Below are 86,356 nucleotides of genomic sequence, written 5' to 3' on the forward strand. Positions count from 1 at the left end.
TCTGGACCTGGGTGAAGACAGCGTTGCTGAAGACGAGCTGAGCCTGGGCGATGACGATATGAGTCTGGACCTGGGTGAAGACAGCGTTGCTGAAGACGAGCTGGATCTGGGCGATGACGATATGAGCCTGGACCTGGGTGAAGACAGCGTTGCTGAAGACGAGCTGAACCTGGGCGATGACGATATGAGTCTGGACCTGGGTGAAGACACTGGTGCTGAAGACGAGCTGGACCTGGGTGATGACGATATGAGCCTGGACCTGGGTGAAGAGAGCGGTGCTGAAGACGAGCTGAGCCTGGGTGATGACGATATGAGCCTGGACCTGGGTGAAGAGACTGTTGCTGAAGACGAGCTAGGCCTGGGCGATGACGATATGAGCCTGGACCTGGGTGAAGAGATTGGTGCTGAAGACGAGCTGGACCTGGGCGATGACGATATGACCCTGGACCTGGGTGAAGACAGCGTTGCTGAAGACGAGCTGGATCTGGGTGATGATGACATGAGTCTGGACCTGGGTGAAGACAGCGTTGCTGAAGATGAGCTGAGCCTGGGTGATGACGACATGAGTCTGGACCTGAGTGATGACAGTACTGGCGATGATGATTTGGATAGCCTGTTAAGTCAGTTAGGTGATGATGATGAAGACGATTCGGCGCTGGATATGCTGGATAGTGGGAATGAAGTTGATGGGAAATTTGATCTCGCACAAATGTATATCAATATTGATGATATGAATAGCGCCCGGAGTACCTTAGAAGAAATTCTTACCGAGGGTGATGATGAGCAGAAATCCCGGGCTGCGCAGATGCTTGAGGGGATACAGGAACCTGCATAAACTTAGGAGTGAGGATGAAATAAATGCAGAAACTGGGTGCAGGATTTTTATTCATTTTCAAGGCGTGAAAACAGGCGCATAGCAAGCTATGTAACTGCCTAAGTCCAAATAGGCACAACGCAGAAAATGGAGAAAAAGACCAGCCAAGTTGCTGAAGTTATAAAATTCTCACTCCTTAGTGTAAGAGAAGTCGCATCAGAAGCTGTTGAGTAAATCTACGTTCATGATGGTTTAGTAGCAGCTTTTTGTTTAAAAAGTAACTGATTGATAATACATGCCTACGTTGAACTTAGCTTAATTACAAGCGGGAAGTCATGCTTCCCGCTTTTTTTATTGGTATCGGACAAACTCAACCTTTCATTCCTATTTTTATTATTTTCACCCTATATCTGAAAACCCTGAAAAAGTCCGTAAGCTATTGATTTTATTAGAGGTAAAAAAGTTCTTCGGAGTTTTCAGTACTTATATCATCCAGATAAATTTGTGGTTAGATTGTTGATGATGCAGCAACAGTTTCTTACATTGAATTCAAATTAATACTGAAGCCACTTTTAATATCCTGAAACGGGCCTAATGGCTTTTTATGATCTTCCAATACCAGCGTGTGGGGTTCGCCACCCCAGAGTTTATAAGCCACTTTGTCATTATTAACCACAATTAAAGCCATAAAACGCCAGCCTTCCTTGCGATTCCGACGACGGAAATTAAACACATCCAGCATCACATTGCCATAACGTTGCTCATGACTGACCACGGGACTGATCTGATAGGCATAACAATTTTTACGGGCGCTGATACAAACCTGCAAAGGCTTATCCAGATCATTAACCTGCATGGATTGGTGCGGCATGAAACGCTCAATCACTTCCAGATAAGTTAAACGTTTGATATTCGGAGTTTTGAATGGATCAAAACCCATCTTTTCCAGTTCCTGTACCGAAGTTTTACCCGGTATGATGCGATCAAAGCTGGTTTTTGCCTCATCAAAACTTTGCCAGGGTGATTGGGCAACTGTGATTTTACTGGGTAATAATATGCTGGAGCAAGCGCTTAAAGTCAGTATCAACAGGCAGCCACCCAATATCAACAGAGATTTTAAATAATGGGTTTTGGGACGGGGGTGCATGAGTCTTTTATCCTGTTGTGTTAAACTTTTCCAGATTTTTTAATCCATCAGCAAAATCAATACCAATACTCAGGTTGCTTTATTAATGACGACACGTACCCGTATTAAAATTTGTGGCATCACCCGTTTGGAAGATGCGCAAGACGCCTGTCATGCCGGTGCGGATGCGCTGGGTTTTGTATTTTATGATAAAAGCCCGCGCGCTGTCAGTATCAAACAGGTGCAAGAGATCATCAGCGCGGTGCCAGCATTTGTCACCAGTGTTGGCTTGTTTGTTAATCCTGAACCTGAATTCGTTCATGCGGTACTAAAACATATTCCCCTGGACTTATTACAATTTCATGGTGAAGAAACACCACAGCAATGCGCAGCCTTTTCACGCCCTTATATTAAAGCGATTCGTATGCGTCCCGGCACGGATGTTTATGCACAGGCGGCGCTTTATCAAAGTGCGCGTGGTTTATTGCTGGATGCTTATGTGCCGGGAGTCAAGGGTGGCACGGGTACCGCTTTTAATTGGAAAGAGATTCCAGCGCAAGTGGCTAAACCAGTTATTCTCGCAGGTGGTTTGGACGCGAGCAATGTGGCACACGCCATTCATACGGTACGCCCCTGGGCGGTGGATGTCAGCGGTGGTGTGGAAGTCAAAAAAGGCATTAAAAGTACGGAGAAAATCCGGGAATTCGCCCAACAAGTTAATGACCTGAATTCAATATAAGAATTTGAGTTTAAATGACTTGAATCTGGCACAGATGATCAAAAATTTAGCATGAGGTAGAAGTCGTTTTCTGTATCATAACTGCTGAAAGCAGCTTACTCCGAACTCAGGGATTATAATTTTTAGATGCATATTCACATTCTTGGTATCTGCGGCACTTTTATGGGTAGTTTGGCAGTGCTCGCCAAACAAATGGGACATCATGTTAGCGGTTCCGATGCCAATGTCTATCCGCCGATGAGTACCCAACTGGAACAACAAGGTATTGTTTGTGTTGAAGGTTATAATGCCAGTCAGCTTGAACCGGAGCCTGACATGGTGGTCATTGGTAATGCCTTAAGTCGCGGTAATCCAGCAGTGGAAGCCGTGCTTAATCAAGGTCTGGCTTATACTTCCGGTGCGCAATGGCTGGCTGAGCAGGTGTTGGCAAAACGCTGGGTATTAGCCGTGGCAGGTACGCATGGCAAAACCACCAGTAGCAGTATGCTGGCCTGGATTTTAGAAGATGCGGGATTAAACCCAGGGTTTTTAATCGGTGGCGTACCACAAAATTTCAATATTTCCGCCCGTCTGGGAGACAGTCCATTTTTTGTGGTGGAAGCGGACGAATACGATACGGCATTTTTTGATAAACGCTCTAAATTTGTACATTATCACCCGCACACATTGGTGTGTAATAACCTGGAATATGATCATGCGGATATTTTCCCGGATTTGGCGGCGATTCAGCGCCAGTTTCATCATTTGATTCGCACCGTACCCGGTAATGGTAAAATTCTGTATTTACAACAAAATAGCTTAAAATCAGTATTGGAACAAGGTTGTTGGTCTGATACCGAAATACTGAATGATTCTGAAACAGGTTGGTTAAGCCATAGCTTAAATGCCGATGGCAGTCATTTTCAGGTTTTTTTTGCGGGTCAGTTACAAGGCGAAGTACACAGCGTTTTACCTGGCAAACACAATCAGCATAATGCCCTTGCCGCGATTGCCGCAGCACGTCATGCCGGTGTACCAACAGCGATTGCTTGTGAAGCCCTGGGGCAATTTAAAGGCGTGCGGCGACGTTTGGAACTACGTGGAGAAATCAATCAGATTCGAATTTATGATGATTTTGCCCACCATCCAACAGCAATTGCCGAAACATTGGTAGCATTACGCGCCCGGGTTGGCTCAAAACGGATTATCGCTGTCTTAGAACCCCGCTCAAATACCATGAAATTAGGCGTACATAGAGACAAACTTGCAGCTTCTCTGCAAGTGGCTGATTTGGTGCGGGTATATCAGCCTGCCGAACAAAACTGGGAATTTCCTGGTGAGCATTTACCGATTGCGCAATTTCATCAAATTGAAGATTTGTTAGCGCATTTACTATCAGAGCTTCAGCCTGACGATCAGGTTTTAATTATGAGTAATGGCGGGTTTGGTAATTTACACCAGCGTCTGTTGGATGCGCTGACTGAGGAGCGCAACATTTTTTGAGTTTCATAAGTTATAGATAAATAGCTATCATAATGATGCTCACCTACTTAGGAGCAAGAATTTTATAACTTCAGCAACCTGGCTGGTCTTTTTCTCCATTTTCTGTGTTCCGAAAACAGTTACATAGCTTGCTATGCGCCTGTTTTCACGCCTTGAAAATGAATAAAAATCCTGCGCCCAGTTTCTGTATTTATTTTATCCTCACTCCTTAGGAGCGGGAATTTTAGGAGCGAGAATTTTATAACTTCAGCAACCTGGCCGGTTTCTGCACTTCTTTCATCCTCGCGCCTTAGTGCGTAACAGATTTTGCTATCTTTTCTTAAATAAATTGAGTTTGGCTTCAGGTTAAATAAAAATATCTGCAACAAAAACAAACAAATCCTAATAAAATCGCGTAAAATAAAATGTTTTTGCAATAATTCTGGCAAACCTCATGACAACTCAATTTCAAGCGCTTAACCTCTCTCCTTCTATCTTGCAGGCACTAGAGGCTGTCGGCTACGAAACCCCTTCCCCTATCCAAGAAGCCACCATCCCTCCATTATTGGAAGGACGGGATGTTTTAGGTCAGGCGCAAACCGGTACGGGTAAAACAGCGGCCTTTGCCTTGCCAGTTTTATCATCCATTCAATTGGATGATCTGACGCCTCAGGTTTTGGTTTTAACGCCAACCCGTGAGCTTGCGATTCAGGTTGCAGAAGCGTTTCAACGTTATGCGCATTATATGTCAGGGTTTCATGTGCTGCCGATTTACGGGGGGCAGTCTTACGAAAACCAATTGCGCCAGTTACGCCGTGGCGTACATGTGGTGGTGGGTACACCGGGGCGGGTGATGGATCATATCCGGCGTGGTACTTTACAGCTTAATGGCCTGAAAACGCTGGTGCTGGATGAAGCTGATGAAATGTTGCGCATGGGCTTTATTGACGATGTTGAGTGGATTTTAGAGCAAATTCCGGAAACCCGCCAGATTGCATTATTTTCCGCAACCATGCCCAGCGTGATTCGTAAAGTCGCCAAGCAATATCTCCACGATCCGGTGGAAATTAAAATTGCTGCCAAAACCACTACCGCGACCAATATTCGTCAGCGCTACTGGCAAGTCAGTGGTTTACATAAACTGGATGCACTGACCCGTTTATTGGAAGTTGAAGAGTTTGATGCCATATTGATTTTTGTGCGCACCAAAACTGCAACCCTGGAATTAGCTGAAAAACTGGCAGCACGCGGTTATGCCTGTGCTGCGCTTAATGGTGATATAGACCAAAAGCAGCGTGAACGCACAGTTGATAAACTTAAAAATGGACAATTGGACATTATCATTGCCACCGACGTCGCTGCGCGTGGACTGGATGTGCAACGGGTCAGTCATGTCATCAATTATGACATTCCTTCCGATGTCGAATCCTATGTCCACCGTGTTGGGCGCACGGGCCGCGCTGGACGCAGTGGTGATGCCATTTTATTTGTCGCACCACGCGAACGCCGCCTGTTGTACGCCATTGAACGCAACACCCGGCATAAAATCGAACAAATGCAAATGCCAACGGCTTCAACCATTAATGAGCAGCGCGTTTCGCGTTTCAAACAACGCATTAATGACGTGTTAACCAATCAGAATCTGGATGTATTCTCTCGCCTGGTCACGGAGTATGAACAGGAATTTGAAGTTGACCCACTGCAAATGGCGGCAGCGCTGGCATATATGACGCAAGGCAAAGAGCCTTTATTCTTATCCGACAAGCCACAGAAAAAACGCCGTGAACGTCACCAGGATGAAGATAGAGGGGATAGGGGCGACAGATCTTATCGTGAGAAAAAAGACTTTCAACGCAGTCCAAAAACCTGGGTCAAGGGTGCTGAAAAACCCAAGCCCTTAAAAAATTTCCCGGATATTGAAATGGAACGTTTCAAATTAGCCGTGGGTTATAACGATGAGGTCAAACCGGGTAACATTGTCGGTGCCATTGCCAATGAAGCCGGGGTTGAAAGTCAATATATTGGACATATTGAAATTTATGAAGATTTCAGCACAATTGATTTACCGGCGGAAATCACCGATGAATTATTACAGGAATTGAAAAAAACCCGGATTTGTGGACAGCGCATTGATATCAAACGCGCAGCGGATGCCGATCAGGATGCGGGAAGTTATAAAAAATCACGTTCTGATGGCAAGCCAAGGTCACAGAGCAAATCGCGAAAACCTAAACCACATCGCAAAGGTAATCGTGGTGAGCAAGATGCAGCAAAATCTAAAGACAGCACACGCTCAAAATCGGGGAAAAAACATAAAAAAAGAATCGGTAAAAGAAAACCATGAGTAACCCTGAAGAATTTTCTCGGGAAGCCTATTCCCGAACTGAAATTTTACTGGGAAATGAAGCACTGGAAAAACTGAACCAACATCATATTTTAATTGCCGGGCTGGGTGGTGTTGGCGCTTATGTGGCTGAAAGCCTTGCTCGCATTGGCATACAAAAGCTCACTATTGTCGATCATGATGTGGTTTCAGCATCCAACCTCAACCGGCAATTATTGGCTTTGCACTCCACTTTGGGGCAGCCTAAAACCGAGGTGATGGCAGCGCGCTTAAGAGACATCAATCCAGATGTGGAATTACACGCGCTACAACAGTTTATAGAAAAAGATCAGGTGGCTGATTTTATTGCGCAAGGGCAATTCGACTTCGTGGTGGACTGTATTGATTCCATTGCCTGTAAAGCCGCATTAGTCGCCGCCTGTTTACAACAGGAAGTGCCGGTAGCTTCCAGCATGGGTGCTGGCAACCGTCTGGATGTGAGTAAAGTTGCAGTTGCCAGCCTGAATCAGACGCATGGCTGCGCTTTGGCGCGGGAAGTGCGCGCAGCTTTGAAAAAAATGGGTGTGGCACCACGCTATCCCGTGGTTTATTCTCATGAACATGCGCGTAAACCACTGCCACATCAACCCCTGGAAGGCGATGCACCAGGCCGCCCCCGTGCGGTTAATGGCACAATTGCTTACATGCCGGCCCTGTTTGGGCAGATGTTATCCGGGATAGTGGTACAGCACTTGTTATGGAAGAACTAGAATATAAACGCACCTACCATGACGTCAACCATCGCCCTTGTGTTTTTGCCAAGGCGATTTTATGCCGTTGCTGTCAATGCAGTTACAGTCTGCGTCTCAGTATTGCTGAACGCGACGCAGTAGCCTGTAGTCGTCAGCAAGCACACCACCGCTGTGAACAATGGCTGGAAATGCTCTATGATAATGCGCGTTTTGCTTTAAAACTTGCCGCCACCCACGCCCCCCAACCCCATGCCAAAGCCATAAAAGTACAATGTGGCGGGCCACGAGGCCTGCAACAAATTTTGTCCAGGCAGGCAGCAGTCATTGAGTCCAATCAACAATCACCTGACCCCGTTGATGATATTGCAGCCTTATTAGATCAAGCTGAACAGCAATACCAGGATCTCAGTAAATTACCTTATTCCAAGATTGTGCGTTTTATCAGTCATCACCCGATTAAAAAACGCAGTCGGCGAAAATAATTAACTTTTTTCTTGTATTGTTTCAAATATCTGTGTATCATTCGCGGCCTTGATAGGAATACAGGCACGTAGCTCAGTTGGTTAGAGCACCACCTTGACATGGTGGGGGTCGGTGGTTCGAATCCACTCGCGCCTACCAATAAAATCAAGCACTTACCTCTAAAAAATCCCTTTTCTCAAGGAACCCCGCCTTGAAAAATCAGTGTTTTCAAAAATAAATCTATAAAATCAAAGCCTTAAAAAGAGCTTCCAGTGTTTTATGGCCTTCATCTGGCGATAAATGAGAATAGCGCATGCTTGTATTGATATTTGCGTGTCTTGCCACTTGCTTTACACGATTGATATCTTGCCCAGCTTGCACCAGCCAACAATTCATTGACAAAATACCCAAGAGCTATCCAAACAATGCTCCATGTGAAAAGCTTCGCGATTGAGTAACGCTATCCTTGAAGGTGGCATTAAAATTAAAGTGCCGTGCTTGCGGCTTTTTTGGTTTTTTGGATAGAGGTAAACCCGTGATTTATCAAAATCTATCCGGCTCCATTCTAAATTTAAGACCTCGCCAGACCTTGCGCCAGTATATAAGCTATAGATTCGACCATTTTGGTGTCATATATGATGCACTAGCGCTATCGCTTATGCGTCCTACCGCGCTGAGTTCAGGTATCATAGGCAAAAATTTGTAGCGCGTCGCGCAACATGCGATAATTACTGAATGATTAAATCATTTCGCTACAAGGGGCTTAAGAATTTTTACGAGACAGGCAGCACGTCAGGCATACAGGCTAACCATGCCAGTCATCTTCGTATGCAACTTATTGCTTTTGAGACTGCGCAAGTAATTGAAGACATGAATATCCCTGGCTTTCGCTTACATTTATTGAAAGGGCAACTCAGAAACTGCTGGTCTATTTCTGTTAGCAGTAATTGGCGACTTACATTTGAATTTTGTGAAGGCCATGTATACATTTTGGATTATGAGGATTATCACTGATGACTATGCATAATCCACCCCATCCAGGTGAGTTTATCCGGGTCGTTTACCTGGAACCGTTTAATATCAGTGCGCGTGTTGTGGCTAAAAACCTTGATGTCTCGGCATCAACTTTTAACCGTGTAATTTCCGGTAAAAGTGGCATTAGTCCTGAAATGGCGTTACGCCTGTCAAAAGCCTTGGGGCGTTCTCCAGAAAGTTGGCTAACAATGCAGGATCATTACAACCTCTGGCAAGCAAAACAAAACACGAATCTTGATAATGTTCATCATATGGAGTTTGTCAGCACATAATTTGGCGCTTAAGGCAACTTGTAAGGTGGATAAGTGATAGCACCTATGCATCCTGCCGCGCTTATAGGTTCTCAGGTAAATGCTTTACGGATAACACCCTTCGGAGGGGTGTTATCCATTGACTTTCCCGGCACTTAATTAAATGATAAAAACAGGTGTTTTTGTGTTTAAATTAATCCTGAAAAATATTTACTTGCCCATTTTTTGTTATATTCCAAATGGAAAGTAACGGTAGTCGTTATTGAATTTTAGATATTGAAATCATACACTGCATACAACAACTGATTACACCGCTTAACTTTACTCATAACGAGCTTAAACATGCCTAAACGCACTGACATACACAGTATTTTAATTATTGGCGCTGGTCCGATCATTATTGGTCAAGCCTGTGAATTTGACTATTCCGGCGCGCAAGCCTGCAAAGCGTTGCGCGAGGAGGGTTATCGCGTCATTCTGGTGAACTCCAATCCCGCCACCATCATGACCGATCCCAATATGGCGGATGCGACCTATATTGAACCCATACATTGGGAAACTGTGGCGCGGATTATCGAAAAAGAAAAACCCGATGCCTTGTTACCGACAATGGGGGGGCAGACGGCGTTGAACTGCGCGCTGGATTTGGATCGCGAAGGGGTGCTGGCAGAGTTTGGCGTTTCCCTGATTGGTGCTTCCAAAGAAGCCATTGATAAGGCGGAAGATCGGGATAAGTTCCGCGTGGCAATGCGTAAAATTGGCCTGGATATGCCACGCTCTGCAATTGCGCACAGCATGGAAGAAGCCCAGCAGGTGCAGGCTGATATTGGCTTTCCTTCGATTATCCGGCCTTCGTTTACCATGGGCGGCAGTGGCGGTGGTATTGCTTATAACAAAGAAGAGTTTGCGCTGATTTGTGAGCGCGGCCTGGATGCCTCGCCCACCAACGAATTGCTGATTGAAGAATCCATTATCGGCTGGAAAGAGTATGAAATGGAAGTGGTGCGGGATCATGAAGATAACTGCATCATTATCTGTTCCATTGAAAATTTTGATGCAATGGGCGTGCATACTGGTGATTCCATCACGGTTGCGCCGATTCAGACGCTGACTGATAAAGAATACCAAATCATGCGTAATGCTTCGATTGCGGTGTTACGGGAAGTTGGCGTGGATACCGGTGGCTCGAATGTGCAGTTTGCGATTAATCCTGAAAACGGGCGCATGATCATTATTGAAATGAACCCCCGCGTTTCCCGCTCTTCGGCACTGGCTTCTAAAGCCACGGGTTTCCCGATTGCTAAAATTGCTGCCAAGCTGGCAGTGGGTTATACCCTGGATGAACTCGCCAATGAAATGACCGGCGGCGTGACTCCGGCTTCATTTGAGCCAACGCTGGATTATGTCGTCACCAAAATTCCGCGTTTCACTTTTGAGAAATTTCCCGGCGCTGATCCCACCTTAACCACGCAGATGAAATCTGTTGGCGAAGTAATGGCAATGGGGCGTACCTTCCAGGAATCGCTGCAAAAAGCGTTGCGTGGCCTGGAAACCGGTATTTATGGTTTATGCCCGATTCTCGATACTGAGGCGGAAGATGCCACGGATACATTGCGCAAAGCCTTGCGTATTCCCAGTGCCGAGCGTATTCGTTACATTGCTGAGGCTTTCCGTTTGGGTTGGGCGTTGGAAGAGGTGCAAAAAGAAACTGGCATCGATCCCTGGTTTTTATGTCAGATTGCCAATTTGATGGATGAAGAAGCGGCGATTGCCATGGGGGGGGTAGCCAGTTTAGACAAAGATCGCATGTGGCAGTTAAAGCGTAAGGGCTTTTCTGATAAACGCCTGTCAGCACTCTTAAATACTAAAGAGTCAGCAATTCGTCTGTTGCGCCAGCAATTGAATATTCGCCCGGTGTATAAACGGGTGGATTCCTGTGCTGCGGAATTTGCCGCCAGCACTGCCTATATGTATTCCACTTATGAGGAAGAATGCGAAGCCTCACCTTCTGAGCGTGAAAAAATTGTAGTTTTAGGGGGAGGCCCCAACCGGATCGGACAGGGTATTGAGTTTGATTATTGCTGCGTACAAGCGGCTTTATCCTTGCGCGATGATGGTTATGAAACCATTATGATCAACTGTAACCCGGAAACGGTTTCAACGGATTATGATACTTCAGATCGTTTGTATTTTGAGCCACTGACCCTGGAAGATGTGCTGGAAATTATTGACCTGGAAAAACCCAAAGGCGTGATTGTGCAATACGGTGGGCAAACGCCACTGAAATTAGCACGGGATCTGGAAGCCGCTGGCGCGCCGATTATCGGTACTTCACCGGATTCCATTGATTTGGCGGAAGACCGTGAGCGTTTCCAGCAGCTTATTCAGGATTTGGGTATTAAACAACCCCCCAACCGCACCGCCCGCAACGAAGAAGAAGCACTGACCCTGGCGGCTGAAATCGGTTATCCCCTGGTGGTGCGTCCCTCTTATGTATTGGGTGGTCGGGCGATGGAAATCGTGCATTATGAGGAAGACTTAGCACGTTATATGAGTGAAGCGGTTAATGTTTCCAATGAATCACCCGTATTGCTGGATCATTTCCTGGATGATGCCATTGAAGTGGATATAGACGCGATTTGTGATGGTGAAAATTTCCTGATCGGCGGTATTATGGAGCATATTGAACAAGCTGGCATTCACTCTGGTGATTCCGCCTGTTCCCTGCCGCCTTACGGTTTATCACCCATGATTCAGGATCGGCTGCGTGATAAAATGCAGCGTCTGGCAAAAGCTTTGAATGTGGTGGGTTTGATGAATGCCCAGTTTGCCATCAAAGGCGAAACCATTTACATACTTGAAGTCAATCCCCGCGCTTCGCGTACCGTGCCGTTTGTGTCCAAGGCCACCGGCTTGTCATTGGCGCAGATTGCTGCGCGTTGCATGGCAGGTAAATCGCTGGTTAAGCAGGGCATCACCAAAGAATGTATTCCCAGCTTTTATTCTGTCAAAGAAGCCGTATTTCCCTTTGTTAAATTCCCCGGCGTTGACCCATTATTAGGGCCGGAAATGAAATCCACCGGGGAAGTGATGGGTATTGGGCGTAGTTTTGGCGAAGCCTTTTTGAAGGCGCAAAAAGCGGCGAATATGGCCTTGCCAAAAGCCGGACGCGCTTTTGTCAGCGTGCGTGACGAAGATAAAATGGGTGCTTGTGACGTTGCCAGAGAATTGGTTGATTTGGGTTTTGATGTGGTTGCCACGCGCGGTACGGCAGTCGCGCTGGAAGAAGCAAAAATACCTTGTCAGCATGTGAATAAAGTGCATGAAGGCCGTCCACATATTGTCGATCAAATCAAAAATGGTGAAATTGCCTTTATTGTCAATACCACAGAAGACAAACACGCAATTGCAGATTCTGACACCATACGCACTAATGCTTTGCGAAATAAAGTCACCTACACCACCACCATTGCCGGTGCGCGCGCGACAGTGTTAGCCTTGCGCGCCATGCAAGAAGGTAAAACTATTAACTGTCTGCAAGACCTGCATCAAGAATTACATGGAGAAAATGGCGCATGAAAAAAGCACCAATGACTATCAGAGGCGCAGAAGCCCTGCGTGGTGAACTGCAAGAACTCAAAACTGTTTTACGCCCACAAATCACTGCGGCCATTGCCACGGCGCGTGAGCATGGTGATTTAAAGGAAAATGCAGAATATCACGCGGCGCGTGAGCAGCAGAGTTTTAATGAAGGCCGTATTGCTGAAATTGAACATAAACTGGCAATGGCGGAAGTTATTGATATCACCAAACTCAATGCCAATGGGCGTATTGTATTTGGCGCAACGGTTGATCTGGCTGATGAAGACACTGAAGAAGAAGTGACTTATCAGATTGTTGGCGAAGATGAGGCAGACATCAAATTAAACCGTATTTCAATCGCCTCCCCGATTGCCAGGGCTTTAATTGGTAAGGAAGAAGGTGATGTTGCCGTGGTGCAGGCACCAAGTGGCAGTAAAGAATTTGAGATTCTGGAAATCCGATATGTTTAATATGGCTGATTCTTACTTAATTATGGCGATTTTCAGAAGGAGAAAAGGGCAATGAAAATTGGAAAAATTGAACACAAACGGCCCGCAACAGTCGAAGCTTATATTGATCTGATTGAGCAGGCTTTATTTGAAATTGCTGATACCCGTGAAGCCATTGAATTTGAAGCAGATAGCATGGGGCCGGCAATTGCGTTTATTACTAACCTGGAAACGAAAGTTAAAGCCATAAAACAATCAATGATTGATGGTACTTATCAGTTTGAAAATAAAGATTTACCCTTTATGGAAATTGTTAAGATGCAGACTTTACAAACCTTGCCATTTAAACGCTTATTAGAAGATATTAACTGGACTCACCGGGAAGGTCTGCAAATTGACTGAATTGCAGGTGACTGATATGCAGGCTGGCACGCAACGGCAATATTGGTTGATGAAATCAGAACCCAATGAATTCAGCATTCTTGACCTGGCCCGCAAAAAACGCGAACCCTGGGATGGGGTGCGCAATTATCAGGCGCGTAATATGATGCGTGATCAAATGCATATCGGTGATTTAATCTTTTTTTATCATTCCAATTGCAAGGTACCGGGTATTGTCGGTGTCATGGAAGTGGTATCAGAAAGTTATCCTGACCCGACGGCCTTTGATCCCAACGATGGGCATTATGATCCAAAAAGTGATCCTGATAAACCGCGTTGGTATCTGGTGGATGTTGCTTATGTGGAAACCTTCACGGAAACCATTGCGTTACAGACGCTGAAAGCCTGCCCGGAACTTGAAAATATGCCATTGCTGCGTCGTGGTAATCGTCTTTCCGTTATGCCTGTCAGTGAACAGGAATGGCAATTTATTCAATCTTTACGTTAGGCAATGCGGTAGGGTAATAGCGTTTACAAGAAATAATCACGCTTGTTTTGGGAATGCTCCAAGGCTTTCCCGGACAGCTCCGGGAAATCTACTGTGTGTCATTTCCGAGGCAGCTTATTAAGGTTCCCGCCCCCAATGCAACTTATCGCGCAGAGTTGAAAAATAATCGTAGCTGTCAGGATGAATTAAATAAATATGGCGTTTTTTGCGAACCACAACGCGATCCCCTGGAAACAGACTTTGACTGGGAACAGCATCGCAGGTTAGTTGTGCTTCCACAGATTGATTGGCACAGACCTGGATTTCAATTTCACTGTCCCCCTGCACCACGATGGGAGGATTGCTTAAAGTATGCGGAAACATGGATAATAATAACAAGGCATCAACCGAAGGGTGCAGTACCGGGCCGCCACCGGAAAGATTATAGGCAGTGGAACCGGTGGGCGTGGCAATCAGTATGCCGTCACTGCGCTGTCCACCCAGCAATTTTCCATCTATACTGACGGTAAATGATAACATGTGTGCATTATTCCAGCGCTGAATCACCACGTCATTAAGCGCCCGACAAGTCCCCAGATGTTTATCTTTTCGATATACCTGAGTATCCAGTAAAAAGCGTTTTTCCTGGGAAAAGCGGCCTTCAAAAACCAAATCCAGGCAAGCGGATAATTGCTTGGGGTGTATATCGGTAAGAAAACCCAGGCGACCAAGATTAATGCCCAGTAAACGCGCCTTATAAGAGGTCAGCATTCTTGCGGCATGTAACAGCGTACCATCGCCGCCAATGACAATAATGAGATCACTGCGCTTACCAAGCTCAATGCTGTCTACCACCGGTATTTCAGAGTCAGGCAAGGCTTCCAGGCTATTTTGATGTAGCATGGTATGTTTATTATGGTGTTTAAGATAAGCAATGACTTTCCGCAAAGTGTGGCTGGCTTCTTTGCTGTGTCGTTTAGCAATCAGTCCGATATTTTGAAACAAAAGCAAGGCTTCCTTTCGGTTTTTGTTTTTTAAACTTTGGTGTTCTGTCTTGCCAAACCTTATGATTTGTACAAAAAATGGCAATTACGTAACATCCGTTAAATGTTGTCTATAAAATTCTCGCTCCTAAGGTATCATAATAGATTCTACTGCGTATCACTTGTATTTTCATCAAACAAAGCAATGACCAAACCATTAAAATCAGTTCCACTAAATGAACGCGCGCTGTCTTTGCTCAAGACGCTGGTTTCCCGTTATATCAAAGAGGGACAGCCGGTTGGATCGCGTACCTTATCGCGGGATTGTTCACTGGACTTAAGTCCGGCGACGATTCGTAATGTTATGGCGGATTTGGAAGACTTGGGGCTGATTATTTCGCCACACACTTCAGCAGGGCGCGTGCCAACTGTACAGGGTTATCGTCTGTTTGTAGACAGCCTTATCCAGGTTCAACCAGTAGAAATTGAAGAGCGTTTACGCCTGCGTCAGCAACTTTTGGAGCCTACGGAATACAACAGTCAAAGCCTGCTGTCCCAGGCTTCTGCACTGCTGGCGGATACCACGCACCTGGCAGGGGTGGTGATGCTGCCGCGCCAGGAAGTACAAACGCTGCGTCATGTTGAATTTTTATCCCTCTCTGGCAAGCGCGTACTGGTGATTCTGGTGATTAATGAAACCAATGTACAAAACAGCATTATTCAAACCCAGCAAGATTTCAGCAGCAGTGAATTACAACAAGCCGCCAATTATTTAAATGCCGCTTTTGCGGGCAAAGATATTAAAGCAGTGCGCAAAAATCTGTTAAAAGAGATGAAAGCCGCGCGCATTGATATGAATAATCTGATGCAGACACTGGAAGAAGTGGCGACCAAGGCTTTTGAAGAACCCCTGACACCTGCTGCCAATACGGGTGATTACGTATTAGCCGGACAGACTAATCTCATGGGCATGGCAGGCGCTGCTGATATGGATAAACTGCGCCATTTATTTGATGCGTTTAACCAGAAACAGGATATTCTGCATTTGCTTGATCAAGCCTTAAATAGTAACGGTGTACAGATTTTTATCGGGGAAGAATCCGGTTACGATATTCTTGATGAGTATAGCATCGTCACCTCGCCTTACCGGGTTGATGGTCAAACCGTTGGCGTATTAGGTGTGATTGGGCCAACCCGCATGGCGTATGAGCGGGTGATCCCCATTGTCGATCTCACCGCGCAGTTACTCAGTTCGGCCTTGAAGTGAGCAATTGGGTTGGTATAAATTTTTTTCAGCCTCTGGCTGAATAATTAAAAATGCATAGCATTTTTAAAGGATAGTTAAACATTATGAATCAGGAAAATAGTGCTAAAAATGTTGTTGTTCTGGGCGCTTCCCCCAAACCTGAACGTTATTCCAATCAGGCGGTTGTTGATTTGCTTAAATATGGACATCAGGTTTTTCCGGTACATCCACTGGCAGAAGAAATTCACGGGCAGGCCTGTTATACCGCTTTGGATAAAATCGACCAGGCCGTAAATACCATCACTTTATATGTCGGTGCAGCGCGTTCTGACACGCTGGCAGAAAGTATTTTTGCCTTAAAGCCCAAACGCCTGATTATGAATCCCGGCGCGGAAAATGACAAACTGGAAGCCGAAGCAGAAAAGCGCGGGATTGAGGTTGTACGGGGCTGTACTTTGGTGATGTTGCGTACACAGCAGTTTTAACGGTATGACTGCTTTTTAAAACCTGGGCATTATTTCCAGCTTTTTCCAACGCTTAAAATGAAACATTAAATCCCCACTGCGGGGTTCAGGAATCTTTACATAATTGCCATCGGCTGTCTGCATCACAATTTTTTTATCCAGCACCTGGGTTTTTAATGGGGCGTATAAAAAAGTGTAAGCGTGATCGGCTGCAATTTGCTGATGTAATTGTCGGGTGAGTTGTTGTTGTTTATTCAAATCATAGGTTTCACGAATTTGTTCAATCAACTGATCGGCTTTGGCATTTTGGTAGGCGATAAAATTAAGCTGATGTTTGCCCGACTGGCTGGAGTGCCAGATTTGATACAAATCGGGATCAATGCCCATGCTCCAACCTAAAACCACGGCATCAAATTGTCCTGGATTGACAAAATCCTGTAAAAATACCGCCCATTCAAAAACCTGGGTATGACAGCGTATGCCGATGCGCCGCCAATGATCCTGCGCAATGCTTAAAATGGCTTTACGCAGCGCATTACCGTGATTGGTAATTAAGGTAAATTCCAATATCTTGCCGTCTTTCTCCAGCCAGCCTTCGCGGTTACGCTGCCATCCTAATTCTGCCAACAGGCTTAATGCCATTGCCGGGTCATATGCCAGCGGTTTTACCTCAGGGTTGTACCAGCGGGTATTTTTCGGGTAAGGGCCGCTGATACGCTCACCCTGTCCATATAACACATAAGCCATGATTTCTTCAACATTCAGGGCCAGCCCTAATGCCTTGCGCAGACGAGCGTCCTGAAATAGAGGGCGGCGCTGATTGTAACCGATATAAGTATAGGCGGTTTGCAGACTGGAAAAATATTGATAATCCGGATCTTGCTGATAACGCTTAACCTGATAAGGCTGCGGATTATAGGCATCAATTGCGCCACTGCGAAATTCCAGTTCACGGGTCACAGTATCAGGAATAATGCGATAGAAATAATCCTGATACAGCGGCGCGCCTTCCCAATAATGTGCATTGCGCTGTAAATGAATTTGTTCATCACTGCGCCAGGACACAAACTTAAAAGCCCCCGTGCCAATGGGATGGCGGTTAAAGTCACTGTCACGCAGCCCAAAGTTTTCCGCAGCCTTGCCGCTGATGCCGCGCTGTTGCTGCTCTTGTAACAATGCCTGCTGATTGAGACGGTGTTCCGGCAAAATACCGATCATCCAGGCATTAATGGCAGGTGAAAACAGCCGTTTATAAATCACATCCACGGTATGTGCATCGTGAACTTTGAGACTTTTAATTGGCTCAAAATCAGACGTGCGTGGTGAGAGATTTTTAGGATTCATCAAGGCTTGATAAGTAAATAACACATCCTCAGCATCAAAAACTTCGCCATCATGAAACAAGACATTTTTGCGTAAATAAAAACGTAATACCGGATTATGTTCAAAAATTGGAAAGTCTTTTTTTACGGCATTAAGTATTACTGGCTTGTGTTGTTCTGGTTTTGGCAGCCATTGTAACCAGGGGCGGTTTTCTTCGTAATTGTCACCTAACAGCGCGGTCAGTCGCTTAAAAAAGTCCGGTACCACCTGAGATAATTGAAAATGTAGTGTTTCCGGGATATTTAAATTCACCGCAATGCGGGTTTTATCGGGCAAAAATACCTCAAAACTTTGCTGTTGAGCTGGCAGAATTTGTATTGCTTGCAACAGTTTTTGTAAATCAGCCTGGGTTTTCAGCCAGGTCTGAATTTTTTCCCGCAATTGTCTGGCATTGGGTTGGCTGCCATCAGCAATGCTTGCATTGTGATTAATGCGTAAATATAAGACTTCATGAGTTTCCCAGCTTGTTGCCAAGCGTCCACGTAATTGCAGATTGTCATCCAAATCCAGCAGGCCATCAAAAACTTTTTCAACAATGTCACTGCTGGCGCTGTCAGCGTTTAAGATGGGGTTAAGTATTTTGGCATCACCAATACTGGCGTGAATAAACTGCTGCAAGCGTTGTGGATTCGCCTGACTCTGCCGTGAATAGCTCGGCACCCAAAAGCCCGATTGCACCAGCAAAGCCATTAACAGCAATGGTGTGAACAGTAAAAAAAACCTCATGCTGCTGGATATAACTCGGGTAAGGGATTACTTTTGTCATTATCCTGAATGTCTTCATGCAGTCCCATGCGTATACGCTGCCAAGCCTCAGCACCATCCCAGTCTGATGCTGTGCTGCTGCCACCATAAAGATAACGCTCCAGCTCCAAGATCGCCTGTTGACTGGCTGTAACGGATAATAAATTGGCAAGTTGCGCCAATCCCCGTGGTTGTTGTGTTGGCCATTGTAATTTTGCCCAGGCTAATAAGGCTTCGCGAGCTACTTTTGCATCGGTTGCCACACAGGCGCGCTCTATATTTTTACGGGCTGCTTTTAAGTTGCCCAGTCGGGGATTGATTTTTTTGTCAGGATTTTGCTGATAATGGCGGGATAACCAGTAAAATAATAAGCCTAAAATCCAGGCACCAGTAAGCAGCAAAGCCAACCAAAACCAATAAATAATCGATAAACCCCAGATAGACTCTGCTTTAACCGGGACGACTTGGTTATTTGCCTGATTGGTCTGTGTGCTAGTAATTGGTGCGGTGGTAACAGGTGTCGGCTTATCGCTTACAGCGGCAGGTAAAACCGTTACCGTGCGCGCTGGCAAACGTGCATAACGTAATTCTCCTTGTTGCGTATCCCACCAGGGCAGACTGATTTCAGGCAGGGTAAATTGACCAGCCTGGGTTGGCACTAAAGCGATAGGCTGCTGTTGTTGTGCCATTAGCAAATGCTCACTATCCGTCAGGCGGGTCTCGGTTTGCGCCTGATCTGGATATTGCTTAAATGTTTCTGGATTTGCCGGTGACAGCGTGGGCAAATGCTCGGCATACAATCCCAGAGCACTTAAAGTAATGGTGCGCGTTACTGGCTCACCGACCTGAAATTCTAAAGGATTAACCGACCATTGCTCGCCCAGACTCACTGCACGCGCAGGCAACCATACTGCCTGCTGAGGAAAAACGGATGGACGGGGTAAGATTTTAATACTCAGCGCCTTGGACTTTTTACGCACCGTGCGGCCTGAATCTGAATAAAAACCCATAAATGGGCGCTTTTGTGTGCGACTGCCCATAACCAGTCCCTGAAACTGTACGGGAGGAATCTGTAAATTGCCGCTTTGCTCTGGGAAAATTGCATAATACTGTTCAACGACACCATAATTTTTACCTTCCAGGCGGGTTTGGTAGCGCTTATTTTCCCCCAGTTTTTCCACTCGTGCATGGTTGGGTTGCGGCGGGGTAATCTGCCCGGAATTCAACGGCAGACTATGATATAAACGCAAAATATAAGTAATCTGACTTTGTAAATAAGCAGTTTCCGGTTTAACTTCCACTTCCAGAAAAATTTCAGGATAAGCCCCGCTTTGTTCTTTGGTTTTTTCTGGCGTGACTTTTAAAGTCAGGGGTTGGGTTTGTTCCTGCCCCAGTCGAATGGCTGGTATCACCAACTCGCCACTACTTTTTGGTAATAAGCTTATTTGCCAACGGGTTAAGGACTTGGAGCGCCCATTAATGGTTTGCATCTCAGTACTTTGCGAAGAACTGATCAAATCAAAATCCTGCTCCAGAATCGACAAGTCCGGGCTTTCCTGAGATTGTTTGTCAACCTGCAAGGTTAATAGAAAACTATCTTGTTCGCTGATGGTTTGGCGATCCAGTTTTGCCGTAAATGCTGCCAGTGTAGATGTACTGTAAAGCCATAAGATAATGACAAATGGCGTGGCAAATAATTGATGATTTTTCATCCCTGATATTCTCATAATTGGCGCGAAAAGCACTTTTGTTAAGTTGCAATAGATTTCCCGCAGAGACGCTACAAAGCAGAGGACTTTAGCTTTTACCTCCGCGCCCCTGCACCTCTGCGGGAGAAATAATTTAAATTCGATGTGACTATTAATTATACTGGAGAGCAAATGCTAATGGACATATACGACGATACAGGGTTAATAGGGGCAAAATTAGTAACAAGTTGCCCACGTATTTTCTAAATTAAACAAAATTATAACACGGAGCTTATCAATGCAACGGGGCAGTTTATATATCATCGCCGCACCTTCCGGTGCGGGCAAAACCAGTCTGGTCAGTGCTTTAATTCAACAAACCGAGCATATCTGCGTTTCCGTTTCCCACACCACCCGCGCCCCGCGCCCCGGTGAGGAAAATGGCAAGGCTTATTTTTTTGTCAGTCACGAAGCATTTCAAGCGATGCAGGCGCAACAGGCATTTCTTGAACAAGCGCAGGTCTTCGATAATCATTATGGCACTTCGAAAGCCTGGGTATCGTCCCAATTAGAACAAGGCATCGATGTTATCTTGGAAATTGACTGGCAGGGTGGACGTCAGGTACGGGAACAATTACCGGAAAGCATTGGTATTTTTATTTTACCGCCTTCGCGCATGGAACTCGATAAACGCCTGTGTGGGCGTGGTCAGGACAGCGAAGAAATTATTGCCCGCCGTATGCGTGATGCCATCAGTGAAATGAGCCATCACGCAGAGTTTGATTATCTGCTTATTAATGATGAGTTTGACCAGGCCTTATTGGATTTGCAGCATATTATTTACAGCCAGCGTTTGCGCCATGCCAGACAGGCAGCCAATATGGGAGAAAAACTGGAAGCCTTATTACACAGTTAGGCTGTACAGAATATTTAGATATTTGGTCATAAAAAATCCAAATAAAAAATAACGCCCATAGAGAGGGTCTGAGTTTTGTAGGAGGCTACCCGATAAATACAATTCCTGCTGGAATAAGCGTATTTTTTTAATCATCTCCGCGTGGTCGTGGTTCCCGGGTTTCCTTTAATAATAATTCCGCTTCCATCTCATTTTTAGCGAACATGACTTTTACTGTGTAATTATCCGCTTCAGTCATACTTGTGCGTAAATCACGTGCTTGTTTTTTTGCATCCTGGAATTTTTCAAAATCAGTGATTTTTTCCAGTTTTTTATCAGGGAATACTTTATACAGAAAATAAGGCATGGTGTTTCTCTCAAGATGAGTAATGTAGGATGGGCAAAGCGCAGTGTGCCCATCTTTATGGCTTGGAATCTATTGGAGGTGATGGGCATGCACTGCTTTGCCCATCCTACAGTTTGCCTCCAAGCATGATTTTAGCAAGCGGCTATTTTACCAAGGTCAGCCAATTTTGGTGTTCCGGGCGATTGCTTTGAATACGACCATGCACCAAATCAAAATAACGACTTTGCAGGCGCTCGGTGATTGGCCCACGCGCGCCATTACCAATAACCCGACCATCCAGTTCACGAATCGGCGTGACTTCTGCCGCAGAACCTGTGAAAAAGGCTTCATCGGCAATATAGACTTCATCCCGGGTAATATGTTTTTCTTGTACTGTCAGCCCCATTTCTTTGGCCAATTGCACAATGGTATTACGGGTGATGCCATCTAATGCTGAAGTCAGAAAAGGTGTGTAAATGATACCATCACGTACCAGAAAAAAGTTTTCGCCACTGCCTTCTGCGACATAACCTTCAGCATCCAATAACAAAGCTTCATCATAACCACAGCTGATCGCTTCTTGCAGCGCCAGCATGGAATTTATGTAATTACCGCAAGCTTTGGCTTTACACATGGTAATATTGACATGATGGCGCGTATAGGAGGAAGTGCGGATACGAATGCCTTTTTCCATGCCTTCCTGTCCAAGATAAGCGCCCCAGGTCCAGGCAGCAACCACCATATGGGTTTTCAGGTTATCAGCGCGCAGGCCCATGCCTTCGGAGCCATAAAAGCAGATAGGACGAACATAAGCAGTTTCCAGATCATTTTCACGAACCACGCTGCGACAGGCTTCATTAATCGTTTTTTGATCAAAAGCCACCGGCATATTCATGATTTTTGCCGAATCAAACAAACGCCGGGTATGCTCCTGCAAACGGAAAATAGCGGCCCCTTGTTCGGTTTTATAGGCGCGTAAGCCTTCAAATACCCCCATGCCATAATGTAATGTATGGGTGAGGACATGAATTTTTGCTTCACGCCAGGGTATTAATTCGCCATCAAACCAGATGACACCATCACGGTCATCCATCGATAACATAGGCTTTTACTCCTTAAAATAAATACTGAGAATAATAAAAAACAAGCATTTTACAATAGATTTTAAAAAGAGAGGGGTGAAATATTATATTCTCATTCCTGAGTACTTATTTTGGACACAATTTTGCAGACTAAATCTAATATAACCTGATTTCGATTCAGGTTAATACAAAAACCAATGATTTACCCGATATTTTAGAATATTTCATTTTAGAATATCAGGTATGATGAAATTCTGAGCTTACGAAGGAACCATGGTGTGTTCTCGTTACGATATAAATTTAGTCTGATTGTGGTGATATTGTTATTTTTCACCTTAGGCAGCGCCTTCTGGTTGATCCGAGGGGCGCTAAATGATGTGCTAGAGCAACAATTGGCCCAGCACTTTTCACAGGCACAAGAGCAATTTTCAGAACTGGTGCAACAGCCTGTTAAAGCTTTATATAATATTGCCAGTTATACCAGAACGCACCCGTGGATAACAGATGCTTTATATGCCAAAGCACTGACACCGGGAAGTCAGGTCTATAAAAATTTGCGCAAAGCATTACCTAACGAGGCGATTTTACTCAATCCTCTGGGGCAAATTCTGGAAGCAGGGGAAGGTATCCGATCCTGGGCACCAGAATTGAACAAGCAATGCGTGGAGAATAAAGTCTCTTTTGATAAAGAGCGATTACATCTGTTGATGCTCAGTGATATACCCGTTCAGGTTTTAGTTGTACCTATCAGCGATCATCAAAATGAAGGTAAAATCATTGGTACTTTATTATTGGCGCATCTTTTTGATGAAACCTATCTTAATCACCTGCGAAAATTGCTGGGGGTGGATATATTGCTGTTGGATGCACAGGAAATTACACTAACCAGTGGCTTATTCAGTGCTTTGAGTCAACGTCCACTGTTGAACCAATTACAAATACATCTGCAATCACGCACGCCGATACAATTAAAACAACAATATTTGAAATTGCAGCAGGTACAGTTAAGTAACCGCCTCTGGCATTATATACAAACCACACAAAAGGCTTCAGTACCTGCGCATTTATTTATTCAGCCACTGGATGATCATCAGGGCTTTGTCGCACGTATTCAGAATAATCTATTAATGCTGGGTGGTTTATTGCTGATTCTCAGTTTCCTGATGATACGCCCTTTGTTCAGGCAAGTGACCGCCGCAGTGCAAATGTTACATACCGCCACGGATCAAATTGAAAAGGAAAATTATCAATTTCGTGCCCGTATTCGTACTTATGACGAACTGGAAAGCTTAGGCCATGCCTTTAATCAAATGATGCATAGCCTGGAAGGCAAAGAACATGTGCGTCAGGCAATGGAACATCTGGTTTCGCCAGAATTGGTAATGGATATCTTAAAAAAGCGGCTTTCTGGAGAAGGACAAACCCGCATTGCCTCTGTTTTGGTCGTTGGTATTCAGGATTTTTCACGGCATACTGCGGGGCGTTCTGCGCAGGACTTACTGTCTTGGTTAAACAATTATTTTACCCGTATGCAGTTTTGTATCGCAGGGCAGGAAGGCTTTGTCGATGCGTATTCCGGCGATAAACTCACCGCTGCTTTTGGTATTACTGGCAACAGCAGTGAACCCCATACAGGTATCTATGCGGCAGTGCTGGCAGCAAAGGAGATGCTTAATGCCTTGACACTGTTTAACCTGGAGGTGATTTCTCCACAAATCTCATCAACCCAACACGGGTTTGGAAATTACCAGCAAAATACGATTAATATTGGCATTGGTATTGATACCAATAGCTTGATTGCGGGTAAAATCGGCGCTGAAAATCGCCAACATTATTCAATTATTGGTTCACCCATTAAACGCGCTCAACAATTGGAAAAACTGACCCGGCATTATGGTGTGTCCATTTTAATCAGCCAATCTGCCTGGGATGCACTGAAAACAGAAATACCTGCAAAGGATTATCCACTGCATCGGGAACTGGATTGCATTGATTTGGATTCAGAAGCTAAGCCCCTGAATATCTATGAAATTCTACCTGCCTGTGATGAGCGGGAAAATATTAAAGATCTGTTGCAACGTTATCAACAGGCGCGCATCGAATTGCAACAAAATCATTTCAAAAAAGCTGAAAATTTATTTCAGCAATTACATGATGACTGGCCGGAAGATAAACCCACGCGTTTATTGTTAGGTCGTAGCCGCCGTTACCATAATAATATTGAAAAATACACCCAGGAAAATCCACAAGGGGCTTATCGCTTTTTAACACAGCAAAGTTCAAGCTGAGTTTTTCAAGTAAAAAATCAGACACTGTTTTATTTTTATTGTATTATTGAAATTGCTTATATTCTATTTTTCTAATGCACAAGGAGTGTTTGCTGGTGAATAAGATGAATTGCTGGGAATATAAACAATGCGGTAGGGAAGCTGGCGGTTATAAAGTGGAAGACTTGGGTATTTGCCCGGTAACGCAGGAAAACCGAACCGATACAGTCAATCACGGTAAAAATGGTGGCCGCAGTTGTTGGGCCATTCCCGGATCTTTGTGTGAAAACCGGGTGCAAGGCAATTACGTTGAAAAGCTCGATCATTGTATGCAATGTCAATTTTATAAATTAATACTGCGGGAAGAAGGCATGGATTTTCAAATTGGCAGTGATATTCTCAAACGACTGGAAATACCTGTGGTTGCAGCTTAAAATTAAAGATGCGCGAGCGCGCATCTTTAACATCAGTTTTTAATTTCAGCTTTCTGTTTTTGCTGCCTGGCTTGTACTGTTGGCTTTTCTTGCAGCCATAAATACAATTTGTAGCCAAGCAATAGCAACAACCATAGCGCAATAGACAGTGTAATCAGTGGGTACTCCATACCCGGCAGTGTGTGCATCAACTGATACCAAAAGCCTTCCGGGGCATCATGCCCGAAATGCGCAAATGCAGTTGCAGGCAATAAAACAACAGACAGCCAGATAATGTTTTGCATGATTTTCATGGTTATATACCTCAATCGTATTTTTTTTATCAAAATAAAACTTGAGTGAAGTGAAGCGTTCCGGTCGGGTTTATAAAACCCAACCGGCCTGTTTATTTATTTGATTCAGCGAACTTTAACCTGTATCAGTTCTTCACCTTCCGGATCAGTGACATGTACCGCGCAGGCGATACAGGGATCAAAACTGTGTACAGTGCGCAGAATTTCTACCGGTTGCTTGGGATCGTGCAGTTCGTGATTATCCTGCAAGGCTGCTTCATAAGCACCTGCAACACCTGCCGGATCACGCGGTCCAGCATTCCAGGTGCTGGGTACGACCGCCTGATAATTATCAATCACACCGTCTTTAATCACCACCCAATGTGCCAGCGCGCCGCGTGGGGCTTCCATAAATCCCACGCCTTTAGCTTCTTTGGGCCAGGTGGAAGGTTCCCACAATTTCTCGTTAAAGGTTTTGCTATCACCGGCTTTAATATTGGCTAATAGCTGATCCATCCAGCCCTGCATACCATCACCAATAATTTTACTTTCCAGCGTGCGCGCCGCAGTACGGCCCAAGGTGGAGAATAAGGCGCGTTTATCCACGCCCAGTGTAGTCAATGCATGGTTAACCAGTTCCACAGTTTGTTCATGACCCTTGGCATACAATACTAATACCCGCGCTAAGGGGCCGACTTCCATAGCCTTGCCTTTCCAGCGCGGAGATTTCATCCAGGAATAGCCTTTTTCAATATCCAGTTGTTTGTAAGGGGTTTCCGGCCCGCCACGGCCCTGGTAATTGAGATTGGTTTCCCCCTCCCAGGGGTGCAGACCTGCATCGTTACCATTACTGTAGTCATACCAGGAATGGCTGACAAATTCCTGGATTTCTTCAGGGTTCGCCATATCCACCGGATGTACCGTGGACAAATCCCGATCTAAAATCACCCCGGAAGGAATGAAATAACTGCTGGCATCATCCATATCCGTACCGGGCAGGTCGCCATAACTCATGAAATTGCCCAGACCTTCGCCGCGTCCAAACCAGTCTTTGTAAAATCCGGCAATTGCCAGGGTGTCCGGTACATACACCTGATCCACAAAGCTGCGCATGCGGTTGATAATATCCTGTACCTGTGCCAGGCGTTTGGCATTAATCGCAGAATCAGAATTTAAGTCAATCGGGCTGGGCGTGCCGCCGACCAGAAACATGGGGTGTGGATTTTTACCCCCAAAAATTGTGTGTAATTGCACTACATTACGTTGCCATTCCAGGGCTTCCAGATAATGTGAAACTGCCATTAAATTGGCTTCCGCAGGTAATTTATAACTAGGGTGTCCCCAGTAAGCCTTGGCAAAAATGCCCAGTTGCCCCGCTTCGACAAATTTTTTCAGCTTTTTCTGGGTATCGGAAAAATATCCCACAGAAGATTTCGGCCAGCTTGGCGAAACAGTCTGCGCCAGTTCTGAAGTGGCTTTAGGATCGGCGCTTAAGGCCGAAACCACATCCACCCAGTCCAGGGCGTGCAAATGATAAAAATGCATCACATGATCATGCACATATTGCGCGGCAATCATCAGGTTACGGATAAGCTGCGCATTAGGTGGAATTTTATAATTTAATGCATTTTCCACCGCCCGCACTGAGGCAATGCCATGCACCAGGGTGCAGACGCCGCAAATACGCTGAGTATAAGCCCAGGCATCACGCGGGTCGCGCCCTTTCAGAATCAGTTCAATGCCGCGTACCATAGTACCGGCGGAATAAGCCTGATCAATTCGGTTTCCCTCCATTTTAGCTTCTATGCGCAAATGGCCTTCGATACGGGTGATCGGATCAACAACAACACGTTCACTCATGAGTTTGTTCTCCGGTAAGCTTCAAAAATTTGATATTGCACTTCATTTTCCTGGTTCACTGCGTCATCATCGGCAGCAATCAGCAAACAGTTTTTTGCCATGCGACAACTCATCACCACCTGCCAGATCGGATCGGCTGCCTGACACATACCAGCCGGTGCTATCATTGCAGCAGAAGCACGCGCAATAAAATGTGCAGCCTGCTCATTCCAGTTGCAATCCGCACCACACTGGGTGCGACTTTCTATGGTTGCGGCCCGGCACGCTTTAAATGCCGATAATTGTTCGTTGGTGCTCATATTGGGGTTTTTTGCCAGTACCACGGCACTCACCACGCGTTGATCGGTTTGCTCAGTAATCAGGTTTTCCACGAACAGCGAAGTGACGTAGCGCAATGCGTTGGAAGGCAGTGCCTTCAAGGCGGCTTTCAGGGCCTTGTCATTTGTAATCTGTGCCATGATCAGTCTCCTGCCGGTATTTTGATTTTATCATCAGAGGCTTCATCATCGGGCGTTTCCACCAGATGTTCTGCCAGCATTTCGGTTAAGCCCACAACCGGCATATCCATTTGATTGACTTCCAGTCCTTCTTCCAGTTGCATACGGCAATTAGCGCAGGCAGTTACCAGCGTATCAACATGCAGGCTTTCCAGTTGGACTTTTTTACGTTTAAAGGCTGTCAAGCGCAGTTCTGCGGCATCTTCATTGGCGCTGACACCACCACCTGCACCGCAACACCAGTTCATTTTGCCGTTATCCTCCATTTCCACAAAATTCTGAGAAACCATTTTCAGCAGATTACGCGGTGGTTCAATCACACCGCCACGGCGCACTAACTGACAGGGATCATGGAAGGTCAGACGGGCTTCTTCCAGCCCTTCGGTTTTTAATAAACCAGCGGTGCGAAACTCATCCAGCACTTCAACGATGTGTTTCACTTCAAAGCTGAACGGTTTGCCAATCAGATTAGGGCCTTCCCAGCGAATGGCGGTATAAGCGTGACCACATTCGGGACTGATGACGGTTTTTACTTTGAGCTTTTCCGCAGCATCAACCACCCGTTGCACTAATTCTTTGGCAATATCTGAATTACCCAATTGAATGCCCGAATTAGTGGCCTCAAAAGCTGTAGAGGAAATCGTCCAGGTTTTACCAGCCTGTTTGAATATCCGTGCAACCGATTCCATGTATTCCGGGAAGTTAATGATTTCCATGGAAGACATCAGCATCAGGTATTCCGCGCCTTCAACATCCACGGGAATGTCAATACCAGTGTCGTTTTTAACATGCCGCGCCTGGGCCTGTACCGCAGGGAAGCGCACCCCCATGGGGCTGCCGATTTTGACTGCGCGTGTCGTTGCACCCATAATGCCTTCCGGCGCATTACCTGAAGCCGACATGCCTTCACGCATTTTGCGTATCATGTAGGCCACATCATTGCCCACCGGACATACCATGCTGCAACGCCCACATAAACTACAACTGTCATATACCAGCGGTTGCCAGGCCTCAAGTTCTGCATCCGTCACCGGCTTGCTTAAACCCAGCAGGCTTTGCAGGCGTCCGAGCAGGGTAAATTCCTGCTGCCACAAGCGCCGCATGGGTTCGAGTTTATGAATGGGGGTATATTCAGGATTACCGGTTTCGGTATAAAACAGGCAAGCCTCCGCGCACAGGCCGCAATGCATACAACTGCTGAAAAAACTTGCAACCGGCGCATCAATTTCTTCGCGCAATGCCTGCAATCCACGTTTTAATGTTGCCGCGCTCATGACTGTACTCCTTTTTGTCCCGCCATGAATCCGCTATACCAACGCGCCATGAATAAGGTAAACATGTGTATCAGCTTGGTAAAGGGAATCACAATCAACAATAACTCAACACTGAGTATATGCAGACCCAGCATCCAGCCATAAGACAAAAACAAATGATGAAATGCCATATAACCTGTCAAAACCGGTAGAAATGTCAGCAACAGCATCAGATAATCTTCCCCGGTAGACAAAAAACGTAATACCGGGTGGGTCAGGCGACGCCATAACAAGGCCATCAAAGCCAGCATGGTCAACACCGTAAAAAAGTCCACAATAGGACTGGGTAGTGTAGGCCAGGATAAGCCGGTGACAGATTCAATCAACTCTGCATGCGGTGCAAATAAAAAAATCACCACAAACAATCCAATATGGAAGCCATACCCTGCAACCACCATAAACAAAGAGCGTTTCAGGGTATTGCTGTCGGCAGGTAAGAAACGGCTGAAGACTGTGCGCATACCGGATGCCACGCCGTTACCACGCACTGCGGCCAATTCGGGCTTGCGTCCCAGCCACAGAATTTCCATGAAACGCAGCATGATCCCAAATACAAAGATTGCCAGCGCAATATCAAAACCGATGCCGCGTACCCAGAGTAAGAAATTCACCTCATTCATGACGTCTGCTCCTTTTCCAGATTATCAGCCGTCACGGTTTCATGTTCCGCACCAGCCTGTTTTTGCTTGTTGCGATTGAGCAAACCGGAAGCAGCGCCCAGGGCGGCACCCGCTGCAACCGCGACACCTGCTGTGGTGGTAAAGTTGCCGGTTGGTTCTGCCAGAGCCTTGTAGAATCCACCGGCATCCCAGAATTGCGGTTCAGAGCAGCCGATACAGCCATGACCTGCTTCAATCGGGAAACTGGTGCCGTTGTTCCATTTCATGGTGGCACAGGCGTTATATGTGGTAGGCCCTTTGCAACCTAATTTATACAGACACCAGCCTTTTTTCGCGCCTTCATCATCAAAAGTTTCGGCGAACAAACCCTTGTCATAAAATGGACGGCGATAACAGCGATCATGAATGCTGGTGCCATAAAATGCCTTGGGTCGTCCCAAGTTATCCAGTTCCGGCAAACCAAAGGTCAGGAAATGAGCGATAACACCGCTAATAACCACTGGAATGGGTGGACAGCCGGGAATATTCACCACCGGTTTATCCTTGACCAATTCACTCACAGAAACAGCGCCTGTGGGATTGGGATTGGCTGCGGGCAGGCCGCCAAATGCCGCGCAACTGCCCACGGCAATCACCGCAGCGGCACCGGCAACAGTTTCTTTAAGAATTTCCAGATTGGTCATACCGGCGATGGTGGAATAAACCCCGCCATCCTTGACTGGAATTGAACCATCTACCACCACGATATACTTGCCATCATTTTCTTTCATGGCAGTGTGTCTGGCTTCTTCTGCGGCATCACCGGAAGCAGCCTGCAAGGTATGATGATAATCCAAAGAAATTACATTAAAAATCAGACCTTCTATGCTCGGTGCGTGAGAGCGGGTCAAAGACTCGGTACATCCCGTACACTCCTGAAAAGAAAGCCAAATCACAGATGGACGACGAGCTTTTTCCAAGGCCGCCGCAATCGCGGGAATACTGCTGGGTGGCAGTGCCATCATACTGGCAGTTGCCGCGCAGAATTTCAGAAAACCGCGACGACTGATACCCTGTGTGCGCAAGGCTTCGCCTACGGTTAAGTCTTTACGTGTCGTCATGACTTAGACTCCTTTTGATGATGGAATACGCTGTCGCTATTCCACCCTACGGTTTAAACGTTCCAGCCCGTCTTGTATGTCGGACATAGCACTGGGCACAATATCAGGCACTGGCGTTATCTCGATATAACGCCCGGTTAATTCATTGCTGCTGTTGCGATGCTCCACCCACCAGACACCGGCAAACGTGGTTTCTTTAATCATGCTGGGACCCAGGGCATTGATTTGAATTTCCACCTCGCCTACGCCCAGTGCATCCTGAATTTGTGCCACATCTCTGTCGCTCAGGGGAATGCTGCGTAAATCAATTTGCGTAGCCTCACCTGTTGTCAATAAGGCTTGCAGCGCATGTCGCACTTCATTTAACAGCGGGGTGACGTTGTGGGTGGATGGCAGATTTTCCAGTGCAACAGGAATGTCTGTTAAGTGGCTCATGAGTGCCACTCCTGTATTAAATCCAGCACAGCTTGCGCGGCCTGAGGAATGGCTTTTGCCACTGCGGGACTGGGTTTATCATCCCATTGCGCCATTGTCAGTGGCTGAATACCCACTAAAGCCCGACGTGCTGGCAGGCGCTCACTCAAACGCACCATATCCATCAAATCCACCAGCCCCACTTCATGCACGCTTAATTTACATGCCCCCAGTTGTGCATCCATCGCCGGGCCGACAAAAGTTTTCACCGTACCCGGAGCGGCGTGCAATTCTGCGGCATCAATGACGATTAGTTCCGGGCTGTTTTCAATAAAGCCAGCAATGGAAAAACTCAAAGTACCACCATCTAGCCAGCATACATCGTTGATAGTGTGATGAGACCGCAGATAATGGAGTACGTGAATGCCTGTGCCTTCATCACTGAGCAGCAAATTACCAATTGCCAGTACCAGTGTTTTTGGATTTTCCCCTTCCATAGCAAGCGTTGTTGTGGAATAGGGCGTAGTTGATAAAAGTTTGGAGGAAAAAGCAGTTGGCATCATATCCGGGGGGTACATTTTCATTTCCTTGAACCTGTTCCATGCTGATAAATAGATTTTCCTTACCACTAAAGCATAGTACAAAATAAAGCATATAACTGTTAACTAATATAAAAAATTTTATGCTGATATTCTGGACTGCCATTGAAGGTATCGTTTTATCTGATATGTTTTATTGGGGGCTGACTTGATAGAGGATATTGCGATGAGGGAAAATAGATAAAGACAGGGGCTTTTATAAAGCTTGGGGCAATACCCCAGAATGAGGAAATTAATGTGCCAAACCCTGAAGGGACGCAATAAAGTCCAAGCAGAAACTTTATTGCGCCCCTTCAGGACTTAAAAAAATATGGCAGTGAGGCTGTGCCTCCGTATATTATGGCTTTACTTGATACGCAGCATCCCTCATGACATTATGCCAATCATAACGCACCACCTGCATAGGAGTGAGAATTTTATAACTTCAGCAACTTGGCTGGTCTTTTTCTCCATTTTCTACGTTGTGAAAACAGTTACATAGCTTGCTATGCGCCTGTTTTCACGCCTTGAAAATGAATAAAAATCCTGCGCCCAGTTTCTGTATTTATTTTATCTTCACTCCATACTCGTATTGGAGATTTAATATCTGAAAAATCTATTGTTCAATTACGGCGGCGGCGATTATCTTTCAGTAATTGCTTCATGTTTTCATCAATGGGCTGTGAATAATCAGTTGAGGCAATAATACTGTTATCCCGCGCATCAACTGCTTTTAAGGTGACATAAACGATGTCTTTAGCCGCAGCATAGGTACCCACTAAAATAGCCTGGGCATCATGTTCAAAACTGATGTTGCGCAATTCCCGGGAGAGCATAAACTCACCACTGGAATGCCCACGCTCAGGATTAGGCACAAAAATATTGCTGCGCATTTTTAACTCAATAACCTTATAGCCATTTTGAGTCAGGCGTGATCCCACCTGTTCCCCAATGGTACGGCCAAAGGTTGAGGAATAGCGCACATCATCAACATCTGCCAGACTGGTCACAATAATGGGGCGGGATTTACTGAACTGATAATGCCGATTATTATGATTGACCGCGCCAACAATTTTATCCACTGCCTGATAAGTTGCTTGAATCAAATGGGTGCTTTGCATGGACTTATGGTGTGATCTGGATGCGCAACCAGTTAAAGACAGGCTCAGAACAAATGCCAGTAAACCAGCTAAGACAAGGGTTTTACTTGGTTTATTCATTTATTGATCCACCACTCTCAAAGTTGTACGTCCATGATCATAATGATCGCCATCACCGGGGCGAATATAAAATATATCTGAGCGGCTAAATACCACCAGATCGCCATCGGTTAAAGCCGTGCTAATCAAAACTTCTGATGACGATTCCCGTACCCGCCAGCGATCTTTGTGCTGTACCAGTTCTACGTTGTAATCCAACACTAAAGGCTTACAGTAGCTAGCCTGGGTACAGAAACTGTTGACACTGCCGGGGTTGGTTGAAACCGCCACCCCTTTTTGTACCAAGTGGGCGCGTAATAAATCGCCAAAACTATGTGCAAATAAGGTTTCCTGACCACCGCGTGGGGGATTAATATAAATTACCGGACGCACAGGTGCGCTGAAACTGGGTGTTGGTGCACTATAATTGCTTTCCGGCATGGGCGGAATTGTCAATACCGGCGCATCCATATCCAGGTGTACAACACGCGGTTGTTGTTCAGGTTGCGGGCCGGGTGGTGGTAGTGTGCCGGGCGGCAAATCCGTCAGTGGATCACTGCCTGAAGCCGCCATTGCCATCGGTTCTACTGGCGCAGGCGCACTCATGCCAGAGAGTGTTCCGGGTTGATTAGGCAGGTTTGCCTGAATATTACTGGCAACCTGCTCTGCTAAACGCTCCCAATGGTGGGCCGCCTGCATATCCAGTTGATTGCTTAGCGGACGAATGGTTTCTACCGGTACCGGTTGATAATATTGACTACAGCCAGCGAGTAATGCCGTTAAGACTGCAACGCTCAGATATTGTCGTTTCATAATTTCCCCCAATTTGGGTGATGCTCAAAATTCAGAATTTGCTGCTTGTGCAGTAACCAGGAGGCTGTCCGAGAATACAATACCTACTACAGTTTCTATTCTCGGACAGCCTCCCAGGATTTTACATCCATGCCGTGTATTGCTATTTTTTCATATTAAGCAACAACTAATCAAGCATTCTTTAAGTTATTTATTAACTAATCTGAGTTCGATATAAGCTTCTTTGCGCTTGAGTTATTAAATTTTCGTTTCTTAGTAGCTGTTGTGTAACAGTGTCTAATCCCAACTTTTACGCCCATCACCTATAATGGGAATCACTTCCCCCAGATATTTGGGTGGAAATCTGAGTATATGTAACTCTATCATGGCTTTAGTGCGCGCCAGCACTTCACGTAAATTGGCTCTGACTAAACTTCGGTGGGTGTAATTGGTATTATGTCCGGCCTCTACGCCAAATGCCTTCAGCCCAAAAGTCTGCGCGGTGTATACCGAACGTGCCAGATGAAAACCCTGGGTTATCACCAGCGCATCCTTTACCTGAAAAACATCCCGGGCACGATAAAAACTGTCATAGGTTTTAAAACCTGCGTGATCCATGAACAAGTCTTCTGGTGGCACACCGGCTTTGAGTAGATAACGACGCATGGCGTTGACCTCGTCATACCCCACCTGACCATGATCGCCGGATAATAATAATTTTTTTACCCGCCCCTGCCGATAGAGTCGCAGGCCCGTGAGTACCCGATCTTCCAACATGTCTGACAACCTGCCATCAGGTGCGACCCAGGCACCGAGGATAACGCCGGTATAAGCGCTGGGCACCTGGGTTTCATCAGCATAAAGATAAGGGTTGGTCATCAGATAAATATAAACATTGCTGATAATGACCAGGGCAATTCCGAGAAAAATCATCCATTTTAAGGATTTAAAAAAAATGGGATATTGACTGAAAAAAGACATAAAAACCATGTTCCTTGCAGGCTATTCAAATTCAAGCCTAATCCCAATCTAAACTACTACCTACCCGATAATCCCGCACCCGGCCTTCAAAGAAATTCACTTCCTGTTTCATTTCATATTCTGATAACCAGGACATGGGGTGTTCCTTGATATTAAATAAAGGATTCAGGCCCAGGGTTTTTAACAGATTATCGCCCATAAGTTGTGCATATTGAGTGTAACTTTTGACCGATAAACCAGGTATACCGCCATTTGGCATACAAGCACTGCCGAATGCAGTTTCTAATTTCACCGCTTCATTGATAATTTCACGGGTACGCACCTGCATGGAAGCATCCCAGAGTTCCGGATTTTCGCGGATGATTTGTAGAATCATCCAGCGACCATTGATAGCATGCAGGTTTTCATCACGCCAGATATATTGGTATTGCTGCGCGGTATTGCGTAACTTGCCTTGTCTTGCCAGGGCAAATACCTGAGAGAACCCCAGCGGGAAAAACAGGTATTCAAACACATAATAACTGATTAAATCTTCCATCAAGGCGCGGTTGGCTTCTCTGGAGCCTTGTGGATGCTCGCAGTTCACAACATTATTGGTGAAATCCAGATTCCAGTTGAGTTTATTGACCAGTTCCGGTACATCCTGATACAGGCTGAAAATCTGGCCCTGACCTTTTTCATCCAGACCGAAAGATTCCAGAATAAAAAAGTAAGACTCAATATGATTGGATTCCTCTGCAATTTGCCAGCGCATGTACTGGCGCATTTCACTGGCGGTGATCTGCGCTAAAATCGCATTATCCAGATTATCCGGCACCAGATTATCCGAGGCGGTGAGATAAGAAATATTACATTTGAACATCCATATTTCTTCTTCCGTCAAATCGCCGGTATTCCATTGAATTTTATCATCGCCCATGGCAATTTCATGTGGCGTCCAGAAATTATTGCGGGCGCTGAGAAAATGCTCGCGCACTGCCGGGTATTTAATCGGTACTGGCTGGCGCACATCATAGTTTTTACCACCAATAATCCGTATATCATCGGCATGAGGGGCTTTATTGCCGATAGTCACCCGGTTTAAACTACTGGCAATGGCGGGATCACGACTGGATTTTTTGCTGTTTAGCGTGCTGCTTTCTGGGGGCGTTTGTACGCTTGTGTTTTCTGCTTTTGCAGGTGGGGGCGCAGCTTTTGGCGCTGCTGGCTCCGGTGCTTTAAATGTGCCTGTCTGGGGCGGGGAAGGGGGCACAAAACGGGTGTTTGCAGAATCAGTCATGTCTTATTTCGCCTTAAAAGCGTTGTTGAATATGAAATTGAAAGTCAATATTTTCAGCCAGTTGATTCACAGCCATTGCATAACGACGGCTGTGATTATAGCGGGTAATGACATAAAAATTGGGCAGTGCAAGCCAGTAAGCCTCACCCGTTTCAGTTTTTAACATCACCAATGAGGCTTTTTGTTTTGCAGGTAATTTTCCGGAAAACAGCAGCCCTTTTTTGCGTAATTGCGTGAGGTTGTATTTAGGTTTTAAGCCCAGTGCCAGCAGTGCATCGGCAGTGCCTGATTGTACCTGTGTTGCTTCGATAATTGCCTGTCCCGCTTGCCAGCCGTGGGCTTGCAGGTAATTGGCAACACTGCCGATGGCATCATTAACTTCCCAGATACTGCGCTTGCCATCGCCATTAAAGTCCACCACGTACTTGCGGTAACTGCTGGGCATAAATTGCCCGATACCCATTGCGCCTGCATAGGAGCCTTTTGCAGTTAACGGCGGCATGGAAATTTCCTGCATTAACAGTAAAAATTCCACCAATTCCTTACGAAAAAAGGTCGCACGTTTGGGATAATGAAAAGCCAGGGTGCTGAGGGCATCTAATACCCGGTAACTGCCGGTATTGCGACCATAACGGGTTTCCACGCCAATAATTGCAGCAATAATGGGCGCTGGCACACCATACTGACGTTCTGCCGCTTGTAAAGCTTTTTGGTGCTGTTTATAAAAGGCTACACCCTGCCGGATTTGTTTGGGGGTGACAAATAGTTTGCGGTACTCAAACCACGGTTTTGCCTCACCTGGACGGCGCATGGCTTTGAGTATGCTTTGCTTGATTTTCACCTGAGCAAATAATTTCTCTAAATATTTTTTATCGAAACCATGCTGCTGCACCATTTCAGTAATCAATATTTCGGGTTCTGTGTGCTGCTTCGCTGCCTGAGCAGAAAGCGTCATCGCAACAGTTAAGAGAAGGCATAAGTTGAGCTGGAAAAGGTATACAATAATTTTCATGGCATAAAGTATATACGCTTCGTAAAATACTGTAAAAAGTATAAAAAGCTTGCGCCGAATTCAGCTTATTTAATCATTATAAAAAAATGGAGTAAAATCATGTCCCCAGAAGCTTCGGAATCTTCCGCTGATAATGAATCAGAAATCGATAGCCCGCCTTTTCCGATCTGGAAAAAAGGCTTATTGGTTCTGGCTCTGCTGCTTTTTATCGCTGGAGGCGCATTGTATCTGATGACACCAGAAAAAGCGCAACCCGATATGCCGCCGCCAATCAGCGCGCAATCCACAGGCCCTGGCGCGTTTGCCCCCCATTCTTTTGCACCGGATAATGGAATTGATCCCACGCAATGGCAAGGTGGCTCGATTCCTGGCACCACCTCAAAGTCCAGCACGCAACCAGAGCTTAATGATTGGTCGGTGTTTATGATGAAACTGGGTTTTAGCTTTTTTATTGGTTTTAGTATGGGGTATGCGCTTGCGGGATTTGCCAAATTAACCTTTTTTATTACCGGCGTGCTTGCGTTGGTTTTATTCGGTTTGCAGTATGTTGGCTTGATTCAGGTGAATTGGTCAGGCATGGAAGGCATTTATAATGACTTTATCGCCTGGCTGCAACCACAAATCGGCAGCTTTAAGGATTTTGTCACCAGTAATTTATCTTCTTCTGGCATGGCTGCTGCTGGCCTAGTGGTAGGTTTTAAAAAGTAGGGATATTGATTGATTTCATATCAAACAGCATTGCGCAGGGACAGTTTTTTTTGACGAAAGAAAATCAATCTCGCCAAAAATGAAGTCTCTGTGTAATGTCATATCTTAACTTTTATCAATTTATTCATACTGCAATTCAGGTTAAAATGAATTTTTTAACTGTTATAACAGGAGTTTTCTAATGATACGAGCATTTTTTCGTTATACCGCTGCTACATTACTGGGTTTAAGCCTCGCTTTTTCTGCACAGGCAAGCAGCAAAACAGAGATGGGCAAGGTTATTAACCTTGCGGGTAAGCAGCGTATGCTGACCCAGAAAATGAGTAAAGAAGCCTTATTTATTGCTAAAGGCGTTGACGCAACTGGCAATCAGGGTAATCTGAAAAAAACTGCCAATTTATTTGATCGTACCTTAAAAGGTCTTAAAGATGGTGATGCAGACTTAGGCTTACCAAAAACTACTGATGCAGGCATTCTCGCGCAATTAGACGTGGTTGCAAAATTATGGATTACCTTTAAGGGAAATATTGACGCAGTATTGGCAGGTAAGACCAGCCCGGAAGTATTGAGTAATATTGCTGCACAAAATCTGCCACTGCTCAAAGAAATGAACAAAGCCGTTAAAATGTATGAAAAAGCAGCAGGTTCTACATTAGATGCGGGTATGGCAACCACTATTAACCTTGCGGGAAAACAACGTATGTTAACCCAGAAAATGACCAAGGAATTAATGCTGGCTGCAAATGGCATTGACGCACAAGCAAATATTACTAATATGAAAAAGACAGCCAACCTGTTTGGCAGCACCTTAAACGGTCTGGTTAAAGCTGATAAAGCTATGGGTCTGCCAGGAACTACTGATCAGGCGATTTTAACGCAGTTGGCGGTTGTCAGTAAAATCTGGGCAGAATATCAGCCGATACTGGAAAAAAATGCTGCTGATGCCAATGCAGATTTCAGTCAGGTAACAAGCTTAAATATGACCTTATTAAAAGAAATGAATAAAGCGGTACAAATGTATGCTGCTTCTGTGAAGTAAGCTTACCTATGACGGATAACACCCCTTCTGAAGGGGTGTTATCCGTAGCGTTATCATTAAAAAATGATAGATAATTAATCTGTCAGATTTGCCGCAACAAAATCCCAATTCACCAGATTCCAGAAAGCTTCCAGATATTTAGGACGCGCATTACGATAATCAATGTAATAGGCATGTTCCCAGACATCACAGGTCAGCAGTGGTTTGTCATCACTGCTTAATGGCGTCGCAGCATTGCTGGTACTGGCTAAGGCCAGACTGCCATCGGCTTTTTTCACCAGCCAGCCCCAACCGGAACCAAAGGTGGTGATCGCATTTTTGCTGAAAGCGTCTTTGAATGCTGCAAAAGAGCCAAAAGAAGCATTAATCGCATCCGCTAAAGCGCCACTGGGTTCACCGCCACCATTTGGACTTAGGCAATTCCAATAAAAACTGTGATTCCAGACTTGCGCTGCATTATTAAAAATGCCACCACTGGATTTTTTCACGATCTCTTCCAGGTTCATATTTTCAAACTCAGTGCCTGGAATCAGCTTGTTAAGATTGGTCGCATAAGTCTGATGGTGTTTGCCATAATGAAACTCCAGCGTTTCCGCAGAAATATGAGGTTCCAGTGCATTTTTTTCATAAGGCAGCGCAGGTAATGTATGTTCCATGAAGATTCCTTTTTATTTATGAGTTAAAAAACTATGAACATTAATAAAAATCAGCGTGAGGCAAAAGCGGCTTTCAGCGTCTTTAGTGCTGAATGAAGCTTACCTCGAACTCAGCTTGTTATATAGCTTAACATTTGTTAATTCAAGGCAAGTTCTTTTTATACCTGTCATACCTGTTTTTTATTGCTTTGGCGTAACCGCTGTTTTTGGATTTTCTGGCACAGTTTCCTGCCCACTTTTCTGAGCTGCTGTTGTAGTGGGTACTTGCGTGTCTGCGAGCTGCTTTACAACAGCTTCATTATTCGGGGTAACGGGTGCAGCCACTTGTTTAACAATGGGTTGGGTGACGGGCAATGGTGTTTTTGTACCGGTAGCAGGTAACTTTGGTATTTCTAATTCGGGTTTTATAAGCGCTTCTGCCGCAGGTGCTGTTATTACAACTGGTGGCTTGGCAACTGGCTGCTTAACAACGGCTTCCTGGGCTGGTGCTGCTGGTGCAACAGATACCGGTGGCGCAGGCTGTTTTGTCGTTTCCACAATCACGGGCTGCGTGACAGGTGGCTCTAAAACCATGCCTGGTACAACATTTTCCAATTCATGAAAACCGCTATTGGGCATTGAAACTGGTTTTTCAGCCTGAGTATGCGGTACCTGAGCGGTGGTTGGTAATGGGGCCAAGGTGCGCTCCTGATAAGCGCGGGGATCACCGGGGGCCGGCCCCAGTAATTGCTTTTGTTTGCCTGGGGGTTCGCCAGTGCGTTGCTGATACATCACCGGATCACCCGGTGCCGGACCTAATATTTCACGCACCTGGTAAGGTTGTTGATGCGCAGGTGCTTGTGGGATTTGCTGCGGCATGTTTTGTCTTGTTGTCTGCGGATAAAGTTGTGGACGATTGGCTCCCATATCGGGTTGTTGTCCCGTTCCCATATTCGGCATCATTGTTGTCGGCATAGGATTATAAGCAGGATTGGGCATCTGTTGCATCATGTTTGGGGTAACAGATTTCATGCCATCCCCCATCATCTGCAAAGGGTTTGTCGGTGCCTGATATTGTTGTATTGCTGCGGGCTGTTGTGTGTAATAGGAATTAGCAGTACTCGCTGGCGGTGTTTGATATATTGAGGCCGGTCTTGGTGCGTTCTGGCGACTCATATCCGGTTGCATATAATAATCAGGTGCCTTATTTCCCGGTGTAGGGGCTGAAGGGTAATAAGCCGGCTGCGGGTTTTGTGGATATTGACCATTATAACGCGGTTGCTGCTGTGGTTGCTGCTGTGGTTGTCTTGCTGGTATTTGTTGATTGCCATAATAAGGCTGGCTGTTATTCCCCGCGTTATAGCCCTGCTGCGGTGCAACGGAAGGCTGCGGATAAGCATAGGTACGACCTGAAGCTTGTGAATAACCTGGTGTTAGCGGTTGTGGGTAGGCTTGTCCACGATAAGAAGGCATTTGTTGTCCCACTTGTCCCATTGGTTGGGGGAACGCTCCCTGCTGTTGCGTTGGGTAGTGATGCAATGGCCTTTGTGCTGATGATTGGCTATGCCCCTGATTTGGATAATAACCGGGGCTGGCATCAGGCTGCCAATAATGTTGATTGGCAGAAGCTGGCGTTGTTTGTTGATTGCGCCAGGGGTTGTTAATCGGGCTGGGCTGTGGTTGCGCTGTTTCAAAAACCTCAGCAGGCGGCGGTGGTGGCGGCCTCATAAAATTATTATCTGCCATGCTGATAGTGGGGAAAGCCGTCGCCATCAGTGCCGACAAACTGGATAAACAAATTATTTGGTGTTTCATGACAGTCTCCTCCAAACCGCCCCATGAACCTGGGTTTGATTTGGGTTTATTTTTTTAAATCACAGGTGTTATGCAAAGGCTCCTTTTTTGTACTTTGATGTACAAAAAAGAGGTGCAAAAAAACCACTATTGCTTCACGCTGAATCTAACTAAAAGTCGTGAAGGATAATTTCACTGCTGCGGCGACAGATTTCCCGCCCATAATCAGTCCACAATCCCTGCCCCCAATAACGGTAACAACTGGTTTGCGAGGCCATTAGATGATACAGGGCATTACGATAAGCATGGCTACGGGTATCTGGTTGCTGGCTTAATACTTTTTTGCTGAATAAAACGCTGCTTTGCTCCATCGGGCCTAACACATTTTCATAACCGGCAACCCAGGAAATATTATTAGTCCAACTACCGCCATCCATATGGAAACGATCATCTTCCTGCTTCAGCTTTTTAATACTTTGTTCCAGTTTTTCCGCACCTGATCCCGCATCAAAGCGTTCCCAGATGTGTTTTTGCAAGACGGGCTGCACCACCGGCAAATCAGACATTTGAATACCTAAAGCAAACAAGTGATCCAGGTATTCGGAAACGTTCATCAGCGGCACTTGAGAACCACTGGCTTCGCGCACCACATCCTGATATTTAGGAGGGAATTCATTCATCATCACGCCACCGTTTTCCCCATCGGCAATCTGAGTCACCAAAGGCGGTACGGCATGTCCTGCCAATGTTTGTCGGTCCAGGCTTTGCGCTTCATACCAGGGCTGCATTTGTGCAACCAGCTTGCTATCACTGCCCTGGGTTTTGATAATGGCGATGATTTCCGCTGTTTCGCCATTGGAATTAGTGCAGACCAGGCGATGTGGCAAATGTGGATTGCGGATACCGTTCCCGGTTGCAGGATCTTCGATGGTATGCTCTTGTAGCAGCACCCACTGATAACCCGCATCGTTTAAGGTTTTGACAAATTCATAAGCGACATCAGGATGATTGGGTAAAGCCATTTCAGAAGGTGAAAACCCCCGCACCCGTGCCAAGGCTTCCGCGCCAAAAATGGCAGCAAAATGATGCTGCCAGGCGCGTACATGCAAGCGATAATCCTGCACTGGTGTGGAAGGCGCAACCGCATGTCCCCAGGGGCATCCCAGCCATTCTACCGCATCTTGGTATTGTGGATCACAGGTAATGGTTTGCAAATGTTCTATAACGGCATCAGCGCCCATCTGCCGCAGAGCAAATAATAAAGTACCGGAATATTCCAGCATTACACGGGGTTGTTTGCCTTCTGCCATCAACTCGGGAATAAAACGTCCCATGCGTTGATAACAGTCTTGAAACACGGGTGCATTATGATTGTCACCAATATTCTGGTGCGCCATCATATCCTGCAAGTTACCAATAATTTCAGCCGTTTGCAGCTCATCGCCACCGGCGGGAATCAATGGCTGGTGCATGTGCAGGGCAATCGCGCAAGCACTTTTAATCCGCTCAAAGGCAATAGGGCTGTTTGTCAAAGAAACTGGTTTGCACCGATGTTCAGCAATAAGTGTGCTGAGGTATTGTTCTTCACCACAAATATTCGGTAAACCATTAATTTGTTCAGCTAACTGGGGCGAATGAGACATGGGAAATCCTGTTGTTTAAACCTTGGTTACGGAGATATGCTCATAGGCATTGAGATAATTCTGTACGGATTGTTTCCAGGAATAGTCACACTTCATGCCATGCACCAATAATCTACGGAAAATATCCGGGTGTGAATTCCATAAACCAATAGCGCGGTGTAAGGCCGATTCCAGCCCTTCTGGCGTGGCATCGTAAAACACATAACCATTGCGCTGACAATTCGGATTGGGTGATTTATGCTCATCATTCCAATCAAATACCGTATCAGCAAGTCCGCCGATGGCGCGTACAATCGGCACCGTGCCATAGCGCAAGGCGATAAGTTGGGTTAAACCGCAAGGCTCATACAAACTGGGTACCACAACCATGTCACTGCCAGCATAGATTAAATGCGCCAGTTCTTCATTAAAGCCAATTTCCAGATGGCAGTCAGGATTATCATTGAGTTCAAATTTTAGTTTCCAGAATTCATCATTGATACGCGCTTCCGGGCTAGAACCTAATAATACAAACTGCGCACCATTATCCAAGGCATAAAATAAGCTGTGGCGGATGAGAGCGATGCCTTTTTGTGTATCCAGTCGCCCAATATAAGCGATAATTGGTTTATAGGCTTCCTCTAGCAATAAACGATTGCACAAGGCAATTTTATTGGCATATTTACCATCAAGATTGTTAACTGTGTAGTTATGCGGTAGCAGTGTATCGGTTTCAGGATTCCAGGCTTCATAATCCAGGCCGTTGAGTATGCCGCCAAACTTGTGTTGATGGACATGCAGAATATGCCCTAAGCCATAACCCTGTTCGGTATGGCGTGCTTCCCAGGCGTGGGTGGGGGAAACGGTATTGGCATAGTTAGCATAGACAATGCCGCCTTTCATCAGATTAATACGTCGTGGTGAGAAATCATCACCCAGACGATCACGGTTGCCGTAATACTCAGGACGCTGCAAACCAGAGGCCCACAATACCTCCTCATCACATACACCCTGGTGTTTAAAGTTATGAATGGTATAACACACCCGCTGCTGCTGCATACCATGATATTGATACAGCTCATATAACAATACCGGCAACAAGCCTGTCTGCCAGTCATGGGCATGGATAATATCCGGGCGTTTGTTGGTTTTCAGCATAAATTCCAGCGCAGCCTTGCTGAAAAAAGCAAAGCGCATCACTTCATCATGAAAACCATAAAAATTATTGCGGTTAAAGTAGTTATCCTGAGAATGGGGTTCAATAAAAAAACACCGTCTACCATCACTGAAACCAAACCAGACCGTGCAATGTATTGCGCCACCATACCAGGGCACCCATAAATCACGGTAAGCAATCTGCAAGTCATAAATATGGTCATAACGCATACAATCATATTTAGGCAAAATGATTTCAACAGTGTGTCCGCGTTGATCCAGTTCACCGCTCAGGCTGTGAACCACATCAGCCAACCCTCCAACTTTGGCAACCGGGGCGCATTCGGAAGCCACCATGATGATATACATAAAGCTGCTCGTCCTTTTTCAATCACAAGTATTTGCGTGTTCTGTAAAAAAACAATGCTCAGGATTGGCCTGACGCGATAATAAAAAATCTTGTACTAAAGTTTGTAAAGGTTCAGGCATGGCAACATAAATATAATAACGCCGTAAATCTGTTAATTTTGAAAAAGTGCTTTGCAGATAATGGTCTAATGCGTCATTTTCATTGATTGCCAGATTACCCAGATGTAATGGTGTGTAATAAAAATTATCCAGCGCATCTTGCCAGGAACGACACAGATTATGCATATAATGTCCCGGCATTTGCTCGCCACTAGTTTCTGTCAGCCAATAGAGATGCCAGCTTTCTGCATTATCTACTGAAACTGTATGCTCAATCAAACTTTTAATGGGAGCAAAACCTGTCTCCCAGGCAATCAATAATAACGGTGCCGTCACATCAAAGGGTAAGGTGAAATTACCGCTGGGACCTTTTAAGTGCAGATTTTTTTTGGCCTGTGCCTGAGTGAATAAATAAGTGGCTAAATGATCATGTTCAAGTCGTGGAATATGAAATTCCAGATTTTTACCATCACAAGGGCAACTGGCAACCGGATAACGATGTTGCCCGACACCTTCCAGACTCAGCACCACATCCTGTCCCGCCATAAAGCGCAATGTCTGAGTATCAGGGGTTTGAATTTTTAAGATGAGTAAACGATCATTGAGTCGATTGATTTGCTTGATTTCAACCTCAATTTCCTGCTCAGCAATATCTGCCGGACAATGCGCTTCTCCCGCTTCCAGGGTCACATCTGTGACTGCGGTATAAGAGCACATCAGCATATAGCCCAGATTGAGTTCAGTTTGACTCAATTCATATTCATGATCGCGAACCTTTAAAACCTCCCCGCCAACCACGCGCGCTTTGCAAGCACCGCAATTTCCCTGTGTACAACCATAATTGACCGCTACGCCAGCATTCAGGGCGGCTTCCAGAATGGAGCCGGTGCCTTCTGCAAAAAACTCATGACCGCTGGGAATCAGCTTAATCTGTGCAGCCAGCAGGCGTAAAAAGGTATCTTTAACCAGTAGTTCTGTTTTCTGACGAGGGACTTTAGGGCATTTTGTTTTATTCTGTGCAATCCAGGCATTCAGATCACTTAGTTTTTCCAGAAATTCCGGGGGGCAGGATTGCTCCACTTCCACCAGTTTTGCTTCCAGTCCCTCAATTAATTCCGCATAATGTCCCAGTAAAGCACGGCTTTCAACCAATTCCCGGCTGAGACTACTCAAACGGCTGGCCAGGACTTCCGAAGGCGGTAACTCTGGCAGGTCATGATCGCCACGCTGCGCATTACGCTGAATTTTTTGCACCTTCTCCAGCATGCGCTCATCTTCCAGATGCGTTTGCGGATAAACCCTTAATAAATCAGAAGCCTTAACCATTCCTTCAAAGGTTGGCAACTCATTTTGATGAATTTTTTTTTGTAATGCGCCGCGAGTAACGCCAACCAGGCGTGCGGCACGGGATACGGTTAATAATTGTGGCATATCAAATCCCCTTTCCCCGCTTATGAGTTATTGCAATTATCGATGTCAAAACAGTTTACGCCATTTTTGCATGAGAATCATTACGGCATTACAATAGCGATTATGTTAGAAAAATTTCAACAATTAGATACACGTGAACAGCGCGCTTTGTGGTTTGGCGGCTTGAGTTTATTTTTAATCCTGGCTTACTTCCTGGTGTGGGAACCCCTGCTGCAAAATCGCCAGGTATTACGCACACAGCTTGCAGAGCAACAGCAATTATTACACTGGATGCAGCAGGCACAAATGGAAGTTCAAAAATTGCAACACAAGCAAAATGTGCGTCAAGTCACGTTGCCTGTCGGCATGTCTTTATTATCCGTGGTGGATCAAAGCCTGCGCCAGGGGGCATTGCAGGCCTTAAATAAACAAGTGCAGCCGCATGGTGATAATGGGGCTGAGCCACAGATTGCTGTGCGTTTTAAGTCCATCGCACTGGATACTTTGTTACAATGGCTGGCAAGTTTATATAATCAATATGGTATTCAAGCCAAGCAACTGAATCTGGAACGTCTGAATTTGAAACGTCATAATAAGCCGCAAAAAAAATCAAATCAAGCCACTGATAATCAAGTGAAAGTCAGATTAGTATTAAGCCAGTAAAAATTTATTATGAACTACAACAATCATATTCTTATCGTAGATGATGTACCTGATAATATTCAGGTGGCGATGAATATTTTAAAAGAAGACAACTACGCTTTCTCTTTTGCAATGGATGGCAGACAGGCATTAGATCTGGTAGAAAGTAATGGCAGTGGATTTGATCTGATCTTGCTGGATATTATGATGCCGGAAATTGATGGCTTTGAGGTTTGTCGGCAGTTAAAGACCAAAACCCTGCACCAGGATGTACCGGTCATTTTTCTCAGTGCCAAAGTGGATGTCGAGTCGATTACCCAGGGCTTTGAGGTTGGTGGCGTGGATTATATTACCAAACCTTTCCATGCCAACGAGCTGCTGGCGCGGGTGAAAAATCATATCCAGCTTTATCATTCAAAAAAATTATTACAACAACATAATATTAATTTACATACCAAAATGAAGTTTGAGCATAATCGTCTGCTCAGTGAACTGGAAGCCAATCAAAAAGATATTATTTATATTTTGACAGAATTGATGGAATCCACCTCCGATGAAACCGGTAAACACATTAAGCGTGTGGCTGAATATTGCCGTTTAATGGCGCATTACCACGATTGCCTGAATGATGAAGATGCCGAGGTGTTATATCATGCCGCACCCATGCATGATATTGGCAAAATGATGGTCTCACAAGATATTCTACATAAACCCGATAAGCTGACAGTTGAAGAATTCAACCTCATCCAACAACATACCTTACACGGACACACCTTGTTGGGTCATTCCGAACGCAAAATCATCAAAGCTGCTGCGGTGATTGCTTATGAGCATCATGAAAAATGGAATGGAGAAGGTTATCCACAGGGCTTGAAAGGTGAAGAAATCCATATTTATGGACGTATTACCAGTATTGCCGATGTCTTTGACGCACTGACGCATAAACGTATTTATAAGGACTCATGGGCCGTCGAAGATGCAGTTGCTTATATTGAGCAGCAACAGGGTAGCCATTTTGATCCCAGTTTAGTGGCCTTGTTTCTCGACCATGTTGATGAATTTATTGCAATATCCCAACAAAATTGATGCTTATGCGTTTGCAAATATTACCGCTGTTCCTTGCGCTTGGTTTTTTATTGTGGATACCTTGCGCCTATTGTGAGCAAATACCTCTTGCCAATGAGCAAGAAACACTATTCCTGCAAAACCTGACAGAGAAATATCTGGAAATTCACAGGAAATGGGAGCGTTTGGAAGATAAGGTAAAGGTACAGCCAGCAGCGGATGCCAAACTGGCCTTAACGCCTGAAGAAAAACAATGGTTGGCAGCGCATCCTGTGATTACGATGGGTGGGGAATCTGACTGGCCCCCCTTTGATTTTGTGAATGAATCCGGTCGCTATCATGGCCTGACCGCAGATTTTATCAAACGTATTGAGCACTATCTGGATATTCATTTTCAAGTCATTACCCAATATAGCTGGGCTGAAATGCTGGAAAAAGCCCGCAACAAAGAAATTGACATGGTTGGCACCATTGTCCAAACACCAGAGCGTGAAGCAAACTGGTTGTTCACAGATACCTATTTCAGCTCACCCACCGTTATCTTCACCCGTAAAAATGAATTTCTGATAGAGGATTTATTTGATTTAACCAATAAAACCATTTCCATTGAGGAAGGGTTTTATTTACAGGAACTGATTAGTACTCACTATCCTGATATTCAAATACATCTGGTTAAAAATACTGTTGAGGCCCTTCATGCACTGTCCTATGGTAAGGTTGACGCTTATATTGGCAATCAGGGGGTTGCTAACTGGTGGATTGAACGTCATGTTTTAACCAATCTGAAAATGGTGAATAAAACCAGCCTGGATTTAACCCAGTTCAAATTTGCGGTACGTAAAGATTGGCCACTATTTCGGGATATTTTAAATAAAGCCCTGGCCGCCATCAGTGCTGAAGAAAAACGCCAGATGATACGCAAATGGGTGGGGGTTAAAACCCAGGCAGAATCCTCGCAACAACACCTGCAACTCAGCACAAATGAGCGCAACTGGTTAAAACAGCATCCCAGTCTGACTTTTACCGGTGATCCCAACTGGTTGCCTTATGAAGCTTTTGATAGCGATGGACGCCATATCGGCATGGTTGCAGAACATCTGCAATTAATCCAACAGTTATTGGATATTAAACTTCAGATCGTTCCAACGAACTCCTGGGCGGAATCCTTGCAAAAGGTCAAACAAGGAGAAATTGATATTTTATCGGAAACGGTGGATTCAGATTTAGGCAGGCAACTGGGCTTCACGCAGGCTTATCTCTCCAGCCCCATTGTAATTGTTATGCGTGATGACGAGGATTATGTCGAAAATATCCGACAAATTCAGGAGCGTAAACTGGCGGTTATTAAAGACTATGGTTATGTGCCTAAAATCTTGAGAAAACATTCTGATATTGATTTTCATCGGGTCAATACGATTCAGGAAGGCTTGACAGCGGTGTCTACTGGTCAGCAGGATGCCTTGATTTGTACCTTGGCGCAGGCCAGTTATCATATTGCCACACTGGGTATTAACAATATTCGTATCGTGGGTAAAACCAGTTTCAGTACCCGGCTTGCTTTTGGTATCCGTAAAGAGTTACAAGCGCTGGTTCCTTTATTTAACCGGGCTATCAAACACATCAGCAAAAGCCAGAAACAACAGATCCAAAATGCCTGGATTAAGCATCAATATATTGAAAAAACAGATTATTTTTTAATTATTCAGATTTTGGGTATTGGCCTGCTGATTATTTTCATTATTGTGATCTGGAACCGTAAGCTTGCTTTTGAAATACAGTTCAGAAAGCAGATTCAACAAGAGTTGCATCTGGAAAAAGAAAATTTTAAATCCCTGTTTAATATGTCACCGGATGCGATTATGGTGTTACGTGGCGAGTCCTGGTCTGATTGCAATCCTGCGGCTTTACAACTTTTTGGGCTAAACAATAAACATGATTTTCTAAATTTAAGCCCTTTGGTTTTTTTTCCACAAACCCAACCCAATGGCAAAAAATCATTACTGTTGATCCAAAAATTTGTTGCCATCGCTTATGAAACTGGCACCTGTTTTTTTGAGTGGGCTTACCGGAAACAGGATACGGGCGAAATCTTTATGGCGGAAGTGCATCTGGCGCTGGTGATGCTGCATGATGTACCGCATATTTATGCAATTATTCGGGATATATCAGATCGTAAACAGATAGAAACCGATTTAAAACAAGCCAAAGAAACCGCAGAAGCAGCAAATCGGGCAAAATCGGAATTTTTGGCAAATATGAGTCATGAAATTCGCACACCAATGAATGCGATTATTGGTTTTACTGAACTCTTAAATGAACAGGTTAAAGAACCCCGTCTGCGCGCCTTTGTTAAAACCATTCAATCGGCGGGCAATACACTGCTTTCCCTGATTAACGATATTCTGGATTTATCAAAAATTGAATCCGGGAAAATGTGCATTGAAAAAACAGCCACCAATCCGCACGACTTGTTCACTGAATTATCGAATATTTTTATGATGAATATTCGTAAAAAAGAACTGGATTTAATCCTGGATGTAGCTCCTGAAATCCCGGAAAGCCTGATGCTGGACGCTATCCGTTTACGTCAGGTATTATTTAACCTGATCGGCAACGCGGTGAAGTTTACTGACCACGGTTATATCCGGGTGACAGCTAAGCCGCTAAATAGCAATGAAATTAAAAGTAAGCTGGATTTATTAATTGAAATTGAAGATACCGGTATCGGTATTCCACAGCAGCAACAGGAACAGATATTTAATCAATTTGAACAATCTCATGCTCAGAAATATGGCGGCACGGGTTTGGGGCTGACCATCAGCCGCCGCCTGATGCAAATGATGGGTGGCGCGATTAGCGTCACCAGTCAACCGGGGCTGGGTACCAAATTCAGTCTGCATCTACACGCAGTTCATGTTGCCAGCATTCAGGCCAAGTCAGCGCTGGAAGAAGACAAATTCACGGCACAAGGCATCAAACTCAAACCTGCCACCCTGTTGATTGTTGATGATATTGCCAGCAACCGCAGTTTGGTGATTGAAAATTTTGCCAATACGCAGCTTTCTGTGATGGAAGCTGAAAATGGTCGACAAGCTGTTGAGATGGTAAAAATTCATAACATTGATTTGATTTTAATGGATATTCGTATGCCGGTAATGGATGGTTATCAGGCCGCAAACAGCATTCGGCAATTTTCTAAAGTGCCAATTATCGCCTTGACCGCTTCAGTTATGCATGATGAATACGAACGCATTAAAAGCGAGGACTTTGATGCCTATTTAAGAAAACCAGTCTTAAAAACAGAATTAATCAAAGAATTGATTCAATTTTTACCTTATGAACAAATAAAGACTGAGCATGAAAAAACACAAAAACTTGTACTTTCTGAACAGGAGCGCCAGATATTACCCCAGATTCTGATATCACTGGAACAATTGCTGCCAGATTTGCAACAAATCCAGAAAACAAATAACATCGCTGCGATTCAGATATTTTCAACGCATCTTGATACACTTGCAAAAGAGAGTAAAATCAGTATATTGCATAATTATGCAAAGACCCTGAGTGAATCGATCCAGACTTTTGATATTACTGGTATGCAAACCCAGTTGCGTCATTATCCACAACTTTTGGAAATGTTACAGGCGCATATCTAATACTTAGGAGTGAGAATTTTATAACTTCAGCAACTTGGCTGGTCTTTTTCTCCATTTTCTGCGTTATGCCTGTTTGGACTTAGGCAGTTACATAGCTTGCTATGCGCCATCACCCGATGCTGGAGCGTAACATAAGTGATTGGGTGCATGGCTTTGTGTAGGCCCGATTAGACAATTTAAGATGACAATTCCGGTAACGCGCCTGTTTTCCGTAAAAGTTTTTCCAGTTCTTCCGCCAGGAACTGATAACCACCGGCATTAGGCAGATTGCTTTGCTTATCCATTTTGTCGATATCTGTATAAATTCTACCCAGAACCGCGCCGTGATAAGGTATCTTAAATGCTCTGCCCATACGTCTGTAAAAATGCGGCGGTGCCCGGTGCTTGCCTTCACCGGGAAAGCCGATTAATACCACACTGACCTGATGCTGCAAGGCGGTATTAATCAGTTGCCGGAAATATTCAACTGTTTGCACCCCATCATCTTTTTCATCGCTCTGGTATCCACTGTGACATAACAGCAAAATTTTGGGTTGATGCTGTTTCAGCAAAGTGCTCAGGCGCGCTCCAGCGACAGCCAGATCCTCACCATCCAGGCCAGCATTTATCACCCGCTGAGGAATCCGGCTTTGTAGCTGTGCAGGGTAAGTCTGCGCTGTTGGCACATGTGCGCCCAAGGTTAAGTTATCCCCAAATGCCAGTATGACAGCCTCTTTATCTAAAGCCGGTAGCTCTGGCACAGAAGTGCCGCAAGCAGTTAAAAAAATAAGTGAAAATAATAAACTGATATGGAAAACTGATTTCATATTTTTACTTGAAAAATCCCTTTTTGTGTATTTTTAATTACCTGATCCCAGTCAAAAATCTGACCATTCATATTGATATAAACGCCAACTGGCAGGCATTGTACGGCAGTAATAGCACCCCCTAAATTAAATAAGGCATCCGATCCCTTAAAAACAAAAGGAATCATGGCACCCAGCAATACAATGGTTTTATTATGGACTTTTTGTGCTAATACTGCCGCCGTTTCTGATAGGGTATCGGTGCCGTGGGTGATAATAATCTGCGTGCTGTCACAACGTAAACAATGCGTACAAATATAATCTCTGTCTTCAGCATGTATATCCAGACTGTCTTTTAACAAGATGGTTTCTACGGAAATATCTGCCAGACAACGTCCCTGTGCCAACATGTCTGGAATCTGTGTACCATCCAAACTTAATCCACCATTAAGTTCATTATAACGTTTATCAATCGTACCGCCGGTTACAAATAATTTAATAGTCATATTATGTCATCTTTTAATTTTTTAGTTTTCTGCAAGGCTGTTATCTCAAATTCAGGCTATTTTACCGTTAGTGAAAAATATAATGAATAAAAATCCTGTGCCCAGTTTCTGACGTTATTTCATCCTCGCTCCTTATTTCATTCTCGCTCTTGCTCCTTAAATCCAGATATAGATGAGTGGATTCTTTTCTCAATACACCATATATTGCTTTTTTACGGTATTTCGGTACGATTGCTACAATACCATTGTACATGGGACTGGCAAAACCTGGCCGACTTGATTTTTTTAGCCGTTGTGCGGCTAAAAAGTGAGAAAATATCGTGATTGCATTAAAAAAAATCTGGCTCAGTATACTGCTGGCCTTAATCTTTACCCCTTATGTCGCCGCCGAAGATGTACATATTGCGGTTGCCGCAAATTTTACTGCGGCAATGAAAGAAATCAGCCGCGTTTTTGAGCGGGAAAGTGGGCATAAAACACGGGTCAGCTTTGGTTCTACTGGCAAACTGTATGCGCAGATTGTCAACAATGCGCCCTTTGAATTGTTTCTGGCGGCGGGTCAGGAACGCCCGCGTCTGTTGTATGAACAAGCGGTCTCAGAGCAAAAGCCCATTACCTATGCCATTGGTAAGCTGGTGTTATGGAGCCGTGATGCTCAGCGAGAAGTGAGTCTGGCAGCATTACAAGCCGGTGACTTTAAACGTCTGGCGCTGGGCAATCCCAAAACCGCGCCTTATGGCACGGCGGCGGCGCAGGTGCTCAAGCATTTGCAACTGGGACAAGCCTTGCGTAAAAAATGGGTTCTGGGTGAAAGCATTGCCCAGGCTTACCAGTTTGTTGCCACGGGTAATGCGGAACTGGGTTTTGTGGCGCTGGCGCAAGTCAGTCTTAATGATAGCGGCGCGCGCTGGCTGGTGCCACAAAGCTATTATGAGCCTATTCGCCAGAATGCCATTTTGCTCAAACGTGGCAGGAATAATCCGGCAGCCAGCGCATTCTGGTCTTATCTGCAAAGTCCGGCGGCGCAAGCCATTATTCAGCAGTTTGGTTATGCAATCCCGCAATAGGACATGGAATAGCGCATGGACTGGCAAGCTATCTGGCTGACACTGAAGTTGGCCGCAACCACAACTTTTGTACTCCTGCTTATCGGCACGCCGCTGGCCTGGTGGCTGGCGCATTCCCGCGCCTGGTGGAAAGAGATTATCGGCGCTCTGGTGGCGCTGCCTTTGGTGTTGCCGCCTACGGTGCTGGGTTTTTATTTGCTGCTGCTGTTGGGGCCTGATGGTGCTGTTGGTAGCCTGATGCAACGCCTGGGGCTGGATACTCTGCCTTTTACTTTTCCCGGACTGGTGGTGGGGTCGGTGATTTATTCTCTACCTTTTGTGGTGCAGCCCATTCGCAATGCTTTTGTTGCCATTGGTGAGCGTCCGCTGGAAGTGGCGGCAACGCTGCGCGCCAGTCCACTGGATCGTTTTTTTGGGGTGGCTTTGCCGCTGGCCTTGCCGGGATTTATCACCGGTTCCGTACTGGGGTTTGCGCACACGGTGGGAGAATTTGGCGTGGTGCTGATGATAGGCGGCAATATTCCCGGAGAAACCAAGGTGCTGTCAGTGGCGATTTATGATCATGTCGAGTCATTGGAATGGACGCAGGCACATTGGCTGGCAGGTGGTATGCTGGTGTTTTCTTTTGTGGTGGTCTTCAGCATGTATCATCTGGAAAAACGCTTACAGAGGAAAGGCTATTGAGCCAGATCGAAGTGTCTTTGACACATCGCCAGGGTGATTTTAAGTTGGATGCGGCTTTCACCACACCCGCATCCGGTGTGACCGCTTTGTTTGGGCATTCCGGTTGCGGTAAGACCACAGTGCTGCGCGCGATTGCCGGTTTATTGCGCGTTGATCAGGGGCGCGTGTGCATTAACGGGGAAACCTGGCAAGAGCGCGAACAATTTATACCCACCCACCAGCGCCCTATTGCGTATGTATTTCAGGAAGCCAGTTTGTTCAGCCATTTATCGGTACGGCGCAATCTGGAATATGGCTGGCGGCGGGTGGCGAAGGAGCAACGCCGGGTACAGTTTGATACGGTGGTGGACTTGCTGGGTGTAGCGCCCTTGTTAAAACGCGCCACCCATCGTTTATCCGGTGGCGAGCGCCAGCGCGTGGCGATTGCCCGCGCCTTGCTCACCAGTCCACAATTATTGCTGATGGATGAACCCTTATCAGCCTTGGATCATAATGCGAAACAAAGCATTATGCCTTATCTGGAAACCCTGCATGATGAGCTGGGCATTCCTTCTTTGTATGTTTCCCACGATCCCAATGAAGTCGCACGACTGGCGGATCATCTGGTATTTTTGGAGCAGGGCAGGGTAAAGGCCTGTGGTTTGGCCGCAGATTTATTGACCCGTCTGGATTTACCGGTTTCCCGTTATGATGATGCGGCAGCAATTCTGGAAGGCCGGGTATCCACTCATGACCCTACTTATCATCTGACCTGGATAGGCATGGATTGCGGACGTGTCGCGGTCAGCCGTGAAGACTTGCCGGAAGGCCACTATGCCCGCGTGCAGATTCTGGCGCGTGATGTCAGTCTGTCATTACGTGCGCATAGTGATACCAGCATTATTAATATTCTGCCTGCCAAGGTGATTGATAGCCGTGACATCAATCCCAGCCAGGTTTTGCTGCGCCTGCAATTAGTGGATGGTCAAATGCTGTTATCACGCATCACCCGGCGTTCTGCGGTAGGCCTGGGGATATGCGAAGGGATGACGGTATATGCACAGGTGAAAAGCGTGGCTTTAATGGTTTAGATTTTTTTTCATTGCCCGACGTTGCCGGAAAAACTGTTGTAAACGCTGGCGGGAGGCTTCTGCCAACACGCCCCCGGCAACCACTACCTGATGGTTATGATGCGGGTCTTGAAGCAATGGAAAAACACTGCCTGCCGCACCGGTTTTGGGATCGCTGGCAGCAAATACCAGACGTTGAATACGGGCGTGAATCATCGCGCCCACGCACATGATACAAGGTTCCAGCGTGACGTATAAGGTTGTACCGGGTAGACGATAATTACCCGCTTGCTGTCCGGCTTGGCGCAAGGCTAAAATTTCAGCATGGGCGCAGGGGTCATTTAAGTGAATGGGTTGATTCCAGCCTTCAGCTAATACGACATCGTCTCTGACGACCAGCGCACCAACCGGGACTTCCCCCATCGCTGCCGCGCGATCAGCCAGTTGCAAGGCTTGTAACATCCATTGTTCATCATTCATTAGGTTAAGCTCAGCTTAGTACAGGATCTGATCCATTTTTTCAGACAATCTTTGCAGCGCATTTTCCGTTTCTTCCAGTTTTTTCGCTTCCGCCGCTTTATATTCTTCGCGCAGCATGGTAATTTCTTCCTTAAAAGCGCGAAATTCAGCAATGGTTTCTTCCATTTCTTTACTGGGAATGCCACCACCACCACCGCCACCCAGCATCATTGGTGGCAAAGCCATTTCAGATTTTGCATCTTCAATATTCACCACATTAACTTCCTTGGGTTTTTCTTTTCCCGCAGGGCGGCGGCTGATACCCTGAATTTGCTGGGCAATAAAAGATTCTTTGAGTTTATTTTCCTGTTTTTTAAGTTTTTCGCGCAAGCCTTCAAGGGCGATCACATCTGCCAGCTCCTTGTCTTGTACGGGTGTTAAACCAATCAGTGCTTTCATTGCCATCATCATCACCAGCAAATCAAAGGCTAACATGGCAACAAACAGCGCAGGAATTTCCAGGCTTTTGGGGTTAAAAAATAAATGACCGGAAGAAAAGTACAATAAATAATTCATCAGTAATACAATACTCACCCGTGGCATGTCTTGTTTCATGGCGTAATGCGTCAGGCCAATGGTTAATAAACCCATGCCACAGGCGACTGCAAGCTGGATTCTTTCATCCAGGTAAATATAGGCTAAACCGTCAGTGACTGAGCCTGCTGGCGGTACCGGAGTGCGTACCGCATAAGCGATGCCCAGTATCAATAACAGTAAGGCCATGTTAAAAATACGCTTGGCGGTAATGGGTTCACAAAGATTACTGGTATTATCCAGTAAAATAGGAATTACCACCGATAACAGACCAATCAGCGCGACCAATTCACCAAAATGATTGGGGGCTATATAACCCAGCAATATGCGATTTTCTTCATACATATTGGGATAAAGTAAAAGAAATAATGCGGCTAAGAAATAGGCGGCGCTGATGCCTAGTAACAGGCGTCTCCAGATTTTTAGGTTTAATAATTTTTTTAGAATTGTCATCATTGTTTATTTTTCTCAGATTTTACCCAGACAGTTAGTTAAGCTGAACTCGATGCAGGTTTTTTTAAGAAAAAGCAGTGAATGTCTGTACTCACTATCAATAACTTAGCGTAAGGCGGAAGCAGTTTTCAGTACATTAAACACTGAAAGGCGCTTACGTCGAACTCAGGTTAGTTAAGGATTTACCATGTCTTCATTATATCGGCAAGCAAATTATTTATGCAGTGCCCACACTTTAGCGCAATTGCCACAAGATCAAGGTTTGGAAGTGGCTTTTGCCGGGCGCTCAAATGCCGGGAAATCCAGCGCCATTAATACGATTTGCCAGCAAAAACGCCTGGCTCGCACCAGTAAAACACCGGGGCGCACCCAGCAAATCATTTTTTTTAATCTGGATGAAACCCGGCATCTGGTGGATTTACCGGGTTATGGTTATGCCAAGGTACCCATGTCCGTTAAAAATCATTGGCAAAAGGTGCTGCAAAATTATTTGATTTCACGCAAGAGCCTGCGTGGTTTGGTGTTGATGATGGATATTCGCCACCCAATGACTGAATATGATCAGAATATGCTGGAGTGGTCGTTAAATTCTGATATGCCCACACATATTTTACTGACTAAAGCCGATAAGTTAAGTCGTGGTAAAGGTCTGGGGGTATTGCAGAAGGTACGTCAGGTGTGCCAGCAAAATGAAACCGAGCATACGCCCATCACGGTACAATTATTTTCAGCACTAAAACGGCACGGCATAGAAGAAGTCCATCAACAGTTAAATCACTGGTTGAACATTTGACAGTATGGATAACAAGGTTAATTATGCTCTGGTTGGCTTTTTTGTTTTGTTTTTGGGTGGTGCTTTCATTTTTATTGCCCTATGGCTGGCTTCAGATCGTGAAAATAAACAATGGCTGACTTTTCAGGCACATTTTAATGAATCCGTTTCCGGTTTGAATCACAATGCGCCAGTGAAATACCGTGGCGTTGAAGTGGGTAAAGTCACCGGTATTTCACTGCTGCCAGCACAACCGGAAAAAATCCGGGTACTGATGCGTATTGATGCAGTGGTGCCGATTAATGTCGATACCATTGCCACCTTAAAAACGCAGGGCATTACCGGACTGGCTTTTATTGAGCTGAGTGGCAGTACGATTGAAGCCCCGCGATTACAAGCGCAAGCGGGGGCAGAATACCTGGAAATCCAAACCGGGCCATCTTTGTTTGTGCGTATTGATACGGCAATTACTGATTTATTATTAAAATTTGAAACCATGAGCAATGGGGCTGAAACCCTCATGCAGCAGCTTAAAGTCGTTTCTGAACGTGCCAACCAGTTGATATCTACAGAAAATATTCAACATTTCAGTGAGACTTTACAGCATCTGGATAATTTGGGTAAGCACTTGCTGCAACATAAAGAATCGCTGGCGCAGGTGATACAAGCCGTTAACCAGACTACAAAAAACACCCAACAGATTAGTGAAAATATCAAACAGGCCTTGCCAGGTACGATTAATCAGTTTAATCAGGCAACCGCAATGGCGATAACGGGTTTTAAAAACTTTGATAGAGTGGTGTTAGAATCTGAGCAGACATTGCTGAACAATCAGGAAACATTACAGCGTACCTTATCCGCAACGGCACGTATCAGCGAGCAAATTGATAGCCTGGTTAAAGATATAAAACCTGATTTACAACGGGTGGGGGGGGAGACCCTGCCAGGGCTGAACAGTACGGTATTGGAGTTGCGCACAACATTGGTTAATTTAAACCGCATAACGCAACAATTACAACGTAACCCCAATCAATTGATTTTTGGTAAGCCGATGATTCAACCAGGCCCGGGGGAGTAGTGTTTAATGCGTTTATCTCTATTAATCTTTTTGTTATTCAGCTTATCAGGCTGTGCAATTTTTCCTGGCAGTAATGAAATTAGTCACCTGCAACATTGGTATCTGGATATTCCACTAGAAAAGCCCAATTTTGTCAGTGACGGCCCCAGTATCAGCGTTGCCATGCCGCGCAGCCCCAGTTTATTGGATAATACGGCTATTTATTATCGTCAGACACCACACCGCATTGAGCCTTATGCCCATAATCTCTGGAGTGCCGCACCTGCGGAAATGCTGCAACCCTTATTGATTAATCAACTGGAAAGCAGTGGTTTTTTTTCTGTGGTGTTAGCTGCGCCTGAAGCAGCGCTTTCCAGCCCCTTACGCCTGGAAACTGAGTTATTAAGGCTGTATCAGGACTATCAGCAGCAACCCAGCCAGATTGTCCTGGCCTTGCGTGCGCAATTATTGGATGTGGGACAACAGCGGGTTTTAGGCTCACAGTTATTTCAAATTAAGCTGCCCACGCAAACTGACGATATGCAAGGCGGTGTCACAGCGATGAATCAGGCCATTGGACAACTACTCAAACAACTCCGCTTATTTGTGATCCAACATTTAACTGAGGCGGCCTAAGCTGATTATTTTTAGTTCAAACCTGAGTTTTATCTGTTTATTCAAACAGCAGCGTGGAGCAATAAGCGGCTTTTTTGTGCCTTAAAGCACAAAAATGAAGCTTTTGCATAACTCCAAAATTTAAGCAAAACAGGACAAAACACATGAGACAAGTAGTGCTGGATACTGAAACCACCGGTATCAATCACAAAGCCGGACATAAAATTATTGAAATCGGTTGCGTGGAATTACTAGATCGCCGTTTGACGGGGAAAACTTATCATGAATACCTGCAACCTGATCGGGAAATTGATGAAGGCGCAATCAGGGTGCATGGTATTAACAATGAATTTTTGCAGGGTAAACCGCGTTTTAGTGACATCAAAGAAGCTTTTCTTGCCTTTATTCAAGGCGCGGAATTAATTATTCATAATGCACCCTTTGACGTGGGATTTATTAATCACGAACTGCACAGTCTGGATGCCAATGCCAAAACCCTGGAACATTTCTGTACGGTGACAGATACCCTGGTGATGGCCAGAAAAAAACATCCGGGACAAAAAAATAACCTGGATGCTTTGTGCAAGCGTTATGACATTAATAACAGTCATCGCGACTTGCACGGCGCTTTATTAGACTCGGAAATTCTTGCCGATGTTTACCTGGCGATGACCGGAGGACAGACAACCCTGTTTATGAGCCAGGATAATGAACAAGCAGATGCCAGTGCGGGTATCCGCCCGATTTCAACCCAACGCACGCCTTTGCCATTGATACAACCCACAGATGAAGAACTGGCAGCCCACCAGAAAAACCTTGAGTTGATAGACAAGGCCAGTGACGGTGCCTGTATTTGGAAAAGTTTATAAACCTTAGGAGTGAGAATTTTATAACTTCAGCAACTTGGCTGGTCTTTTTCTCCATTTTCTACGTTGTGAAAACAGTTACATAGCTTGCTATGCGCCTGTTTTCACGCCTTGAAAATGAATAAAAATCCTGCGCCCAGTTTCTGTATTTATTTCATCCTCACTCCTTAAAACATCCAGTGTTTTGGGCATCGTTTGTATTAATTGGGAATTGGAGATAATTATTTAGTGTTACACAAAAGCTTCTTTTTTGCAGGTTTTGAAGTTTTGAAATACAAAAAAACCGCTTTTGCTTCACGCTAATTCCCATTTTAAATATTACGAAGCTGATGATGATTGCCAGAATAAAAAGCGCTGGCGATCTTCAGGATGCTGGTAAGCATATAATGCGGCAAAAGCTAAAAACATGGGCAGGCTCCAGAATACCAAGGCGAAATAACCTTGAATATTTGGCATCCAGTGCGGGAAATACAACCAGATACCACAGAAAAATAAAGCCAGCAATAAAGGCAAATAGAGTTGACGCAGATACGCAGCTAAGGGAACTTCTAATATCCGGGTCAGGTACAAGGGTTGTAGAAAGACTTTTAAGATAAGCATGGGAATCGCGGTGCCTAAAGCTACCCCGAAAATGCCATAAATCGGTGCCAGATAAATACTTAAGGCCACATTCACAACACCTTCTATCAGAGAAATAACAGCAAACAGTTGATGCCTTTTCAAAGCGTACATCATTGCCACGCTGGTACTTTGCGATAAGGTGACCGCATAAGCAATGGTTAATACCCAAAATGTGGGTAAAACTTCAACAAATTCAGCGCCAGCCCATAAACGTACAAAAGGCTCTCCCCAGATAAGCATCGGCGTGGCAATGGCAAAACTTAAAAAAGCACCGATGGACAAGGATTTTAGAAATAGTTTCTGCAAATATGCGCGATCCTGTTCTCCCGCGATACTGGAAAAACGCGGGGTAAACACGGAAATGGTCGCGGCTGAGATGAATTGTAAATAATAACGTACCAGCACTGCTGCCACGCCGTATATGCCGACTTCTGCAAGCCCCAGCCATTTGCCAATAACAAAACTGTCAAGATTAAAGCGCATGATGTTGGAAATTTCCATGATGGTGGTTGCAATACCAAAGCCCATCAACATCACCAAAGTTTTCCAGTGTCCACCGAATAAATTAAACTGCACATGAGGAAACAAGTGGCGACAGAGATAATAGTTCATGCCTAACATCAATACCGCGCTGACCAGATTCGCCCAGCCTATGCCCACCACGCCCATATCCATTTCCAGCAAGGCAACCACGATCCCCGCACGCAGCACCAGGATAATAATATCAACCAGATTGGCTTCCAAAAAACGTTCATGGGCTTTGATGATGGCACCAAACAAGTTGCCGGGAAACGATAAACCCACGCTGATGCCTAAGATAATAATCAGCTTTTTGAAAGCTTCTACATCAGCCTCTGCCACATCAAAAAACTGTGCCAGAAAGCCATCAATCCAGAAAGAGGCCAGAATAATACCGCCCCCGATAATACAAAATAAAACCAGCGCAGTATTAATTGTGCTATTGAGTCCTTCATAGTCTTTTTGTGCGGCGTATCTGGCAACATAACGACTAATGGCTGATTCGATACCCAAATCCAGAATACCGTAATAACCCACGATGGAGCTGATTAGCATCCAGATGCCAAAACCGGTTTTTCCCAGTTCACCAATGATATAAGAAGTTAGAAAAAAGCCGATTAAAACAGCGGCGACTAAGCCACTCCAGTTGCTCATCATATTCAGCAACAGGGATGGGCGGCGAGATGTAGACATGGGGTTCCTTTAGGTAATATTAAATGGCTTTTCAGCAATTGGGTTGGTTGTTTCTTTTTGCAGAACGGCTTGCACGCGCAGAAATTCCTGTTGAATCTGTGGCAGTAAATCCCTGGCCTGTTGTGCTTCTGATAGTTTGCTAAGCTGCTTACATAAGGCCATTAGCGTTTTTGCACCAAAGCGTGCATTATTTTTTTGCCAATTATCAACAATACGCGGCAGGCTTGCCATATCATTATGCGCAATAGCCGTTGTTAATTGCGCCAGGCTTTCCTCAGACTTATGCAGGTACACCTTGATGAGTGACTGATAAATATTTGCTTTACCTGCGCACAGGTTTTTTAATTCCGCCAGTATTTCCAGGTTTAATGGTGGCATATCAGTTTGTGATGTCGCACTGCATCGCATATCTGCCGGGGCCAGATATTTTTTTAATAGTACATACAAGGCATCTAAGGTAAAAGGTTTGCTTAAATAATCATCCATGCCTGCGGCAATGCAAATCGCCTGATCCCCCTTCATGGCATTGGCTGTTAAGGCAATAATCGGGATGTGCCGTCCACTTTGTTGTTCCTGCTGACGGATGGCCCGGGTTGCTGAAAACCCATCCATTTCCGGCATCTGACAATCCATGAGAATCAAATCATAAGGCTGTTTTGCCAATGCTTGTAAAACCTCTAGTCCATGATTGGCAATATCTGCGTGCAGGTGCATTTTTTTTAACATATTCACCGCAACCAGTTGATTGACTCTGTTGTCTTCAGCCAATAATACCAAGCCGCTTAAAGCCTTAATCCTTAAATCATCTTGCTTGTCTGCTGTGCTTAAATGCTGTTCGCTCTCCAGTGGTAAGCCTGTATCCTGAGATTTACCTTGTCCCAGACAAATGTCAAACCAGAATGTTGTACCCTGACCTTCCTGACTGCGAATACCAATGCGTCCATGCATGAGTTCCACCAGTTGCCTGCTGATTGCCAGACCCAAGCCTGTGCCACCATATTTTCGGGTGGTGGCATCATCAGCCTGGGAGAAAGAGTCAAAAATTTTAGCCTGCATGGACTCAGGAATGCCGATGCCCGTATCCTGAATTTCAACATGTAGCCAGGTTGCACGTTCAGGCAGTGCTTTCATGTGATGTAATGCACCTTGTTTCAAGTGCGAGACATGTATTTTGATTGTCCCCTGTTCAGTAAACTTAAAGGCATTGCCTACCAGGTTAATAATAATCTGACGCAAACGTCCGGGATCGCCATACAGATTTTCCGGCACTCCGGGTTGTATTAATACTTCCAGAGTCAATTGTTTGCTGTCTGCGCGTTCGTGAAATAATTCTAAAGCATCTTTCAGCAATTCCGGCAAATTAAAATCAATATATTCCAGCTCTAGTTTTCCGGCCTCAATTTTGGAAAAATCGAGAATGTCGTTAATAATACTTAATAAAGCTTGCCCTGAACGGGCAATGGTGGCGGTAAACTCGCGTTGTTCTTTGCTTTGCTCGGTCCCCATCAACAACTCAGCCATGCCCAGCACCCCATTCATCGGTGTGCGAATTTCATGACTCATGGTGGCTAAAAATGTGCTTTTAGCACGATTGGCTTGTTCAGCTTCTTCTTTTTCTTTACGCAGCTTTTCCTGTTGTTGCAACGCCTTGCTCATTTTCTCAAAGGCTTTAAGCAAATCACCAATTTCATCATGGCGCTCAGCTTTGATGTCCAGTGTAAAATGTCCACGCCCAATTTCATCTGTGTAGTGCATCAATTGCCGAATAGGTTGAACTAACTGGCGCACAATTAATATGACAAAGAGTCCTCCCACCAGCAATAACCCCAGCGTACTGAAAATAACTGTCCACAGATTACGGTATAAACTCTGCCGACCTTGCTCTTTCATATACTCATGAATAATCAAAACTTCCTGTTGCATTTTATGCAAAGACAAACCCAGTTTGACGCCACCTAAAGGGTCATCCATCATCCACATGCTCAGGGAGAGTTCTAAAATATCCAGGCTCAAAGTGACCTGAATATCGCGGGGTGTACTGTCCAAAAGTGGCTCAGCAACGGCTTTGCCAAAATCGGGAATATTTTCATCACCATTGTGTACCAGGCTGCCTGTGGCATCATAGACCTGCACATAAGCTACCTGATCATTTTGCTTGGCAACCGTGAGCAACTCATAAATTGCCTGCATATTATAGTTATATAAGGGGTTTAATAGATTTTCTGCCAGTGCGTTGATAATGACCTGGCCTTCATGCTCAACCTGTTCAATGCGTCCTTGCACCATCATTTCGGCACTGCTGTCACTGAGGCTGAGTAAGGTGCTGCGAAATTGCCACACCAGCGCGCTGGACAAAATCAGCACAATGCTGATAATCATAGAGCTAATTTGTAGAAAGTAACGGGTTTTTAGACGCATAACAAAGTGATTTTTTTATGATTCAGCATAATGCCTATCATTAATTGAGACTGTCCTGAACTTGTTGCAGCACATTTCGCGCATTATCGAGTTTCATCAGGATATCAGGTGTCAGTTCATCAAACTTTGTTGTTTTTTGATAAGCGCGTAACGCTGCGCTCGCATCAGGATCGTTGTGTGCATTTAACAAAACTTCCTTTAATCGCTGCACGATGACTGCATCCAAATCCTTGCGTACCAACTCAATTGCACGGGGGTAGGGTTTGGTTTGATAAATAATCTGCATATCCTTGCGAAACAAACCGGGATTATGATCTTCCTTTTCCCAATCCAGGTTATTATAAGCCCCTGCATTAACCAGCCCCTTATGTACCCAGGTTGAGGTGTTGATTTCCTGACGCGAGAATACATAACCCACCCTATCTTTCGGTGCCTGCTCTCGTGGTGAACCCAATTCCAGCAGTTCCAGATTAGTTTGTAGTAAGGCCATAGCCGGTAAGAAAAATGCCGTGCTTGACCCCGGATCTTCAAAGGCAATAACTTTGCCTTTTAATTGTGCCAGCGTGTTAATACCGCTGTCTTTGCGAGTAAAAAAAACCGTGTGGTATTCTGGCACACCTTTTTTCCATTTACGCAAAATAAATTGGGCTTTGGCTTTTTTTTGAAAAATTAAAGCATTAAAAATCGTTTCAGTCACCCAATCGACCTTACCGCTGCGTAAATAGCCAATCATTTGTTTATTATTGCGCGCCATCAATACCTTTGCGCGTTTTATGCCCAAGTCCCCCATTTTTGAGACCGCATAATCCGCCATTGGTTTTAAATAACGGTAATGTTTTTTGGGGTTGCTGCTAACCTTGCCAATCACCAGAACATCCTGCGCGGCCTGGACATTCAATGCCAGCGCACAAAATAAAAGACATAACAATAAGCGAAAACGCATGACTTTCCCCTTTTAGAAATCCACCTGCATACGCATTTGCATGACACTGGGATCATCATTGCCAGTGACATCACCATCTGCATCGGCATATTGATCATTATCCACCCGAATATAATTAGCCATGAGCCGGAAACGTTTATTAATGTACCAGTTCAGACCCAGCGTCCAGTTTTTCCCCAGTCCCCCATTAATATCAGTATCATTCAAATTCAGTTCACTGTAGCGTAATGCCAACTCCCAGGCACCCTTACGACTGCGCGGTTTCACCCGAGCAAATACGCCTTTTTTGAATTTATAAGCACGGGACTCACCAGTAATAAACCAACTGCCATAGACATACCAGCCATCAAAACTGTAATTCTGTTTATCTTGCAAACGCTTCACCCGCATTTGCATATATTCACTCTGGAGCGAGAATGGCCCCCATATCCCCGCCATTTCCAGGCCCGCTAACAGGGTGTTATCCACCTGTTTAATCGAACCCGTATCAAGGAATTTAACATCGGTGATATGGGATTCAGGACGTACATTATATTTTACTTTTTGCTCATCATCCGGTACGCGGTAGGCCAGCGCAGTACCAAAATGCAGGGCTTTGCGATCTGCCTGATAGGGCGCAAAAGTCAAGCGTCCGCTGAGACCCCAGCCTTCATCCCCTTCGTCATCCGCATCATCGTCAAATGATTCACCAAATATACCACCTGCAAGCGTCCAGTTTTTGCCCAATGTTTTAGCACCGATACCGATATGTCGGCCCGCTACAAATTCATTGGGCAATGCCCTTTCCATAAATGTGCTGTAGCGGGAACTGGTGAGTTCCTCCAAACTGAAAGGCTCTTTAAATTGCCCTACTTTCAGTTGCACGGGCCAGAAACCGTTATAGGCCATATAGGCATCTTTCACATCCGCATTGCCATCTGAAAAATCTACACCCAGTTCATAGGCCCAGTCAGTAAACATCGTGCCTTCCAACTCAATACGTGCACGGCGCAGTTCAGTACCATTACCTAAATCAGCCTTATCCTGCTGGTAAAAGGCGCTGTCAACCATCAAACGCCCCCCTAACTCAAAACTGAATTCTCCATCATAACTGGCCACTTCCAGCCCACCTTCAGAGCTGATTAATAAGTCCTGATTTTCACCACCATCCCCGCCACTATCGCCAAAAATGTCATCTTTAGCCGTACTGGCTTGGCTGACAGGCTGTGCTGGCGTTTCTACGGGTTGCGCTACAGCTTGTTGCAATTTGTCATATTGCGCAGCAGTCAAAGTCCCATTATCCCGTAATACTTTAAGTAATTCGGCTAAACCATCACTTTCAGCAGCATCGACTAAAGGCAATGTACCCAATAACAAAGTGCTGCATAATCCAAGTGTATAAATTTTCATATGATAAAGTCCCTGAATTTTGACAAGTTAAAAAAGGGGGGGGCAGTAAAATATCTCCGTGTAAGGCATGTCACTTTAAAAAACTTTGTCTTGTGTAATAATTCTACCAAGTATTGAATACAAAAAAATAACCAAGTGTTTAATTAATATTTGGTGTTACTCAAAAGCTTCTTTTTCACAGGTTTTGAAGATCTGAAATGTGAAAAAACCACTTTTGTTCCATGTTGATTCCGGCTTATTGACAGTCTGTGCTAAAATAGGCGGTTTTGTATTAAAAAATTCTCTTTACTACCAGAGTTTTCCAATCATATAGAAGGAATCTTTTTCGCTATGTCAAAGCCGCTTTCTGCACCTGTTCCAGTTTCTACGCCTGTTACTGCCAAGGATCTGGATGCCTTATTACACTTTTATCTAAATTATGTTGCCGGTATTCGTCCTGCGCAAGCTTCAAAACATGATATTTGTAATGCGCTGTCATTGGCTATACGTAATCATCTGATCGATAATCAGTTTGTAACCGAGGATCGTTACCAGAAAGCAGACAGTAAGCGGATGTATTACCTGTCCATGGAATTTTTAATCGGGCGTTTGCTGGCAAGCAATTTACACAGCCTCGGATTAGAAAAACTGGCTCAGGAAGTGCTGCAAAAATACGGCGTGACTTTGCAAGACATTGAAGAAGCAGAACCTGACGCTGCGTTGGGTAATGGCGGCTTGGGTCGGTTAGCGGCCTGCTTCCTGGATTCCCTGGCCTCCCTGGATATGCCCGGATTTGGTTACGGTATTAACTATGAATATGGTTTATTCAAACAACATATTGATCATGGTTATCAGCGGGAAAGTCCTGATCATTGGCTGCATGAGGATGCACCCTGGCTGATAGAACGCAGCGAAGCAACTTGTAATGTGCCTTTATACGGACATATTGATCACAACCGTAAGTGTAATAATGGCTTTGGCCCCTGGGTGGACTGGCAGACAATCGTTGGCGTACCGTTTGATATTCCCGTGGTGGGGTATGGTGGGCGTACTGTCAATTATCTGCGTTTATATTCCGCACGCTCTTCCAATGAGTTTGATATTCAGATTTTTAATGGCGGCGATTACATCAAAGCGGTGGAAGAGAAAATTTATTCTGAAAAAATCACCAAAGTCTTATATCCGTCAGACTCCTGTTGGGGCGGTAAAGAACTACGCCTGATTCAGGAATACTTTCTGGTTTCCTGCGCGATTCGTGACATTCTTAACCGTCATCTGGAACAAAATAATAGCCTGGATAATCTGGCGGACAAAACAGCCATTCAATTAAATGACACTCACCCGTCTTTAAGCGTGGCAGAACTGATGCGCGTGTTAATGGATGAATATGGTTATGAGTGGAAAGATGCCTGGGAAACCACGCAAGCCTGTTGCGCTTATACCAACCATACCTTATTACCGGAAGCCCTGGAAAAATGGCCGGTCGCCTTATTACAGCATGTATTACCCCGCCATCTGGAATTGATTTATGAAATCAATCGCCGTTTCCTGATGGAAGTTGAGGCCTTTTGGCCCGGTGATGAAAACCGCCAACGCATTCTGTCTTTATTTGAAGAAAGTCATGAAAAACAAGTGCGTATGGCGCACTTGGCGATAGTTGGCAGTCATTCGGTTAATGGTGTTGCCGCTTTGCATTCAAAACTGGTGCAAACCCGTCTGGTACCGGACTTTTTTGCACTGTATCCTGAGCGTTTTAACAATAAAACCAATGGCGTTACGCCACGTCGCTGGATAGTGCAATCCAATCCCTCCTTAACTCATTTATTTAATGACACCATTGGCACGGATTGGGTATTGGATTTAAGCCAGTTGAAAAAACTGGAACAATACGCCGATGATGCCGCTTTTCAGCGAGCCTTTGCCCAGGCCAAACTGGATAATAAAGAACGCCTGGCACAAGTGGTGCGCGAGCAATCCGGCATTATGTTAAACCCCGCATCCATGTTTGATGTGCAGGTCAAGCGGATTCATGAATATAAACGCCAGTTACTGAACATCTTACGGGTGATTCATGAATATCTGCGTATTGTAGAAGATGGCAAAACCCCAGAAGTTGCCAAAACCTGTATTTTTGCCGGTAAAGCCGCACCGGGTTATGTTATGGCAAAACTGATCATTAAATTGATCAACAGCGTTGCCGAGGTGGTAAATCACGATCCTGTCGTTGGCGGCATGTTAAAAGTGGCCTTTATTCCTGATTATAAAGTCTCTCTGGCGGAAAAAATCATTCCTGCCGCCAATCTCAGCGAGCAGATTTCAACGGCGGGTACGGAAGCTTCCGGTACTGGCAACATGAAATTCTCCATGAATGGCGCTTTAACGGTGGGTACGCTAGATGGTGCCAATGTTGAAATTCTGGAAGAAGTGGGCCAGGAAAATATTTATATTTTTGGCCTGAGCACTGAAGAAGTGGAACAAATGCGCCTGCAAAACAGCTATATATCTAAAGAATATTATCAAAGTAGCCCGGCAATTAAACGCATATTGGACAGCCTGGTAGATAATCGCTTCTGCCGTGGTGAACCCGGTATTTTCAACCCAATTTTTGATATGTTGTTAGATGGCGGTGATTACTTTTATCATCTGGCCGATCTGGAATCCTATATTGCAATTCATCAACAGATTGATGAAGAGTTCATGCAAGAAGATTTATGGACACGTAAAGCGATTCTGAATACGGCAAGAATGGGGAAATTCTCCAGTGATCGCACAATTTTGGAATATGCGCGGGATATCTGGGGGATTCAATCGGCTTAACCGATCTGAATTCGGAGCAAGCTTTTTTCAGCACTTATGGCGCTGAAAAAAAGCTTCCTCCTCACGCTAAGTTATTGATAATCTGTGCCGAGTTTGATTATTGTTCTTAAAAAAGCTTATAGGGTATTTGTTATTGTTATATGACACCTGTTATTTTTATGTAACATCTATTAGTAAATGACTAAAATTCAATATACAATCGCTGGTTAAAATAATAAAAATACCCATAAGTACTCTGTAAAAACTGAGAAACCAGGCATGAATAAACCCATATTGTTATTGTTTAGCCTCTTGTTCAGTGCCACCTTACAAGCGGCATCACCCTCAAAGACGCTATCTGTCACCTTTACCGGTAAAGAAACCATTCGCCAGTTAGCGCAAAAACATCTGCATAACCCTGATCTCTGGGCGGATATTCTACATGCCAATCAATTGCAGGCAGTTCATGAATTAAAGCCGGGTACCGCCTTAAAAATACCGGTTTCTTTAATTTTAAACGTGGATAAAGGTTTTAAGCAATCTCAGAAAACCATTCATCAGGCAGCCGCACTGGGCGCTAAAATTTTAGCTAAAAAAGCCTTTAATTGCGCCATTGATCAACAAAATCTGGCAGTAGACGCGCGCCAGGCCGGACTTTGGCAAAAATCCTTAAATCATATCAATGCAGCAGATAAAGAAGCAAAACAAGCCTTATCAGAAACCCAGAAAAAGCGTAATGAGCCAGTACAGGCGGTTTTGGAAAGCTTGGATGGCGATGTCCAACAACGTAAAATCAATACTTTTTATTGGAAAAAAGCCATCCCCAAACAGGTACTGGATGAACAGGAAAAGTTGCGCACACTTAATGCCTCCCATGCCTTAATTCGGTTCCGCGATGACAGCAAACTGCACTTATCTGAAAATACCCAGATTGTGATACAGAAAATGCGTCAAGATCGCCTAAGCAAGCAAGATAATACTGGCGTGTTACTGAATAAAGGGGATTTACATGCCTTATTGGGCGGCACACCAAACCATAAGCAATTTAATCTTGAGGTTAAAGGCGTTAGGACAGAGATTAAATCAAAAGATTTCTGGATAGATAAACGTGGAAAAACTGCGCGTTTTGCCAATTATGAGGGCGAAATTGCACTATCTTCCGGTGGTCACACGGTCAGGTTAAAAAGTAATCAGGGCGCAGTGGTTAAAGAAAACCAACAACCTTCTGCAATCAAAGAACTATTACCAGCCCCCTTATTAAGTGAACCTGCAAATTACGCAACCTTATATGCCAGCAAACGCAGCAAGCAAGGTTTATCATTTAGCTGGAAAGAACAGCCTGAAGCACGGAATTATTGGTTGGAAATTGCCAAAGATCAGGGCTTTGAACATTTAATTCTGGATAAAAAAAACCTGCGTAGCACATATTTTATACTGCCTTTTCCCGATAATGGTTTATATTATTGGCGGGTTGCAAGCATTGATAGCGATAGTTTACCCAGCCCCAAAAGCAAGGTGCGCTTATTTAAAATGTTACACGATGAGCAGCCGCCTTATCTGGTTATCCAGCAACCGGCAGATAAAGTCATTGTGCGCCAGGATAGCATTACCGTATCCGGGAAAACCGAACAACAAGTCGAACTGCGCTTTAATAACAAGTTGTTAGCATATGCAGAAGATGGTCAGTTTCAATTGCAATTAGCACTACAAGAAGGTGATAACCAGATTACTTTAACCGCGATTGATCCGGCGGGTAATCAAACTGAATTGTCGCGCTCAATTTCTTATTTACCCGATCAAAAACAAGCGATTCAATACGATTCACAATTAACGCACCGGCCCGATACAGACGTGGTACATTTGCTGACCAACCGCGATTTATTTACGCTGCGCGGACACACTGCACCAAATCTCAAAATTGAGCTAAAAACAGAACAAGGGAAAAACTTTAAAACAATCAGTGATAAACAAGGTGCTTTCCAACTGAATTTACCCCTGCAAGAAGGTGTACAGGCATTTACAGTTTATCTTACCCAGAACAGTGGTTTTCAAAACCAAAAGCGTTTATTGATTGAACGTGATCAGCAACCACCTGAAATCACTTTACAGCCCTTGCCAAGCAGCACGCGCCAAGCACAGCTATTAATCGAAGGTGAGGTTCAGGATGCAACGCAACTGCATATCAATGCTAAAGCCGTGGTTTTACAGACCGGGCGATTCAAGCATACACTACATTTGCAACAAGGCAATAATGCATTGCAATTAACTGCCAAAGATCTGGCGGGTAATAGTCGGCTGTGGCAAAAAAATATTATACTGGATCAAAATCCACCACAATTATTAAAGCATCACTTTTCAAAAAAATACGTCAAAGGTGGTGATGTAGTGCAATTGCATGTACAGGTTAAAGATGACAGCGGCATGAAGTCAGGTGCGACTTATCAGGTGCGGGTGGGTAAACAATTATTATCGGGTTATGTACGTCTGTGTCCTGATAAAACCTGCTACCAGGGTAAGGTTGTCGTTCCACTACATAATCAGGGACGCATTAAACTGGAAAGCCTGCAACTGGAAGATTATCTGGGTAACCGGAAAAATTATCGCTTTAATTAAGAAATGGTCAGTAAATAACTAACCTGAATTCGGTGAAAATGGTTTTCAGTACTTTATCCTGCAAGTTTTAGAAAAATTTGCAGGTTTTTTTATGTCTGGAAGAAATATACTTCAGCTTTTTTTAATAATGATATTTTCCTGCCTGTGAAATCTCTTTATACTCTAAGCAACCTGAGTTATTGATAGATAGAATTCAGGTTAATTTGGAATTTCTACAGGCCACTTATCATGCAATTGTTTAAATATTTCTTATTCTGTCTTGCCTTTGTTTCAGGCTCCAGCCTGGCAACGCAACTGGATTACCAGATTCGCACCTGGGCAGGCGATGGCAACGCTGCTTTTGCCGGTGAACAGGAAGCGGCAGTTTACGCCAGTCTCAACATGCCAACCGGGATTGCTGCCAGCGTAGATGGCAGCGTGTATATCGCAGATCGTTCTAACCACCGGGTGCGTAAAATTTCCCCGCAAGGCATTATCAGCACCTTCGCTGGTACCGGGCGTCCGGGTTTTTCTGGTGATGGCGGGGATGCCCGACAAGCGCAATTAAAAACCCCCGGTGGTATTGCGGTGGATGATAATGGTACGCTGTATATTGCCGATACAGGTAATCATGTGATTCGTAAAATTACGCCACAAGGCATGATTGACACGGTTGCCGGTAGCGGCAAGGCGGGAGAGCGCGGCGATAAAGGCGCGGCAAGCCGCGCACAACTGCGCTCGCCGGAAGATGTGGCAGTGGACGGACAAGGTAATCTCTACATTGCTGACCGGGGCAATCACCGCATACGCAAAGTCAATAATGCAGGCATTATCACTTCTCTGGCAGGCACGACGGCAGGTTTTTCCGGTGATGGCGATAATGCACAGGCTGCGCGTTTAAAATATCCCTGGGGCCTTGCCGTTGATACGCAGGGTTTTGTCTATGTCGCTGATGCGGGTAATCACCGGATTCGCCGTATCAGCCCTGAGGGTATGATTGAAACCATTGCCGGCAGCAGCGCGGGTTATGAGGGCGATGGTTTACCCGCAACCCAGGCCAAATTGAATCATCCGCAGGGTGTGAGCATTGATTTACAGGGCAATGTATTTATTGCCGACTCTTACAATCAGCGGATTCGCCAGATTAACCATGATGGACGGATTTTCACCATTGCCGGTAGCAGCTTTACCGGCCTGAGCAATGGCACTTTTAGCGGGGATAATGAACTGGCAACCCGTGCGCGCCTGTTTTATCCGCAGGATATCAGCGTGGATGCCAGCGGCACCTTATATATCGCTGATGCCAATAACCACCGCGTGCGTCAACTCAAGCCCAATCTCAAAACCTATCCACGTATGCAAACCATTGCGGGTAGTGGTCGCACGGGTAGCAAAGGCGGCGGTTTTAGCGGTGACAATGCCCCTGCTGCCCAGGCGCGTTTCAAAGTGCCTTCTCATCTGGTCTTTGATCGCCAGGGTAATCTATATATCACTGATGCCAGCAATCACCGGATTCGCAAAATCACCCCGGCAGGCGTGGTCAGCACGGTGGTGGGTAATGGTCAGGCCGGTGCGCTGGATGGTGATCCCTTACAAGCCAGTTTGAATCAACCCACAGGTTTAGCCATAGATGACAAAGGCAACTTATATATTGGCGATACCGGCAATCATAAAATTCGTAAACTCGATGTAGATGGGGAATTAAGCACCCTGGCAGGCACTGGGAAACGCGGCAATAAAGGTGATGACAGGGCCGCCATTCAAGCACGTTTAAATCAACCGCGAGGGCTGCATGTGGCGCTGGATGGGACGGTGTATTTTGCCGACAGCGGTAATCACCAGATTCGCATGATAACACCAGAAGGTATTTTACGACGGGTTGCCGGTACCGGGCGTACTGGTTTTCGCGGTGATGGCGGCAACGCGCGTGCGGCGTGGCTGAATCAACCCAGCGATGTGATCAGTGATGAGCAAGGCAATTTGTATATTGCGGATCGTAAAAATCAACGGGTGCGTACCGTAGATGGGCAAGGGCGCATTTATACGCTGGCGGGTAGTGGGCGCAAAGGGCCGACAGATGATGGTTTGCCTGCCAGCAAAACCCGCCTGCTGGAACCCTGGGGTCTAATTCTGGATGCCGAGGGGGCTTTGTATATTGCTGAATATAAGGCGGATCGGGTGCGTAAACTGGGTTTGGGTGGTGATTTAGCCACTGTTGCCGGTGCTGGCGCGCCTGGATTTGGTGGTGATGGCGGTACCGCCACTGCCGCACAATTACAAGGGCCGCGTGGCATGGCTTTTGGCCCGGATGGGCATTTATATATTGCCGACAGCTATAATCACCGGATTCGTCAGGTCAATCTGGATGTTAAACCCACGCAAGTTGTGACGATCCCCCCACAAGAACCGCCTGCGCCTGAAGCAGATACTAAAGAAACGGAAACCAGCGAAAATACGGAAGTCTCTACTGAGCTGACAGACAATAAAGACGAAGCTGCTACCGGGACAACAGAAACCACTGACTCACTGCTACCCACCATGCCCGGTAAAATTCACTGCACAGGACTTCAGCGCCCTGACAGTTTGAATCTCTTAACTGAGTTTGAAAACCAATCCGTATTAAAACAAATCCATGCCCTGCCTGCGTTTTCCAGTGGAAGCTTAACGCTACGACAAACGCCGGAATATGGTTATCTCTTATTAGAGCAAGGCGTGTTACGTTTAAGCGTACAGCCACTGAGCATCACAAAACGCGAGGCTGATGATGGTCTCAACCCCGGTTTATTAATCAATGCACAACAGGAAACCCGGATTGTGCTGGACAAGCTGGTGATTGATGCCCAGCCTGCAATGCAGGGATTATGCAAGCTGCAAGCCGCATTTGCCAGTCTCGCCCTGCCCAAATTAAGCGTAGACCCGCAGGGACAAATACAAGTGCGCCCAGCCATTGCCGGTGCCGACTGGTTCAGCCTGCGCCCCGACTGGATTGCAACGGCAATCGAACAGGTCGCGGTGCAACCGGGCTTATTATTTAGCCACACCCTGCTGGAAAACGGCTACCCCACGTTTTCTTTTGTTTTTATTGACCCCGAAGGGCAAAAGCGCCAGCAGTTTTTCCATCCCGCCCCAGCAGATGCCGCCGCCTTGCAACAAGCGGTTAAAAACCTCAGCTTTGAAGCCTTTGGCCCCATGCGTTTTGAATGGCAGAATAAAAGCTATCAGGGCTTTTTGCATTATCAGGTGCGTGTGGGCAAGAAAACCCATGATGCTAAATTACAGGTGCGTGACATGCCGGATCTTAATGGTGATGGAAAAAAAGATTTTATGCTGGTATATCCTGAGGGTTCGCAACAGTGGTTGTTTGCACAATAGGTATTCCCTGGTTACCACGCTCTGCTTGGTAACGCCTGCCTTCGTTGGGAATGCGTACCTTACAGACTTCAACTTTACAGGAATATCATGAAAATAAAAAATATCGCTATTGTTGGCGGCACTCATGGAAATGAATATACAGGCGTTTATTTAATCAGAGAACTAAATAAAGCACAGTTTCAAAAAAAATGGGAAGGACTGAATATTGAGCTTCTGATAGGAAATCCTAAAGCATACGAAAAATGCGTCAGGTTTATCGATCATGATCTTAATCGCTCATTTACCAAAAAGAACCTCGCTGATTTTAGCTTATCAGGATATGAAGCCAATAGGGCTAAAGCTATTTGCCAAAAATTGGGGGGGAAAGATGATCCGAAAATGGATTTCATTATTGATATGCATACCACAACAAGTAATATGGGTGTATCAATTATCATTTCAGATAATAATGATTATAATTTTAAGTTGGCTGCATACATAAAAACCAAAATTCCTGAGTGCAAAATTCCTGAGTGCAATATTTATTACATGCCTGCTGCATCTTATGCTGATGATAATGAGCATTCATTCTTGATTTCAATGGCAGCATTCGGTTTTGCGATAGAAGTTGGTCCAATTGCAAATGGCATTATCAGACATGATATTAATAAAAAAACAAAAAAGGTTATTCATGCCACACTTGATTTTATAAACCAAACAAATGCAGGTATTAATCCTGTTATAAATGATACTGTAGAAGTTTTTAAGCACAGAAAAACAGTGGCATTCCCCAAAAATAAAGATAGTGATATTAGTGCAATTATTCATGAAAACCTTCAAGATAATGATTATAAGCCATTGAAAAAAGGTGATTCTATTTTCTCTACTATGGAAGGGGAATGCATTGCTTATGATGAGGATGAAGAACTTTATCCGGTTTTTATTAATGAAGCGGCCTATTATTATAAAAATATCGCCTTTTCATTGACAGAAAAAATAATGGTAAATACAAAAAACGGTTTAACTGAGAAATGAAGCTTTTGCATAACGCCAGTTAATGGTATACAACGATGCAAAAAATGCTGCTGGCTTTTATTTTTGGCGTTATCAGCTGCCAGACATTGCCTTTTTTACCGCCACAGCCTGCCGTTTATTTGCTGCTTTGTTTACTGATTTTGCTGGGCTTGCGCTTATATCCGTTCAAAATCAAAAAACCATCCATTTCACTGCAAGTCTTTTTCATATTTGGCATCGGCCTGTTCTGGGCGGCCTGGATTGGCGAATCCAGGCTCAGCCAGCAGTTAATCCCGGTGCTGGAAAAAAAACAAGTCACGGCTACGGGTTATATTGTTGGCTTACCGAAATTTTATGCTGTGCAAGCGGATGACTCAAAAACCTCATCAACGCAGTTTGTAAAATATAAAAAAAACCGTCAACAAAAAGATCGCCTGCGTTTCGATTTTCAAATTACCCAATTATCTTATCAGGGCAAATCCTATGCTTCTCCGGGACGGGTGCGCCTGAGTTGGTATGAAAAAAATGGGCAGCCGCTACCGGCACTGCGCCCCAATCAATATTGGCAACTACAGCTTAGCTTAAAGCAAGCGCATGGTTACGCCAATCCCGGCAGTCATAACGCGGAAGACAGTTTATTCCGACAAGGCATTCGCGCCACCGGTTATGTGCGCCAGCCACAGACGGCTAAAAAACTTAATCAGCTTAAAACCGGTTTCATGCCCTGGGTTCAACAACAACGTTTTGCCTTGTTCCAACACTTACAAACGCTGTTACAAAATCAGGCTGGCAGTGGCCTGTTAATCGCTTTAAGCCTGGGCATTAAACACAATATCTCACCGCAGGATCGGCAAACCCTGCAACACACCGGCACCATACACCTGCTGGCCATTTCCGGCCTGCATATTGGCTTGATTGCTTTCTGGGGCGTTTTTCTGGGACACTTCTTCTGGCTTCTGAGCAGTTCCCGTAATTTTCTACGTATTCCCACCCAACGCTTCTCACTCTGGCTGGGTTTTTTATTGGCTTTGATTTATGCGCTGCTGGCAGGATTTGCGATTCCAACGCAACGCGCATTGTTTATGCTGGGTATCTTGTTTGTCGGTTTTTGGTTTTTACGCGCCTACAGCCTGCGTCAGGTTTTGTTGATTGCAGCCAGCCTGATTGTTTTATTCGATCCCCTGGCGGTATTAAGTCCGGGCTTCTGGCTCTCTTTTGCGGCGGTGAGTATCATATTGTTTGGACTTTCAGGCCGTTTACAACTTTCTAAACCCTGGCTGCGTATCCATTGGGTGATTTTTATTGGCTTGACGCCGCTGTTGCTGTTTCATTTCGGACAGGTGCCCTGGACTTCTGCGCTGGCGAATCTGTTTGCCGTTCCTGCCATTAGTTTGATTGTACCGCTGGCCTTATGCAGTCTGCTGTTTTCCTGGCTTCTTCCCGCGCTTGGGCATCCTCTGCTTGAATTGACAAGCTGGCTGTTACAAACCTTAATGGATATTTTAAGTGAGATTGCCGGTTATGACTGGGCGGTATCCCACTGGGCGCAACCTTCTATCTGGCTGTTATTACCGGCTCTGTTCGCCGCTTTTCTATTATTATTGCCACGCGGTTTCCCCGCGCGCTGGACGGGTTTATTCTGGCTGCTGTTATTATCGCCTATGGCAGGCTCTAATCGTCCCGCGCCGGGAGAATTGTGGCTGACCATGCTGGATGTCGGGCAGGGTCTGGCAATGGTGGTGCAAACCCACAAGCATGTACTGATTTATGACACCGGCAACCGCTTTTCTCACAGCAGCATGGGGGAGCGCGTGGTTTTACCTTTTCTGCGCCAGAATAAATTGCAAAATATCGATATATTGCTTGTCAGTCATGCCGATCAGGATCATAGCGGTGGCGCGGAAGAAATTTTACAGGCCATGCCTGTACAAAAGATATTAACCAGCGCCCCGGCATTCTTCAAAACCCAACAACACATTGTACAATCCTGCCAGCAAGGACAAGGCTGGGTATGGGATGGTGTTGAATTTGAGCTATTGCATCCCGATGCCCAAAGTACCTCCAGCCTACTGCGTAAAGGCAATGATCGCAGTTGTGTCCTGCGCATTCAAAATGGTGACAGCGTGATATTGCTGACGGGGGATATTGAAAAAACCGCAGAAGCCTGGTTATCCATGCAAAACCTGGAAAAGCTGCATGCCACAGTGCTACAAGTGCCACATCATGGCAGCCACACTTCTTCCACGCCTGATTTTATCCGGGCAGTGCAAGCACAGTATGCACTGTTCGCCACAGGCTATCACAATCGTTTTCACCTGCCCAAAGCAGATATTATGCAAGCTTATCAGCAACACGGTGCTAAACTACTCAATACTGCGCATACCGGCGCAATTTTAATAAAATTGAATGCCAGCGGCATCAAATCAGTACAACCCTGGCGTTTACAACACCAACGTTATTGGCATTGGTCCGATAATAATTGCTGCAACTCAGGAATGCAGGAACCGCAATTAGGAGTGAGGATGAAATAAATGCAGAAACTGGGCGCAGGATTTTTATTCATTTTCAAGGCGTGAAAACAGGCGCATAGCAAGCTATGTAACTGCCTAAGTCCAAATAGGCACAACGCAGAAAATGGAGGAAAAGACCAGCCAAGTTGCTGAAGTTATAAAATTCTCACTCCTTAGTGCCTGCCTGCAATTGTTCACCAATTTACTCTACACTGAGCAGTCCCTGTTTCTGAATAGCCTCACGTAAGGTATTTAAGCCCACATTTTAAACGCAAGGGCTAGCAGGCAGACGTAGTGTCATAGCAATAAACCGGGCTTTGCTATCCAGGGTATAAAACCTGCCGTCAGCAAAAAAACATGCTTTGCCTTCTGGTTTTTCCTGGATGTGAGTTGTTGTTAGTCCTGTACGCTTAAATCTGCATAAGCAGCAAGATTAAAATTATGTTGCCCCTGGTTTTCAAAAGTCGAGAGTTGCGCATGTTCTTTAAATATATCCAGCGGCTGTTGATAAGAGAAAGCCTTGCCAAAGCCTATATCGAAGTTTGACAACCATTCATCGGCATTAAGATTGCCGTTGCAGAGAAATAGACTAATTTGAAAAACATGAAGCGCAATGATTAGAAATCGAGTATATTTGCGCCTGCTTAAATTTCAGGATGATGCTCATGCAGGAACATAGAAAATTTTATCGCCATCCAACAGAAATTCCTGTGGAAATCAGCAAAGTTTCCGATGCTGAGGAAAATACTGTGCTGTATCCTTTTATCAAGGATGTCAGTGAAGGGGGACTGGCATTTATCTGTACTATCCCTTGGCCCGTTGGCTCAATAATTAAAATCCGCCTGCCACTGATAAAACCACCTTTTGAAGCCATCGGCACGGTGGCCTGGTCGCGCAGACGCGGCTCCTATTATGATGTAGGTGTTGCATTTGATAATAAACATGATGTATTTCAAGGGCGCATGATAGAACAAATGTGTCAGATTGAAATCTATCGCCAGAAATTAGCCGGAGAAGGCAGGGACATCAGCACCGATGAAGCGGCAATGGAATGGATTAGTCGTTATGCCGCCAGTTTTGATAAAAAAGCGATACAAGCCAAGGCACAGGTATCTTAAGGAGGTGTCAGGCAAAAAATAACAACTGCCTAACATCCGTTAATCGCTACTATTTGTTACCAGTTGTCAGCCTGTTAAGATCATGCTTTAATAGCGATACCTGAATTCTTCTTAAAACAGGCACCTATCATGATTCGATTTGCTGGTGTTTTCCTCTGTTTTTATTGTCTGCCGCTGTATAGTCTGGCAGAAATCACCTTAGATGGCAGCTTAGGGAGCAAGGGGCCATTAACCGGCCCAGCTTATCAATTAGATGCCAGTCAAGGTCTCTTTGCTGGCAACAATCTGTTTCATAGCTTTGAACAGTTTAATCTAAATGCACAGGAAAGCCTTACCTTTACCGGGGATGCGCAAACCCAGAACCTGATTAACCGGGTAACGGGTGGTTTTTATTCGCTGATTGATGGTGAAATTAATACCAGTGCCATGCCGGATGCCAATTTTTATCTGATTAACCCGGCAGGTATTTTTTTAGGCGGTCATGCCCAATTTGACATTGGTGGCGGCTTGCATCTCAGCACTGCTGATTATCTCTCTTTTGCTGATGGTATTCAGTTTCCTGCCACCGCCACCACTCCCACTTCCAGTTTGAGTTTCAGCGCGCCCCAGGCATTTGGTTTTTTAACGGCTAAACCCGCAGGCATTCGGCTCAATGGCTTTGCCCTGCAACTCAATAACAGTCAGCCATTTTCACTCGTTGGCGGCAATATTCAGGCAAACTTTAACCCGGATACCGGTGCCAATTTGATTCAAGTACCCGCAGGTAGTGTGACTTTATTCAGTGCTCAGGGTATAGGCGAAGTCCCTATACACACGCCGCAACAACACCAGATTGCTGCCAATGGGCTGTTAAACCTGAGTGATACCAGCATCAGCACAGGTGGCGCGGGAGATAATGGCGGGGATATTCGCTTATTCAGCGGTGCGCTGGCCTTGAATCGCAGTACCCTGACCAGCAATGCGGTGTTAGGTCAAACCGGTTCAATTTTTATTCAGGCTTTGCAATCACTGGACATGCAGCAGGGGGAAATCAGCGTTAAATCTCGCAGTTCCGGGCAAAGTGGAAACATTGATATACGCAGTCCACATATCGAGATACATGGCGGACAAATCATTAACAGCACCCAGTTTCGCCCCGGTGGTAAGATTAATATTGAAGCCGCCACGTTACAGATTGATCAAGGCAGTTTTATCAATAGTCAGGCTGAATCCGCCACTGCGGGAGATATTCATTTGCAGGCGGCGCAGCAGATGTTGCTGAGCGGGGAAAACACCCTGTTATTGAATATGAGCAACAACGGAGACACCGGACAAATACAAGTGAATGCGCCACAACTGCATGTACAGGATGGTGCAACGCTGGTCACGCAAAGCATTAATGGTCAGGCGCGAGAAATTGGCCTGAATGCCAGTTATTTATCCTTAAACAGCGCAACCCTGGACAGTTTAACGCTGGGTGACGGGCAGGCGGGTAATATTGCCTTACATGCAGGCACATTGACAAGCCGCGCCAGCAGTATACGCAGTCGTGCCACAACAAGCGGGGATGCCGGGCATATCGGCATACAGGCAGGCAGTGCAGATTTCAGCGCAAGCCTGGTGGAAAGCCAAAGCCATACAGGATTGGCGGGTGGTTTAAACATTCAAGCCAGTCAGTTACACAGCCAAAGCAGCCAGTTCAGCAGTAATAGTTTCGCAGGGCAAAGCGGTACACTGAATATCTACGGTGGTGATATTAATGTGCAAAACAGCCGTTTGTATAGTAGTGGCATGACTGCCAGTGATACGGTGCAGGTACAGGCAAATACAGTATTAAACGCGAATAACAGCCTGTTTTCCAGTAATAGTGCAGAATTTGGCGGCCTGGTGCAATTACAGGCTCCTGTGCTTAATTTGCAAAACACTGCTGTCACCAGCCTGTCCCAGTCCGGCAGCGCCAGCGGGGTTAATTTACTGGCAAGTCAAGAAATTAACTTAAACCGGGCAACCATTGCGCTGGATTCCAAAACAACTGCAAACAGTCGCGCTGCCGTCACAGTGCGCAGCCCGGTACTGACATTTGAGCGGAGAGCGAGCCTGGATGTCAGTGGTGGCAGCTTAAACCTGGATGTGGATAGCCTGAATCTGAATAATGCTTATATCAGCGTGCGCAATCGTCCTGGTTTACACACCGATATTGTTTTGGAACATTTATATCTGGGGCCGGGTGGGCAAATTGGGCAAAGTAGCAAAGGGGGGCTGTTAGCAATTAACGCCACAGCTATTGAATTACAAGGTGGCAGCATTATTAATACCGGCCCGCAAGCAGACCTGCAAATTCAGGCACAAGATAGCGTGTTATTACGGGATAATGCACAGATTAACGGTCAAGGCACGGCGTTTTTATTACAAAGCCCGAAAATACACGTCAATGACAGCAATATTGCAGGGATTAGTGGCAGCCACAGTGACTGGCAAATTCTGACCGGGCAACTGATGCTGCAAAATGGCGGACATATCGGCCTGAAAAATGAGCATGGCACGCAAGGTGGCAATTTAGACATTCAGGCCAGTGACTGGATTCATATCACAGGCCGTAATGCCCTGGGGCGTCCTGCCAGTCTGGATAATCAGGCAGTTGGCGCAGGTGCGGCAGGTGTATTGTTGATTAAAACGCCGGAACTACGCTTGCAAGGCGGTAATATTGAAGCCGATAGCACCGGCGCTGGGGCGGGCGGGAAAATTCATATTCAAACCCAACAACTTGAGCTGAGCGCGGGTAGTGTGATTAACAGTAACAGCTTGGCGCAGGGCGCAGGTGGCGCGATTGTGATTGAAGCCAGTGAAGCGGTGCGTTTAAGTGGTTTAGCGGGATTTTCTTCGATTCAAGCCAATACCCGTCATGCACCCGGTGGCAGCATTGATATTCAAACCCCTGTATTACAGATGCAAAGTGATAGTGCATTGCTGGCAGAAAGCGTGGGGACGGGTGATGCCGGTTCCATTCAATTACAGGTTCAGGAACTGGCGCTGCAAAAATCAGCGCGTATCAGTGTCAGTACCGCTGGTAGTGGTTCTGGTGGTGATTTACAAATAGCAGCCAGCGAACAGGTGACGCTGCAAAGTAGTGAAGGCGGTTTATTACAACCGGCTATCCGCAATGATACTCACGCCAGCGGGCAGGGCGGCACCTTATCACTCAGCACTAAGCAACTTAATATGTCTGGCGGTGACATCAGTATTCTGAATTTTGGCAGTGGTAATGCCGGTCAGGTAAACATCACTGTTGAACAACTGGAAATGGCAGCAGGTGCCAGTATTAACGCCAGCAGCGCAGCCTCGGCGACAGGCGCGGGTGGTAATGTCAATGTTACCGTCAGTGATACGCTGAATATTCATGGACAACGCCCCAACCAACCACAGCCCAGCGCCATTGGAGCCAGCACGTTTGGTGAGGGCAGGGGCGGGCAACTTGTGATTAAAGCCGGTGACATTCACCTGAGCCAACGTGGTACTTTGCAAACGCTGGCGCAGGGTAATGGTGATGCCGGTTCGATTCAGATTCAGGCGGGTGATTTAAGCCTGTTAAGTGGTGCGGATATTGATGCCAGCAACGAAGGCCAGGGTGCAGGGCGTGGCGGCAATATCAGCATTCAACTCAGCGGTGATGCGCTGATTGAAGCCGAAGCAGTTGCCGGTGAATTTTTAGGCCAATCCTTTTTAGGCGGCATTTACAGTATTGCGGAAAATCGTGGACAGGGTGGTGACATCCATTTTTCCGCACAAAAACTGACAATGCAAAATGGTGGCACCATCGCTGCCGCCAGTCTGGGCAGTGGTAATGCAGGCTCCATTGAAATTAACTTAAGTGGATCACTGCTGATGGAAACTGCCAGTATTACCGCGCAGGCGCAACAAGCTGGTGGCGGTAATATCCACATTGAAACCCCGGCGCGTATCCAATTGCTCGACAGTCATATCACGGCACGCGCTGCGGGAGAGCTGCCGGAACATGCCGGGGGTAATGTTGCCATTATCAATAATGAATTTTTTATTATTAACCACAGTCAGATTTTAGCCAGCTCTGTCGGCGGCCCCGGTGGTAATATCCATATCGATTCGCGCCAGTTTCTGCCCTCAGGCGACAGCCGCGTGGATGCTTCTTCCGAGCGTAATATTGATGGTACGGTATTGATTAATTCCCCGGAAGTGGATTTAGGCAGTGCTTTACGCTTGCAGGCGGGTGGTTTTTTGCGTAATGACGATTTAATCCGGGAACAATGCAAAGTACAGATTGGTGCAGCAGAAGCTGTGGGCAGCCGCTTTATTGTCAGTGGCGCACAGTCTTATCCTTCAGCACCGGATGAATTACGGGGTTCTGTGCTGGGGGAGGAATGAGCTGGAATTGAGCCGTTGCAGTGCAACGGCTCTACAGGTTCTGCATGAGCTTGTTGTTTTTCCTGTTAACCTGCCTGCCCTTCCTCATAATCCACCACTTCCGGCAAGGTGAAGAAATAAGTATTGCCAATATAGCCATGGCTATCAACGCCCGCGTTGCCACCGTATTGCTCAACAATACGTTGAATAATCGACATACCCAAACCTTCTTCCGCATGTTCTATACTTTCCATCGCGCCAAACATGTGTTTGGCTTTTTCTTTGGAAGTCGCCGGGCCATTATCATTAAGCCAGCAGCGGACATAACCATTACCTGTCGATTCTGCGCCTAATTTCAGATAAGGCGGGCGTCCACCATTTTTTAAGCTATAGGTCAGCAGATTTTCCCAGACTTTTTCCAGCCAGGGCGCATAACCCCAAACTCTGGGCCATTCTTTCTGAATTTCAATTTTAGCACTGTATTTTCGTGACAGATATTCCAGGCGATCCTGTACCGGGGAGATGATTTCAGACATATTGAGTTCATCCATGGTACCACCCTGGGTACGCACCTCAGCCAGTAATAATAAATCATCAATAGTGGCAACCATGTCATAACGGGACTGCTCAATTTCATTAACAAATTGCAGCAGGGTTTCTTTTTTTTCCTTACGCAGATCATTGAGTAAAACCTTGGTTAAGCCGGAAAGCCGGATTAATGGTTTTTTCAAATCACGCGCCACCACCTTGGCATAGGCTTCCAAATCATGATTGCGTTGTTCCAATACATGATTATCCTGTTCGCGCAGGTCAATCTCCTGTTGTAACAGTTTTTTCATTTTACTCAAAGTCAAATGCGTGGTGATGCGCGCCAGCACTTCTTCCTGTTGCACAGGTTTGGTGATGTAATCCACCGCACCAATTTCAAAACCCTGCACCTTATCGACGGTATCTGTCAGTGCGGTCATGAATATAATCGGGATGTCTTTGGTGTCAGGATTGGCTTTCAGGCGGCGGCATACTTCAAAGCCATCCACCTTGGGCATCATGACATCAAGCAAAATCAAGTCTGGTTTGGCATACTCCAACTGCTCCAGTGCATCTTCACCATCTTGCGCCACCCGAATCTTAAATTCATGATCGCGCAGGTAGGTAAATAACATTTTTAAATTGTTCGGTACGTCATCAACAATTAATAAGGTGCCTTTTTCTATTTCACTGGTATCCATTGCGCTTTTATATTCCTTGATTTTATGAGATTTGGCACTGAAAAAACCAAATTTCGATATACTACAAGAGTATAACATCAGTGCATAATAGGACTCAATTTCAGATAAATAATTTGAATTCAGTGTAAGCTTCATTCAGCCCTAAAAATGCTGAAAGCCGCTTTCACCTCATGCCAGATGATTGATAGTCTGAATTCAGTGTAAGCTTCATTCAGCCCTAAAAATGCTGAAAGCCGCTTTCACCTCATGCCAGGTGATTGATAGTCTGAATTCAGTGTAAGCTTCATACAGCCCTAAAAATGCTGAAAGCCGCTTTCACCTCATGCCAGGTGATTGATAGTCTGAATTCAGTGTAAGCTTCATTCAGCCCTAAAAATGCTGAAAGCCGCTTTCACCTCATGCCAGGTGATTGATAG

Annotated in this window: 71 protein-coding genes and 1 tRNA gene; 37 read left to right on the forward strand and 35 right to left on the reverse strand. The window is 45.4% G+C overall.

Annotation, left to right across the window (positions count from 1 at the left end; genetic code table 11):
• Window positions 1-835: FimV/HubP family polar landmark protein (locus QUF61_RS03360; protein ID WP_289680452.1), on the forward strand; the 835-nt coding region annotated here is incomplete at its 5' end.
• Between the two features lie 517 nt (window positions 836-1,352).
• On the opposite strand, the gene QUF61_RS03365 is transcribed toward QUF61_RS03360, so the two are convergent.
• Window positions 1,353-1,961, reverse strand: coding sequence for a hypothetical protein (locus tag QUF61_RS03365; RefSeq protein WP_289680453.1), 609 nt, complete (start codon window positions 1,959-1,961; stop codon window positions 1,353-1,355).
• A gap of 55 nt (window positions 1,962-2,016) precedes the next feature.
• On the opposite strand from QUF61_RS03365, the gene QUF61_RS03370 reads away from it, so the two are divergent.
• From QUF61_RS03370 to QUF61_RS03395, 6 genes are all read left to right on the forward strand, one after another.
• Window positions 2,017-2,679 (forward strand): phosphoribosylanthranilate isomerase, encoded by a 663-nt coding sequence (locus tag QUF61_RS03370; RefSeq protein WP_289680526.1) that lies wholly within the window; start codon window positions 2,017-2,019, stop codon window positions 2,677-2,679.
• 126 nt (window positions 2,680-2,805) lie between these two features.
• Window positions 2,806-4,161, forward strand: a complete 1,356-nt coding sequence (gene mpl, locus QUF61_RS03375) for a UDP-N-acetylmuramate:L-alanyl-gamma-D-glutamyl-meso-diaminopimelate ligase (RefSeq protein ID WP_289680454.1) — start codon at window positions 2,806-2,808, stop codon at window positions 4,159-4,161.
• 433 nt (window positions 4,162-4,594) lie between these two features.
• A complete protein-coding gene (locus QUF61_RS03380; protein ID WP_103920768.1) occupies window positions 4,595-6,484 on the forward strand; it encodes a DEAD/DEAH box helicase in 1,890 nt (629 codons plus the stop codon).
• Window positions 6,481-7,233, forward strand: a complete 753-nt coding sequence (locus QUF61_RS03385) for a tRNA threonylcarbamoyladenosine dehydratase (protein WP_289680455.1) — start codon at window positions 6,481-6,483, stop codon at window positions 7,231-7,233. The genes QUF61_RS03380 and QUF61_RS03385 overlap by 4 nt, the downstream gene beginning before the upstream one ends.
• On the forward strand, window positions 7,221-7,697 hold the full coding sequence (locus tag QUF61_RS03390; protein ID WP_103920766.1) for a hypothetical protein: 477 nt from the start codon (window positions 7,221-7,223) through the stop codon (window positions 7,695-7,697). The genes QUF61_RS03385 and QUF61_RS03390 overlap by 13 nt, the downstream gene beginning before the upstream one ends.
• 62 nt (window positions 7,698-7,759) lie before the next feature.
• Window positions 7,760-7,836 (forward strand) — tRNA-Val (locus tag QUF61_RS03395).
• Between the two features lie 233 nt (window positions 7,837-8,069).
• On the opposite strand, the gene QUF61_RS18165 is transcribed toward QUF61_RS03395, so the two are convergent.
• Window positions 8,070-8,291 carry a tyrosine-type recombinase/integrase gene (locus tag QUF61_RS18165; RefSeq protein WP_407080043.1) on the reverse strand — a complete coding sequence of 74 codons (222 nt, stop codon included), beginning with the start codon at window positions 8,289-8,291 and terminating at the stop codon, window positions 8,070-8,072.
• A gap of 121 nt (window positions 8,292-8,412) precedes the next feature.
• On the opposite strand from QUF61_RS18165, the gene QUF61_RS03400 reads away from it, so the two are divergent.
• From QUF61_RS03400 to QUF61_RS03425, 6 genes are all read left to right on the forward strand, one after another.
• Window positions 8,413-8,691, forward strand: coding sequence for a type II toxin-antitoxin system RelE/ParE family toxin (locus QUF61_RS03400; protein ID WP_103920764.1), 279 nt, complete (start codon window positions 8,413-8,415; stop codon window positions 8,689-8,691).
• Window positions 8,691-8,984 (forward strand): HigA family addiction module antitoxin, encoded by a 294-nt coding sequence (locus QUF61_RS03405; RefSeq protein WP_103920763.1) that lies wholly within the window; start codon window positions 8,691-8,693, stop codon window positions 8,982-8,984. The genes QUF61_RS03400 and QUF61_RS03405 overlap by 1 nt, the downstream gene beginning before the upstream one ends.
• Before the next feature lie 321 nt (window positions 8,985-9,305).
• Window positions 9,306-12,542 (forward strand): carbamoyl-phosphate synthase large subunit, encoded by a 3,237-nt coding sequence (gene carB, locus QUF61_RS03410; RefSeq protein ID WP_289680457.1) that lies wholly within the window; start codon window positions 9,306-9,308, stop codon window positions 12,540-12,542.
• Window positions 12,539-13,015, forward strand: coding sequence for a transcription elongation factor GreA (greA, locus tag QUF61_RS03415; protein ID WP_103920762.1), 477 nt, complete (start codon window positions 12,539-12,541; stop codon window positions 13,013-13,015). The genes carB and greA overlap by 4 nt, the downstream gene beginning before the upstream one ends.
• 51 nt (window positions 13,016-13,066) lie before the next feature.
• A complete protein-coding gene (locus tag QUF61_RS03420) occupies window positions 13,067-13,396 on the forward strand; it encodes a general secretion pathway protein GspF (RefSeq protein WP_103920761.1) in 330 nt (109 codons plus the stop codon).
• Window positions 13,389-13,883 (forward strand): EVE domain-containing protein, encoded by a 495-nt coding sequence (locus QUF61_RS03425; protein ID WP_289680459.1) that lies wholly within the window; start codon window positions 13,389-13,391, stop codon window positions 13,881-13,883. Before QUF61_RS03420 ends, QUF61_RS03425 begins: the two co-directional genes overlap by 8 nt.
• A gap of 117 nt (window positions 13,884-14,000) precedes the next feature.
• Here QUF61_RS03425 and QUF61_RS03430 read toward each other — a convergent pair whose 3' ends face one another.
• Complete coding sequence (locus tag QUF61_RS03430; RefSeq protein ID WP_289680461.1) at window positions 14,001-14,867, reverse strand: NAD(+) kinase; 867 nt, start codon at window positions 14,865-14,867, stop codon at window positions 14,001-14,003.
• Window positions 14,868-15,050: 183 nt separating this feature from the next.
• Here QUF61_RS03430 and hrcA point away from each other — a divergent pair, with 183 nt between their 5' ends.
• Both hrcA and QUF61_RS03440 read left to right on the forward strand, forming a co-directional pair.
• The gene (gene hrcA / locus QUF61_RS03435; RefSeq protein ID WP_103920759.1) at window positions 15,051-16,112 is read left to right on the forward strand and encodes a heat-inducible transcriptional repressor HrcA; all 1,062 of its coding nucleotides are present in this window, start codon (window positions 15,051-15,053) and stop codon (window positions 16,110-16,112) included.
• A gap of 83 nt (window positions 16,113-16,195) precedes the next feature.
• A complete protein-coding gene (locus QUF61_RS03440) occupies window positions 16,196-16,576 on the forward strand; it encodes a CoA-binding protein (protein WP_103920758.1) in 381 nt (126 codons plus the stop codon).
• Window positions 16,577-16,591: 15 nt separating this feature from the next.
• On the opposite strand, the gene QUF61_RS03445 is transcribed toward QUF61_RS03440, so the two are convergent.
• Both QUF61_RS03445 and QUF61_RS03450 read right to left on the reverse strand, forming a co-directional pair.
• Window positions 16,592-18,664, reverse strand: coding sequence for an ABC transporter substrate-binding protein (locus QUF61_RS03445; RefSeq protein WP_289680463.1), 2,073 nt, complete (start codon window positions 18,662-18,664; stop codon window positions 16,592-16,594).
• On the reverse strand, window positions 18,661-20,394 hold the full coding sequence (locus tag QUF61_RS03450; RefSeq protein ID WP_289680465.1) for a BatD family protein: 1,734 nt from the start codon (window positions 20,392-20,394) through the stop codon (window positions 18,661-18,663). The genes QUF61_RS03445 and QUF61_RS03450 overlap by 4 nt, the downstream gene beginning before the upstream one ends.
• Before the next feature lie 274 nt (window positions 20,395-20,668).
• Between QUF61_RS03450 and gmk the strand changes: the two genes are divergently transcribed.
• A complete protein-coding gene (gene gmk, locus QUF61_RS03455; RefSeq protein WP_289680466.1) occupies window positions 20,669-21,286 on the forward strand; it encodes a guanylate kinase in 618 nt (205 codons plus the stop codon).
• Window positions 21,287-21,413: 127 nt separating this feature from the next.
• Here the strand turns inward: gmk and QUF61_RS03460 are convergent, their stop codons facing one another.
• Window positions 21,414-21,632, reverse strand: coding sequence for a hypothetical protein (locus QUF61_RS03460; protein ID WP_103920754.1), 219 nt, complete (start codon window positions 21,630-21,632; stop codon window positions 21,414-21,416).
• Window positions 21,633-21,774: 142 nt separating this feature from the next.
• The gene (locus QUF61_RS03465) at window positions 21,775-22,713 is read right to left on the reverse strand and encodes a branched-chain amino acid transaminase (RefSeq protein ID WP_103920753.1); all 939 of its coding nucleotides are present in this window, start codon (window positions 22,711-22,713) and stop codon (window positions 21,775-21,777) included.
• Window positions 22,714-22,971: 258 nt separating this feature from the next.
• Between QUF61_RS03465 and QUF61_RS03470 the strand changes: the two genes are divergently transcribed.
• Both QUF61_RS03470 and QUF61_RS03475 read left to right on the forward strand, forming a co-directional pair.
• Window positions 22,972-24,981, forward strand: coding sequence for an adenylate/guanylate cyclase domain-containing protein (locus tag QUF61_RS03470; protein ID WP_103920752.1), 2,010 nt, complete (start codon window positions 22,972-22,974; stop codon window positions 24,979-24,981).
• Between the two features lie 104 nt (window positions 24,982-25,085).
• Window positions 25,086-25,394: a two-CW domain-containing protein gene (locus QUF61_RS03475; protein ID WP_407079402.1), complete on the forward strand. Its 309-nt coding sequence runs from the start codon at window positions 25,086-25,088 to the stop codon at window positions 25,392-25,394.
• 32 nt (window positions 25,395-25,426) lie between these two features.
• On the opposite strand, the gene QUF61_RS03480 is transcribed toward QUF61_RS03475, so the two are convergent.
• From QUF61_RS03480 to mltB, 13 genes are all read right to left on the reverse strand, one after another.
• Window positions 25,427-25,687 carry a hypothetical protein gene (locus QUF61_RS03480; RefSeq protein ID WP_289680468.1) on the reverse strand — a complete coding sequence of 87 codons (261 nt, stop codon included), beginning with the start codon at window positions 25,685-25,687 and terminating at the stop codon, window positions 25,427-25,429.
• 105 nt (window positions 25,688-25,792) lie between these two features.
• Window positions 25,793-27,526, reverse strand: a complete 1,734-nt coding sequence (locus tag QUF61_RS03485; protein WP_289680469.1) for a nickel-dependent hydrogenase large subunit — start codon at window positions 27,524-27,526, stop codon at window positions 25,793-25,795.
• Window positions 27,523-27,984: a hypothetical protein gene (locus QUF61_RS03490; RefSeq protein WP_103922393.1), complete on the reverse strand. Its 462-nt coding sequence runs from the start codon at window positions 27,982-27,984 to the stop codon at window positions 27,523-27,525. The genes QUF61_RS03485 and QUF61_RS03490 overlap by 4 nt, the downstream gene beginning before the upstream one ends.
• Window positions 27,985-27,986: 2 nt before the next feature.
• Entirely contained in the window at window positions 27,987-29,297 is a 1,311-nt protein-coding gene (locus tag QUF61_RS03495) for a (Fe-S)-binding protein (protein ID WP_289680471.1), read from the reverse strand.
• Window positions 29,294-29,956 carry a hypothetical protein gene (locus QUF61_RS03500; protein WP_289680472.1) on the reverse strand — a complete coding sequence of 221 codons (663 nt, stop codon included), beginning with the start codon at window positions 29,954-29,956 and terminating at the stop codon, window positions 29,294-29,296. The genes QUF61_RS03495 and QUF61_RS03500 overlap by 4 nt, the downstream gene beginning before the upstream one ends.
• A complete protein-coding gene (locus QUF61_RS03505; protein ID WP_289680473.1) occupies window positions 29,953-31,056 on the reverse strand; it encodes a hydrogenase small subunit in 1,104 nt (367 codons plus the stop codon). Before QUF61_RS03505 ends, QUF61_RS03500 begins: the two co-directional genes overlap by 4 nt.
• Before the next feature lie 36 nt (window positions 31,057-31,092).
• Entirely contained in the window at window positions 31,093-31,491 is a 399-nt protein-coding gene (locus tag QUF61_RS03510) for a hydrogenase expression/formation C-terminal domain-containing protein (RefSeq protein WP_103922389.1), read from the reverse strand.
• On the reverse strand, window positions 31,488-32,054 hold the full coding sequence (locus QUF61_RS03515; RefSeq protein ID WP_289680474.1) for a hydrogenase maturation protease: 567 nt from the start codon (window positions 32,052-32,054) through the stop codon (window positions 31,488-31,490). The genes QUF61_RS03510 and QUF61_RS03515 overlap by 4 nt, the downstream gene beginning before the upstream one ends.
• Before the next feature lie 617 nt (window positions 32,055-32,671).
• Window positions 32,672-33,268, reverse strand: coding sequence for a FlgO family outer membrane protein (locus QUF61_RS03520; RefSeq protein ID WP_103922388.1), 597 nt, complete (start codon window positions 33,266-33,268; stop codon window positions 32,672-32,674).
• On the reverse strand, window positions 33,269-34,060 hold the full coding sequence (locus tag QUF61_RS03525; protein ID WP_103922387.1) for a hypothetical protein: 792 nt from the start codon (window positions 34,058-34,060) through the stop codon (window positions 33,269-33,271).
• Between the two features lie 276 nt (window positions 34,061-34,336).
• Window positions 34,337-35,020 (reverse strand): SanA/YdcF family protein, encoded by a 684-nt coding sequence (locus QUF61_RS03530; RefSeq protein WP_289680476.1) that lies wholly within the window; start codon window positions 35,018-35,020, stop codon window positions 34,337-34,339.
• Window positions 35,021-35,057: 37 nt separating this feature from the next.
• Entirely contained in the window at window positions 35,058-36,299 is a 1,242-nt protein-coding gene (locus QUF61_RS03535) for a ribonucleotide-diphosphate reductase subunit beta (RefSeq protein ID WP_103922385.1), read from the reverse strand.
• 13 nt (window positions 36,300-36,312) lie between these two features.
• Window positions 36,313-37,254, reverse strand: coding sequence for a lytic murein transglycosylase B (gene mltB, locus QUF61_RS03540; RefSeq protein ID WP_286019587.1), 942 nt, complete (start codon window positions 37,252-37,254; stop codon window positions 36,313-36,315).
• Between the two features lie 156 nt (window positions 37,255-37,410).
• Between mltB and QUF61_RS03545 the strand changes: the two genes are divergently transcribed.
• Window positions 37,411-38,019 (forward strand): FUN14 domain-containing protein, encoded by a 609-nt coding sequence (locus QUF61_RS03545; RefSeq protein ID WP_289680477.1) that lies wholly within the window; start codon window positions 37,411-37,413, stop codon window positions 38,017-38,019.
• 181 nt (window positions 38,020-38,200) lie between these two features.
• Window positions 38,201-39,058 carry a type IV pili methyl-accepting chemotaxis transducer N-terminal domain-containing protein gene (locus QUF61_RS03550; RefSeq protein WP_289680478.1) on the forward strand — a complete coding sequence of 286 codons (858 nt, stop codon included), beginning with the start codon at window positions 38,201-38,203 and terminating at the stop codon, window positions 39,056-39,058.
• 74 nt (window positions 39,059-39,132) lie between these two features.
• Here the strand turns inward: QUF61_RS03550 and sodB are convergent, their stop codons facing one another.
• The 5 genes from sodB to QUF61_RS03575 all read right to left on the reverse strand — a co-directional run bounded on the left by sodB (window position 39,133) and on the right by QUF61_RS03575 (window position 46,163).
• Window positions 39,133-39,714 carry a superoxide dismutase [Fe] gene (gene sodB / locus QUF61_RS03555; RefSeq protein ID WP_103922381.1) on the reverse strand — a complete coding sequence of 194 codons (582 nt, stop codon included), beginning with the start codon at window positions 39,712-39,714 and terminating at the stop codon, window positions 39,133-39,135.
• Window positions 39,715-39,894: 180 nt separating this feature from the next.
• Complete coding sequence (locus QUF61_RS03560; RefSeq protein ID WP_289680480.1) at window positions 39,895-41,508, reverse strand: polyadenylate binding domain-containing protein; 1,614 nt, start codon at window positions 41,506-41,508, stop codon at window positions 39,895-39,897.
• A 149-nt stretch (window positions 41,509-41,657) separates the two neighbouring features.
• Window positions 41,658-43,130 (reverse strand): hypothetical protein, encoded by a 1,473-nt coding sequence (locus QUF61_RS03565; protein WP_289680482.1) that lies wholly within the window; start codon window positions 43,128-43,130, stop codon window positions 41,658-41,660.
• Between the two features lie 15 nt (window positions 43,131-43,145).
• On the reverse strand, window positions 43,146-44,633 hold the full coding sequence (locus tag QUF61_RS03570; RefSeq protein ID WP_289680483.1) for a glycogen synthase: 1,488 nt from the start codon (window positions 44,631-44,633) through the stop codon (window positions 43,146-43,148).
• 18 nt (window positions 44,634-44,651) lie between these two features.
• Window positions 44,652-46,163 (reverse strand): 2Fe-2S iron-sulfur cluster-binding protein, encoded by a 1,512-nt coding sequence (locus tag QUF61_RS03575; protein WP_289680484.1) that lies wholly within the window; start codon window positions 46,161-46,163, stop codon window positions 44,652-44,654.
• 42 nt (window positions 46,164-46,205) lie between these two features.
• Between QUF61_RS03575 and gspM the strand changes: the two genes are divergently transcribed.
• The 3 genes from gspM to QUF61_RS03590 are packed head-to-tail and all read left to right on the forward strand — an operon-like array spanning window position 46,206 to window position 51,505.
• Window positions 46,206-46,805, forward strand: coding sequence for a type II secretion system protein GspM (gene gspM / locus QUF61_RS03580; protein WP_289680485.1), 600 nt, complete (start codon window positions 46,206-46,208; stop codon window positions 46,803-46,805).
• A gap of 9 nt (window positions 46,806-46,814) precedes the next feature.
• Window positions 46,815-47,870 carry a response regulator gene (locus tag QUF61_RS03585; RefSeq protein ID WP_103922375.1) on the forward strand — a complete coding sequence of 352 codons (1,056 nt, stop codon included), beginning with the start codon at window positions 46,815-46,817 and terminating at the stop codon, window positions 47,868-47,870.
• Between the two features lie 5 nt (window positions 47,871-47,875).
• Entirely contained in the window at window positions 47,876-51,505 is a 3,630-nt protein-coding gene (locus QUF61_RS03590) for a transporter substrate-binding domain-containing protein (RefSeq protein ID WP_289680487.1), read from the forward strand.
• 176 nt (window positions 51,506-51,681) lie between these two features.
• Here the strand turns inward: QUF61_RS03590 and QUF61_RS03595 are convergent, their stop codons facing one another.
• Together QUF61_RS03595 and QUF61_RS03600 are read right to left on the reverse strand one after the other, a co-directional pair.
• On the reverse strand, window positions 51,682-52,311 hold the full coding sequence (locus tag QUF61_RS03595) for an SGNH/GDSL hydrolase family protein (RefSeq protein ID WP_103922373.1): 630 nt from the start codon (window positions 52,309-52,311) through the stop codon (window positions 51,682-51,684).
• On the reverse strand, window positions 52,308-52,796 hold the full coding sequence (locus tag QUF61_RS03600; RefSeq protein WP_289680490.1) for an asparaginase domain-containing protein: 489 nt from the start codon (window positions 52,794-52,796) through the stop codon (window positions 52,308-52,310). Before QUF61_RS03600 ends, QUF61_RS03595 begins: the two co-directional genes overlap by 4 nt.
• A 320-nt stretch (window positions 52,797-53,116) precedes the next feature.
• On the opposite strand from QUF61_RS03600, the gene modA reads away from it, so the two are divergent.
• Genes modA through modC form a run of 3 tightly spaced genes read left to right on the forward strand, consistent with a single transcriptional unit; the run spans window position 53,117 to window position 55,617 of the window.
• Window positions 53,117-53,863: a molybdate ABC transporter substrate-binding protein gene (modA, locus tag QUF61_RS03605; RefSeq protein ID WP_289680491.1), complete on the forward strand. Its 747-nt coding sequence runs from the start codon at window positions 53,117-53,119 to the stop codon at window positions 53,861-53,863.
• Window positions 53,864-53,878: 15 nt separating this feature from the next.
• Window positions 53,879-54,547 (forward strand): molybdate ABC transporter permease subunit, encoded by a 669-nt coding sequence (gene modB / locus QUF61_RS03610; protein WP_103922370.1) that lies wholly within the window; start codon window positions 53,879-53,881, stop codon window positions 54,545-54,547.
• On the forward strand, window positions 54,544-55,617 hold the full coding sequence (modC, locus tag QUF61_RS03615; protein ID WP_289680492.1) for a molybdenum ABC transporter ATP-binding protein: 1,074 nt from the start codon (window positions 54,544-54,546) through the stop codon (window positions 55,615-55,617). Before modB ends, modC begins: the two co-directional genes overlap by 4 nt.
• Here modC and tadA read toward each other — a convergent pair.
• On the reverse strand, window positions 55,606-56,076 hold the full coding sequence (gene tadA, locus QUF61_RS03620) for a tRNA adenosine(34) deaminase TadA (protein ID WP_103922369.1): 471 nt from the start codon (window positions 56,074-56,076) through the stop codon (window positions 55,606-55,608). The two genes, modC and tadA, sit on opposite strands and share 12 nt — an antisense overlap.
• A 15-nt stretch (window positions 56,077-56,091) precedes the next feature.
• A complete protein-coding gene (locus QUF61_RS03625; RefSeq protein WP_289680493.1) occupies window positions 56,092-57,105 on the reverse strand; it encodes a hypothetical protein in 1,014 nt (337 codons plus the stop codon).
• A 184-nt stretch (window positions 57,106-57,289) separates the two neighbouring features.
• Between QUF61_RS03625 and yihA the strand changes: the two genes are divergently transcribed.
• From yihA to dnaQ, 4 genes are all read left to right on the forward strand, one after another.
• Window positions 57,290-57,895 carry a ribosome biogenesis GTP-binding protein YihA/YsxC gene (gene yihA / locus QUF61_RS03630; RefSeq protein ID WP_103922367.1) on the forward strand — a complete coding sequence of 202 codons (606 nt, stop codon included), beginning with the start codon at window positions 57,290-57,292 and terminating at the stop codon, window positions 57,893-57,895.
• A 4-nt stretch (window positions 57,896-57,899) separates the two neighbouring features.
• Window positions 57,900-58,952 carry an MlaD family protein gene (locus tag QUF61_RS03635; protein ID WP_103922366.1) on the forward strand — a complete coding sequence of 351 codons (1,053 nt, stop codon included), beginning with the start codon at window positions 57,900-57,902 and terminating at the stop codon, window positions 58,950-58,952.
• 6 nt (window positions 58,953-58,958) lie between these two features.
• Window positions 58,959-59,567: an ABC-type transport auxiliary lipoprotein family protein gene (locus tag QUF61_RS03640; RefSeq protein WP_289680494.1), complete on the forward strand. Its 609-nt coding sequence runs from the start codon at window positions 58,959-58,961 to the stop codon at window positions 59,565-59,567.
• Window positions 59,568-59,710: 143 nt separating this feature from the next.
• Window positions 59,711-60,415 (forward strand): DNA polymerase III subunit epsilon, encoded by a 705-nt coding sequence (dnaQ, locus tag QUF61_RS03645; protein WP_103922364.1) that lies wholly within the window; start codon window positions 59,711-59,713, stop codon window positions 60,413-60,415.
• A 315-nt stretch (window positions 60,416-60,730) separates the two neighbouring features.
• Here dnaQ and QUF61_RS03650 read toward each other — a convergent pair whose 3' ends face one another.
• The 4 genes from QUF61_RS03650 to QUF61_RS03665 all read right to left on the reverse strand — a co-directional run bounded on the left by QUF61_RS03650 (window position 60,731) and on the right by QUF61_RS03665 (window position 66,995).
• A complete protein-coding gene (locus QUF61_RS03650) occupies window positions 60,731-62,245 on the reverse strand; it encodes an oligosaccharide flippase family protein (RefSeq protein WP_289680495.1) in 1,515 nt (504 codons plus the stop codon).
• Between the two features lie 9 nt (window positions 62,246-62,254).
• A complete protein-coding gene (locus QUF61_RS03655) occupies window positions 62,255-64,624 on the reverse strand; it encodes a hybrid sensor histidine kinase/response regulator (RefSeq protein ID WP_289680497.1) in 2,370 nt (789 codons plus the stop codon).
• Window positions 64,625-64,703: 79 nt separating this feature from the next.
• Window positions 64,704-65,606 carry a phosphate/phosphite/phosphonate ABC transporter substrate-binding protein gene (locus QUF61_RS03660; RefSeq protein ID WP_103922361.1) on the reverse strand — a complete coding sequence of 301 codons (903 nt, stop codon included), beginning with the start codon at window positions 65,604-65,606 and terminating at the stop codon, window positions 64,704-64,706.
• A gap of 12 nt (window positions 65,607-65,618) precedes the next feature.
• Complete coding sequence (locus tag QUF61_RS03665; protein ID WP_289680499.1) at window positions 65,619-66,995, reverse strand: OprO/OprP family phosphate-selective porin; 1,377 nt, start codon at window positions 66,993-66,995, stop codon at window positions 65,619-65,621.
• Between the two features lie 330 nt (window positions 66,996-67,325).
• Between QUF61_RS03665 and QUF61_RS03670 the strand changes: the two genes are divergently transcribed.
• The 5 genes from QUF61_RS03670 (at window position 67,326) to QUF61_RS03690 (ending at window position 79,258) form a co-directional block, all read left to right on the forward strand.
• Window positions 67,326-69,791: a glycogen/starch/alpha-glucan phosphorylase gene (locus tag QUF61_RS03670; RefSeq protein WP_289680501.1), complete on the forward strand. Its 2,466-nt coding sequence runs from the start codon at window positions 67,326-67,328 to the stop codon at window positions 69,789-69,791.
• 258 nt (window positions 69,792-70,049) lie between these two features.
• Window positions 70,050-72,383: a FecR domain-containing protein gene (locus QUF61_RS03675; protein WP_103922358.1), complete on the forward strand. Its 2,334-nt coding sequence runs from the start codon at window positions 70,050-70,052 to the stop codon at window positions 72,381-72,383.
• A gap of 228 nt (window positions 72,384-72,611) precedes the next feature.
• Window positions 72,612-75,734 carry an NHL repeat-containing protein gene (locus QUF61_RS03680; RefSeq protein WP_289680503.1) on the forward strand — a complete coding sequence of 1,041 codons (3,123 nt, stop codon included), beginning with the start codon at window positions 72,612-72,614 and terminating at the stop codon, window positions 75,732-75,734.
• An 87-nt stretch (window positions 75,735-75,821) separates the two neighbouring features.
• Window positions 75,822-76,748, forward strand: coding sequence for an aspartoacylase (locus QUF61_RS03685; protein WP_289680504.1), 927 nt, complete (start codon window positions 75,822-75,824; stop codon window positions 76,746-76,748).
• Window positions 76,749-76,783: 35 nt separating this feature from the next.
• On the forward strand, window positions 76,784-79,258 hold the full coding sequence (locus QUF61_RS03690; RefSeq protein ID WP_289680506.1) for a DNA internalization-related competence protein ComEC/Rec2: 2,475 nt from the start codon (window positions 76,784-76,786) through the stop codon (window positions 79,256-79,258).
• A 375-nt stretch (window positions 79,259-79,633) separates the two neighbouring features.
• Here the strand turns inward: QUF61_RS03690 and QUF61_RS03695 are convergent, their stop codons facing one another.
• Window positions 79,634-79,786 carry a hypothetical protein gene (locus tag QUF61_RS03695; protein ID WP_289680508.1) on the reverse strand — a complete coding sequence of 51 codons (153 nt, stop codon included), beginning with the start codon at window positions 79,784-79,786 and terminating at the stop codon, window positions 79,634-79,636.
• A gap of 116 nt (window positions 79,787-79,902) precedes the next feature.
• On the opposite strand from QUF61_RS03695, the gene QUF61_RS03700 reads away from it, so the two are divergent.
• Window positions 79,903-80,355, forward strand: a complete 453-nt coding sequence (locus QUF61_RS03700) for a PilZ domain-containing protein (protein WP_289680511.1) — start codon at window positions 79,903-79,905, stop codon at window positions 80,353-80,355.
• Between the two features lie 129 nt (window positions 80,356-80,484).
• Entirely contained in the window at window positions 80,485-84,732 is a 4,248-nt protein-coding gene (locus tag QUF61_RS03705; protein WP_289680512.1) for a two-partner secretion domain-containing protein, read from the forward strand.
• A 65-nt stretch (window positions 84,733-84,797) separates the two neighbouring features.
• On the opposite strand, the gene QUF61_RS03710 is transcribed toward QUF61_RS03705, so the two are convergent.
• Window positions 84,798-85,940, reverse strand: coding sequence for an ATP-binding response regulator (locus QUF61_RS03710; RefSeq protein WP_177428683.1), 1,143 nt, complete (start codon window positions 85,938-85,940; stop codon window positions 84,798-84,800).
• Between the last annotated feature and the right edge of the window lie 416 nt (window positions 85,941-86,356).

The sequence above is a fragment of the Candidatus Venteria ishoeyi genome (assembly GCF_030378065.1).
Lineage (GTDB): Bacteria > Pseudomonadota > Gammaproteobacteria > Beggiatoales > Beggiatoaceae > Venteria > Venteria ishoeyi.

What these genes read in the sequence shown, in the direction of transcription:
- QUF61_RS03365 (WP_289680453.1), bottom strand. Translation starts at nt 1,961, where the DNA reads ATGCACCCCCGTCCCAAAACCCATTATTTAAAATCTCTGTTGATATTG.
- mpl (WP_289680454.1), top strand. Translation starts at nt 2,806, where the DNA reads ATGCATATTCACATTCTTGGTATCTGCGGCACTTTTATGGGTAGTTTG.
- QUF61_RS03380 (WP_103920768.1), top strand. Translation starts at nt 4,595, where the DNA reads ATGACAACTCAATTTCAAGCGCTTAACCTCTCTCCTTCTATCTTGCAG.
- QUF61_RS03385 (WP_289680455.1), top strand. Translation starts at nt 6,481, where the DNA reads ATGAGTAACCCTGAAGAATTTTCTCGGGAAGCCTATTCCCGAACTGAA.
- QUF61_RS03390 (WP_103920766.1), top strand. Translation starts at nt 7,221, where the DNA reads ATGGAAGAACTAGAATATAAACGCACCTACCATGACGTCAACCATCGC.
- QUF61_RS03400 (WP_103920764.1), top strand. Translation starts at nt 8,413, where the DNA reads ATGATTAAATCATTTCGCTACAAGGGGCTTAAGAATTTTTACGAGACA.
- QUF61_RS03405 (WP_103920763.1), top strand. Translation starts at nt 8,691, where the DNA reads ATGACTATGCATAATCCACCCCATCCAGGTGAGTTTATCCGGGTCGTT.
- carB (WP_289680457.1), top strand. Translation starts at nt 9,306, where the DNA reads ATGCCTAAACGCACTGACATACACAGTATTTTAATTATTGGCGCTGGT.
- greA (WP_103920762.1), top strand. Translation starts at nt 12,539, where the DNA reads ATGAAAAAAGCACCAATGACTATCAGAGGCGCAGAAGCCCTGCGTGGT.
- QUF61_RS03420 (WP_103920761.1), top strand. Translation starts at nt 13,067, where the DNA reads ATGAAAATTGGAAAAATTGAACACAAACGGCCCGCAACAGTCGAAGCT.
- hrcA (WP_103920759.1), top strand. Translation starts at nt 15,051, where the DNA reads ATGACCAAACCATTAAAATCAGTTCCACTAAATGAACGCGCGCTGTCT.
- QUF61_RS03440 (WP_103920758.1), top strand. Translation starts at nt 16,196, where the DNA reads ATGAATCAGGAAAATAGTGCTAAAAATGTTGTTGTTCTGGGCGCTTCC.
- QUF61_RS03445 (WP_289680463.1), bottom strand. Translation starts at nt 18,664, where the DNA reads ATGAGGTTTTTTTTACTGTTCACACCATTGCTGTTAATGGCTTTGCTG.
- QUF61_RS03450 (WP_289680465.1), bottom strand. Translation starts at nt 20,394, where the DNA reads ATGAAAAATCATCAATTATTTGCCACGCCATTTGTCATTATCTTATGG.
- gmk (WP_289680466.1), top strand. Translation starts at nt 20,669, where the DNA reads ATGCAACGGGGCAGTTTATATATCATCGCCGCACCTTCCGGTGCGGGC.
- QUF61_RS03460 (WP_103920754.1), bottom strand. Translation starts at nt 21,632, where the DNA reads ATGCCTTATTTTCTGTATAAAGTATTCCCTGATAAAAAACTGGAAAAA.
- QUF61_RS03465 (WP_103920753.1), bottom strand. Translation starts at nt 22,713, where the DNA reads ATGTTATCGATGGATGACCGTGATGGTGTCATCTGGTTTGATGGCGAA.
- QUF61_RS03475 (WP_407079402.1), top strand. Translation starts at nt 25,086, where the DNA reads ATGAATTGCTGGGAATATAAACAATGCGGTAGGGAAGCTGGCGGTTAT.
- QUF61_RS03480 (WP_289680468.1), bottom strand. Translation starts at nt 25,687, where the DNA reads ATGAAAATCATGCAAAACATTATCTGGCTGTCTGTTGTTTTATTGCCT.
- QUF61_RS03485 (WP_289680469.1), bottom strand. Translation starts at nt 27,526, where the DNA reads ATGAGTGAACGTGTTGTTGTTGATCCGATCACCCGTATCGAAGGCCAT.
- QUF61_RS03490 (WP_103922393.1), bottom strand. Translation starts at nt 27,984, where the DNA reads ATGGCACAGATTACAAATGACAAGGCCCTGAAAGCCGCCTTGAAGGCA.
- QUF61_RS03495 (WP_289680471.1), bottom strand. Translation starts at nt 29,297, where the DNA reads ATGAGCGCGGCAACATTAAAACGTGGATTGCAGGCATTGCGCGAAGAA.
- QUF61_RS03500 (WP_289680472.1), bottom strand. Translation starts at nt 29,956, where the DNA reads ATGAATGAGGTGAATTTCTTACTCTGGGTACGCGGCATCGGTTTTGAT.
- QUF61_RS03505 (WP_289680473.1), bottom strand. Translation starts at nt 31,056, where the DNA reads ATGACGACACGTAAAGACTTAACCGTAGGCGAAGCCTTGCGCACACAG.
- QUF61_RS03510 (WP_103922389.1), bottom strand. Translation starts at nt 31,491, where the DNA reads ATGAGCCACTTAACAGACATTCCTGTTGCACTGGAAAATCTGCCATCC.
- QUF61_RS03515 (WP_289680474.1), bottom strand. Translation starts at nt 32,054, where the DNA reads ATGAAAATGTACCCCCCGGATATGATGCCAACTGCTTTTTCCTCCAAA.
- QUF61_RS03520 (WP_103922388.1), bottom strand. Translation starts at nt 33,268, where the DNA reads ATGAATAAACCAAGTAAAACCCTTGTCTTAGCTGGTTTACTGGCATTT.
- QUF61_RS03525 (WP_103922387.1), bottom strand. Translation starts at nt 34,060, where the DNA reads ATGAAACGACAATATCTGAGCGTTGCAGTCTTAACGGCATTACTCGCT.
- QUF61_RS03530 (WP_289680476.1), bottom strand. Translation starts at nt 35,020, where the DNA reads ATGTCTTTTTTCAGTCAATATCCCATTTTTTTTAAATCCTTAAAATGG.
- QUF61_RS03535 (WP_103922385.1), bottom strand. Translation starts at nt 36,299, where the DNA reads ATGACTGATTCTGCAAACACCCGTTTTGTGCCCCCTTCCCCGCCCCAG.
- mltB (WP_286019587.1), bottom strand. Translation starts at nt 37,254, where the DNA reads ATGACGCTTTCTGCTCAGGCAGCGAAGCAGCACACAGAACCCGAAATA.
- QUF61_RS03545 (WP_289680477.1), top strand. Translation starts at nt 37,411, where the DNA reads ATGTCCCCAGAAGCTTCGGAATCTTCCGCTGATAATGAATCAGAAATC.
- QUF61_RS03550 (WP_289680478.1), top strand. Translation starts at nt 38,201, where the DNA reads ATGATACGAGCATTTTTTCGTTATACCGCTGCTACATTACTGGGTTTA.
- sodB (WP_103922381.1), bottom strand. Translation starts at nt 39,714, where the DNA reads ATGGAACATACATTACCTGCGCTGCCTTATGAAAAAAATGCACTGGAA.
- QUF61_RS03560 (WP_289680480.1), bottom strand. Translation starts at nt 41,508, where the DNA reads ATGAAACACCAAATAATTTGTTTATCCAGTTTGTCGGCACTGATGGCG.
- QUF61_RS03565 (WP_289680482.1), bottom strand. Translation starts at nt 43,130, where the DNA reads ATGTCTCATTCGCCCCAGTTAGCTGAACAAATTAATGGTTTACCGAAT.
- QUF61_RS03570 (WP_289680483.1), bottom strand. Translation starts at nt 44,633, where the DNA reads ATGTATATCATCATGGTGGCTTCCGAATGCGCCCCGGTTGCCAAAGTT.
- QUF61_RS03575 (WP_289680484.1), bottom strand. Translation starts at nt 46,163, where the DNA reads ATGCCACAATTATTAACCGTATCCCGTGCCGCACGCCTGGTTGGCGTT.
- gspM (WP_289680485.1), top strand. Translation starts at nt 46,206, where the DNA reads ATGTCAAAACAGTTTACGCCATTTTTGCATGAGAATCATTACGGCATT.
- QUF61_RS03585 (WP_103922375.1), top strand. Translation starts at nt 46,815, where the DNA reads ATGAACTACAACAATCATATTCTTATCGTAGATGATGTACCTGATAAT.
- QUF61_RS03590 (WP_289680487.1), top strand. Translation starts at nt 47,876, where the DNA reads ATGCGTTTGCAAATATTACCGCTGTTCCTTGCGCTTGGTTTTTTATTG.
- QUF61_RS03595 (WP_103922373.1), bottom strand. Translation starts at nt 52,311, where the DNA reads ATGAAATCAGTTTTCCATATCAGTTTATTATTTTCACTTATTTTTTTA.
- QUF61_RS03600 (WP_289680490.1), bottom strand. Translation starts at nt 52,796, where the DNA reads ATGACTATTAAATTATTTGTAACCGGCGGTACGATTGATAAACGTTAT.
- modB (WP_103922370.1), top strand. Translation starts at nt 53,879, where the DNA reads ATGGACTGGCAAGCTATCTGGCTGACACTGAAGTTGGCCGCAACCACA.
- tadA (WP_103922369.1), bottom strand. Translation starts at nt 56,076, where the DNA reads ATGAATGATGAACAATGGATGTTACAAGCCTTGCAACTGGCTGATCGC.
- QUF61_RS03625 (WP_289680493.1), bottom strand. Translation starts at nt 57,105, where the DNA reads ATGATGACAATTCTAAAAAAATTATTAAACCTAAAAATCTGGAGACGC.
- yihA (WP_103922367.1), top strand. Translation starts at nt 57,290, where the DNA reads ATGTCTTCATTATATCGGCAAGCAAATTATTTATGCAGTGCCCACACT.
- QUF61_RS03635 (WP_103922366.1), top strand. Translation starts at nt 57,900, where the DNA reads ATGGATAACAAGGTTAATTATGCTCTGGTTGGCTTTTTTGTTTTGTTT.
- QUF61_RS03640 (WP_289680494.1), top strand. Translation starts at nt 58,959, where the DNA reads ATGCGTTTATCTCTATTAATCTTTTTGTTATTCAGCTTATCAGGCTGT.
- dnaQ (WP_103922364.1), top strand. Translation starts at nt 59,711, where the DNA reads ATGAGACAAGTAGTGCTGGATACTGAAACCACCGGTATCAATCACAAA.
- QUF61_RS03650 (WP_289680495.1), bottom strand. Translation starts at nt 62,245, where the DNA reads ATGTCTACATCTCGCCGCCCATCCCTGTTGCTGAATATGATGAGCAAC.
- QUF61_RS03655 (WP_289680497.1), bottom strand. Translation starts at nt 64,624, where the DNA reads ATGATTATCAGCATTGTGCTGATTTTGTCCAGCGCGCTGGTGTGGCAA.
- QUF61_RS03660 (WP_103922361.1), bottom strand. Translation starts at nt 65,606, where the DNA reads ATGCGTTTTCGCTTATTGTTATGTCTTTTATTTTGTGCGCTGGCATTG.
- QUF61_RS03665 (WP_289680499.1), bottom strand. Translation starts at nt 66,995, where the DNA reads ATGAAAATTTATACACTTGGATTATGCAGCACTTTGTTATTGGGTACA.
- QUF61_RS03670 (WP_289680501.1), top strand. Translation starts at nt 67,326, where the DNA reads ATGTCAAAGCCGCTTTCTGCACCTGTTCCAGTTTCTACGCCTGTTACT.
- QUF61_RS03675 (WP_103922358.1), top strand. Translation starts at nt 70,050, where the DNA reads ATGAATAAACCCATATTGTTATTGTTTAGCCTCTTGTTCAGTGCCACC.
- QUF61_RS03680 (WP_289680503.1), top strand. Translation starts at nt 72,612, where the DNA reads ATGCAATTGTTTAAATATTTCTTATTCTGTCTTGCCTTTGTTTCAGGC.
- QUF61_RS03685 (WP_289680504.1), top strand. Translation starts at nt 75,822, where the DNA reads ATGAAAATAAAAAATATCGCTATTGTTGGCGGCACTCATGGAAATGAA.
- QUF61_RS03690 (WP_289680506.1), top strand. Translation starts at nt 76,784, where the DNA reads ATGCAAAAAATGCTGCTGGCTTTTATTTTTGGCGTTATCAGCTGCCAG.
- QUF61_RS03700 (WP_289680511.1), top strand. Translation starts at nt 79,903, where the DNA reads ATGCAGGAACATAGAAAATTTTATCGCCATCCAACAGAAATTCCTGTG.
- QUF61_RS03705 (WP_289680512.1), top strand. Translation starts at nt 80,485, where the DNA reads ATGATTCGATTTGCTGGTGTTTTCCTCTGTTTTTATTGTCTGCCGCTG.
- QUF61_RS03710 (WP_177428683.1), bottom strand. Translation starts at nt 85,940, where the DNA reads ATGGATACCAGTGAAATAGAAAAAGGCACCTTATTAATTGTTGATGAC.